The organism is Agrobacterium sp. NPDC089420, from assembly GCF_044900305.1.
GTDB lineage: Bacteria > Pseudomonadota > Alphaproteobacteria > Rhizobiales > Rhizobiaceae > Agrobacterium.
In genome coordinates, this window is sequence record NZ_JBJDMY010000009.1 from 1 (window position 1) to 114,392 (window position 114,392).

Sequence of the window (114,392 nt, forward strand, 5' to 3'; positions counted from 1 at the left end):
ATGCCGGACAAGCTGCCGCCGGACACGTCAAAGCTGCTGCTGTGCCCGATGCCGGGCGTCATCACCGGCATCGCGGTCGGCATAGGCGACGAGGTCGAGGCCGGGCAGGCGCTGGCGACCGTCGAGGCCATGAAGATGGAGACGGTCTTGAAAGCGGAAAGACGCGGAATCGTCAAATCCGTGGTGGCTCGGCTTGAGGCTAGCCTCGGTGTCGGTGAGACCATTCTTGAATTTGAATGATGCGTAAACGCCGTGGAACAGGCAGGCAAAAGATAAGGGGATCGTCATGACAGCATTTTCGCCAGCCCTTCTTGCGGGCTATCGCAGCTTCATGGGTGGACGTTACAGCGAAGAGCGCGAACGATACCGGACCCTGGCAGAAGCCGGCCAGAAGCCCCATACGCTTGTCATCGCATGTTGCGATTCCCGCGTGGCGCCCGAGACGATCTTCGATTGCGGGCCGGGGGAGCTTTTCGTGGTTCGAAACATAGCGAACATGGTGCCGCCCTGCGAACCGGATACGCATTTGCACGGAACCTCGGCTGCACTGGAATATGCAGTTCAGGTCCTGAATATCCGCAACATCATCGTTATGGGTCATGGCAATTGCGGAGGGGTCAAGGCGGCCCTCGACCCGCTTCTGCAACCCTTGTCGGCCGGCGACTTCATCGGGCGGTGGATATCGCTGGTCCGACCGGCTGCGGAGCAGATCCGCGGCAGCGGCTTCATGACGGCGGCGGAACGCCAGACCGCTCTTGAGCGCGTGTCGATCCGAAATTCGCTGGAGAACCTCAAGACCTTTCATTTTGTTCAGGAGGCCCTCGACCGGGGTGATCTCGACATGGGCGGCGCATGGTTCGATGTCGCGAGCGGGGAGTTGTGGATCATGAACGGCGATGGAGATTTCGTCCGTCCCAATATTGAGGAAATCGTCACGGCAGCATAGGCGCTGCCCTGTCATGGTACAGGGCGCGGCGGTATGCGGTTGCGGTGGGCTCTTACTCGCGGCCGATGGTGAGTGCGTGCTGCATGCGGTCCAGCCCTTCGGTGAGCAGGCGGCGCGGGCAGCCGAAATTGAGGCGGATATATTGCCCATAGGCATCGCCGAATTCCGAACCGGCGCTGAACCCGACCTTGCCGTGTTCGATGAAGAAGGTCTGCGGGTCGGGCTTGAGGGCGAGAGCCGTACAGTCGAGCCAGGCAAGGAAGGTCGATTCCGGTTTTATCATCCGGATGCCGGGAAAACGGCGGGCGATTTCCGCCGAAAGGAAATCACGGTTGGCTTCGATATAGGATAACATCTTGCTTTGCCATTTTCCGGCCCGGGAAAAGGCGGCAAGCATTGCTTCAAGCCCCAATATGTTGACGCTATCCACCATGCCGAGACGCGACGCGACGAATTTTTCACGGATTTCACCGTTGCGAATGATGGCAAATGCCGCCTTGAGGCCAGCGATGTTGTAGTTCTTGCTGGCCGCCATGAGCGTGACGGTCCGCTCGGCGGCATCCTCCGAAAGCGCTGCCACGGGCACATGGCGGCGACCATCAAACAGCAGATCGCAATGAATCTCGTCAGAAATGATCAAAGCATCGTATCTGCGGCACAGATCCGCCATCGCCTTGAGTTCATCCCGCGTGAAGACCTTGCCGGTGGGGTTTTGCGGATTGCAGAGAAGAAAGGCTCTCGACCGGGCGAGTTCCGTCTCGAAAATATCGAGGTCCACGGACCAGCCGTCACGGGTCGGTGTCAGCGGGGCGTCGCGGCGCACCAGATTCCAGTGTCCGGCAGCGTCGAGAATCGGCCGATAAACCGGCGTCTGCATCAGAAGGCCGTCGCCTGGCCGCAGCATCGCCTTGAGCGCCATGTTGAAGCCCGGCTCCACACCGGGCAGGAAAACAATGTGTTCCGGTGATATCGACCAGTCATATTTGGTTTGCATGTCGGCGACGATCCGCTCCCGTAGCTCGTCCCTGGCCACGCCGTAGCCGAGCAGCGGGTGGTCCAGACGGTCACGCAGGGCATCGATTATTTCGGGGGCGGCCGGAAAATCCATGTCTGCAACCCACATGGGCAGGACATCGGCGCAATATTTGCTCCATTTGGAGCTGCCGGTGCCGCGGCGTTCATGGACGGCATCGAAATCGGTCATTTCCCTCATAGTCCCTTGATCATGCTGGCATAAATGCGGATCGAACGGCCGGCAGGCCGCTCTTGCCATCGATAGAAAGCAGGGCGATGCAGCGAAGCTGTGCCCTTCAGGTCAACATGCCCAGTCTGCGCGCCTGGCGTTCGATCAGCTTATCGACTTCCTTCACGGCAACCGCGCTCAGCGGTGCAGCCGGACGGCGCTGGGCGGCACTGGCGATGGCGCCCCGTTTTGCCAGGACATATTTTCTGACCGCCAGCCCAAGACCCGGCTGCTGTTCGTAACGCATCAGCGGCAGGTAGGCGTCGAACACATCCTGCGCGGCCTCGTATTTGCCTTCATTGCAGAGGCGGACCACATCCACCATCATTTCCGGATAGGCGAAACCGGTCATGGCGCCATCGGCGCCGCGCTGCATTTCCTCGGTCAGGAAAACGCCGGCATTGCCGCACAGGATCGAGGTGCGGCGACGGCCTTTGGCCTCCGCTTCGCGCAGATCGGTGATCTTCTGCAGCCCCGGCCAATCCTCGTGCTTGAGCATGACGATGCTCGGATGGGCCTCGAAGATGACACCCAGCGTTTTCGCGCTGATCTGGACGCCGGTGGAGAGCGGGAAATCCTGCAGCACGACCGGCACCTCGGCGCCGACCGTCTCGACGACGTTGCGGTAATAGCTGATGATCTGCTCGTCGGTGCGCAGCGAGGATGGCGGTGCGACCATGACCCCGGCAGCGCCCATATCCATCACCGCCTTGGTCAGCTCCCCGATGGCGGCGAGGCCGGGTGCCGAGACGCCGACTACCACGGGTTTTCCTTCCGAGCGTTTCAGCGTCAGCCTCGTGACGTCGATCGATTCCGCCTGGGTAAGCTTGGGAGCTTCTCCCATCATGCCGAGGATCGTCAACCCGTCGGCGCCTTTTTCATAATAGAAATCGACCATGCGGCCGACGCTCTCGCCATCGAGCCCGCCATTGTCCGTGAACGGCGTGCAGGCAATGACGAAGACGCCTTTCGTGCTGGAATTTATGAGCGACATGACATGTTCCTATTCGAACCAGTGGAATTGACCACGGCGGACATATTGTCCCGAGCCGGGCGCGTTGACGACGTCGCGACCGTTCCACGCAAGTCGGCCGCCCAGATAGGTGCGGGCGACGGTGACGGTGAATTCGCGGCCGTCGAAAGGGCTCCAGTTCAGCTCATCATGGGCCTTGGACGAATCCCATATCTGGCGCTCGTGTGAAAGAATGGCAAGATCGGCATCGGCCCCGATCCGCAATGCGCCCTTTTCCGGCCAGAGGCCGAAAAATTTTGCCGGGCGTTCGCATAATTGCTCCACGGTGATCGCCGCCGCATCGAGGCCGCGGCCGGCCGCAGCCGTGTAAAATGCCGGCAGCAGCGTTTCCAGGCCGGGCACCCCGGCGCCCGCATCGAAGATCGACGGGGTGAGCTTGTTGTCGATCGGCCAGCTTGAATGGTCGGAGCTGACAAAGGCAACCCTGCCGGCTTCGATCTCCTCCCAGAGCGCGTCGATCTGGCCGGGGCGGATCGGCGGGTTCACCTTCATTCTGGCGCCCAGTTCGGCGCCATCCCGGTCGGGATCGAACCAGAGATAATGCACGCAAAGTTCACCCGTCGCGCGGAAGCCATCCGCGAGATAATGATCGACCAGCTGGAAGCCGCGCGCCGTTGTCAGATGGACGATATGTGCGTGCGCGTGGGCAGCGGCGCCGAGTTCGAGAAATTGCGCCGTTGCGGCGAGTTCAGCGGCCGGTGGCCGGCTTTCCGAATGGGCGGCGATACCGTCCCGGCCCGCGGCCCTGGCGGCGGCGATATGGGCGCGGACGATTTCCTGATCTTCGTTGTGGACACCGAGAGGGATTGCCGTTTCCGCCAGCGCGTCGAACGTGGCGAGTATCTGTTCGGATGCGATGCGCGGGAAACGGGTGGGGCTGCTTTCGAAGGTGGAAATCTTGAACGCCACGACGCCGTTTTCGATCAGCGGTTCGATATCGGCGGTAGATTGGCCCGGCATGATCGTGCCGTAAAGCGCGACATTGGCATGGGCATGTTCCCGGATTGCCGCGACCTTGTCGTCAAGGCGTGCGAGGGTGTTGAGCGGGGCCGGATTGTCATAGGGCATGTCCACGATGGTGGTGATGCCCCCGGCGACGGCCGAACGGGTCGTCGAGCGGATGCCGGCCAGTCCGCCATAGCTCGTTGCATGGGTTTGGCCGTCGATCACGCCGGGAATGATGAGGTCTTTGCCGGAATCGAAGCGTTCCGCCGCATCCGGGGCAATGCCGGTGCCTATCGCGACGATCTTTCCGTCCCGGATACCCAGCCAGGCGTTTTCCAGAGGGCCTTCCGGCAATATCAGCGTGCCGCTTACTGTCAGATCGAGTGTCATCCGGCGGTTTTCCTATATCCCAGGTCCAGCGTGGAGGCGGCCAGCGCGACGCCGGCCTGAACGGGGTCGATGACGGGCATGCCGAGACTGTCCTGCAGCGCTTCGCGATAGGAGCCAAGCCCCGCGCAGCCCAGAATCAGGACATCTGCGCCGTCGTCGTCACGCAGCTGCCGGCCGGTGCGCGACACGACGTCCACGACGTCGCTCGCCATCAGTTCCACCACCGTCTTGTTTATGGAACGGTCTCCCGCCAGACGGCGATCGAGTTCGAGTGTCCGGAGATAACGCAGGTGCCTGTCGATTGAGGATTGGCCGAGGGAAATGATGCCGAAGCGGCTGCCAAGGCCAAGCGCCGTGAGATAGGCGGATTCGGCGATGCCGACGACGGGGCTTGCGGTGCGCCTGCGGACTTCGGCGATGCCGGGGTCGGAAAAACAGGCCAGAACGAAGGCATCCGCAGAGGAGGCCGAAACAGCCTCGACGATATTGGGCACCACGACCGCCACATGCGCGTCCGTCTCGATACCGGGGGGCGATTTCGAAAGCTCAACACATTCGACCGCGTGACGCGTTGCGGCGCGCACCGAACCGAGGCATGCTTGCATCGATCTCGTGACGGAGACGGAGCTGTTGGGATTGATGACGAGAATCTTGGCCAAAAACGCACCCGTGGAAATTGCTGGCGCCAGGACGTGTTGCGCGAATTAGATATATTACGTAATATATCAGCCATTCGGTGGTGTCAAAGTCTGTTTGTCGCAATTGGCGGGATCAAATTCCGTGATAGAAGTCAAAGTCTTTTCCCGCCGCCACGATGCGATCGGCGGGCGGGCCGACATAGAATGCCCGCAAGGGCACGGAGAGGGATTTGGACGGAATGGAAAAACCGGTGCTTTCGCCGGAAAGGCGTGGGAAGTCGCTGACGGAGCAGGCCTATGTGATATTGCGCGAACGCGTGATCATGGGCGAGCTTGCACCGGGCGTTGACGTCTCCGAGCCCGAACTGGCCGAGCAGTTGCAGATGAGCAAGACGCCTGTGCGCGAAGCGCTGGCGCGGCTTTGCGTTGAAGGGCTGATGGAGGCCTTCCCCCGCCGCGGTTACCGTGTGACCCCGGTTACGCTGAAGGACATGAACGATCTTTTTGCCATTCGCGGCGCACTTGAGGGGACTGCGGCCGCGCTGGCCGCGCAGAACCTGACGGAAACGGAGCTGGAAACGCTCGAGCGGCTGGCGGACACGACCTATATCGTCGGTGAAAATGTCAGTACGAAAAGCTTCGTCGCCTCGAATGAAAGGTTTCATTCGGCGATAGCCAGCGGGTCGGGAAATCCACGCCTGCATTCGCTGGTCATGACGCATCTGGAGGAGTGTGCGAGGCTCTTTTACATGGGAACGCGCATCCGCGACATCAATCCGGAAACCACCAACGATCATCACCGCATCGTCGCTTTCCTTCGTCAGCGCGACGGCGAGAAGGCGCGGATCGCAATGATCGAGCACAATGAAAACACCCGCAGGGGGCTGCTTGCCGCCATGGTCGCCAATCCCCAGTCGGGTATCTCGCTGTAGCGGCCAGCTGCCGGGGCGTCAGGCCGTTTCCTTGACGAGATGTCCCGGCATGTGTTCGCGATAAACGGCCTTTGGCGGAATGTAGTCCGCTGGCCTGACGGCGCTGCCGATTTCCATGCCCGGGTGCGCTTTGCGCAGATGACGCCGGGTCGGATCGGCGATCGGCACGGCATCCAGAAGGCGACGGGTATAGGGATGCTGCGGGCTGCCGAAAATCTGCGCGCGCGATCCGATTTCGACGATTTCTCCCAGATACATCACCGCCACACGATGGCTGACGCGTTCCACCACCGCCATGTCATGGCTGATGAAGAGATAGGCGATCTTCAGGCGTTCCTGAAGTTCCAGCATCAGGTTGACGACCTGAGCCTTGATCGACACGTCGAGGGCGGAAACCGCCTCATCGGCGACGATAAGGCCCGGATTCAATGTCAATGCGCGGGCGATGCTGATGCGCTGGCGCTGGCCGCCGGAAAACTCGTGCGGGAAGCGGTGTGCCATGTCCGCCTTGAGGCCGACATTTTCCAGAAGCTCTACCGCTTTCGCGCGAGCTTCGTTCCCGCCGGCCAGACCGTGGGCGATCATGGGTTCGGCGATCGCGTCGCCGATGCGCATGCGCGGATTGAGGCTGGAGAACGGGTCCTGAAAGATCATCTGCATGCGCCGCCGCTGCCGGTTCATGTCCGCTGCCGACAGGGCGCGGATATCCTGCCCGTTGATGCGGATCGCGCCGCTTTCCGGTTCGACCAGCCGCAGGATCGAGCGCCCGGTGGTGGACTTGCCGCAACCGGACTCGCCGACGAGCGCAAGCGTTTCGCCTTCGTTGAGGTGGAAGGAAACATCTTCCACGGCATGAACCCGGGCGCTGACGCGGCCGAATAATCCGCTCCTGATATCGAAGCGCGTCACGAGGTTCTTCACCTCCAGAACGGGCGCCGGGCGGGCCGGCGAAACCTGTCGCTCCGGCAGCGCGGCGCCGGTCTCGACATCGACGAGGGGAAAGGTGGCGGGGTTCTCTCGGCCCGCCATCGACCCGAGTTTCGGTACGGCGGATAACAGCGCGCGGGTGTAACCGGTGCGGGGATGGGCGAAAAGATCGCCTGTTGGAGCCGTCTCCAGCGCGCGCGAGCGGAACATGACCACGGTTCGGTCGGCGACCTCCGCAACCACACCCATGTCGTGGGTGATGAACAGGACCCCCATCCTTTCCTCGTCCTGCAGGCTTTTGACGAGTTCCAGGATTTCCGCCTGAACGGTGACATCCAGTGCGGTGGTGGGTTCGTCGGCAATCAGCAGGGTCGGGCGGCAGGACAATGCCATGGCGATCATCACGCGCTGCAGCGTGCCGCCTGAAAGTTCGTGGGGATATTCATCGAAACGTTTGGCGGCGGATGGGATGCGGACCCGCTCGAAAAGGCGGATGGTCTGCATGCGTGCCTCGGCGGCGCTGACCGGGACATGGCGGCGAATGGCTTCGGTGATCTGCCGCCCGACGCTCAGGACGGGATTGAGGGACGTCATCGGCTCCTGAAAGATCATGGCGATGCGGTTGCCGCGAATGTCCTGCATGTCGCGTTCCGCAAGGCCGAGCAGATCCCGGCCTTCCAGTTCGATGACACCGCTGACCCTTGATGTCCTTTCCGGCAGAAGCCGCATGATGGACATGGCGGTCACGCTTTTGCCCGAGCCGGATTCACCGACAATGGCAACCGTTTCACCGGCACCCACCTCAAGGCTCACATTATTGACGACAGGATCCCAGGCGCCGTTCCGCCAGAAGGATGTGGTGAGGTTTTGCACGGAAAGAACGGTCAATGGATCGGCTCCTAGAGGCCCGCCGATAGGGAAACACACATCCTCATGCCGGCGGAATTTGTGAGATATTACGTAAGATATTTCAACTTGCCAAGGATGCTGCAATCAACGAGGATGATTTGAAGCAGGCAAATGACCGGGAGACCGAAGGCCGATGGACGACGACATTCGCAAAGCCGTTCTTCTTACGCCGTTCGAACTGAACGACATGATGAAGGCCGACGCCGATGTGACGGTGCTGGCGGTCCATTCCATCAATCCCTATACCGGCCGACCCTCCTTCACGGGGCGGCGCATAGAGGGCGCCATCGATACCGAAGCCTATGGCGATTTCCAGTCGCCGCCGTCTTTCGAAGGCGGCCAACGTCCGCTCCCCGATATAAACACGCTGCAGGAAAAGGCCCGCCGCTGGGGTTTGCGGCCGCAGACGACTGTCGTCGTTTATGACGGCGATCGAAGCATGACCGCGGCCCGTGCCTGGTGGGTGTTGAAATGGGCCGGCCTGAAAGATGTGCGCGTTCTGGATGGCGGCTTTCCCGCCTGGATATCCGCCGGTCTGCCGACAACGGAGGCCATCGCTGCGCCGTTGCCGAGCATGATCGCGCTTTCGCCGGGCCATATGCCGGAATTCGGAGCAGAAGATGCCTTGCCGCTTGCCAAGCGCGGCGTGTTGCTGGATGCGCGCATCCGGCCGAATTATATTGGCGGTCCCGTTGCCGCCGGTCAGCCGGCACGCGGCCATATACCCCATGCCATCAGTGCTCCGGCGCCGGATAACGTCACGGATTACGGCAATTTCACCGACAGCGCGACGCTGAAGGAAATGTATCGGGCGCTCGGTGTGGACGGCGCCCGCGAGGTCGGGGTCTATTGTGGCGCCGGCATGTCGGCGGCGCATACGGTGCTTGCGCTTGCCGCTATTGGAATTTCCGCCGCCATGTATCCCGGATCGTGGTCGGCCTGGGTAGCAGATCCTTCCCGACCCGTCGTCACCGGCGCTGACCCGGCCTGAACGGCCGATGCTAAGGAGCCGGGTTTTGTTGGGGCAATATTTTCCCGACAGGGCAAATACTAGGCAGGATTTGCTTATTCGGCATAAAAAATGTGCGTAAATACTCTTTGTCCAAATTCGCGCCACTCAGCTTTACAGTTGATATCGTCGCTGATATATTTCGTAGTATATCAGATGGAGCGCTGACGCCGCGACCGCTGAAGGTTCGGGCGTTTCAAAAAAGGCCGAAGGCCAGGGAAGGGTGGTATCATGAATATATGGAAGGGTTTTGCGGCGGCGCTTGTCGCTGTCCCGATCGTCGCGACAGGCTCTCTCGCCCACGCGCAGGATCAGTCGAAAACGCTTGTTGTCGCCGTTCCTTCCGATCCGGTCGGGCTTGAGCCCGGGGCCAACAAGGCCGAGCCTGTGGGCAGCGAAATCATCCTTAACGTGTTCGATACGCTGGTTGCGTGGACGGCGCCGGATTTCAACCAGCTCGAAGGTCGGCTGGCGACGAGCTGGACGGTCTCCGCCGACGGCACGGCGTTCGACCTGAAGCTGCGTGAAGGCGTGAAATTCCAGGACGGCACGCCCTTCGATGCGGCGGCGGTGAAATTTTCGCTGGAGCGCACCAAGGCTGCCAATCCTTACGTCAAGGCAACGTTCGATCTGATCAAGGAAATCGCCGTGGTTTCCCCGACCGAGGTGAAGATCACCCTTTCGGCGGCCTATCCGGCCTTTCTGTCCATTCTTGCGCAGCCGCAATCGGCCATCGTCAGCCCGACTGCGGTGCAGAAGCTGGGTGACAAGTTCGCCGCCAGCCCGGTCGGCACCGGTCCGTTCGTCTTCAAGGGCGCGCAGGCCGATACGAATGTGGTGCTGGAGGCCAATCCGGACTATTTCCGCGGTGCGCCGAAACTGTCGAAGATCGTCTATCGCGTCATTCCCGATGCCTCGACCCGCCGCCTCGAGCTCGAAAGCGGCGGTGTCGACGTCGTCCAGCAGCAGGGCCAGCTTTCGGCCATCGCCGCGGAAGATATCGAGGCGCTGAAGAACAACAAGGATGTGAAGATCCTTGAAACATCGAGCCAGATCATTCGCCAGCTCGAATTCAACAACAGCAAGACCGATGGGCCGTTTGCCGATATTCGCGTTCGCCAGGCCATCACGCATGCCATCGATTACGACGGCTTGCTGCAGGGTGTCTTCGGCGGCACGGCGGAACGGGTCTACGGCCCGCTGACCAGCAATAGCTGGGCGTTCAATCCGAAGATGAAGGAACTGGCTCCCAAATACGATCCGGAGCTTGCCAAGAAGCTGCTTGCGGAAGCGAAGGTCGATCCTTCCAGCCTCGATCTGAAGCTTTACAGCTTCCAGGGACCTCTGTGGGGTGCGGTCGCCACTTTCGTTCAGGCAAATCTTGCCGATATCGGCATCAACGCCACCATACAGCAGACGGAGTTCCCGGCACTGCGTGCCCTGCAGACCTCGGGCCAGTTCGACGTGGCGCTGGATGGCCGTCAGCCTTGGTACAACGATCCGGACGCCCATATCACCATCGGTTATCTTTCCTCGCTCGCCAACACGGCCATGACCTTCCGCATGCCGCAGGACAAGGCGCTGGACGACCTCATTCTCAAGGCGCAGCAGACCTCCGACGCGCAGGCGCGCAAGCAGCTTTATTTCCAGGTACAGGAAGCAATCGCCGCAAAAGTGCCCGGGGCCTATCTTTTCAGCCCGAAGCTCATCGTTTTCCTGCGCTCGAATGTCGAAGGTCTCGTGGTCAACAGCGCACCTCCGCTGAACGAGTATTGGTCCGTCTACAAGAAGTGATGCGCTTCCTGTAAAACCGGGACGGGCTGCCATTCAAGGCCGCCCGTCCCTGTGTCCGTTCGCCGCTTGGCGGCGAGCGATCTGGCAAATGAGTTGGAGAGCATGGCGAGTTTCATCATACGCCGGCTGATCGCGCTGATACCGGTCCTGTGCATCGTGCTGGTCATCGTATTTTCGCTGGTCAGGCTGATCCCGGGCGATCCGGCGGTGACGCTTCTGGGGCCGGGCGCGACGCAGGAGCAGATCGATACGCTGCGCGCCCAGCTCGACCTTGACCAGCCGATGGTGCTGCAATTCGTAAACTACGTTCTGGGCCTGTTTCATGGCGACATGGGCTTTTCCCTGAAATCCGGAGAACCCGTCGCCCGCGAAATCCTTGCCCGGCTTCCGGCGACGATCGAGCTTTCGGTGCTCGCTACCCTCGTCGCCATCGTCTTCGGCATCCCGATCGGCGTGCTGTCCGCCGTGCGGTCCAATTCGATCTTCGACCACGTTACCCGCATCGTTTCGCTGGTGGGCGTATCCATGCCTGCTTTCCTGCTGGCGCTTATCCTGCAATTGATCTTCGCGACCTATCTCGGCTGGCTGCCGGTGTCGGGCCGGATGAGTTCATTTGTGACGGCGGAGACCGTGACCGGTTTCGCCGTTCTCGACGGGATCATAACCGGCAATGCCGCCGCCGTCTGGAGCGCCATTCAGCATCTCATTCTTCCGACTGCGGTGCTGGCTGCCTTTCTGGCGGCGACGCTCGGCCGGTTCGTGCGCAACACCATGCTGGATGTGATGGGAGAGGACTTCATCCGCACGGCGAGGGCGAAAGGGCTGCGCCGCGCCGATGTCGTGCTCAATCACGGCCTGCGCAACTCGCTGCTGCCGGCGATTACGATCATCGGACTGAAATTTGCCGAAATGCTCGGCGGGGCCATCCTTACCGAGACCATCTTCGCCTGGCCCGGTGTCGGCCGTTATATGTTCGAGGCGATCAAGAACCGCGACTATCCGGTGATTCAGGGAACAACGCTGGTCTTCGCGCTGCTTTTCGTCCTGACCTCGATCGTGGTGGATCTGCTCTATGGCGTTCTCGATCCGCGCGTCCGCAAGAAAATGAAGTGATCCCATGCGTGAACTCCTCGTCTTCCTGCGACGCAACACCCTGGCCGTTGTCGGTCTCGTCATCCTTGTCGCCCTGGTGGGTCTCATCACCCTCGGCCCGGTATTTTCACCCTATATGCCGACAAGGCTCGACATCTTGCACAAGCTGGAGGGACCAAGCCTCGCGCATTGGCTCGGCACCGACGCTTTCGGCCGCGATGTGCTCACCCGTATCATGTATGGCGGCCGTGCGACGCTGACGATCGGCGTCGGCGTGGTGGCCATCGCTTTTGTCGTCGGCGTGTTCTTTGGAATGCTGGCTGGTTTTGCCGGCGGCTGGCTCGACAATATCATCATGCGCATCGTCGATGCGATCCTTGCCTTTCCGGCGCTGGTTCTGGCCATCGCGCTGGCTGCCGCCTTCGGACCGAGCCTGCAGAACGCCATGCTGGCCGTTGCGATCACGCTTGCGCCGCAATTTGCCCGGGTGGCGCGCAGCCAAGCTCTTACCATATCCGTCAAGCCCTATGTCGAGGCCGCCATTTCGCTGGGATTGCCCACCCATCGCATTTTGCTGCGCTATATTTTCGTGAACGGGCTCGGGCCGCTCCTCGTGCAGTCCACGCTGGCTTTGGGCAGCGCTATTCTCCAGACCGCCAGCCTCGGCTTTCTGGGGTTGGGCGCGCAGCCGCCTATGGCGGAATGGGGTGCGGATGTGTCTGCCAATCTCCAATATGTCCGCAGCGCCGCCTGGGTCGCCCTATCGCCCGGCATGGCCATCCTGCTCGCCGTGCTTTCCTTCAACCTTATTGGTGACAGTCTTGCGGATTGGCTCAATCCGCGTCGCCGCAGCGAACTGAGCTGAGGTTCACCGTGACGACACTGACCATCGCCCTTGAAAAAGTGGATTTCCTGCCGCCGACGCGGGTAACCGACGACACCAGCGTCCTGACATTGAAAAACCTGGTTTTCGAACCCCTTCTCAAATGGGTCGACGGCTTCGTTCATCCCGCCCTGTTCGATGGCTGGACCCATTCGCCGGACGGTCGCGAGTGGCGCTTCACCATCCGCAAGGGTGCGGTTTTCCATGATGGCAAGCCCTGCGTGGCGGAGGATGTCCTCGCCTTCATCGACGGGATTGTCGAGGCGGTGGATACATTCGGCATGAAGTGGTCCTATGCGCGTTACCTGAAGGATGCGCGGATCACCGCCGAGGCCGGCGATGTGGTGCGGGTCGAAAATCCTGAGCCGTTTGCCGATATTCTCGACATCTTCTCCGAATTCTACCTTTGCCGTCCCGATGCCGCCGGGCGTCCCGTCCTCGGTACGGGCCGATACCGGGTTGCGGCGTTCGAGCCGCTCAAGCATGCCGTTCTGGAACGAGTGAAGGACGAGGCGGGTCCCGCCGTGATCGCCGTGCTGGCGGAAAAACAGGCGGATGCCCGCCTCGCCCAGCTGGAGGCCGGGTTCATCGACGCCGCCCTCAATCTGGAACGGGTAGAAGGGCGGCTTGCCTTTGACGAGGCCTTTCAGTGGGGCAGGGCGGTGAACACCTTGTCGGTCATGTATTATCTGAATTGCAGTGACGGGATGTTCCGCTCGCCCGCGGCGCGGCTTGCGGTCAACCATGCGGTGGATACGGCGGCCATGGCGCAACGGATATTCCATGGTCTGGCGGTACCCTCTTCGAGCATCGTCAGCCCGTTTCACCTCGGCATGGCCAAGGCCGGCCTGACGCCGATTGCCTACGATCCGGAAAAGGCGAAGCGCCTGCTCGACGGGGTCGATACGGGTGGACGGATCAGGTTGCGAACGCCGACCTACATGCCTGAACGCGCGCCGGAAATGAGCCGCTTCGTGGCGGAGGCGCTGGAGGATGTGGGTCTTGCCGTCACCATCGAAACGGAGCCGGACCGGCCGGAATATGCCCGCCAGATCGGCCGCAAGGAGATGGGCGACATGGCGATCTTCGATTCCTCGCCGCACAGCACCTATCGTATTCTGAACGACAAGATTTCCAGCGAAACGAAAGCCGTCTGGTGGCAGGGTTATGACGATGCCGAGACGGAGAGGCTGATCAAGGCCGCCAATCGCGCCGTCAACGATGCCGAACGGGAAGCGGCCTATGCGCAATGCCTGACCCGCCTGCATCAGGCCCCGCCATGGCTTTATCTCGTGCACCCGGTCGATGTATTTGCGGCGCGCAAGGGGATCGGAGGCCTCTCGGTCGATCACAAGGGTACACTCACCATCCGCTGAGCCAAGGACAGGACAATGGAAAAAGACTATTCGATCACTTTTTTCTATTATGACGACATACACGCGGTCGCGCCCTTCTACGAGGACGTGCTCGGTTTCGAACTGGTGCTGGATCAGGGCCTTGCGCGTATCTATCGCATCGCCGGCAAATGCTATTTCGGCATCGTCGACGGCAATCGCGGCCATTTGAAACATCAGGAGAAAAGCGCCGTGCTCTTGACCATCGTGGCGCAGGACGTCGAAGGCTGGCACGGTCGGCTGCGGGAAGCCGGCGTAAAGGGTCTTTCCGGGCTGCTGCGCGGCACCTATTGCGACCATTTCTTTTTCGAGGATCCGGCCGGCTATGCGATCGAGATCCAGCGTTTCCACAATCCGGATGTGGCGAAGCTGTTTTGATGGCGGGCGGAGATCATACAGCATCGGCTGCATTGCGCAGCGAGCTTGTGTCGCGGGCACGTACATTCGCACGGACGGCGCTGTTTGCGCTGCCCGACGGCTTGGCCGTGGATTTGGGTACCGGTTATATTCCGCTGCTCGTCAATTTCAGCTTCGAGGACAAGGCCGCCAAGGGTCTGCGCAAGCTCAAGGATCAAGATGCGGCGGAACCGCCGGTCTATTTTTCGGCGCTGGAAATGGTGCGGGACAATGCGGCGCTGCTTCTGGCCGGTGAAACGGGAAGCGGCAAAACCAGCTTTGCCAAACATCTGGCCTGGCGGCTCGCCGATGGCGATTTCGCCGCAACGCCTTTGCCGCGCAACGATCTCGGCGCGGTGCATGAGGAGAGCTGGACGCCGGCGGACGTCCTGCCGCTCTATGTTCCGGTTGCCGCCGGCAAGACCTTTGCCGAATTGCTGGTTGCCGCCTGCCCGGCCGCGGATGTGCTTCTGTCCGGTGAGGTCCGTGCGGTTTCCGAGCCTGCCATTCTGCTGATCCTCGATGGCATCGAGGCGGCGGGCGCCGATGGTCGTGCCCTCATCGATCAGGCGCTGGCCTTTCAGGCGCGCCATCCGCGTTCGCGCCTGCTTGCGCTCGGCGAGATTTCCGTCGTCAAGGGGTGGCCGCTGCCATCGGCCGTCGTGCGGTATGATCTTCTGCCATTGCTGAAGGCTCAGCGCCGCGATGCCGCCCAACGGCTGGCGGGGCTCGATCTGGACAAGACCGGCATTGCTCTCGGCGAAGCGGCCGCGAACCCGTCCCAGTTCGCGCTCGCGATAAGCGCCGGCAATGCGGGCGATAGCGCCGAGGCGATTGTCGACGCCTGGCTTGGCCGGATTGCCGGCGATGAGCAGACCGGAAATTTTCTGTGCGGGCTGGCTTTCGACGCCCTGGCCGGCAAGCTCGATGATCCCACCCTCCTGCCGGTCACCCGCGTTCGCCAGCTGCTGGCGGCCCGGCATCTGGTGTCCCGGCCTGTCGCAGAGGCCGTCGGGCCGTTTCGCACGCAGCCGGCGCTCTGGACGCCCGTGTTGACGAGCCTTGCCGCACGGTTTTCGCAGCCCGAACGGGTGCATGCCCTGGCCGAAGCCCTCATTTCCGGCGAAGGCGAGGCGATGTTGCGCGGCGCGCTTCTGGCGGCCGATCTGGTTGCCGGGCCGGGCGATCTGCGCGACCACGTCACCGCCCACCTGCTGAAGATCGTCCGCGAAGGCGCGCTTTCCGCGCGGGAGCGGGAGGAGGCAGGCCGCAGGCTCTCGGTCTGGGGCGATCCGCGCGACCTGGAGGCGCTGGCAACGGTGCCGGGCGGCGCATTCACCTTCGGCTCGCATGCCCATCCCAATTCGGCGCCGCCGCATCCGCTGGCGGTGGGCGGTTTCAGGATCGGACTCTATCCCGTGACGAATGCCGCTTACGGCGCCTTTGTCAGGGAAACGGGGCGTGTCTGGCGCAGCCCAGATGGATTTGCCGAAGACAGGCGCAATGCGCCGGCGACCGATCTGACCTGGCGCGATGCGCGCGCCTATTGCGATTGGCTGAGCCAGCGCTGGCGGCGTGAGGGACGCATCGGAGCGGACGAAATCGTTCGCCTGCCGACGGAGCCGGAATGGGAACGTGCGGCGCGCGGCGATCAGCCGGATGCCGCTGATGGCGGCATCATATATCCCTGGGGGAGCATCTGGCAGGACGATGCCGCCAATTCGGAAGAGGCGGGGTTCAACAACACCACCGCTGTCGGGCTTTTCCCGAAGGGTCGCTCGCTTTACGGCTGTTACGACATGGCGGGTCAGGTCTGGGAATGGTGCATGACGCTGTGGGGCGAGGACATGGCGACGCCGCACTTCCAATATCCCTATCGGGACGACGGCCGCGAGGTCCCGGATGCCAAGCCCGCCATTCGCCGTGTGTTGCGGGGCGGCTGCTTTTCGAGCGGCTGGCAAAAAGCCTGTTGCACCTATCGCGGCAGCCTCGAGCCTGACGGCTTCTGGCGGGGCAACGGTTTTCGCATCGTCGTTGCAAAGGCATGATGCCGCGGGCCGGTCCTTTGCAGGCCGGAGCAAGGTCGCGCCGGCCTGCAATGCCGTTTCACGTCAGTTGCTGGCCAGCATGTCCGGAACGATGGAGACGATTTCCGGAAAAATGGCGATCAGCAAGACGAAGGCGCACATGATGAAAAAGAACGGCATGGTCGCGCGGGTGATGCGGGCCATGCTGTCGCCGGTCAGTCGCTGGATAACGGTGAGATTGAAGCCGACAGGCGGCGAGACCTGCGCCATTTCCACGACGATGACGATGAATATGCCGAACCAGACCTTGCTGTAACCGGCCGCTATGACCAGCGGCAGGGTGATCGGCAGCGTCATGACGATGCAGCCCAGCCCTTCCATCACCGTGCCGAGGATGATGTAGAAGATCAGCAGCACGACGATGAGCATGAACGGCGAGAGGCCCCAGCCCTCGATGATGCCGGCGATATAGCGCGGCATGCCGAGATAGCCGATGACGGTCGACAGAAACATCGCGCCGACCATGATGAGACCGATCATGGCGCATGAATCGGCTGCCTGTCTGGCGGCTTGCATGAGGTTCGAAAGGTTCAGCGTCTTCTGGAAAACGCCAATGACGATCGCGCCGCCGACGCCGACCGCCGCCGCTTCCGTGGGTGAGGCGATGCCGCCATACATCGAGCCGACCACACCGGCGATGAGCAGAAGCAACGGTCCCAGATCCTTCAGCGCCACCAGTTTTTCGATGAAGGTGGTGGGTGCAAGGGCGTCGCCGACGAGCGAGGGGTTCATCAGCGCCCGGATGCCGATATAGCCCATGTAGGATGCGGCCATCAGCAGGCCCGGCAGAATGCCGGCCATGAACAGCTTCAGGATCGATTCCTCCGCCATCACGCCATAGATGATCATGATCGTCGAAGGCGGGATGAGAAAGCCCAGCGTGCCCGCGCCCGCAAGGCTGCCGGTGATGAGGTCGCGATTATAGCCGCGCGCGATCAGTTCCTTTGCGGTGATGCGCCCGACCGTCGCTGTCGTGGCGGCGGAGGAACCGCAGACGGAAGCAAACAGCGTGCAGCCCAGCACGGTGATATGGGCAAGGCGGCCGGGAACGTGCCGCAGCCATGGTGCGAGGCCCGAGAACAGCGCCTCTGAAATTTTCGTGCGGAACAGGATTTCCGCCATGAAAATGAACAGCGGCAGGGCCAGCATTTCGGGCGAAACCAGCGTGTTCCAGGTTTGCTGGGCCAGAAGTTTGAAAAGCGGCAGGGCGGGGCGGTAAAGCGCCGCGAGCGTCGCGCCGGTGCCGACGAGGCCAAGGCCGATCCATACCCCGGTGCCCAGAATGAGCGTCATCAGGCCAAGCAGGCTGAAGGTGATCTTTCCCATGATTTATTCCAGTCCCGGGCCGGTTGAAAGTGTTTCGCCGCGAAGAAGCCGCAGGAACTGCGCCACCATCTGCAAATTGAGGATGATCGCACCCAGCGCGAGTGCGCTCTGCGGATAGACGAGGGGAATGCGGATGACCGACGAGGAGGTGGAGCCGCGCAGCCAGGACAGGATTGTCATGTCTGTCAGCGCCACCGAAAGAGCGGTGCAGATCACGAGACCGATAAGGCATGCCGCCATGTCCAGCCGCCTTGCGCCGGTTGAAGACAGCGTTTCGCCTATGGCCGTGACGCGAACATGGGAACCGGATTTCAGCGCGCTGGCGCCGGCAAGCATGAAGCTGGCGGCCATGAGATAGGCCGCGACATCCCAGGCGAAGGGCAGGGAGTAGCCGAAAAGGTTTCGGAGCAGAATTTCGCAGGCGATGAGGGTGAAGATACCGAGGAGAGACAGGGCCGCAAGTATGTTCGCACCCTCCGTCAGCCGGTCGATCGGGGTGATGACGGCCGCGAATGCGGGATTGGCTGGATTTTTCATGATGGTTCTCCGGAATGCGCAAAAGGAGGCGGACAGCCGGCGGATGGTGCCGGCCGTCTTTTCATTTCCGACGGGAGAAAGTCAGTTGCGTGCCTTCAGATAGGCTTCGACATAGGGCGCGGCATCGGGCACGCGCTTGAGAAAATCGTCCCAAAGCGGCTTGGCGCGTTCAATGAGGGCGGCCTTCAGCTCCGGAGAAGGCGATGCGACGGCAATGCCCTTTTCCTTCAGGGTGGCAAGCTTGGTCTCGTCCTCGGCGCGGCTGACCAGCCAGAACTCGCCTTCCAGCTTTTTCGATGCCTGTTCGATCGCCGCCTGATTTTCCGGCGACAGCGCATTCCAGGCATCGAGGTTGACGGTGACGATGTTGGAAGAGGCCTGCCAGTTGAAGGTGCTCATGTTTTTCATGAATTCCCAGAAAGCGCCGTCGACGCCGGATGAGGAGGAGGTCGTGACGCCATTGATGGTGCCTGCGGCAAGCGACGGCACGACTTCGCCCCACGGCATCTGGACGGGAAGGGCGCCAAGCGCGTGGAAGAAATTGTGGCCGTTCGCATCGACGACGCGGATTTTCAGGCCGCTGATGTCCTCGATTTTCTCGATCGGCTTCGGCGCATAAACGGCCTGTCCGGGCCAGGGCACCATATAGAGCAGCTTCTGGTTCATCGAGGTCGCGACTTCCTCGATCTTCGGACGGAAGAATTTATGCAGCAGCGCAAGGTCCGGCATCGTCGGGGCGAGATAGGGCAGCGTTTCGACCCCAAGCACCGGCGCTTCCCCGACCTGCTGGCTCATCAGAATATCGGCTACGGGCACGATGCCGTCGCGCACGGCGGTCATGCCTTCCGGCCCCTTGATGCCCAGCGCGCCGCCGGAATGCACGGTGATGGCGACTTCGCCATTGGTTACCGTCTTTACCGTTTCGGCAAATTTTATCGCGTTCTTGGTGTGAAAATTACCCTCCGGCCATACGACCGACATGTCCCATTCCGTTTCCGCAACCGCGGTATTTGCGAAGCCGGCGATCGCCAAAGCTAGGCCGGCGAGAAGTGCGTTTTTCATTGTCGTGATCCCCTCACTTATTGTTTCCGGCTCGCCCCGTTTCGGTGGCAGGACGGCGCGGGTTATTTTCGGTATACAGCACGTACTCCGAATGATGGGGACTATATGGGCGTTTTTTGAGCGGTGCAATAAGGTGATTAATCTTTGTTCGATTTTGACTGCATTCCCTGGCTCGCCGGCCTTCGCGCGCGGCTGTCGGCCAGGCGCGTGTCTGCGCAAGTCCGCACGAAACGGCGATTGTCAGTGGAACTGGCGGGATGTCGGCGGGGGGGGATTTCAGCCTGCGGCGCCATCGGACAGGCAGTGCCGGCGTCAGGGTGAAGGGACGACCGCGGCATCGCCCGGCAAGGCGCTTCCGTCGCGTGTCGCCGGGCATGGATCAGGTTGCGGAGCGGCCGCGCGTTTGCGCCGCTCCGGGGATCCCGGGCGGAAACTCAGATCGCCGTTGCAAGACGGGTTTGGATGTAGATCTCGCGCAGTTTCTTCGAGACCGGGCCGGGTTTGCCGTTGCCGATCATCGCGTCGTCGATCCTGACAACGGATGTCGCGAAATTTGTCGCCGATGTGATGAAGGCTTCGGCGGCGTCTTTTGCCTCGCTTACCGTAAAGGCCCGTTGTTCGACGGCAATGCCGACACTTTGCGCAAGCTCGAGAATGCTTCCCCGGGTAATGCCGTGCAGAAGCGCGTTGGAGAGTTCGCGCGTGACCAGCGTGCCGTCCTTTTTAACGATATGCGCGTTGGCGGCGCTGCCTTCGGTCACGAAGCCATCCTCCACCAGCCAGGCATCGTCGGCGCCGCGTTTGAGCGCCTCCATCTTGGCCATGGACGGATAGAGAAGCTGCACCGTCTTGATGTCGCGTCGTTCCCAGCGCCAGTCGGGCAGGGTGGCGATGGCGATGCCGGTTTCCGTGCGTGGATTGTTCAGAACGGGTTTTGCCTGGGTGAACAGGACGATGGTCGGCGTGGCGCTGGCGGGAAAGACGAAATCGCGATCCGCCACCCCGCGGGAGATCTGCAAATAGATCAGTCCCTCTTCCACATTGTTCAGGCGGACGATCTCGCGGTGAACGGCCAGCAGTTCCTCGGCCGGAAGCGGGCAGCTCAGGCCGAGTTCGGAAAGCGAGCGCTGAAGGCGGGCGCTGTGGCCGGCATAATCGATCAGCTTTCCGCCAATGACGGCAGTGACCTCATAGATGGCGTCGGCGAACAGAAATCCGCGATCGAAAACGGAAACCCTGGCGTCGGCTTCGGCAAGCCAGTCGCCGTTCAGATAAACAGTGCGTGTCAATGGAATGTCCCCGGATCAGGAGTTTGGTGTTGCGAAAGGAGCAAATTGCAGCCCGTGTCGGGCGAGCGATGCGCGAAGGGCTCGCGCCATCTCCACGGCGCCCGGCGTGTCGCCATGGACGCAGATGGTAGCGGCTTCCACGGGCAGCTTTTGTCCGCCCGTCGTCGGGATTATCCCGTCGCAGACCATGGACAGAACCTGGTCCACGCTCTGGTTGGGATCGTGGATTACCGCGCCGGATATCTGCCGGGAGGTGAGCATTCCCGCATCGTCATAGGTGCGGTCGGCATAGACCTCGCAGGCAACGCGCAACCCGGCCTTTTCGGCGGCTTTCATGGTTTCCGAATAGGGCAGGGTAATGAATATCAGCGACGGGTCCACGGCCTTGATGGCCCGAGCGCAGACCTTTGCAAGATCCATATCGACGGCGGCCATGTTGCCCAGTGCGCCGTGGGTTTTCACATGCGTCATCGGCCAGGAAAGTGCTGCCGCCATGCCCTGCATCGCCGCGATCTGATAGATCAGCTGGGCTTCCACGTCCTCGGGACGCTCGCCGGAAATGCGGCGGCGGCCGAAACCGTAAATATCCATGAAAGACGGATGGGCGCCGACCGCGATGCCCCTTGCCTTGGCGGCCAGAATGGTGTCGCGCATCACGACCGGATCGCCGGCATGAAAACCGCAGGCGATGTTGGCCGTGGTGATGAGCTCCATCATGGCCTCGTCCTCGCCCATCGTCCAGGCGCCGAAGCTTTCTCCCATGTCGCAGTTCAGATCGATCGTCGCCATCCGTTTCCCCGCGGGCCGCGAAATGCCCGTTCCTGTCCCTCATGCGTGCCGCCATGGTTGTCCGGCGGCGCATGTTCATTGCATCTTTTCATTGACATACAATTGGTATACTGAAATAGCAAGGAAGGATTGGCAGGAGAATCGAATTCGCATGCGTGGACGCGAGGGAGTATAATTCATGGGCGACAAATTTCCCCGCATTCTTGCCTGCGGCGACAGCGCCCTGTCCATTGAGCTTGCCGACACCATCGATGAGGCGGTAAACAAGCGTATCATCGCGCTTGCCGAAAATCTCGCTGCAATGCCGGTGGAGGGCATCGAGGAATTGGTGCCGACCTATCGGTCCCTGATGGTCATCTACGATCCGTCCGTCATTCGCGGCCAGGCGCTTTGCCAGGAACTGAACCAGCGCCTGATAAAGCTGACGGTGGCGAAAGCGTCTGCGAGACGGTTCGACGTGCCGGTGGTTTATGGCGGACCGGTTGGGCTGGACCTGCAGGAACTGGCCGACATGAAAGGATTGACGCCTGCCGCCTTGATCGAGCTGCATGCTTCCGCGGAATATCGCGTCTACATGATCGGCTTCGCGCCGGGTTTTGCCTATCTTGGCGGATTGCCCGAACCATTGCATACGCCGCGCCTTGCCACGCCGCGCCAGAGGATCGAGGCGAGCGCGATCGGGATCGGCGGCAAGCAGGCGAGCATCAATTCCGTGCCGGGGCCGAGCGGATGGCGCTTTATCGGCCGCACGCCGCTGCGGCTGTTCGATCCGGATCGTCCCGAGCCGTTTTTGTTGCGGGCGGGAGATCGGGTCCGTTTTCGGCCCGTAAGCGAAGACGAAGGCGCAGAGCTCGACCGGGCCGTTGCCTCCGGCCAGCCCGTTGCGGAGGCCCGGCTGGCATGAGTTTTCTCGTCGTTGAGCAGATCGGGCCGATGGCCACCGTCCAGGATCTTGGCCGCAAGGGGTTGCACCACGCTGGCGTTTCCAGCTCCGGCCCGATGGATATACCGTCTTTCCGGATCGCCAACGCACTTGTCGGCAATGGCGAGAACAGTGCGGCGATCGAATTTGCCGGCACCGGCGGCAGCTTTTCCGTTGTGAAGCCTGTCCGGATCGCCGTGACGGGGGGCGGCGTCGATATCCGTCTCGGAAAACAGAGGCTGTTGCCCTGGGAGAGCTATGTTTTGCTGCCCGGCGACGTGCTTGCCATCGGGGCCTTGCGCGATTGCGTGTGGGGATATCTTGCCATATCCGGCGGTGTGGATGTTGTGCCGGTACTCGGCTCGCGCGCCACACATGTGCGAACGGGTCTCGGCGGTCATGAGGGGCGCCGTTTGCAGGCGGGTGACCGTCTGCCGCTCGGTGACGCCAGCGCCGGCGCAAATCTGGCGCTTCGGCAGCCCTGGAGGCGTTCCGGCGGCCCCATTCGCATCGTTTCCGGGCCGCAGGACGATTATTTCTCCGTGGAGACCCGCCGGGCGTTTCTGAAGGCCTCGTTTGTGGTGTCGCCGGCCCGCGATCGCATGGCGCAGATGCTGGACGGGCACGTCGTCCATGCCGAAGGCGCCCACGATATCGTCTCCGACGGCACCTGTGCGGGATCGATTCAGGTGCCTGCATCGGGCCGGCCCATCGTACTGATGGCGGAACGTCAGACGACGGGCGGTTATCCGAAAATCGCCACGGTCGCCACGGTCGATTTGCCCCGGCTGGCCCAGATACCCAGCGGGCGAACGGTCTGTTTCGCAAGCATTTCGCAGGAAAATGCAGAAGAGCTTCTGATAGCCGAGCGTTCGGCTTTGCGCCAACGCCTCGCAACTCTGGTCGAAAAACCGGAAACCTATGATGTTTCAGGAGGGTTGCCATCATGAATCAGCCGCTTGCCAAGCAGGCTTATGGAAAGATCATAGAGATGATCCTGTCCGGTGCGCTGACACCGGGCGATGCTTTGCAGGAAGCGAAGCTGGGCGAATTGCTGGATATGTCCCGCACGCCGGTGCGTGAGGCGATCAAACGGATCGAGGCGGAGGGACTGGCCACGCAAGAAGGGCGCTTTCTCAAGATTCGCCGGCTGCGGGCGGAGGAGGTCGAGGAGATTTTCTTCCTGCGCCAGGTTCTGGAGACCCATTGTGCCAGGCAGGCGGCCGCAGCGGTCCTGCCGGAGCTCGACGAGCTGGAAGTCCGGATCCATCACTTGCAGCAAAACGGCCCCGGGGAAGAGGATGAGCAGCGCCGCGTGGACGATGCTTTCCACCGTACGCTCGCCCTTGCCACCGGCAGCGGCATGATGGTGAGCACGATCGAGGATTTACGCCGCCGAACCTGCATGTTCGACCATGCCCAGGTGCCGGATCGGTTTTTGAAAAGCTGCGAGGAACATCTGGAGATGATTGCCGCCCTGCGCGCCGGCGATGGCGAAAGAGCCGGCGCACTCATGGCCCGGCACATATTGCACGCGCGCGACGCCATCCTTGAAAAACTGGAACGATTTCCCGAAAGGAGCAGGCAAGCATGAGGTGCCTTATTGTCCAGCCGATCCATGCCGATGGTCTGGCCCTTCTGCGTGAGGCCGGTGTCGAGCCGGTCCTGTCTCCCAAGCCGGATATGGAGACCGTAGCGGCACTGATCCCGGGTTGCGATGCCGTCATCACCCGGGATGCGGGTTTGTCGGCTGCCGCCATTGCCGCCAGCGACCGGTTGCGGGCGATCGTCGTGCATGGCGCTGGCCATGATGCGGTCGACAAGGAGGCGGCGACGGCGAAAGGCATTCTCGTCTGCAACACGCCGGGTGCCAATGCCCGGTCGGTATCCGAGCTGGCGCTCGGCCTTGCCCTTGCCGCCGCAAGGCGTATTCCCGCTGCCGACCGCAGCGAAAGGGCCGGGGTCCACGGCTTTCGCGAAATGGAGAGTTTCTGCGAACTTTCCGGCAAGACGGCGCTTATCGTCGGCTGGGGCGCCACCGGTGCCGGGCTTGGCCGGATGCTGAGGTCTGCCCTCGACATGCGCGTGCTGGTCTATTCGCCGCGCGTTGCCGATCTCGATGGTTTCGAACGGGCCGTGCGCCTTGAGGACGGGCTGGGGCAGGCGGATCTGGTGTCCCTGCACACGCCGCTTCGTCCGGAAACACGCGGCCTGTTCGGAGACGAGGCCATCGCAGCGGTCAAACCGGGCGCGATCCTTGTCAACACGGCACGGGCGGGGCTGGTGGATGAGGCGGCGCTTGCCCGGGCCATCGAAACCGGGCGCATTTCGGCGGCGGGTCTCGATGTCTATTCGCATGGAGCGCCGACGGGGCCTCTTGCCGCCACCGGCAGGGTTATTTTTACACCGCATCTTGGCGGCACGACGCTGGAAGCGCTGCGCCGCGTCGCCGTCGGCGCCGCACGACATGTTCTGACGGCGCTTTCGGGAGAACGGCCCGTCACCGCTCTTAACGCACCGCAGGGGATCCCGGCATGATGGACACCCTGATCGAAGCGACGGTCGATCGCCTGCTGGACCGCATCAATGCCATTTCGGCCGGGGGACCCGGTTTTACCCGGCCGTCCTACAGCGCGCTGGAAAGCGAGGCGCATCAGGTGGTCGCCGAGGAGTGCGAAGCGCTCGGCCTTGCCGTCACGCGCGATGCCGCGTTGAACCTGTTTGCCCGCCTGCCTGGCAAAGACCGGCAGGCCACGCCGCTTTATATCGGTTCGCACCTCGACACGGTGCCGATGGGCGGGGCCTATGACGGCACGGCGGGTGTGGTTGGTGCCATGGCGCTTGTGACCGCTTTTGCAAAAAGCGGCGAGGCGCCGCCGGCCGATATCGTCGTCGCCGTCACGCGAGCGGAGGAAAGCGTCTGGTTTCCGGTTTCCTATATCGGGTCGCGTGCCGCGCTCGGCCGGCTGACGGCGCCGGAAATGCAGGCGCAGCGCGCCGATAGCGGGCGAACGCTTGCCGATCACATGCGCGAACTCGGCGGCGATCCCGACGCTGTTCTGCACGGGCCGGGATTGCCGCCGGCGCGTTTTGTGGAATTGCACATCGAACAGGGGCCGGTTCTTCACAATGCCGGCGAGGCTTTCGGCATCGTTCACGGTGTGCGCGGCGGCCTGCGCTATCGTGAGGCGAGGATCGAAGGGGTCTGGGCACATTCCGGCGGCGCACCCCGAGAGGCGCGCTCGGATGCCGTTTTCGCGCTCGCCGATCTTGTCGTTGCCATGGATAGGGCCTGGGAAAGGCTGCTGGCGGAAGGGCACGACCTTGCCGTCACCTTTGGCCGGGTCGACGCGGCAAGCCCGGAGCATGCCTTCGCCAAGGTGCCGGGCAGGGTGGATTTCTGCATCGATATCCGCAGCGACGACGATGCGGTTCTGGACAAAGCAGACGGGATTTTCCGCCGGGAGATCGATAGCGTCGAGAAACGCAGGGGCGTGCGCGTCATTACCGGCGTCCAGTCGCGCAGCAAGCCGACCCGGCTTTCCGCCGGTCTCGGCCGCGACATAGCGGCCGCGGCGGGGCAAATCGGCCTTTCACCTAGGCGGATGCTGTCGGGCGGAGGGCACGATGCGGCGGCTTTCGCACAGGCGGGGTGGGAATCGGTGATGGTCTTTCTGCGGAACTGGAACGGCAGCCACAATCCGGACGAGGCCATGGATCACGCCGATCTGGCGCATGCCGTCAGCGTCCTGCAACGCACCTGGTCGGCACGGTGAAGGGGAAAGAGCATGAGTGAAAAGGAAACTTTGACCCAGCAGGCCTATACGGATGTCAAGCAGCGCATTCTGGAGGGCAAGTTCAAGGCGGGCGATGTCCTGACGGAGCGGGCGCTGGCGCTCGAATCCGGTATCTCCCGCACGCCGCTGCGGGCGGCGATTTCCCGGCTTGAGAAAGAAGGCGTCATTTCCCGTCTGGCCAACGGCGCGCTGATGGTTCGACCCGTCACGGTGGAGCAACTGCTGGAAATCGTGCAGATACGGCGATTGCTGGAAAGCTCGGCGGCCGCACGCGCTGCCGGGCGGCCCTTTACCGAAGCGCTCGAACAATCGCGGCACATCATGCAGGCTTATGCCGACGGCAGGAACGTGGCCTTCGACCATTTCTGGCTGGACGACGATCAGTTTCACGAGGCCGTCGCCGCTGCCGCCGGACTTGAGCTCCTGCCCGCCATGCTGACGGAAATGCGCAGCATTGCAAGGCGTTGCACCATAACCCGTACCCATGACCGTTTCGCCGAGCAGGCGCGGGAACATATCGCGGTCATCGATGCCATCCGGGCGCAGGATCCGCCGCGGGCCGCCGCTGCCATGGAAGCGCATTTCGAAAGTGTCAAAAGCCGTTTCCTGGGGTGGCTGGGCCGCTCCTGAGATCAGCGCCGGCAAGCTTCCTGTTTCTTCATCCCGGTCTTCAGAAGCTTTGTCGGCTTCGTAAACCAGGCCCAGCGCCACGAGGTGGACAGTTTCATGCATGAATTCGCCGACCTAAGAGGGTGTGACGCCTCTTTTGCGAAAGAGGAATTTGCCGGAAGGCAAAACCGTGCACGCGCCGCCATCCGGAACGCGGGCCATGAGGCGCTGGTCGTCACCGGCCCGGAAAACATCTACTGGCTGACAGGGCGGCAGACGGCCGGCTATTTCGCGTTTCAGGCGCTGATCATGCCGGTGGAGGGAGAGCCGACACTCCTTGTCCGGCAGCTGGAACTGGCGGGTTCCGTCGCCAATACCTGGCTGGAGGACATCGTCGCCTATCGCGATGGGGAAGACCCGGCGGCGGTACTCGCGCATCTGCTGAAAGAGCGGCGCATCCCGCGGCCGGCGATCGAACTGGATGGCTGGTTCGTGTCTCCCCTACTTGCGGCGAGAATAGCCGAACGAATGGGCGTCGTATCGATGCCGGACGGCTCTTCCATTCTTTCGCCGCTGCGGACGATAAAATCCGCGGCTGAGCTTGCCGCCATACGGCTGGCTGCGGGTTACACCGAAGCGGGTCTGGCCGCGGGTATTGCCGCCTGCGCCGCCGGAACCGATGAGAATGCGATTGCCGCGGCCATGCTGGACGCCGCGACGCGGGCGGGTTCCGAAGTCATGGCCATGGAGCCGCTGGTGTCCTCCGGCCCGCGCAGCGGTTTGCCCCATATGACCTGGAGACGCCGCAAGCTGGAGGATGGCGATGCGGTTTTTCTGGAACTGGCCGCCTGCCATGCGCGCTACCATGCCGCCCTGATGCGCTCCGTCTGGATCGGATCGCCGCCGATCGAAGCCCGGCGGATGATGGATTGCGCCTTGAAGGCGCTCGATGCGGCGCTTGCCGCCATTCGGCCCGGCGTTTCGTGCGCCGAACCACATGCGGCCGCGCAGCGGGTGATCGACGCGGCAGGCTACACCGCCGCTTTCCGCAAGCGCATCGGTTATTCGATGGGCGTCGCCTTCGCGCCGGACTGGGGGGAAGGAGCGCTTCTCAACCTGTTTACCGGCTCCGACACGGTGATCGAGCCCGGCATGGTGTTTCACCTGCCGGCCACCCTGCGCAGCTACGGCGTCTGGACGGTTGGCGCATCCGAAACGGTCATCGTGACGGCGACGGGCGCAGAGCCTCTCTCCACCCTGCCACGCAACCTGACCATCCGCTGAAGGGCCGCTTTGGCCATTATCTTTGTGAAAACACGAAAGGAATTCGACATGCGTTCACTTTTTCATCTGGCCTACCACGTTACCGATCTGGACGAATCCCGCCGTTTTTACGGCGGCGTTCTTGGCTGTGAGGAAGGCCGCTCCACGGAGAGCTGGGTGGATTTCGATTTCTTCGGCCACCAGATATCGCTGCATCTCGGCAAGCCGTTTGAGGTGACGCGCACCGGCAAAGTGGGTGATCATATGGTGATGATGCCGCATCTTGGCGTCGTGCTGCCGCTCGATGACTGGTTTGCGCTGTCAAAGCGTCTTCAGGACGCCGGTGTGGCCTTCGACATCCCGCCGGTCGTGCGTTTCGAAGGCGAACCCGGCGAACAGCGCACCATGTTTTTCTTCGATCCGAGCGGCAATCCGATCGAGGTGAAGGGGTTCAAGGATTTCGACGGCGTTTTTGCGCACTAGAACGCCCTACCTCTTTGTTCTTGCGCATTTCGAGGACGTGGAGCCGCACCGCGCTTTTGCGGGATATGTTGGAGATTAAAGAGCAAAGGGGCGGCTGTTGGCCGCCCCCGATTGTTCAGGCGCCGGCATGCCGGCGGCGAGATTGCGGGCGCCATTACCACCAGTAGCTGGGCGAGCGCGTCAGAAGCTCGTTGCTGTCACGTCCGATGATGAGAATATCCTCATAGAAGGCGGCGCCGACACCGTCGAGCGCGAGGAAGGATTCGATGCCGAACACCATGTTTTCCTCGGCGATGTCATCGGCCTGCGACATGCTGGTGGAAATTCGCGGCTGTTCGAAACCGAGGCCGATGCTGTGGCCATAAAAGGGAAAATTCTTCATGATGGCAGATACCGAGCCGCCAAACGCCGCCGTCAGACGGTCGCCCTCGGCAGCAATTTCGAGCAATCGCACGCCGGGCCGTATCATGTCGGAAAGACGGTGAACGATGTCGGCGGCGGCTTCGATCAGCCGGCGCTGCTCCGCTGACGGCTGGCCGCGAACGCCGGTCCGGCCGGGGTCGAGATAATAGCCCTGGAAAAATGCGGCGTGGATGGTGCCGGTGACGATGTCGCCGGGCTTCGGCGTGTCGGCGCTATAACCGGTCAGGGGGAAACGCTGGTCGAAGCCCAGAGTTTCGCCATGGTTGCAGCCGATCGTTTGCAGGCGGCCGCCGCGCCTTATCACCTCGCGGGCCGCCTCTGCCGCTGCTTCCTGTTCGGAAAGACCGCCGGTCAGACCTTCCATCAGCCGGTTCAGCCCGGCCGTCGCGCCTTCGCCCGCAATCCGGTAACAATCCAGTTCCTTCGGACTTTTAATGCGTCGAACGGAGCGGATCAGATCGTCTTCGGCTATCCATTCTATGTCGGGCGCGTCTTCCTGCAATTGCCGGTAATATTTGACCGGGATGAAATGTGTTCCGACGATGGCGACGCGCCCTTTGACGCCCCTCTCCACCAGCGCTTTTGCCACGCTTCTGAAAGGATGGCTGGAACATCGCGTATCGCGTATCGACACGAGATCGGCGCGCACTTCCGGTTCGTCGATATGCAACTGCGGTTCGTGCCCCTGCTGCAAAATGATTCCGGAAAAGGATCGGGCGCTCCAGATCAGCGAATCCATGCCGCCGCTGATGGCGTAGTGATTGGAGAGATAAAGAATATCGCCGCAATTATCCGTGGTGCCGCCGCCTCTGCCGAAGACCACTGCGGTTTCGTAGCCGCGGTGGCGCATTTCCTGCAACGCCCGCTGCCAACGGGTTTCATATTCCTCTGTCGCAAAATACCGGCTCACGCATTCCACTCCGTTATCTGCCGTTTCGCAGCGCAGCCTTCGTGCTTGAAGATCGTAACGCGCATGGCGAATTTGGGCAGGATTTCCTTCGATATCCAACCCTCCCGAGGCAAGCCGCCAGTGCGGCGCGCGACCGGAGGATCATTGCCCATCATATTGGGTACACCAAAAGTATCCCGCCATTGATGGCAGCGCAAGTGGGTGCCGCAAAATGCATCTATGATTTAATTTTGTGCAATCGATGCATAATTTATGGCTCTATCGTCTAATATTTTTGCATTAAATACTTGAAAATCATTATTGAATTCCGTTGGTATACTGAATATAAATTGTCTGGCCCGAGCGGCATGAGTGCGAGACGTCTCTCGCAGGCCGCCGCTCTTTCCAGTTTCAGCATTCTTTCCAACGGTGTCCGATGACTGAATATGCACAGAACTTGTCGGCGGGTCATGGCGCAGCCTATCGGATGCTGGCCGGGCAGGTCGCCATCGTCACAAATTCGCACGGAAACCAGGTCGTGGATACGTGGGCCGTTGCATCGGCCGACCCGAGCGAGATCAGTTCCATGGACCATACGCGTTCTGTCAACAGCAGCATCTTCATCGAAAACGGCATGGCCATCGTCAGCAACCGCAGGAAGGCCATGCTCACTCTGGTGAGCGATAGCGCCGCCTTGCGGCATGACACGTTGCTTTGCCCATGCAATGCCGATCTTTATCAGCAATTGGGCTGTAAGGGCTTTCACCGAAGCTGTTGCGGAAATTTCCATGAAGCGCTTGCGGCAGAGGGCATTGCGGTCGCCCATACGCCGGCGTCTCTCAACCTGTTCATGAATGTGGCGGTCAATGCCGATGGCAGCCTCGACCGGCGCCCGCCGGCTTCCGTCGCGGGTGACCATGTGGCGCTGCGGGCCGAGATGGACCTGCTGCTGGTGCTGTCGGCCTGTCCGCAGGATATCACCGAGATCAACGGCGCCGACCGCACGCCAAGGGATGTGGCGGTCCGGATTGCCGATGCATTGACGGAGACAACGCCATGACCGGTCCGGTTTTGAACCTGCGGGATATCCGCAAGAGCTTCGGGGAAAACGAGGTTCTGAAAGGCGTGTCGCTCAGTGTCGAAGCCGGCGAGGTGGTGTCCATCATCGGTGCGAGCGGTTCGGGCAAGAGCACGTTCCTGCGCTCGATAAACGGTCTCGAGATGCCGCAGTCGGGCTATCTCGATTTCGAGGATCTGTCTTTCGATTTCCACCCTGAATCGCGGTTCTTCCCGACCTCGGCGCAGTTGCAGGCCCTGCGCGCCCGCGTCGGCATGGTGTTTCAGAGTTACAATCTCTGGCCGCACATGACGGTTCTGGAAAACGTCATTCATGCCCCGGTCCGGCTGCTGAAACTGCGCAAGACACAGGCGGTCGAGGAGGCGGAAGCCCTGCTTTCGCGCATCGGCCTCTATGAAAAACGCCATAGCTACCCGGCCCGCCTTTCCGGCGGCCAACAGCAGCGCGTGGCCATTGCCCGGGCGCTGGCGATGAAACCGCGCCTCATGCTTTTCGACGAGGTAACCTCCGCGCTCGATCCGGAGCTGGTTCACGAGGTGCTGGTGCTGATGGCGTCGCTTGCCGCCGACGGAATGACCATGCTGCTGGTCACCCATGAAATTGCCTTTGCCCGCGACGTTTCATCCCGCGTGCTGTTTTTCGACAAGGGGGTCATCGCCGAAGCCGGCGCGCCCGACATTCTGCGCAATCCGCAAAGCGATCGCCTGCGGCAGTTCCTGCACCGCATTTTGCATGACCAGCTTGCCCCCGGCGGCACAGCAGATACCGCCGGGAAGGAGTGACCGCGATGGCGAATTTCATTGACGAAGTGCAGCTTTACGGCCCGGGATTTCTGCTGGCTGCATGGACGGTGTTCTGGCTGACGATCCTGACGATTGTCGTCAGCTGGGGTTGCGGCCTGCTTGCCGCCCTCAGCCATCGTTCGTCGTGGCGCGGGGTGCGTGCCGCATCGGCCTTCTATGTCTGGTTCGTTCGCGGCACGCCCACGCTGATCCAGGTCTTCATCATCTATTTCGGCCTGCCGCAATTCGGCGTGAAGCTTTCGCCCTTCACCGCCGGTGTGCTGGCGCTCGGTGTCAATAGCGGCGCCTATGTCGCGGAAATTATCCGGGGAGGCCTGTCCGCCATCCCGCGCGGGCAGACGGAATCGGCACTGGCCCTGGGGTTCAGCCCGGCGGAAACCATGCGCGGCATCATCCTGCCGCAGGTGTTCCGGATCATTCTGCCCTCGATCACCAATGAAGCCATTTCAACGCTGAAGAATACATCCCTGCTATCGACGATCACCGTGGTGGAGCTGACGCTTTATGCCCAGACGCTGATTGCCGCAACATTCAGGCCTTTCGAGTTCTACATTGCCGTGGCCGTGATCTATCTCCTGCTCACGACCGTGCTGACGCAGCTCGCGGCCTTGCTGGAGCGCCGTTACGCCCTTTCAAGCTGACGTCGCGAAGGCCCTGTCGACTGCGGGTGACACATGCCGCCCGCCGGATGAGAAGATGCAAAATCAACAAAGGGAACGAGCCATGAAATTCAGAACCATCGCATTTGCCGCCGCGGCCATCGCCGCGCTTGTCGCCAGGACACCCGTGTCCGCGGCCGACCTCGAACTGCTGGAGCCGGGAAAGCTCCAGGTGGCGACGGAAGGAACCTTCTCGCCGTTCAGCATGCGCGCGCCGGACGGAACGCTCGACGGGCTGGAAATCCGCGTGATGAAGGAGGTGGCGAAGCGCCTCAACCTCACCTATACGCCCGTCCTGATCAAGTGGGACTCCCTGCTGGTGGGCCTGCAGGCCGATCAGTACGATATCATCAGCGCCTCCATGGATATTACGGCAGAGCGGCAGAAGCGCGTGACCTTTGCCAATGGCTGGCTGGAATCTGGCGGCCGCATCGTGGTCCAGAAGGGATCGGCCATCAAAAGCGCGGACGATCTCAAGGGAAAGACCGTCGGTGCGCTGGTCTCTTCCACCTTTGCGAAAATCGCAGAGGAAAAGGGCGCAGTCGTGAAAGGTTACAAGGCGGAATCGGATGCGATGCAGGATCTCGTCAATGGCAATATCGACGCGACCATCACCGATGCGATTGCCGGCGCCTGGGCCATCAAGAATTCCGGCCTTCCCCTGGAAATGACGCCGGATTTCGTCAGCCACGTTCAAAAGGGCTTCGCCATCAAAAAAGGCAAACCTGAGCTGGTGACGGCGGTAAACAAGGCGCTTGCCGAAATCGTCGCGGACGGAACCTATGCGAAGATGACGGTGGACCTCATCGGTTTCGATCCCGCGCCGAAAGATCCGATCAAGAGTGTCAAATAGACTTTGCATAAAAGATTTTTGCGATTTGCGCTGCGTAACCTGATGGTTATTGCAGCGCATTTGGCCAAGTTGCCCGCACTGGCGGATTGCGGGGATATGCTTACGTGCCTTTTATCGCCGCAGAGCGGGTGGCGCTATCGCTCAGACGCTGCAGGCGTGAAACGTCTAGGCTGTTACGCCGATAGAAATCTTCCAGCCTGCCCAGGGTCTTGTCGCCTCTCTGCAATCCCATGAAACGCAGCGCGTTGGTCGTGAAGACCTTCGACAGTTTATGTTCCGGCCATTTGCAGTCTTCGACCAGAAATCTCTCGACCGTCGGAATATAGGCGCCGTAACCGGGATGCATGCCGAGCATCAGCCAGTCCGTGCCAAAAACGAGATGATCGGCATCGCGATCGAATTCTTCAGTCCAGCTGTTGAAATCATCTGCAAGCTGACTGCGTTGCCGGCTATCGGCGTTCAGAAGCTCGGAGAAGAAGCTCAGATCGGCATAGACCGGAGCGTCGGGATTGTCGCGAATATAGGAACCGAAACGCCATTCCCAGCTCTGGGCGCGATCCTTCGATGCGTCGCCGATGGCGAAATGGCCGAAATGTGCAAGGCAGACCCGCAATTTGGGACGAGACTTGAAGACGGGAAGCCAGAAGGCAACGTCGGCGCGGGCATTGTAGTCCGGACCGGCGCCATTGGAGGCATTGGCATGGGCAAGGATCGGGACGCCCTCATCCTCGCAGAATGCATAAAGCTCGCCCAGCACATTGTTTAACCGGGTGCTCGGATCGATACCGAGGTCTTTTTTCACCGAAAACGGGTAAGGCGGCTTGTTGCCGGAAGCGCTGAAACCCATGGGTGGATAGAGCTTGGCTCCCAGGAAACCGTGGTTATTGAGCGCACGCTTGAACTCCTTCATCGGGCTGAATGTGGGGTTGCCGGCCCGGTGATAAATTTCCCGCAGGGGGTCAAAGCCAAAATAGGCGTGAATCAGCGGTCCGTCCTTTCGCTTTGCCAGCAACCCCATCAATTTTGCCTGGTCTGGCAAGGGCGATCTATCCACCTTTTCATTCAGCCAGTGATCGAAGTCCACTGTCGCCGGCGCCAGCAGCAACGGATCGCGGCCCTGTTTCACCTGATCCTCGATCAAACGCGCGACGAGCTTGTGTCGATACAGTCTGAAAAGTGGAATCCAGCGGAGATAGGCGCCGATCTGATCCAGTCTGGAAAAGGATTTTGTTGCCAGACGTGTTGTGTCCAGCGGCGAAAGCGATTGCGTTCGCGGTGCATTTTCACCGATTGCGGCCAGGAAGGCATCGAGCTGCCGTTCGGCCCGGGATTTTTCACGGACGCCCATCGTGGCCAGGCCGCCGCCGGCATCCTCCTGCAATTGCTGGAGAAAGACTGCCGTTTGCGCCACAGCCTGCGCCTGCGCGGCCTCGTAGTCTGAAAAGACGCGCTTGCTCTTTTTCCTTCCCTCCAGAACCTCCATCTCTTCCCTGGCGGTGGGCGCCGAGCCGACACCCAAAAGATGCTGGGCGAGATCGATGAGAAAATCCTCGAGGTCCGGATCGCGGACTTTCATGATGTTGGTTTCCGTCTGCCTGGGATAATGCGCAAGAACGGAATGTTTGATGAAGCGGACCACCGGCAAATCCGATGCGTTGAACACATGGCAATGTGCGTCCACCAGTTGGCCGGTCATCGGCAAATCCGGATAGGTCCGGCACCCGGTCAGGGACAGTGCCGCCGTCGCCATGCCCAACTTCATGAATTCACGTCGCTGCATTTCGTCGTTCCCCATTTTTCGCTGTAAACTGTCTGCCCGCCCGTGCCGTTTCGCCTATCGATCGAAAACGACCGTGCCGACGTAATGGAAGCCGTCCATGCCCGCATTCGATCGGGTCAGGAACGACGTCGGGGAAACATTTTCAAAAACGGTCCGGTTAATCGCCTGCGCGACAGGCTCGGCTTCTCCGCCGGCATAAAACCCGTTGAGGATCGTCATGTTCTCCCGGTTGTCCTCCGCCACTTTTCGGTGGCCGGCCGACATGCGTCCTTCAAGTTCGGAAGGATCGGACATAATGTCGACGAATACGGACTGGGTCAGGGTCCTGGTCTTGTCGCTTGCGGTGATTTTCCCACCGATGAGTGCGGCTTCCGGCCCCTGGGCAAGGCCGGCATCATTCTTCAGCCCGGCAACGATGCCGCTCATCATCCCCCCGCCCGTATTGAAGGCCGGGCTGATGCAGGCGGCGTCAAAGGACTGCGGGTCGCAGTCGCGCAAACCAAGCAGGCTCCAGACAAATTCCGAGCAATAGCTCTCGAAGGGTGGGCTTGCCGTACCTGTTGCGACCTTTGCCAAATGCAATATTTCATCCCTGGGGGATGTGATATCGGGCCGTCCCCGCTTGTACATCGGCAGACCGTAATCGCTGAAAAAGCTGAAACGCCCCGGATGGCTGAGAACGAGCCTTGCCCATTTCTCGAGGTTGGTTTTCTGTCCATCCGTCAGCGCCGGCCGCAGGATATGGATCGAATCCAGATCGGCGTAGTGTTCAGGCGCATTGAGCGGGCTGCTATAGGAGATCGGCGACTCCAGCGTCATCACGAACCGATCATTTCCCTGGCTGACAATGAAAGCCATGGCGGAGTGCGAAATGCCCAATTGCATATGCGCGTAAGCCAGTGTCCTGTCCCAAAGCGGACGGAAACTCAATAGGATGTCGCCCGTTTCGACAAGGCCGGATTGCGCCAGATCGATTGCCGCCTGTTTTTTGGCTTTAACGGCCGCTCGCAGATGAAGAACCCTGAAGCCCATGTCTCCGGAACTTGCGGTTCTTTCACTGATCGTGACGTTTGGGTCTCGAGAGCCGGGAATCTTTGCCCAGCTTTGCCGCGGCGGCATCAGGAAAGCGGAGACGTCGAGAATATCGGTCTTGGCCGGCTGCTGCGCGGAAGACCCGCAGGCCGAGATTGCCAATGCAAGAACCGTTGCTGTGATGGTTGTTTTCATGTCTATTTCTCGGATGAGAATGTAATTTGATCGATATCCACCGTCGCGTCCCTGTTCCGTTCGACGATCGAGAGCGTCGCCTCGGAACTGACGCGGACAATGAAGACGGAAACGGCGTCAGGGGCCGGCAATTGTTCGTTGATGCCGCGGACGAGGCCGACAAAATCGATATTGCGGATACGGCCGGCGGGGTCGGTGCCGACAAGGACCGTTCTGGGTGCCGCCACGTCCATGACAAGTCCGTTCGAGACTAGGAGAGCGCCGAGCTCAGCGGAAAGATCGCGTTGCGACAGCGTTGCCAGAATGCCTGCAGTCGTATCGGAGATACGGCAGGGGAGAGGTTGATCCGGCAGCGCGCGGCAACGCGGCAATGACGGTTGCTCCAGCCTCGTGTCGGCATGCAGAGACATGGCATTGCCGAGCCATGACACAGCGGCTGGCTCGCGCAGCAGCGCAAATGCCAGTCCCACGCCTTCGGGATCGACATAATTCAACGTTAACTCCGCCGACGCGGTTACCGCCGCTCCGGCCAGCAGCATCAAAGCGGTTGCGGCTCCAACAAGACCTTTGCGCATAAGCGCCCCCCCCAATCCTTCACGCTGTCCGAGAATACGAAACAAGGCCCGCACGCCCGGGGCATTCTGTTCACCGCTACCCTCTTTCCGTTTCCTCGAGGGTGGAGAGATAGTGTAGCGACCTTTGACCCGGCACGAAGAAATAGCCGCCACCGCGCACCCGGACGAAATCGCGAATATTCGTCAGGTGCAGGGGGCCGCGCGGCGAAGGAATGGTGAGACGCGCAAGCTTGCGCGGCTTCCCGTCCTCTTCAACCCCGCGGCCGATCAGCGGATCGGCTTCGTTTTCCAATCCGTGGAACTGCCACGCCATCGCCCAGGTCTGCTGAATGAATTCGAATTGCCGTTCGATGTCGGCGTTCAGGCACATGAACAGCAGGCCGGGTTTCGTCGCCGTGGCATCACCGCTGCCCGCCGGACTGAAGCGGCGGCCGACGCGCAGGATGCGATGACGGTTGGTGATGGCGATCTCGTCGGCGGATTGAGGCAGCTTGCTGTCACGCGGATTGGCGCGCCGGATATGGGAACCGAACGGACAGCGCTCGCCGCCCGGGTCCTCGGCGCCGTAGAGGAATTCGTTGTCCGGCGGATGGTCCCGGTCATCTTCCGTCTTTCCCGGTCCGTAGGGATAACGCACCAGCGACGTCCCGTTTTTCCATCGCCCGACCATCTTGGCGGCGATCCAGTCTTGCCGTTGCGCCTGTTCGGTGATGGCGGCCGGAACGGCCGGATGTTTCTCGCAGGCCCTGGCCGCATCAGCGACGAAGCCGTTGAAGGTTTCGACATCCTGCTCCAGCTGGCGGATCACCAGGAAGGTGCCGTTGCGGCCGAAGTCACGGGCGGCGGCCTTGTCCTTGTCATCGGAGGCGGCGATGGGGCGCATCCGCGGCAACAGGCCCCCGGGGTCGGCGGCGGCGGCAATTGAGGGAGAAGGCGGAAAGAACCCTCTGCCGTCGGGATAACCGAGCAGGAATTCGCCGGGTTCGATATGGTGGATGGCGTCCGTTTGCCGCATCCAGCGCCGGGTGCCCCTGATGATCGGTTGGGAGACGCCATCGACGAAACCGAAAGGTTCGCGGGCGACGTTGATGCCACTCTCTCCCGCTTTCCGTTCCGGCAAGGGGTCAAGCGTGACGCGGTGTGCGACGCGGCCGTTCTCAGCGATGATATCCCGACTGAGCGCCTCGACGGCGGCCTCCAGCGTCGGCTGCGAATCCGCGTACACCAGCAGGGCTGCATCGACTGCCCGCTCCTGCGTGCCCCAAAGCCAGTCCTGCGGTTTGTCGTCGCCGGTGTCGGACAGGATGTTCGTGCGTGCCGGATGCGCCATGCCCATGGTATAGGCGATGGGGAAAGCGGCCCGGGTTTCTGCCGGAAGTCCAAGCTTCGTTAGCCCGCCGGCGGCAAGGCCGAGAACCACCACCTGCCTTGCGGGCGGCTGGTCGCCGAACGTGATGTGCGGGAGGGCCGTGCGCAGCCATGCACGCGCGCGTTCCGGATCGTCCGGCAGGTTCAGTGCAAGACATGCAGCGTGCGGGTGGCGGCTCAGCCCGCCAAACAGCAGCGCCTGTATGTCGGTGGTTTCGAGAAAGTGGTCGTCTCGCGCGCGGGAGCCGAGAAGGGTGAGCCATGTGGCGGCTTCCTCCTGCGTGGAGGCGGAGATGAGGTCATGCCTGATCTTGGCATTGGCGCGGATGCGGGCCGTGGTGAGGCCCGGATAGGCGCTGTACCAGAACCGGGTCGGCTGCTGCTGCCGTCGCGCCCAGCGTTTGAAGCGGTCGCCGTCGGTGGCGCCGTCCATAAACAGGTTGCGGGTACGCGGGAAACCTCTTGTGTTGCTCCACGCTGCCGTCAGACCCGCCGAAGCACGGGTGATGAAATCTTCAAGATAGCTTTCCCAGCTGCCGCCGTAGTTGGAGAAGAACAGCAGCTTGTTCGTGCCGGGCAAAAGCACCCAGCGGGCGAAATGGATGGTGCTCAATTCGCCGAGGAAGCCAGGGCGATAGGTGTGGGCCACCATCTGGCCTATGATCCAGAAGGCAAGCCTCAGCGTCAATATGCGCAGGCGCCCGGCCTGCATCACCGAAATGCCGGCGAGATGGTTCTGCGCCGACCAATTTTCATGCTGGATAATCTCCGCCAGCACGCTCGGGTCGGGCAGGCTGTCGTCCGGCTCGTTGCCTTTCTCCAACGCCCGTAACGCGCCGTAAAGCCAAAGCGTGACCGCCGCGAGTGCGAGAGCCGCGAGGAGGATTCCCACCAGCAGCGCAAGGATGCCGACCGTGATGCCGGCTGCGTAAAAGGTGGTCACGGCCGCCACGACGAGCAGGACTGCGAACAGGAGAAGGATCGGCCACAGAAAGGCAAGGACGGCCCGGCCGATCAGCATCGGCAGCGACCAAGGCTCTTCAGGCGCTTTTTCGCTTGGCAGCGGATCGGCGACAAGCAGCGGTTTGAGAGCCGGTTGCGCCTCGATATATGCGCGGACGCGGTGCAGCGTTGAAAGCGGAGGTTCATTGCCGATGGGATGCGCGTCGAAATAATCGCGCACCCCGCGGGCAAACGTGGCTTCACTGCGAATACGCGTCACGCTCATCTGCGGCGTGCCGCGGAACTCGATTCCCGCGACGCCGAACAACCCCAGGTGCGTGTGGATGCCGTGGCGGGACAGCAGCGTCTGGATGGATGGGAGAGGAGGGATCCCCGCCGTCTCGAACAGCGGTTTCAGCCATGGATCGAGCAGGCGCGCGACCCGCTGTATAACCTCGGCTTCGTTGTCGCCATCGGCATCGGCATCGGCATCGGCATTGATTTCGAAGACAAGATGGGTGTTCTCCCCGGCGTCGCCACGAACGACCGTGATGGTCATGAAATGGATGCCCTGTTCGCGCAAAACGTTCCGGATCGCGCCTCCGGAGCGCAATTCCGGCACGAGTTTCGCGAGGGCGTCATCGACGGCGCCGGCATGATCGCCGGGAAACGGGATCGCGCTGGTCAGCATGATCTGTTTCAGATCCCGCCACCGGCGCGGCAAAGACGGCTCTCCAGCGTGGATTTCCGGCATCTTGTCCCCTTTGACATGTCCATGCACTGGCGCGCTACGCGGCGGCCCATCCCTATGCCTCGACCGGATCAACGGCGTCGCAGGCGTCGAGATAGGCATCCGAAAAATCGCTCGAGAGTTCGATCCACATCGGCAGATGGTCGCTCATCTTGAAGGTCCGCCATGTCTTGTAGGCGCCCTCCGACCGCTCGGGCTGATATGTCAGGCGCTCATCCAGCCGGTAGACATGGTCGTAATAGTCGAAGACGCCCGCACCGCGAACATCGACCCGAACATGGCCGCGCTTGCGCTTTGGCTCCCAGAAGGCAATCTGGTCGTAGGCTTTGTCCTGCGGAACGTTCGAACCCGGGATCGAGCGGATCTGTTCCGGCACTTCGAAGCCGTTGGCTTCAAGGGCCTGCATCGTCTCGTGCTCGGCGCTGATGATATTAAAGTCGCCGAGCAGGCCGGTGAGGACGGTGTTGTCGGGATTGGCCTTCATTTCTTTTGCCGCACGCGCGCCCAGCGCCTCCGTCAGGCGGAAGATTTCGCGCTTGCGCTGCGCCAGCAGCTTTTCGTCTTCGTTGTCGCCAAAATAGATATGAACCGTCGCCAGGTCGATCTTCATCCACCCTGCCTGAAAGCTGACGATGAAGGGGGTGCGGGCAAACTGCTTGAAGCTTTCGTCCAGCGCCTCACCGGGGAAGCGGAGGCGGAAATTTTTGCCTTCGACGGTGTCCTGCGGAATGCCCAGGGCGACTTTTCCCTTGGTCCCGGCGGGGCGGCTCACTTCGGTTCCCTTGGCCACCGCCAGCGCGCTGCCCTTGGGCAGGGCGAGCCAGGTATCGGCGGGAAGGGCGATTTCGACGTCTTCCGTGAGTTTGATCGCGCCGTCGCTGCCGGCTTCCGACTTCGCGTCGTATATGCCTGACAGTTCCACACCGGCCGGCAGTTTCAACGCTATGCCGTTTTCCAGCTTTATGCGCTCCCCGAAACTCGCCAAGACCTTTCGTCCGTCGGGCAATGTCAGTTCGCCGGCGATGTTGCGGAAGCGTACGCGGTTGCGGTTGAAGAGAAAGACCATCCTCTCGCCGTTGCCTGCGCCGCCATCCGTGACGTCGGTTGCGATATAGTCCCAGTCCGGGCCTAAAATATCCCGCAGCTGGCGAAACTCGGTCATGTCGTCGCGCACCTCCTGGATGGCGGCGATATCGAAGTTCGAGATAATTTCCGCCATATAATAGAGCGGCTCGTAAGTCTCCCGTCCCCCGTGCTTGTTATTGCCGAATTCGCGAATGTTCCACGTCCCGATGCGGACGGTTGTCATCCGGTTGGTATCTTTCGGAAAATGCTCCGCCAATGCCTTGCGAAGACGGCGCAGCCCGACAATCGTGCGCTTGCGCATGATTTCCTGCGCCGATCCTGCGGGAAGCGCTTTTTTGAGGCGACCATAAAACGGCATGAAATCCCCCTCGACGTTCACAACCGGATCGTACAATCAATAAGTAAAAATACAAGGTGAGCGTGCGTTATTCTTGCTTGAGTAGTGTGCTCAATCGAGTTTTTCTGAAAAATCCCGTCGATGGTGTCGCAAGAAGCAGCATCTTGAATATCGATACAAGCAAATTTTCTGGCATGGACCGAGATTTTTTCACGCCATGGGCTAAAAAATAGTCGTCATGCCGATGATATTTGGCCACCGTAAGGAGCAGGTCAAATTTACAGAATGAAATTCTTGAAATTCATGGATGCAGAAAAATTTTATTTTCAAAATTCGTATGGCTATGTTGATAAAGCAGGTTATGATCGAGAATTTTGTGGAAACGGATTTTAAATGTACTGAAAAATTGCCATTTTTATTTGCAAATGATCGATTTTACCCTCGTAACCGCGTCAGCCGCGCGCTGCCAATCGAGATTAGGATATGGCGGTCAGAATATACGGCTTTGACGACAGACATCGCGGTGATTGAGGAGCGGCGAGGATGGTCATGAAAAATTCTCAAGCACCGCCATGAACGTATGACGGTCGCCTTGCCCCTCGGTCAGCCGCACCCGGCCTTCGATGTCGGCCAGATGATGATCCATCAACTGCTGCACCTTGGCGAGGTTCTTCTCCTTGAGTGCCGCGACGATGAGGCGGTGGTGATCGGCGCCGCAATCGTCATGTTTTTCCTCTTCGTAGAGCGCCATGACAAGCGAAAGACGGGCAACGATCTTCGACAGCATCTCGGTCAACACCGCGTTGCCGGCGAGTTCGGCGAGAACGATATGGAACTTGCCGGACAGCACGGTTTTCGACTTTTCGTCGCCGTGGTGGTGGATGTGTTCTTCCTCGTCGGTCAGCTTCTCAAGTGCATCCAGCTGCTCTGTCGTGGCGCGCATCATGACGAGCTCCAGAATGACGTGCTCGATCTTGCGGCGTGATTCAAAGAGGGCCTTTGCTTCCTCGATGCCGGGCTCGGCAACGAAGGTGCCGCGGTTCTTCTTGCGCTCGAGAAGATGGTCGCTTTCCAGAACGCCGAGCGCGCCGCGCACAACGGTGCGGCTGACGCCGAAATGATCGGCGATCGCATCCTCCAGAATCTTGGTGCCGGGTTTCAGCGCGCCTTCACCGATCGCGTTGGCAAGCGTCGTGCGGATGCGTTCGGAAACATCGTCATTATTGTTCTCGGCGGCATCGGCCGGCCCGCTTGCTTTTGGCGCAGCCCGGAGGCTTTGACGGCGCGTCTTCTTCATGTCTTGCTCCAGATGCAATCGGGCCATGCCGATCTGATTACTTTCATGAGAATATTCGTGCGTATATCCGAACCGCAGAAAAATACAGCCCATGGGCTTGTATTTGGTGGGGACTGGCGACCGTCGCCGCCAGTCGGTGTCTGGCGCTTTCAGGCTGCGTTTTGTTTCGCCATGGCCTGAGACAGGTGGATGCCGTTGTCGGCGCAGAGCGTCTCGATGTGCAGCGCCGAATTCCTGATGAATGCGATGGCCTGGGTGAAACCGTAAGACTGTTTCTCATAGGTTGGGTAACCGTACTGGCTGGCCTCGTAGCTTTCCCAATCGGGGATCTCGCCGCGGGACACGCGTGCTTCGAAGGCATCGACCATGGCGAGATAGGCTTCCAGCTCCTCGGCCGTCAGATCCGGATGGCTGGCGCGCCAGACCGGATCATGAAGCTGAATGCATTGGCGCGGATTGGCCCGGCGCGGCTTGTCCTCCACGGAGGCCGCCACCTCCAGCGAGAGGTTCAGCGCCGGATTGGCCTTGGCAAGAATTGGAATGATGGTCGAAAAATCCACGATGCCACGGCCGACGGGCCGGGTCTGGAAGTCGAAACCGCCGGGGGCACGCCCCACATAGGCGTCCTTGATATGTGTCTGACGGACATAGGGCGCGACCCGTTTGGCGGCGAAGACCGGATGTTCGGCGCGTTGCAGGCCGTTTGCCGTGTCGAACACCACGCCCATGCAATCCTCTCCCACGGTTTCGATCATCCGCAGAATCTCGAACGAGGTAATTTCGTCGTGGGTTTCCATGTTGAGGTGCACACCGTTGGCGCGCGCGACGGGCGCGAGCTTCAGCAGCACCTTTTCAGTCGCCCGCAATTGCTCGTCCCAGCTTACATCGGTGCGGAAGCGGTCGTTGGCCAGCCGTCCGCGATATTCGGACTTGAAGTTGCCGGGCGACACCCAAAGCTCACGGCAATCGATGGCGGCGCTCGCCTCGATCATGCGGGTAAAGCCGAGTATGATATCGCCGTCGCCAATGGCGCGGAATTCGGGCGCCTCGGCGCTGCAATAGGGATTGATCTTGCCAACCCCGCTTTCGAGATAAAGGCCGAGATCGTCAGCGCTTGCCCTGATATCACGCAGCGCGCCTGCGTCCAGCGTCGGGCTCATATCGAGAACCGTGCTGAAGAAAATGCCTCCAAGACCGAGTTCCTTGACATGTTCGAGGCTTTTGAGCGGGCCGCGCTTGCGGGCTTCAGGCAGTTTCTGTCCGTCGATACCAAGTCTCATGATTTGCTCCTTGATGTTTCCTGGTCGGATGCGCTGCGATGGCGATCCTGGTTGATTGGTGGATGTGTGGACGGGTGGATGGATTGGTGCTCAGTTGCGTCGCTGGCCGTCTTTGCGCGTATCCGCGTCGCGGCCTTTCGGTGCGAGATGTTTCTCGAGACAATGCTGGCCGATCGAAGCCACGGTGGTGATTGCGAGATACCAGAGCGAGGCGACGCACAGGAGTTCGATCACGAGGAAGTTGCGGGCGTAGATGGCTTGCGCCTGCGTCAGCAGATCCTGCATGCCGATGACCGAAACGATCGCGCTTGCCTTCAGCATGCCGATGGCCTGGTTTCCGGTGGGCGGCACGATCAGCCGAACGGCTTGCGGCAGAACCACTGTGCGCAATGTCTGCAGCGGTCTCAAGCCAAGCGATGAGGCTGCCTCGCGCTGGCCGCGGTCGACCGCCGTCAGGCCGCTGCGGATGATCTCGCTCATATTGGCCGCCTCGTGCAGACCGAGCGCAAGAAAACCGGCCAATGCCGGCGTGACGAGGTCGTTGACCGGTATCGAATAGGGGCCGATGCCGATTGCTGGCACGAAAAGCGCGATGTTGAACCAGAAGAAAATCTGCACGATCAGCGGCACGCCGCGGAACCACCAGACGAAACCGATGGCCATCGCCTTCAGCACGACGTTGTGGCTGGTTGCCATGATGGCGATGATGCAGCCGACGAGGATGCCTGCCGCCATGGCGCCGGCCGTCAGTTCCAGCGTCAGCGCGACGCCGTCGAGAATGACCGGATCGACCATGTAGCGTGGAATTTCGCTCCACTGAACGCTCTGGTTCCTGCCGATGACGACGAGGACGAGAGCCAGCGCGAGGATCGCGCTGGTTGCGGATGTGATTTGCCCCCACCGTATCGGCTTGCCGGCCGGTGGTTCGATGGCCATGCTGACGGGCTGAGCGAACAGGGCCATGGCTCAGTTCACCGGCATGCTGGCGGCATCGTTGAACTTCACGGTCTTTACGGCAAGCGGGCCGAGGCCCCATTTTTCCATGATCGCGCGATAGGCGCCGCTATCGACCATATGTTGCAGCGAGGCGATGACGGTGTCGCGCAGTTCGGGGTTGTCCTTGGCGGTCAGCATGCCGAGATAGCCGACAGCGAGGCGTATATCAGGCAGGGCCTCCAGGCCGACGCCCTTGCCGGTCTGGTTTGCGGTGGTGTAGACGCTTGTCGCATAACCGTTGACCGTCGCATCGGCGCGGCCGGTGCGGACAGCCTGCAGCACGTCCGGCATTTTCGGGATCGACATGATCTTTATCGGCGTCGAGCATTTTGCCGATGCGGCCTCGACCAGGCGCGCCTGGAACGTGCCAACGGGCACCGCGACCGTTTTGCCGCACAGATCCTCCATATTCCTGATGCCGAGCGGATTGCCCTTGATCGTCATGATCGTGGTCGCATCATACATATAGTCGATGACATCGACCTGTTTTTCCAGTTCCGCATCGTCGTTGATGCCGGAAATCGTCATGTCGAAACGCTTTGACAGAACGGCCGGCACGATTGCAGCGCCGGCGCCGACATTGGTCATCTGCACATCGACGCCGAGAATGACGCCAAGCGCCGCGGCAATGTCGGCATCGATACCGATCAGCTTGCCATCTTCCGCCTGAAAGCTGATCGGCGGCGTCAGATCGGTGGCGACCTTGATGGTCTTCCTGTCCCTGATGGCGGAAGGCAGGCCATCGGCCAGCGTCTGATTGAAAGCGACGCCGGGAAGCCTGGCGACATCGGCGTCCGGCGTCATTTTCATCGCTACCCCTTCCGCCGCCTGCGCAGAGGCGGAAAGCAGCAGGAAGGTGATACCGGTCAGGCAGTCTTTGAGACGTTTGTTGAAGCGGCGCATGGTGATCCCCTGTTATTGTGTGCGTTTGCGCTTATTAGGCAAGCAATCGGCGTGCCATGTGGGGTCTTGTTTATTTATTGCGTTGTTTTTAAACGGCTATTTTCAGGGGGCGAATATGTCGTGAAAATTTCGAACAAAGTTTCGCATGAATATTCGAAAATAAACTGATTAAAAAATCATCGGCTTCTGTGAATGTGTTGCGGGTATTGACGAATTTATCATTCAGGCATTTGAATTTATTGTGCTTTATCTGAATTTCGAATGCTGTTTCGATTGTCGGAATTTCCTGGCTCAGCCCGGAAAACATGCCCCGTGCCCTCAAATTGATGGAAGTCGCTGCTTAATGAATGAGCGAACCTGGCGAAAATTGAACAGATTTTAAGTTCGGATATTAATTCGAATGAATATTATTATTTCTGTTCGAAGATAATAAAAACATAAATTTTCATTTTAAATCATATTGTTAATTAAATTATTGCCGATCAATCTTCGAGATTGGCACGCGGCTTGCAGCATCCTCGGCATGACCCAGATACAATTCAAAATCGCCGACCGACCAGATCACCGCCTCATGCCTGGCAGTGTTTCAAGTCCGGCGTGGTGCGAAGGAACATTCATGTCAGAGGCATCGACGCCGGCAGATGGAAAGCAGCTCAGTGTCAAAGGCCTTACCCATAGTTATGGCGGGCAGAACGCGATCAGCGATATCAGCTTCGATATCAAGGCGGGTGAGATCGTCGCGCTGCTGGGGCCGAGCGGTTGCGGCAAGTCAACGGTTCTGCGCGCCATAGCCGGGCTGATCCAGCCGAAAAGCGGCAGCCTGCGGCTGGGCGACCGCTATCTCGCCAATATCTCGGCACGATCCCGTGGCATCGGCATGGTCTTCCAGAACTATGCGCTGTTCCCGCATCTCACCGTGGCGGAAAACATCGCATATCCACTTTCCTGTCAGCAGATGCCGAGGGCGGAGCGGAAGGCGCGTGTGGAGGAGATGCTCTCGCTGGTACGCCTCGATGGATATGGAAACCGGTTGCCGCGCGAGCTGTCCGGCGGGCAGCAGCAGCGGGTCGCGGTTGCCCGCGCCATTGCCGGGCGACCGTCGCTCCTGTTGTTGGACGAGCCTTTCGGCGCGCTCGACCGGGCGCTTCGTTTTGATCTGCAGGTCGAGCTTTTGCATCTGCAGAAAACCCTCGGCATCACCACGCTCATCGTCACGCATGATCAGGAGGAGGCGCAAAGCCTTGCCGGCCGGCTTGTCTTGATGAACAGGGGCCATGTCGAGCAGATCGACACGCCAATGGCGGTCTATGACCGGCCCAAGACGCTCTTCGTGAACACCTTCATCGGCCAGGCCAACGTGATGCATGGGACGGTCGAGCGTCTGGATGCCGCGGCAACGACCGTCGCGCTGACGGGCGGCAAGGCTCTCGTGCTGCCGCGTCGCCTGAATTTTACGGCGGGTTCCAAGGTCAGCATCACTTTCCGCCCGGAAGACGTCCGCCTGCAGACGAGCCCGGGCGTATCCTCGCTCCCGGCCCGATTGACGGTGTCCGTGCCGCTTGGGCCGACGCTGGTTCACGATCTCGTCCTCGAGGACGGGACCGGTCTGCGCGCTTCGGAAGTTCGCGGACCGTCCACATTCATTCCCGCGCCCGGAGCACAGCTCTTTGCCGAGATCGACACCGGCAGGTGTCACGCCTTTCCGAGCGAACCGGAAGCATCAGGTGAATAAACAACAACGAAGAGGTGAACAGATGAAAGACTTTGATATGACGCGCCGCCGTTTCGGGCTTCTCGCGGCCGGCGCCGCTGCCATCGCCACGCTGCCCCTGTCGGCCCGCGCCGCTGGTGCCGCCGCCGTCGCGGCGGCTTTTCCCGGCAACTGGGAGGACGGTTACCGCACGGTTCTGACCCCTCTCGTGAAAGCGGCGGGCTTTGACCTGACCGTTGCCCCGGCCATGGCGCAGGATCAGCTTGCCAAGGTCATGGCAAGCCCCGGCAACCCGCCTTACGACACGCTTCTGATGTCGCCCGGCCAGATGGCGGTCGCCATCGAGAATGATCTGATCCAGAAGATCGACCCGTCGAAACTGAAGAACTGGGCCATGCTCGACACGGCCTTCCAGGGCGAATATGGTCCGACCGTCACGATCGAAGTCAACGGCATCGCCTATAATCCCGATCTTGTTCCGCGTCCGAAGGGATATCGCGATCTCTTTGAAAATCCCGCCTATAAGGGCAAGGTCTCCTGGACCGGCTTCGGTTCCAACACCGCCGTCATGGCCTATACCCAGATCGCCAGGATTTTCGGGTCTGGCCCGACGGACATGGACGCCGTCTTCAAGCTCTTCAAGGATAATCCGGAGCATCTGAAGGGCGTCGTCGACAGCACCAACCATCAGATGACGCTGTTCCAGCAAGGCGAGATTGCCGTCTTCATGTGCTCCACAGGCAATGTCGCGCGCCTTAAATCGATGGGTCTCAAAGCCGAGTTCGTGCAGCCGGAAACGGGTTCGCCGGCGGCCCCCGTCAACATTCATCTGACCAAGGGCGCAAAGAACGTCGATGCGGCCTACGCCTATATGGACGCCGCCATTTCGAAGGTGGCGCAGGATCAGCTGAAGCTGCCGCCGCGGGAAATGTTCCCGACCAACAGGGACGTCGCATTGACGCCCGGCATCGAGGCCTATGTGACCCGCGAACAGCTCGCCAGCCTCGTTTATCCGGATTGGGCCGCCATCAACAGCAACCGCGCCGACTGGATCCGCCGGTTCGACGCCCTGGTCGCCGGCTGAGGGTGCAAGATGAAGGCGAGCGGCTTTCCATACGTTGTCCCGATGCTGTTGTTGTCGGTGGCGTTTTTTGCAACGCCGCTCGCCGTTCTCGTCGGCTTCAGCTTCGTGGGTGCCGAGGGGTTTTCCCTTGAGCACTACGGACGTTTTCTCGGGGACGCGTTCAATTTCCGCGTTCTCGTCAACACGGCCCGGCTGGGTCTGGAAACCGTTATCGGCACGACGCTGCTCGGCGTGCCGATAGCGCTTCTTTACTGGCACAGCGGCAAGACCGCGCGCCAGGTCATCATCTTCCTGACGCTGATCCCGATGCTGACCAGCAACGTGGTTCGAACCTTCGCCTGGATCGTCATTCTCGGGCGGCAAGGCCCCATCAGCGAGGCTCTGATGGCGCTCGGTCTCACGGGCAGTCCCATCAGCCTGATGTTCACCGAGCTTGGGCTGGTCATGGCCATGTGCCAGATCGACCTTCCGCTGGTCATCCTGCCCCTGGTCGCCATCCTGTCGCGTACGCCCGTGCAGTTTACCGAGGCGGCGCAGGTATCCGGCGCTGGCCCCTGGCGCATTCTGGTCACCGTCCTGTTGCCGCTGATGCTGCCTGGTCTGCTGGCGGGCTGGATTCTGGTGTTTGCCAGCACCAGCAGCTCCTTCGTCACCCAGGCCGTTATCGGCGGCGCGCGCAACGTGTATGTCCCGCAGCTCATCTATCGCGAGGTCGGCACGCTTTTCGACTGGCCCATGGCGTCGGCGATAGCAGTGGTTCTGCTGTTATCCACCGGTTGCCTGCTGGTCGCTCTTACCATGATTTCCCGCCGCAGGAGGCTCGTCGGCCATGCGTGATCATCGCGAAAATCCGCTTCCGGCGTTTCTTTACAAGGCATTCGTGTTCGGTTTCGGCGGCCTGAGCGTGATCTATCTCATCGCGCCCATCATCATTGCGCTGACGATGTCGTTCACGGCCGGGCAGACACTGAAATATCCGCCCGAAGGCTTCTCCTTCCGCTGGTACGAGGCCCTGCTTGATCCGGCGCGTTCGGCGACGGAGCATATCGCGGCGGCAAATTCGCTGAAGATCGCCGGGCTTGCGGTGCTGGGTTCGCTGCTGTTTGCCGTGCCCGCCACGATCGGCATGACGCGCATGAGACGAGGCGCGGTCGGCGCGATCGAGCCGATTCTTCTGGCGCCGCTGGTCCTTCCCAGCCTCGTTTATGGTCTGGCCGCCCTGATCGTTGCAAATTTCGTCGGTTTCCAGCCGTCGCTCTGGCTCACGGTCGTCGGTCACATTGTTGTCTTCGGGCCGCTGATGTATCGCGCCGCCTCGGTCGTTGCGCAGGGCATCAATCCGTCGCTGGTGGAAGCGTCAGCGGTAATGGGGGCGAGCTGGTTTACCACCTTGCGGCGGGTCATCCTGCCGTTGCTGATGCCCGGCATTCTGGCCGGCGCGTTCCTGGTTTTCATCCAGTCGCTCGATAATGTCTCCGTCTCGCTTTTCCTCGCCGACGCGCAGACGACCGTTCTGCCGTTGCGCATGTTTGCTCTCATCGAGGAGTCGCTCGATGTCCGCGTTGCGGCGATCTCGGGAATTCTGATCGGCTTCACGCTGGTGGTGATGCTCGTTGCAAGACGGGTGTTGGCGCCACAGAGGCCGGCCTGACCCAATCTCACAAAAAATGCAGGAAGGAACACCCATGAACATACGTGCAACCAAAACAGGCTCCTATCGCGTCGGGTCGCTGCTGGCGGATTTCCAGCCGGATTTCGATTTCGCCGCGCCGCTTCCCCTGCCGGTCGAGGAGTTCGAGGATCGTCTGCGCCGTATCCGCCGCCAGGCGGTGGAAGCCGGCCATGACGCGCTGATCGTCCATACCGGCGGCGTCGGCTGGTTTCACACCTCCAACCACTATCTGCGCTATATCTGCGACTGGATGCGCGAGGGCGTGCTGATCATTCCGACGGATGCCGACAAGCCGATGGTGCTGCTGTCCTTCTTCACCCAGTCCGTACTTCTGCCGCCGGGCGGCGAGCCGGTGCTGGTGGAGGACATCTGGCAGATCGGCCCGATCGGTCGCGAATATGCCGACCGTCCGGGCGACAGCATCGTCAGGACGGCGGAAAAATGCGCCGAACTGCTGGCCGGAATGGGCCTGTCGAAGGCGCAGATCGGCCGCATCGGCGATCGCACCTCGCTGGCCTTCTGGGCGGCTCTCGACGAGCTCATGCCGAAGAGCAGGTTCGTTGCCGACAATGCCATTCTCGACCGGATGCAGAAGGTGCGTTCGCCGCGCGAAATCGAGATGTTCCGCGCCGCCGCCCAGTTGGTCAGCATCGCCACCCAGGCCGCCTACCATGTCGCCAAGCTTGGCGTAACCGACCATGAAATCTATGCCGCCTTCACCCAGGCGCAGCTTTCCTTCGGTGGCGAGACCGGCGACGGATATCAGATCGGCATCAACGAGTTCGGCACCCATTGCGGCAAGCCTTACGGCCATGTCGTGCGCTCCGGCGATCTCATCAATCTCTACATCTCCAATGTCACCTATCGCGGCTATACCGCTCAGACCGCCCGCATGATCGCCGTCGGCGGCATCACCGAAAGGCAGGAAGAGGTGCTGGCCGCCTGTACCGAAGGTGTGAAGCGAGCCGAAAAGCTGATCCGGCCGGGTGCTCTGATGCGTGACGTCAACAATGCGGCTTTCGAGCCGATGATCGAACGCGGCATGCTGGCCTCGCCCGAGGCGCGGACCATGCCCTATAACTGGGCGCCGATGGAGGATGGCAGCGCACGCCTCGTCCCACGCCAATATGTCAGGAACATCGATTGGGAAGCGCAGGGCCGCAGCCTCATGCACGTCTATCCGGCAGCGCATGGGCCGCACAACCCCAATCTCGGCCATTCCGTCGGCATGGCCGGCGGCCAGAACAGCTTCAATATCTCGTCGCATAATTACGACCGCATGGAAGAGGGCATGGTTTTCGTGCTGCATACGCAATGGCTGGAGCCCCTCTCGGCCGGCTGCAATGTCGGCGACATGTATGTCGTCACCCGCGACGGTTTTGAAAATCTGAGCCGTCACACACCGCTTGAAACCCACCGCGTCGCTGCCGAGGCCTGAGATGACCACCATCCCCGCACATACCCATTTCGATTTCGCCAAGCTCAACGAGCGGGAGCGCTACAAGATTTTGATCGGCACGGTCATTCCGCGCCCCATCGCCCTGGTGACGACCGTGAACAAGCAAGGCCAGCCGAATGCCGGTCCGTTCAGTTTCTTCAATGTCCTGACCCATGATCCGGCCATCGTTGCCATCGGCGTCGAGAATTATGCGGATATGCGCTTCAAGGACACGGCCCGCAACATTCGCGAGACCGGCGAATTCACGGTGCATATCTGCGACAATGCCCTGGTCGACCAGATGGAGGTCTGCGCCATCAAATTCGGCCCGGAGGTGGATGAAATGGAAGAGGCGGGCCTTGCTACCGTGCGCGGCCAGATGGTCCGCAGCCCGCGTATTCTTGCCGCCCCCGCGGCGCTGGAATGCCGACGTCATACCACGCTGCAGGTCGGTCCGGCCCGGGAGATCATCCTGGGCGAAGTTGTCGGCGTCTTTGTGCGCAGCGATGCGGTCAATTCTTCGAACCTGCATATCGACCAGCATCTCATGGATGCGGTGGGCCGCATGGGCGGGCACACCTACGCCCGCACGCGCGACCAGTTCGACATCAAAACCCTGACGGAAGAAGAGTGGCGTCTGCGCAAGAGGGCTGCGAAGTCCGCCGCAATGTGAAATATCCGGGACCGCGCGACACTGTGAAGACGTCGGATGCGGCCGGCAACGCCGATATCGGGCGATAGACCTCTCCGAACCGCACCTCGGCAAGACGGGCCAGTCGCGCGCGGCTTCCCGGAACGAAGGCCTCCGCACATCGAGGAGGCCATTCAATTTTTCCGGGCCGCCCCGTCAGAAGGCCCGGATTACATACAACTGTCACCAACCGCTGTTACTGCATCAGGTCATCCGAATGAATAAAGGAAGTCATTCGAATGATTAAGGCGAATGAGGATGCGGTGGTCCGCTCCAAATGGGGGCAGTGGCAAAATGTGGAAGGTCTGTTGAACCGGGAGATTACCTCCGGGGCGCTTCCGGCAGGAGCCCAGTTGCCGACCGAGGCGGAAATGATGCAGCGTTTCGGTGTCGGCCGTCACACGGTGCGCCGGGCGATTGCCGAATTGGCGACGGCCGGCAAGGTGCGGGTTGAGCAGGGGCGCGGCACCTTCGTCGAACAGCAATCCGTCATCCGTTACAACATTGCGCGGCGCACGCGCTTCAGCAAGAACCTGAAGGAGCAGGGGCGCGTTCCTTCCGGATTGCCGGTCGAGGAGCTTGAGATGGCGGCTCCCCCGGTCGTGGCGACGGCATTGCATATCGCCGAGGGCGATGCGGTTTACATGATCGCACGCCGCGGTTTTGCCGATGATGCGCCGATTACCGTGAGCCGTGCCTATCATCCGGTCGCACGCTTTCCGAATATGCATATCCGCCGCCGGGACGGTGTGTCCATTACCGAAATCTACAGGGATTTCGGCGTTCAGGACTATCTGCGTCATCGCACGACCATCTTCACCCGCCTGCCGATCGGTGAGGAGGCGCACATGCTCGCGCAATCCCAGGAACAACCGGTGCTGGTCGTCCGGAAGGTCGATGTCGACATGCAGGGAGGTCCTATTGCTTATTCGGAGGTCGTCTGGGCCGGCGAGCGTATCCAGTTCGTGGTCGATTACGACGAGGCGTCCGGCAATCCGACCGGAGGCGCTTGAAACAGTTGCGGCAAGACACGGGGGAAACAGGCGGTCAAAGCATCGCACACCCTGGTTTCGGGCAGAAATATACGCGCCAAATGCGCGCGGTTTGAGAGGAAGACGGATGAAGAGCGGCGCGGAAACGGAGACGATCATCGGCAGTTATCGCCATGACGAGGTCCTGCGCATTCTGGCCGGCCTATCCGTCGACGTTTTCGGGCGGCGAACAGCAGAAGGTCAATCTGGCACGGGCGCTGATCCTGCTGCTGCTTCTCGATGAGCCGACGGCTTCGCTCGACGGCATGGCGCGCAGGGCGCTGGTGGAGCGGCTGGCCGAACTCAAGGCGGCCGGTGTCGCGATGATCGGCATGTTCCATCATCAGGAAGATGTTGCCGGCCTTATCGACCGGGAGATACAGTTGGAAACAATCAGAATTGCGGATGAGGTGGATGAACATGTGGTTGAGTAATTTTGAGATCGTCCTGAAGGATCGCATCATCGAGCGGGGGTCCTTGAGAATTGAAGACGGGCTGATCGCGGAAATCAGCGACAGGCCCGTCGCCAATGCGGCGATAGACGGCGAAGGGCGGCTGTTGTTGCCCGGTTTCATCGACATGCATGGCGACATGATCGAAAAGGAGATCGAACCACGCGCCAATGTCCGCATGCCGCTTGAACTCGGCATATACGATCTCGACAAGAAGCTGGCGGCGAATGGCATCACGACGGCCTATGCGGCGCTCGCTTTCACCCCGACGACCTACGGTCATGTCCGCTCGGTGGAAAATACGACGGCAATCATCGATGCGCTCGTGACGATGCGCAATGAATTGCTGGTCGATCATCGTGTGCATGCCCGCTTCGAGGTGACCTTCCCCTCGGCCGTCACCGTGGCTGAACGGCTGGTGCAGAGCGGTGTGCTTGGCCTGATCTCGTTGATGGATCATACGCCGGGGCAAGGCCAGTATCGCGACCTCGAAATCCATACCCGCAATATGGCGAAGACAAGGAACATCGATTACGCCACGGCCGTCGAAATGGTCAAACAGCGCATCGCGGCGCGTGAAGCGCATGGCGATACCATGGATGTCGTCACCGGCCTTGCGGAACTCGCCCGCGCCAACGGCGTCGTCATCGCGTCGCATGATGACGACAGCCTGGAAAAGGTCGCGCTGCTGCATGGTCTGGGCGCGGCAATCAGTGAATTCCCGATCACGCTGGAGGTGGCCGCCGAAGCCAGGCGTCGCGGTCTGGCAACGGCGATGGGCGCGCCCAATGCCCTGCGCGGGCTGTCTTATTCCGGCAATCTGTCGGCGCGGGAAGCCTTTTCGGCCGGCGTGCTGGACATCCTTGCCAGCGACTATCATCCGTCGGCGATCTTGCCCGCCGTGCTGGCGCTTGCCGATATGAGCGAGGGCGGGCTGCCTGCCTCGGTTGCGCTTGCAAGCGCCAATCCCGCTGCCGCGCTGGGTCTCAAGGACCGTGGCCATATCGCCAAGGGGCTGAGGGCCGATCTGGTCATCGCCGAGCGCGGCAAGATGGCGCGGCTTCGGGCGACGATCCGCGGCGGGCGCAAGGTCTGGTCGGACGGCGCCATCGCGATGGCTGCGAAAGCCGCTGCCTGACGGCAACGATCCTTCCGATGACGGCCTCCACCATTTCGGGGACGGTTGCTCATATGCCGTAAGACCCTAGGCGGGACGGTATGCGGGTTCATGAGTGCCGAACCCGCGGATGGCCATGCCTTCAGGCGCTCCCCGTCCGAAGTCTGCGCGCATTTCATCCGGGGCGCCGAAGGCGAGATTGTCGTTTTCACACCGGCGGACGTCGATCCGTTCGCAGGCGGCTTCGTGACAGATCGTCACGGATGGAGGTTGCCGCCGTTGCCGCACCATCGGTTTCGGGCGACAGCCACTTGTTTCGTCAACATCTTTTCCAGCCTGGGGCGTGTCTGCGCCCCAGCCTCCGTCACGCCATGTCGGTATGACCGCAATGTCCCGGTTGACGACACGAATAAGAGCATTGACTTTCGTGAAATATCACAACATTCTAGTTAGTGGATGAGGAGGCATGTCCGGCGGTGGAGGAAACGTCGGCCGGGCATGCGTATAGGATGGAGGATCCAAATGGCTTATCTGCATTCAAGACGTGGAATTGTTCGCGGCGTGCTGGCGTCCGCGCTTATGGTGTCGGCGCTGTCGGGCACAGCCTTCGCGCAGCAGGCAAAAGATAAAATCACATTTGCTGCGGCGATGTTCTCCGAGGCGGGCCGCGGCGACCGCGCCAAGGCGTGGGTTCAGAAATTCAACGACAGCCAGGACAAGATCGAGGTCGAACCGATCGCGATCCCGTTCTCCAGTTTCGCCAACACCGTCTTCACGCAGATGGGCGGCGGCGGCGGCCCGGATCTGGTCCGTTTCGACCAGATCGACTATTTCGCGGCCGTGCCATCGGGGCGGGTCCTTTCCCTCGACGGTCTTATCGATCCTTCGCAATATAAATTCATCGGCCCGGACAAATATCTCGCCGTAAACGGCAAGCGTTATGGCGTGATCTTCGATTCCACCGGTTATGGGCTCCTCTATAATAAAGATATCGTCAAGGGCGCGCCGCCCACGACATTCGAGGATTTCCTGAAGGTCGCCAAGGAAACGACGGGTGACGGCAAATATGGCTATGCGTACCGCGCCACGATGGCCGAGCGAGCCGGCTTCTGGCAGGACGTCTGCAATTTCGTCTACGGATTTGGGGGACGCTGGAGTGACGCCGACGGCAATCTGACGGTCAACAGCCCCGACGTCATCAAGGGCATCGAGGCCTATAAGGCGGTCTACGATCTCGACGTCATTCCGAAAGGCGCCGATGCGGCCACCTACCGGCGCATGTTCTGGGAAGGCAAGATCGCAATGAACGTCGACAATGGCGGCGTTGCGGCAATCTTCCACCAGAATTCCCCGAACCTTCCCTTTGCGGCCGCTCCGTCGCCTTTCCCGACACCGGCGCAGGGCCTGATCATGACCATGCTGTCGATCAACGCCAATACCAAGCACAAGGAGGCGGCCGTCACCTTCCTGAAATGGGCGCTGCAGCCGGAAAATCAGCAGGGCCTGCAAAAGGCCATGGGAACCATCGTCGGTACGGTGACTGAATATTCGGCCGAGGATCTGGCGGCGCAGCCCTGGCTTAGCGTTTATGACAAGCAGGTTGAAACGGCGGTCCCGCAACTGGTCATGGGGCTTGAGACCAAGACGCCGGAAATCCAGCAGATCGTGCTCGAAAGCGTGCTGAAGGTTCTTCAGGGCGGGCAGGATCCGAAGGAAGCCATGGATGCCGCGCAGCGGCTGATCGAGCGGCGGGTGCTGCGCCGCTGATGCGGCGCAGACTTCGCCTGCAATTTTCAAAGAACGAGTCATGTCGATGCGATCATCCGGTTCACGAAGCGGGATCGAGGGCAGCCGGTGGACACCCTATTGGTTCGCCGCGCCTGTCGCCCTTTATCTCCTGCTGTTTCAAATCTATCCCTTGCTGCAGGAGTTGAAGCTCAGCTTCACATCGACTTCGCTGCTGTCTCCTGACGACCAGCTCTTTGTCGGTTTCGAAAACTATCTGTATATTTTCGAGACCAGCGATTTCGCCCAGGTTCTCTGGGTCACGCTGATCTATACGATCCTGTGCGTTGTACTGGCGATCGGTTTCGGCCTCGGTACGGCGCTGCTGCTCAACAACCCCTTTACCGGGCGCGGCATTGCCCGCGCCCTGGTTACGGTGCCCTGGGCGGCGCCGCCAGTGGCCGTTGCGCTGATCTTCACCTGGATGCTCAATTCGCAATATGGCGTGTTCAATTATGCGCTACGGGTGCTGGGTCTGCCGTTTTCCGGTGAGAACTGGCTGGACAATCCGTCGCTTGCCCTGCCGGCCATCATGATCACCACCATCTGGCAGATATTTCCGTTTTCGTCCGTCGTCATTCTGGCAGCCCTGCAGGGTGTTCCCTCGGAAGTGCGCGAAGCTGCGATCATCGATGGCGCCGACCGCTTCAACGTGTTCAAGACGGCGGTCTGGCCGACCATCCAGCCGACCGTGCTGCTGCTCGCCCTGTTCGTCACCATCTGGTCGCTGCGCCGTTTCGATCTGATCTGGCTGATGACACAGGGCGGGCCGATCGGCGCGACCAATACGCTGGTGATCGAGCTTTACCGTCAGGGTTTCGTCTATCGCGAGCTTGGCAGTGCGGCATCCATCGGCATGGTCGGCCTGGCGATCGCGCTTGCCGTGACAATGATCTACTTCAAGATATCGCAGCGTGCCGAACGGGCGCAGGGGAGACGCGCATGAAAACCTCTCCCTGGCAGCACGGCCTGCGCATGATCAGCGTCCTCGCCCTTCTCGGCGTCGCCGTTTTCCCGATCTATTGGATGTTCGTGACATCGCTCACCACGTCTTCGGAGCTTTTTGCCGCAACCCCGCAATTCCTGCCGTCTCTTTCGGAACTCAATGTTTATCAGGACGTGTTCAAGACCATACCGGTCGCGACATGGCTGAAAAACAGCGTGATCGTTGCCTCCGGCACCACGGTGCTCAGCATTGTGCTGGCGATCCTGCCCGCCTACGCGCTTTCGCGGTTCAGGTTCTTCGGTCTCGCGCTTCTCGGCTTCGTGCTGTTTGCGACCCAGATGCTGCCCGAAGCCATGCTGGTCGTGCCGCTTTACGCCATCTTCGGCGACCTTGGGCTGCTCAATACCCTGACCGGCCTGATCCTCGCCAACACCGCCTTCACGGTGCCGGTCATCGCCTGGATCCTCAAGGGGGCCATCGACGCGGTGCCGATCGAGGTTGAGGAGGCCGCCCGTATGGAGGGGTGCTCCAAGCTCGACGTGGTGCTTCTGATCGTGGTGCCGCTGATCGGGCCGACGCTTGCCGCCGCCTCGGTCATCGCCTTCTTCAACGGCTGGAACGAATATGTTTTCGCCCAGACGCTTATCAGCAGCGAAAGCCTGCGCACCGCCTCGGTCGGGCTCGCCGGTTTCGTCGGCGAATTGTCGACGCCGGTCCATTCCGTCATGGCGGTCGGCTTCATCTACACGCTGCCTGCTGTCCTGTTTTACCTGCTTGTCCAGCGTTACGTCGTGGCCGGAATGACGGCCGGCAGCGTCAAGGGCTGATAAAGGATTTTTGAAATGGCATCCATTACCCTGAAGAGCGTCAGCAAGAGTTTCGGCGCGAAGGAAGTTATCAATAATATCGATATCGCCGTTTCCGATGGTGATTTTCTGGTCCTGCTCGGGCCTTCGGGCTGCGGCAAGTCAACGCTTCTGCGCATGCTGGCAGGCCTTGAGAGCATTTCCGGCGGAGAAATCCTGATCGGCGATCGCCGCGTCGATAATCTGCCGCCAAGCGATCGCGACATGGCCTTCGTCTTTCAGTCCTATGCGCTCTATCCGCATCTGACCGTGCGGCGGAACATGACGTTTCCACTGGTGATGAAACAGTTCCGCTGGTGGCATCACCTGCCGATTATCGGCGGCCTTGCCAAGCGCCGGATCGAGAATTCGCCGCAGGTGAAGGAAATGGTGCAGCGCAACGCCAGGATACTGGGCCTGACCGAGATGCTGGACCGGTTTCCGCGCACTCTCTCGGGCGGTCAGCGCCAGCGTGTCGCGCTGGGCCGGGCGATGGTGCGGCAGCCCGAAGTTTTCCTGATGGACGAACCGCTCTCCAATCTCGACGCCAAGCTCAGGACGTCGATGCGGGCGGAAATTTCCAAGCTGCATGCCGATATCGGCGGCACATTCGTATATGTGACCCATGATCAGGTTGAGGCCATGACGATGGGAAGCAAGATCGCGCTCATGCGCAACGGCGTCGTTCAGCAATTCGGGTCCTCCCGCGAAATCTACAGCGATCCGGCCAATACCTATGTCGCGCGCTTTATCGGTACACCGCCGATGAACCTCATCGAGGCCGATGCCGCAAGCGGTGTCGTCAGTGTGGGCGGCGTTGCGCTTGCCTTGCCGCAGGAATTGTCGGCGGCGGTCAGGGCAAACGGCAAGGTTCTGTTCGGCATCCGCCCGAATGCGGTCAAGCTGACGTCTGAGCTTCAGCCGGGCGCCGTCGAGGGCACGGTAACGCTGGTCGAGCATATCGGCGCCGAATCCGTCATCGCGGTGACGCTTCGCAATGCCCGCACGGCGCATCGCGAGGAAGGCGAGCTGGACGCCGTCATGGTCACCGAGCAGGGTTATACCGCGCTCAAGGTCGGCGATCCGGTTTCGCTGGCCTTCAACCCTGATGAAGCCGTTCTGTTTTCGCCTGAAACCGGTCTGCGGCTGCGCCCTTGATCCTTGGAACCGGAGCCGGATCATGAACCACGCAAGCTGCGATACGTCAAAGCGAGATCAGCGATTCCAGACTGGAATCGAGAATCGACGGATCGATATCCCTCTCAAGGGCATCGAACATCCGGTCAACGTAGTCGATCAGCTGGTCGGACGCCTCGACGGCCAGTGCGACATTCCGCTTGGCGATCGCCTCGAGTATGCCGATATGGCTCTGGATGCTTCCGGCAAGGCTTTCCGCACCGCCGATATTGCGGTGGTGGATAAGGCCGATCCGCCGGAACAGCGTATGAAGCGGCCGCAGCGTATGCTCGAGGAAAGGCTCCCCCGCCGCCAGCAGGATCAGCCTGTCGATACGGCGGTCGAAAATATTGAAGTCGCCGATCGCCATCGTGTCGCGCTGGTCTTTGAGAATGCGGGTGATGTGCAGCATCTGCGAGCGGTGCGTGGACGTCGAGTGTTCGGCAGCCAGGGACACGACGAAGCGCTCCAGGTCGCGCCGCAAACGCAGAAGCATCCGCTCGCGGGCAAGGTCGATGGGCGCGATCTGCAGGCCGTGACGCGGTTGAATGATCACGAGCGTATCGGCGGCCAGCCGGCTGACCGCCTGATGCACGGGTGTGCGGCTCAATCCGGTCTCTCTCTGGAGGTCCTGAATGGACAGAAAGCGGCCGGGCTTGAGCTCACAGGTGATGATCAGGTGCTCGATGCGCTCATAGGCAAGCTCCGTCAGGTTGACACTGTTGCGTCTCTTCTTCTCCTGCGGATTGCCGTCTTCATCTTTCGTCCCGTTCTTGTCTTCACCGGCCATGTTTCATTCCTCAAGATTCTGCCTGACGTTACCGTTCCGTCTCGTCAGTTGCAAAATGCAATGACAGGAAATTTCTCAATATTTCAGATTTCCAGAATTTTCAAAGGAAGTGCCGGCATGGCGGGGACGCTTTTCGCCGGCGGGCGGCACCATCAAACCAGGACATGTCGCGTTTGAAGGCGGCTCAGGCTGCGTCAGGGCGAAATCAGGAAGGACAATTCGATGTTAGGCGTCATCATTCACGCTGCGAAGGATTTGCGGATCGAACCCGTGGAGAGTATCGCGCCGGCTGCCGGTCAGGTGCAGATCGCCGTCAAGACCGGAGGCATTTGCGGTTCCGATCTCCATTATTACCTGCATGGAGGCTCCGGCAGCATCCGCGTGCGTGAACCGATGGCGCTCGGTCACGAAATGGCTGGGATCATTGAGGAATGCGGTGCCGGTGTTTCGCATCTGGTGCCGGGCATGCGGGTGTCGGTCAATCCGAGTTCGCCCTGCTACGCATGCGAATATTGCCTTCAGGGCGCCCATAACCAGTGCATGCACATGCAGTTCATGGGCAGCGCCATGCGCCTGCCGCATGCGCAGGGCGGTTTTCGCCAGAGCATCACCGTCAGCGCCGCCCAGGCTATTCCGATCGCCGACACCGTCACCATGGCGGAAGCGGCCATGGCTGAACCGCTTGCGGTTGTCCTTCACGCCATGAAACAGGCGGGACCGCTTCTGGGCAAGCGTGTGCTGGTCACGGGCTGCGGTCCCATCGGGGCCTTGTGCGTGCTGGTCGCGCGCCATGCCGGTGCTGCGGAAATCGTCGTCACGGATGTCGGCGAATTCCCGCTGCAGGTCGCCAGCAGGCTCGGGGCCACCAAGGTTCTCAACATGAAGACGACGCCGGAAGCGCTCGCGCCCTATGCTGCTGGCAAGGGCACAATCGACGTGCTGTTCGAAGCATCGGGCAATCAGGCTGCGCTCAACGGTGCGCTTGCAGTCCTTCGCGCTGGCGGCATCATCGTCCAGCTGGGACTTGGCGGCGATGTGACGCTGCCGATCAACGCAATCGTCACCAAGGAATTGCAGCTGCGCGGCACCTTCCGTTTCGACGGCGAATTCCGGCAGGCCGTCGATCTGATGAATGCCGGCGGCATCGATCTGAAACCGCTCGTAACCCACACTTTGCCTTTTCAGGAGGCGGATGCGGCCTTCATGCTGGCCGCCGACCGGTCGCGGGCGATGAAGGTGCAATTGTCATTCTGAAAGGCGCCAGGCATGAATTGCGTATCAACCACATCCCTTTCGGGAAAAGTAGCGCTCGTCACCGGCGGCAATGGCGGTATCGGGCTGTCGATGGCCTTTGGTCTGGCAAAGGCCGGGGCAAGGGTGGTGATTGCCGGGCGCAACCCGCACAAGGGCGGGGATGCCGTCCGGCTGCTTGACGCAACAACAGGGTCAGGCCGGTTTCTGCAACTGGATATCAGCGATGACAACGCCTGCATGCAGGCCATCGCGGATCTGGTGCAGGCAGAAGGCCGGCTCGACATCCTCGTCAACAATGCCGGCATCAATGTCCGCCGCGCGCCGGAAATCTTTGATCTTTCCGACTGGAACCGCATCATTCAGACCAATCTGACGGCGGCATTCGTCTGCTCGCAGGCGGCTTACCCGGCGATGAAGGCGGCAGGCCAGGGCAAGATCATCAATATCGGCTCCATGACATCCATATTCGGCGCTTCTTTTGCACCCGCCTATGGGGCGAGCAAAGGCGGCATCGTCCAGCTGACCCGGTCGCTCGCCGTTGCCTGGGCGCCGGACAACATTCAGGTCAATGCCGTTCTGCCGGGGTGGATCGATACGGATCTGGGCGCTTCGGCCAGGCAGGAGGTGGAGGGGCTGAACCAGAAAGTACTTGCCCGCACGCCTGCCGGGCGCTGGGGACGCGGGGAGGATTTCGAGGGCATCGCCGCCTTTCTTGCCGGTCCCGGCTCCGGTTTCATCACCGGCACGGCCATCCCCGTCGATGGCGGATATTCCATATCCGGCTAAATAGCAGATCGAACCGTCCGCTCAAGGCCGGAGGAGAACAGCATGAAGATCACGAAACTCGAGACCTATATCGTTCCGCCACGCTGGATGTTCCTCAAGATCGAGACGGATGAGGGCATCACCGGCTGGGGCGAGCCCGTGGTCGAAGGCAGAGCCCTGACGGTACAGGCGGCCGTGCATGAGCTGGAGGACTACCTCATCGGCAAGGATCCGTTCCTGATCGAGGATCATTGGACGGTCATGTATCGCGGCGGTTTTTACCGTGGCGGCGCGGTCCATATGAGCGCCATTGCCGGGATCGACCAGGCGCTCTGGGATATCAAGGGCAAGGCGCTCGGCCAGCCGGTCCACTCGCTGCTTGGCGGCCAGTGCCGCGACAGGATCAAGGTCTATTCGTGGATCGGCGGCGATCGTCCGAGCGACGTCGCGAACAATGCCCGGGATGTCGTTGCCGCAGGCTTCAAGGCTATCAAGCTGAATGGTGCCGAAGAACTGCAGATCGTCGACGGCAACGACAAGATCGACGCCATCGTCGCGACGATCGGCGCCGTGCGCGATGCCGTGGGGCCACATGTCGGTATCGGCGCCGATTTCCATGGCCGGGTTCACAGGCCGATGGCCAAGGTCCTGGCAAGGGAACTCGAGCAGTTCAAGCTGATGTTCATCGAGGAGCCGGTGCTTTCGGAAAATCTCGAGGCGCTGAAGGAAATCGCCAACCATTGCTCGGCGCCGATCGCGCTCGGCGAGCGGCTTTATTCACGCTGGGATTTCAAATCCGTACTCTCCGGCGGTTATGTCGATATCATCCAGCCGGATCTTTCGCATGCGGGCGGAATCACCGAATGCCGCAAGATTGCGACCATGGCGGAGGCCTATGACGTCGCGCTTGCGCCCCATTGCCCGCTGGGGCCAATCGCTCTGGCCGCCTGCCTGCAAATCGATGCTGTCAGCCACAACGCCTTTATCCAGGAGCAGAGCCTCGGCATTCACTACAATCAGGGTAGCGACCTTCTGGACTACATCACCAACAAGGATGTCTTTCGTTACGAGCACGGATTTGTCGACATACCTCAGGGTCCCGGTCTTGGGATCGAGGTGGATGAAGCGCATGTGGTCGAAATGGCGAAGAAAGGTCATCGCTGGCGCAATCCGCTCTGGCGTCATCAGGATGGAAGCGTGGCCGAATGGTAGCGCCGCCCAGATCGCCAGGGTCGTCAGGACAGTGGATATGCCGGCCGTCACAACCAGCACGCAAGCCGGTGGCGCGACCGGCCTTCAAACCACGGCGATACTCTTTTGGGAATGTTAGCGGACGTCGTGTCTCCGCAAATAATGGGTCAACAGAATAAATGGAAGCGATGATGAAAATAACTGCGATCAAGACTTTTCGTGCAGAAGAGTTCTCCAACGTTCTTTGGGTGCATGTGGAGACAGATCACGGCATTACCGGCCTCGGCGAAACCTTTTACGGGGCAGCGGCGGTTGAGGCCCACATCCACGATACGCTGGCAAGCCGGCTCGTGGGCCGCAATCCGCTCCATATCGAGGCGCTTCACCGGGAAATGCTCAACCTCCCCATGGCGCATGCCTCGACGGGGGCTGAACATCGGGCGGCGTCGGCAATCGACATCGCGTTGTGGGATCTGTTCGGCAAAGTGTGCGGGCAGCCCGTTCACCAGATGCTGGGCGGCCTCTGTGTCGAGAAGATGCGCGTCTACAACACCTGCGCGGGAAGCCGTTACGTGCGGACGAAAAAGATCAAGCCGGTGGATACCTGGAATCTGGGGGAAGAGGCCGGTCCTTACGAGGATCTCGACGGTTTCATGAACCGGGCGGGCGAACTGGCGGAGGACCTGCTGTCGAACGGGATCACGGCCATGAAGATCTGGCCGTTCGATCCTCCGGCGATGGAAAACCGCGGGCTGTTCATTACGCCGGATCAGATGAAGACGGCGATCCGGCCGTTCGAGCTGATCCGCAAGGCCGTCGGCGACAAGATGGATATCATGGTCGAGTTCCATTCGCTGTGGAACCTGCCGGTTGCCAAACAGATTGCGCGGGCGCTCGAACCGTTCAAGCCCACCTGGTACGAAGATCCGATCCGGATGAATTCGCCGCAGGCGCTTGCCGAATACGCGCATTCCACCGATGTGTGGACCTGCGCCTCCGAAACGCTCGGCACCCGTTTTGCCTACAAGGAGTATCTCGACCGCGACGCCGCCCATGTCGTCATGGCCGATCTGTGCTGGACGGGCGGCCTGACCGAGGGTCGCAAGATCGCGGCCATGGCGGAGACCTATCACCGGCCTTTCGCCCCGCATGACTGCATCGGCCCCGTCGGTTTCGCCGCTGCCATCCACATGAGTTTCTCGCAGCCCAATACGCTCATTCAGGAAAGCGTGCGGGCCTTTTACAAAGGCTGGTATCGCGAACTGGTGACGGAGGTTCCGCGCATCGAAGGCGGCTTCGTCTATCCGATGGAAGGCCCTGGCCTCGGCACCGAACTGCAACCGTCCTTCTTCAAGCGCCCGGATCTCACGGTCCGCATATCCGAACTCTGAGAGGAAAATCCCATGAGCGTTTCGCTATTCGATCTCAGCGGCAAGACGGCTCTCGTCACCGGTTCGTCGCGCGGGCTGGGGCGGGCCTTTGCCGAGGGGCTGGCGGATGCCGGTGCCCGGGTGATCCTCAACGGCGTCGACACCGGTCGGCTGGAGGAGGCGGCTCTGGCGATGCGATCCGCCGGCCGCGACGTGCTGGCGGCGGCATTCGACGTGACCGACGAAGCCGCCGTCATCGCGGCCTTCGAGAGGTTCGACCGGGACGGCATCCGGGTGGACATCCTCGTCAACAATGCGGGCATCCAGTTTCGCAAGCCGATGCTTGAGCTGGAGACCGCCGACTGGCGCCGGGTCATCGACACCAATCTGACGTCGGCCTTCCTTGTCGGCCGGGAGGCGGCCAGGCGAATGGCGGAGCGCGGTTCCGGCAAGATCATCAATATCGGATCGCTGACCTCCGAACTCGCCCGGGCGACGGTTGCGCCTTACACCGTCGCCAAAGGCGGCATCAAGATGTTGACCAAGGCCATGGCGGCGGAGTGGGCCGAAAAGGGCATCCAGGCGAACGCGATCGGCCCCGGTTACATGATCACGGACATGAATGAGGCGCTGCTTGCCAATCCGGACTTCGATGCCTGGGTCAAGGCACGAACGCCGGCGCGGCGCTGGGGTCGGCCCGAAGAGCTGGCGGGCACCGTCATCTATTTTGCATCCGCCGCATCCGACTATGTCAACGGTCAGATCGTTTATGCCGATGGCGGGATGATCTCGGTCTTGTAGGCGTCGTATCGCCGGGGTTGCTGGCGCGGAGCATCGTTGCGCTGGAAGCGTCGCGGAACCGGAGGGCTAGGCTGCAAAGGCTGCCTGGCCCCTATGAATGCCGGGCGGTGGGATATTTCTCCGCGCCAAAGGTCCTTCGCGCCTGCCTGATATTACTTGCCGGATTGGTCGCCCAGCCATTTCTGCGGCAGCAGATCGCCCCCCAAAGGGGCGATAAAGAACGCTTCGCCGCCTGCGGCGACTTCAATATTGTGAAGGGCCGAGCCGGATGTTCCCTGCGGCAGCGAGATCGGCAAATCCGCGGCGCCCTGACATCCGGTTTCGATCGGCGTTGCCGTCGTGCAATCGTTGCTGACCGGAAAAATCTGGACATTGCCGACGCCGGTAAAGGTGGTGGTGCTGCTGGAAACAAAAAGCCGGGTGGAGGATGCCTCGCCGCCCGTCAGTGCCAGCCCATAAACGCCGAGGCTGCCGAAACACTGTAATTGCTGGAGAAAACTTCCGTCCTGCTTGAAAATCTGGACGCGATGATTGAGGGCGTCGGCGACAAAGATCCGGTTGCAGCGGTCGGTGGTGATGGCGTGCGGCAGATTGAACTGTCCGGCGCCGGCTCCGGCCTTGTTTCCCGGCGCCGACCAGACCTGCAGGACCTTGCCGGTATCGGGATCGAGGGACAGCACGCGGTTGTTCAATCCGCCGACATCGCCGTCCGTCACCCACATTACGCCGTTGCCGTCAAAGGCGACATCCGTGACCTTGTCGAACTGGACGGGGTCCAGGCCGCTGCCCTGGCTGTTGGCGCCGCAGACGCCGATACTGCCCAGATAGTCGCCATCCGGCGTGAATTTCTTGATGCAGTGCCCGAAGGCGCCGCCGGCCGTGTTGGGCGGCGCCATGTCGGTGACCCAGGCAAATATCTCCCCTTGCGCGGTTTTCTGAAAGCTCAGCGAATGCGGCTCGCCAAGCCAGTCGGTCGACCAGGAAGAGACAAGCCGGCCGTCCAGTGTCAGGATGGAGATTGCGGGTTTGCCTCTCTGCACCATGTACAGCCTGTCGCCGGCGGGCGACAAAGTCACCCAGCTGATATTTTCGACGTTGAAGCCGCCGAGCTGCGGGAAGTTCGCGTCCCTGGAATAGGTCTCCTGCGCGTCAGCGCGCGTGCTGATCGCAAGGCAGGCAAAGGCAAACAGCAGGCACGCGCCCGTTCGTGCCGCCGTCCGCAACCTGCCTTTGGCCGGATGTGAAACGGATGCGCTCATTTCGATCCGGCCCCGCGCAATGCGGCGCCTTTCGGTTTGCCGGTCTTGGCCGCGCCCGGCTTGGGTTGGGCAAGGCAGAGCGGCGGCAGGTCGAAAAATTCCGCAGGGAACCAGGCGGGGGATTCCTGATATGCGTAATAGTCGGCCAGCGCGAGGCTGGTGCCGCCCTCGGCAATGGTCGAGGCGGATTCCATGAAGGTGACCGGCCGGCTGCGCGTGCCGTCCGATCCGGGAAAGGGACTGTACCACGTCCACAGATACCGGCCTTGCGGATATTCTTTCGTCGGCGGGAACAGGACTGAGATGATATTGGTGGTCTGTCCGGGAGAAAGGGCAGGGTTGTTGGTAATCGAGGCGTGGATAGTGCCATCGACGGCAGGAATGCGCGCCCAGTCCGGAGGTTCCTGTCCAAGCCCGATATTGTCGCATGACCAGACGATCGGGAAAGGATATCCACGCGAGAGGAAGAACGTCTCGTTGTAGATATAACCGCTGCCCGCGAGCGGCGGCGGTGTCGTTCCCGACGGTGCGATCCCGTAGAGCATCGCCACCTGATCCTGAAACCCGGCGCTCGGATTATATTCGTAGGACATGATGGTGGCCTGGGCGCGATCCGAGGCGAGGCGGTAACTCCCATCCGGTTTCCACTGATAAAGAACGACGGTCGGCAGCGGCATGCTCTGGGAATCGACCGGCGTCATATAGGTCGTCATGAAAAAGCAGGGGTTCCAGACGACGAGCTTCTGGTTGTTCGGATTGCCGGGCTGGAAACCGGCGATCACGGGATCGACCCAGGAATCGACATTGGGCGCCGTGGCCGGGGCAAATGTCGGAAAATAGGTGAAGGAGAAGTTCTGGAAAAAGGCGAGCTGGGCCGGGTCCCCCATGGTCGGAGACGATGGCGGCGCTCCGAACATCATCCGGAACGGCAATTGCGTCCCGGTATCGAACCACATCCATGTCGTCGCATTGGAGCCGGGGACGGGTTGTTTCCACCAGTCGACTTCCTGCGCCTCCATCCAGTTGAGGTACCCGGTCTGGAAATAGGACGGCTGGTTGTTCAGCCAGTTCTGCGTCGGCAGCGTCCAGCCCATGTCGACCACGGTCCAGGTCGCGCCCTGGTTGGTGGATAGCTCAGTCCCCTGCGGCGTGATCCTGTACCACCAGGTGCCGTAATCCAGCCCCACGACACAGATGGACATCACCTGGTTGGCGATGAAGCTGATATTGGCAATGCACATCTGGTAAAATGGCGTGGTTTGCGGGTCGTTTCGCGGCGGCGGGCTGAAGGAGTGCAGAAGGGCGGTGCATTCCCAGGCAGAGGGCAGGGCCGGCGGCTGGATGTTTTCTTTTGTCCGCAATTGTGGCGGCCGCGCAACCGGAAAGAGTCCATGGGCTAAAGCGGGCATCGTAACCTCCTCTTTCCGGCTGCTGGATTGCAGCCGTGGCTGGCACAATTTCTGCGTGAGATTACGACATCCGGAAAATACTCGCAATAGTAGATTTTCTCTTCGAAAAGTTGTTGCGTTGTCCAGCGCCATTCTGCGGGATGTGTTGGCCGACGGAAGCCGTGAGAGGACGTTGGCCTTCGTCCGTTGCCGCGCCGTCGCCATTTTCCGGCCGGCCGCACGCAATTCAAATTTTTAAAATATTATATTAGAACAATTGCTTAACTGCATCTCCAACACAAATGTATTATTTCGTTGCACCTAATGTGTACACTAAGTACACAATCTCTTGACGTTCCGCCGTCCCCGTGCAATCTTTGGATCATCAACACTAGGAAGCTCGGAGTTACGCCATGGCGAAGACCGTAAAGAGCAGTCTCTATGAGGATTTGAAGCGCCAGATCCTGACGATGGAGCTCGATCCGGATGCGGATCTCGATGAAGTGTCCCTGAGCGAATATTACGGCCTATCCCGAACGCCCGTGCGTGACATTTTTCGCCGGCTGGCCGGCGAGGGATATATCGATATTCGTGAAAACCGGGGTGCGCGCGTCATTCCGATGAATCACACGACGCTGCGCAACTTCTTTCAGGTCGCGCCTATGATCTATGCGGCGATCGGGCGGCTGGCGGTACAGAATTTCAAGCCGATGCAGCTTGCCGACCTGAAGGAAACCCAAGAGCGGTTTCGCAAGGCCAGCGGTGAAAGGGATGCGCTGGGCATGGTTCTGCAGAACAATCGCTTTCATGAGATATTCGGCGAAATGTCGGCCAACGCCTATCTGCAGCCGAGCCTCGGCCGTCTTCTCATCGACCACGCCCGCATCGGCCACACATTCTTTCGGCCCCGAAACCAGGACATGGAACGCCGCCTGCAATTGGCGGTCGAGCATCATGACAGTTTCATCGAAGCGCTCAGCGCCCATGACGAGGATGCGGTCGTTGATCTCGTCTTCGAGCATTGGGAACTGTCACGCGAGAACATGGAAATGTTCATCGCGCCGCAGGGCATGAAGGTCGACGCCGTTCTTGGCGGCCCGACCATGCAGTCACTGGAGAAGTCATCGTGAAGTTTGAGGGGATTTACACGCCGGCGATAACGCCGCTCGACGAAAACGGACAGATCGACCGGAAAGCATTTTCCGCGGTTCTGGAGTCGCTGATCGAGGCGGGCGTTCACGGAATCATCGTCGGCGGTTCGACCGGGGAATATTACGCCCAGACGAGTCAGGAGCGTTTCGATCTTGCCGCCTATGCCAGGGACGTCATCGGCAGCCGGCTGCCGCTCATCGTCGGCACAGGCGCGACGCGAACGGAGGATTCCGTCGAATATGCCAAGGCGGCCAAAGAGATCGGCGCCGATGCAATTCTGGTCTCGACGCCGCCCTACGCGCTGCCGACCGAGCGGGAGAACGCGGTTCACGCGCTGACCGTCGATCGCGCCGCCAACCTGCCGATCATGCTCTACAATTATCCGGCACGCATGGGCGTGATGATGGGCGAGGACTATTTTGCGCGTGTCGGCAAGTCGCGGAATGTCGTCGCCATCAAGGAAAGTTCCGGCGAGATGGCCAATCTTCATCTGCTTGCCCGGAAATTCCCCCATATCGCCCTGTCCTGCGGCTGGGACGATCAGGCGCTGGAATTCTTCGCCTGGGGCGCCAGAAGCTGGGTCTGCGCCGGTTCGAATTTCCTGCCGAAAGAACATGTGGCGCTTTATGAGGCCTGCGTCGTCGAAAAGAATTTCGACAAGGGCCGTGCGATCATGACCGCGATGCTGCCGCTTATGGATTTCCTCGAATGCGGCAAGTTCGTCCAGTCGATCAAGCATGGCTGCGAGATCATCGGCCTGACGGCCGGACCGGTCCGCGCCCCGCTGCGGCCGATGAACTCCGAAGAAAAGAGAACACTTGAGACCGTTGTCGCCACGTTGAAGCGGACGGTCGGCCAGATTACGTCGGGAGCCAATCGTCATGCATGAACCGTTGACCGCCGCCGAATACAGGGCGATTGCCGCCGATCTCCAGTTTCCGACGGGCGCTTTCATCGATGGCGCATTCCGTCCGGCCAGTTCCGGCAAGACATTCAAGACCAAGAACCCGGCAAACGGCGAAACGCTTGCAAAGATTGCCGCATGCGACAGCACGGATGTCGATCTCGCTGTTGTCAAGGCACGCGGCGCATTCGATGATGGTCGCTGGCGTCTGCAGCATCCGGGCGAGCGCAAGGCGGTCCTCCTCAGGCTCGCCAAGCTCATCGAGCGCAATCGTCACGAACTGGCGGTCATGGAAAGCCTCGATAGCGGCAAGCCGGTGCGCGAGTGCCAGACGGTCGATATTCCCGATACCGTTCATACGCTGCGCTGGCATGCCGAGCTGATCGACAAGCTTTACGACAACACAGCCCCGGCCGGTTCAAACGCGCTGACGATGATCGTGCGCGAGCCGATCGGCGTCGTTGGATGTGTCTTGCCATGGAACTTTCCGCTGCTGATGCTGGCCTGGAAGATCGGCCCGGCGCTGGCCGCCGGTTGTTCCGTCGTCGTCAAGCCGGCGGAAGACACGACGCTCACCACGCTTCGGGTTGCGGAACTCGCTCATGAAGCCGGCATTCCGGCCGGCGTTTTCAACGTCGTCACCGGCAGCGGCAAGGATGTGGGCGAACCTCTCGGCCTGCATATGGATGTCGACATGGTCGCGTTCACGGGGTCGACGCCGACCGGCCGCCGTTTCCTGCGTTATGCCGCCGATTCCAACCTCAAGAAGGTTGTGCTGGAATGCGGAGGCAAGAACCCGGCGGTCGTTCTCGATGATGCCGAGGACCTCGATCTGGTCGCCGAGCAGGTCGTCAACGGCGCCTTCTGGAACATGGGCGAAAATTGTTCGGCCACCTCGCGCCTGATTGTCCATTCGAAGGTCAAGGACGAGCTTCTGAACAGGATCGGTGCTTATCTGCGGGAGTGGAAAACAGGTGATCCGCTTGATCCGGAAAACCGCATCGGCGCGCTGGTCAACAGGGCGCATTTCGACAAGGTGACCTCGTTCCTCGAGGACGCCAGAGCGGAGAAGCTCGCGGTCGTTCATGGCGGCGACACGCGGGGCGGTGCCTTTGTGGAGCCGACGGTTGTTGACGGCGTCACGCCGAAAAGCCGGCTGTTCCAGGAGGAAATCTTCGGGCCGGTCCTGTCTGTGACGACGTTCAACACGCTGGCCGAGGCTGTCGCACTTGCCAACGACACCAATTACGGACTGACGGCCTCGGTCTATACCGGCAGCCTCAGAAACGCCATCAGGCTGTCGCGTGAAATCCGTGCCGGCGTCGTCACCGTCAACTGCTTCGGGGAGGGAGACGCCAGCACGCCATTTGGCGGTTACAAGGAATCCGGTTTCGGCGGTCGCGACAAGTCGATCTTCGCTCACGACAATTATTGCGAACTGAAGACGATCTGGATCGATGTTTCCGAGCGCTCCGTGGACGAGACGGTCAGATGACGACAGGAACCGTGAGACGTCTTCCCGTTGAAAACGGCGTCTCCGGCTGGGAGGCGATCAGTCGGCGCCCTTTCCCGCTCAGAAAGCTTGAGGGTGCCTTATCCGCCGATTGGCTGGTGATCGGCGCGGGTTTCGCCGGCCTGTCGGCCGCGCGTCGCCTGCAGGCGTTGCGTCCGGACGAGAAAATCGTGCTGGTCGACGCGGGCGAAATCGGAAAGGGCACGTCGGGGCGCAATTCGGGCTTCATGATCGATGTTCCGCATAATCTCTCCGCAAGCGAATATTCCAGCGGCGGAGCCGAGGCGACGCGGGTGGAGATGGCCCAGAACCGGTTTGCCATCGCTTTTGCGAAAGACGCGGCGCAGGACTATGGCATGTCGCGCGAGACTTTTGATCCCGCCGGCAAGATCAATGCCGCCGCCACGGGGCGGGGAATGAAGCTGAACGCGAATTTTGGCCAGTCGCTGAAGGCGGCCGGCGAGAAGCACCTCTTCCTCGACGCGCAGGAAATGCGGGAACTCACTGGCTCCGGCTATTATCTCGGCGGGCTTTATACGCCGGGAACTGTCTTGATCCAGCCCGCCGATTATGTGCGCCAGTTCGCTGCCGGCCTGTCGGGCAAGATCGATATTTTCGAGCGCTCGCCGGTCACGTCGCTCATACGGAAGGATGGGCGGTGGATCGCCTCCTCTCCATCCGGATCGGTCACGGCGGCAAAGGTCATTCTGGGCGTCAACGGACATATCGACGATTTCGGTCACTTCGGCGGCCGGCTGATGCATATCTTCGCTTATGCCTCGATGACGGCCGGCTTCCCCGCAGGCGCATTCGGCTCTTCGGTTTCCGGCAGGGATCGCTGGGCGCTGCTGCCAGCCGATGCCATGGGGGCAACCATCCGCAAGATCACGACCAACGGCGTTTCGCGGATCGTCATCCGCACGAAGTATACCTACGAGACGAAGGTTGCTGTCGGTGAGCGCCGGATGGCGAGGATGAAAGAGGAGCATCGCCGTTCGTTCGATGCCCGTTTCCCGGAACTGGCGCAGGTGGGTTTCGAACATAGTTGGGCCGGGCGCCTCTGCCTCAGCCGCAACCATGCGCCCGCCTTCGGCGAGGTGGAGGAGGGGCTCTTTTCCGCCTGCTGCGAAAACGGTCTTGGAACGGTGAAAAGCACTCTGGCGGGCATCATGGCCGCCGATCTCGCCACGGGGACGATGTCGCCGGAACTCAGTCGATACATGGATCACCCGGCGCCTTCGCGCATACCGCCCGAGCCGTTTGCCTGGCTTGGCATCAATGGCGTGATCCGATTGCAGGAATTGCGTGCAGGCCGCGAGGGATGAAGAACCTCCGCCGCGCAATATGAAGTCTGCGTCCGGCGCGGCTTCAACAAAGATGGGAACAAGAAACTAGGAGTAAGAGCGATGAAGACGATGTGGAAGGCGCTTTGCGCCGCCGCCATGATTGGCATGAGCATGCTTCCGGCCCGTGCGGAAGAAAAGACCATCAACATGGGCACGTTGTCCTGGGAGGATCTGACGCCCATTACCGGCATCACCAAGAAGGTCCTTGAAGATGCCGGCTACACCGTCAAGGTCACCGAATTCTCCGAATGGGGCATCGCTTACGCTGCTCTCGCAAAGGGCGACATCCAGGTTCTGGCGTCGCAGACCGATTATGTGGCTCAGGATTACTGGAACAAGAACAAGAACCGTCTCGAGAAGATTTCGCCGGTTTCGCACGGTCTTTACCAGGGCATCGCGGTTCCGAAATACGTGCCGATCGACAGCCTCGAACAGCTGAACGACAACAGCGACAAGTTCAGCGGCAAGATCATCGGTATCGAACCGGGCTCCGGCCTGATGAAGGACGCGTCGAACGCGGTCAAGGATTACGGCATCAAGCTGCAATTGGTGGAAGGCAGCACCGCGGCCATGACGGCGGCGCTGAAGTCGGCCTATGACCGCAAGGAATGGATCGCGGTGACGGTCTGGGAACCGTCGTGGATGGTCCAGAAATATGAAGTGAAATATCTCAAGGATCCGAAGGGCGTCTTCCCGCCGCCGCAGGGTTATTACTGGATCGGCCAGAAGGGTTTCTCCGCCGACAATCCGCATGCCCGCGAAGTCATGGCCAGCGTCTACGTGCCGATCGCCGATATCACCGCGATCAATGGCGCGGTCAAGGATGGCAAGACCATGGACCAGGCCGTGCAGGACTGGATCGGCGCCCATGCCGACCTGATCAAGCGTTGGGAAAATATCAAGAAGAACTGATCGCGCAACGGCCGCCCGGCACTCTTCGGGCGGCCTCTGTCAAAGCAACCAGAGAAGCCAGCGCAATTGGCTCGAGGGAACCGCCATGAAAATCGACGCTGCTCAATCGAGCGAAATCCTGATCGACTGCCAGTCCCTCTGGAAGGTCTTCGGCGACAAGACGGGCGCCGCCATGCGATCGATTGCCGAACGCGGGCTTGGCAAGAAGGAAGTATTGCAGCAATTCAACTGCGTTGTCGGCGTCAACAATGCCAGCCTGCAGGTTCGGCGCGGCGAAATCTTCTGCATCATGGGGCTTTCCGGCAGCGGCAAGTCGACGCTGATCCGCATGCTGAACAAGCTCATCACGCCAAGCGCCGGCAAGGTGCTGGTCAAGGGACGCGACGTGGCTGCCCTGTCGCCGCCCGACCTGCGTGAAATGCGGGCGAAGAACATCGGCATGGTATTTCAGAACGTGGCGCTGCTGCCGCATCGGACGGTTCTTGAGAACGCCGCCTTCGGCCTCGAGGTCCAGGGGATTGCCAAGGCCGAGCGCAACAACACGGCAAGGCAGGCCCTGGAGAAGGTTGGTCTGGCCGACTGGCTGGAGCGGTACCCGGCAGAGCTGTCCGGCGGCATGCAGCAGCGTGTCGGTCTTGCGCGCGCTCTGGCCTCCGATCCCGAAATCATTCTCATGGACGAGCCGTTCAGCGCGCTCGACCCATTGATCAGGCGGCAGCTGCAGGATGAATTCCGCCAGCTGACAAAGCAGCTCGGCAAGTCCGCGGTGTTCATCACCCATGATCTCGATGAGGCGATCCGTATCGGCGACCGCATCGCGATCATGAAAGACGGCGCGATTATTCAGACCGGGACCGCCGAAGAGATCATTCTCAATCCGGCGGATGATTATGTCGCGGAATTCGTGGCCGGCATTTCCCGCCTGCATCTGATCAAGGCGCATTCGGTCATGCACAGTGTCAGCGACTACAGGAAGACCGAGCCGAATTCCGATCTTTCGACACTGGCGCGCACCACGCCGGACGCCGACATCGATGAGCTGATTTCGCTGACGATGCAGTCGGAGCGCGACGCCATCGCCGTGGTCGACAACGAGCAGGTTGTCGGCATCGTCACCCCCCGCAGTCTTCTCATGGGCGTCAAGGGGTCCTCCAATCACGACCGCGCGGCGGCCTGATCTCTATGGGAGCTTCGTGACATGGACACTTCAGGCTTCACGGACGCCTTCGACGAATGGACCGACGCAACGCTGGAATGGGTGAGCGACAACGGCGAATCCCTTTTCGACCATGTGCGGCTGGTTCTCGAAGGTCTCTATAGTGGCATCCTCTGGCTGCTGGAACTGCCGCCTTTTTATCTGGTCGCCGCAATCGTGGCGCTGGTCGGGTGGCGGCTCGTCAATCGCTGGTTTGCCGTTCTGAGCGGCCTTGCTCTCATTCTCTGCCATGCGATGGGTCTGTGGCCGGAAACCATGAGCACGCTGGCGCTGGTGCTGACCGCCACCGTGCTGGCGCTGGCCATCGGCATTCCGATCGGTATCGCGGCGGGGTTCTTTACCACGCTCGACCGGTTCATGCGGCCGGGACTGGACCTTATCCAGACATTGCCGCCCTATATCTATCTGCTGCCGGCCATTGCGCTCCTCGGATATGGCCCCGCCACGGCGCTGATCGCCACCGTCGTCGTCGCCATTCCCCCGGCGATCCGCCTGACCTCGCTCGGCATCAGGATGACGCCGAACGAGTTTCTCGAACTGGGCGAGGCAATCGGCATGACGCCGCGCAAAATGTTCTTCAAGATCCGCCTGCCGTTTGCGCTTCCCAGCATCATGGCCGGTGTCAACCAGAGCCTGATGATGGCCTTCGGCATGGTGGTGATCGCGGGCATCGTCGGTTCCGGCGGACTTGGCGAGACGATCTACGGATCGATCCGCACGCTCGATATCGCCACATCGATCAACGGTGCGATTGCAATCGTCGTCCTGACGATGGTGCTTGACCGCATTACCCAGAGTGCCGCCCGCATCGGGGCCGGGAGGAAGTGATGGCCGATACAACCCTGCAGTTTTCACCGGGCGCCTTTCTGGCTCCGGCCGTCGACTGGCTGAACACCAACCTGCATCCGCTGTTTTCGGCGATAGGTTATGGGGTTGAGGCCGTGCTTTCCGCCCTTGAGGCGACGCTCCTTTCGGTGCCGCCTTATGCGCTGATCGTGATCGTTTTCGTGGCTGCGTTTTTTGCCGTCAGCGCCAGGGCGGCCATCCTGGCCGGCCTTTGTCTCGGCTTCTGCCTGCTCGTGGGACTATGGACCGCGTCGATGCAGACGGTGGCGCTGGTGACCGTCTCGGTCCTGATCTCGGTCATGATCGCATTTCCGATCGGCGTCCTGTGTTCCCGGCACAAGACGCTGGAAACAATCTTTCGCCCGGTTCTCGACGTCATGCAGACGGTGCCGCCCTGGGTCTACCTGATCCCGGCGGTGATGATCTTCAGCCTCGGGCGCGTGCCGGCGATCATCGCGACGATCGTTTACGGTATTCCGCCCATGCTGCGGCTGACGACATTGGCTTTCAACCAGGTGCCGCGGGAATTCCTGGAACTCGGCAGCGCCATTGGCGCCCATCCCCGCTCGGTACTGTGGAAGATCGAAATTCCGCTCGCCAGACAGACGCTTCTCGTTGGCCTCAACCAGTGCATCCTTCTGTCGCTCGCCATGGTGGTTCTCGCCGGCCTCGTCGGGGCGGGCGGGCTCGGCGCCGAGGTGACGCGCGGTCTGACGCGAATGGAAATGGGTCTTGGCCTGCGTGCCGGCCTTGCCATCGTCGCCGTGGCGCTGCTTCTCGACCGGCTGAGCCGGGGGCTGCTTGACCGCAACACGGCCGCGAAGCCGGCACTGGATTGAGGAAGACCCGTGAGACATTCGTTCTTTTGCATCGATGCCCATACCTGCGGAAATCCCGTCCGCCTTGTTGCGGCCGGCGGACCGATGCTGCCGCATCTGCCGATCGGCGAGCGGCGGGAAATCTTCATTCGCGAACATGACTGGGTCCGCCGGGCGCTGATGTTCGAGCCCCGCGGGCACGACATCATGTCGGGCGCCATCATCTACCCCGCGCATCGCGCCGATTGCGATTTCGCCGTCCTTTTCATCGAAGTCAGCGGTTGCCTGCCGATGTGCGGCGCCGGCACGATCGGGGTTGTCACCGCCGCCATCGAAGAAGGCCTGGTGAAACCCCGCATGCCGGGTGTCGTTGCCATCGAAACCCCCGCCGGCAGGGTCGATGTCGCCTATCAGATGAAGGACGGTTTCGTTGACGCCGTCCGATTGCACAATGTTGCAAGCTATCTCCATCAGGGCGACGTCGAAATCGACGTTCCCGGCCTCGGGCGGCTCGTCGTCGACATCGCCTATGGCGGCAATTTCTACGCGGTCATCGAGCCCCAGAAAAACTGGGCGGGTTTCGAGGAGATGACCGCATCGAGGATCGTCGACTACAGCCAGAGGCTTCGTCATGCCCTGGCGGAGGTTTGCGATCCCGTTCATCCCGATAATGCCGGCATCAGGGGGGTGCATCATGCCATCTGGTGCGATGTGCCCGCCAGCAGCGGGGCCGATGGACGCTCGGCGGTTTTTTATGGCGACAAGGCGATCGACAGGTCGCCGGGCGGGACCGGCACATCCGCGCGCATGGCGCAGCTTCACGGAAAGGGGCGCCTGCCGGTCGGTTCAACCTACAGAAACGAGAGCCTCATCGGCACGGTCTTTGAAGGGCGCGTTGAAGGCGCGGCAAACATCGGTTCCTTTGAAGGGATCATTCCAAGCATCGGCGGCTGGGCGCGTGTCATCGGACATAACACGATCTATGTCGATGATCGTGACCCGCTCGCCCATGGTTTCCAGATTTCGTAAGCGGGTGAAGCGAGGCCAGGAGAGCAGGGCAATGCGGCCGGAACAGCTTAAAGAGGGTGACGTGGCGGAGCAGACCAGCCGGCTCAAGGTTGGCTTCGTGCTGGCGCGCTCGTTCACGCTGTCGGCCTTCGCGATGTTCGTCGATACCCTGCGCCTTGCCAGCGACGAGCAGGATCGCTCCGGACGGGTCAGGGCCGACTGGCAGGTGCTTGGCAGCACCCGTCATCTCATCATGTCAAGCTGCGGTGTGCAGGTCGCCCCGACATCGGATTTCGTCGATCCCGCCCGGTTCGATTATATTGCCGTCATCGGCGGATTGCTGAACCGGGAAGATCCCGTCGATCATGAGACCATGGGGTTTTTAAAGCTGGCCGATGCGAGGAAGGTCCCTTTGCTCGGTATCTGCACCGGCACATTCATTCTGGCCGAGGCGGGATTGATGAAGAACCACGACGTCTGCGTCAGCTGGCTCCACGCCAAGGCATTCAGCGAGCGGTTTCCCGGGCTGTCAGTCCGGCCGGACAGGATTTTCAATCTCGACAGGCGCCGGGGTTCCTGCGCCGGCGGAAGCAGCGCCGCCGATATGGCGGCGGCTCTTGTCCGGCGTCACATCAGCCCTGACGCGGAGCGGAACGCGCTGGAAGTGCTGCAGATCGAGAAGGCGCGCTCCCATCTGGAAATCCAGCCAAGAAGGCCGCTTTACGAGGAATATCGGGATACGCGCCTCAGGGCCGTCATGATCATGATGGAGCAGCATCTCGACGGCGATATGCCGATCGCTCAGCTTGCGGCGCTCGTGGGTGTGACGCGCCGGCAGCTGGAGCGGATTTTCGAGAAGGAGGCGGGCATTTCGCCCGCCCGCGCCTATGTTCGGGTGCGTCTCGAGCGCGCCAGGGTGCTTCTTACGCAGACAAAACTGCCGCTGACCGATATTGCGCTGGATCTTGGCTTTCACACGGCCTCGCAATTCACGCGTTCGTTCAAGAAGGAGTTCGGGCAAACTCCGTCACGCCTGCGCGCCGCATTTCTGGAAGCAGGCTGATGCCGTGCGTCGGCATCATCCCACGCAAGGATTGATGCCGTTCAACCGCGGCCCGGCCTTCAACGGTCGACGACCAGATCGCTCAGCGGTCGCGAACAGCAGGGCAGGAACATGCCGGCATCGATCTCGCGTTGCCTTATCCCGCCATTGTGGTTCATGTCGACAGAGCCGGAGACAAGCTTCGACTTGCATGTGCCGCAGACACCGTTGGAGCAGGACGAGGGCAAGCGAATGCCGGCCTTCTTCGCCGACGATAAAACGGTCTGGCCGCTTGCGACTTCGATTTTCCGGCCCTGCTTCTGAAATTCAACCTGCCAGACCCTAACCGCTGCAGCTTCCTCCGCAGGCAGCTCCGGCTCATCGATCACCGCCGCGTCGAAGCTCTCCTCTATATAGTGTCCGGCTGGAACACCGAGCGCCGATGAAATCGAGCGGGCTGCCGCCATGAAAGGCGTTGGGCCGCAGCACATGACGGTCCGATCAGCAATATCGGGCACGGCAAGTGCCAGGAATTCGGGCGTGATGCGGCCGGTCAGGCCCGGCCATGACGGTTCGCCAAACACCGTTTCGGGAAGAAAATGCAGACGCAGCCCTTTCATTCGAGCGGCGAGACAGTTCAGTTCATCGCGAAATATCAGATCGAGCGGTGTCCGCGCGGCGTGCATGAAGACGATATCCGCGGGTTCGCAGCAATCCGCGAGGTCGCGGAGGATCGACATGACCGGGGTTATGCCCGAACCGCCGGAAAGAAGAAGCAGTTTGGAGGAGACGGCCCGCGGGCGAATGAAGCGCCCGAGCGGGCCTTGCGCGCCCACGGTCATTCCTCTTGCCAGATTGTCGTGAAGCCAGTTCGATACCCGGCCGTTTGCCACGCGCTTGACTGTGACGCTGACAGCAGTCGACCGGTGGGGCGAAGACGAGATGCTGTAGCAACGCGGTTCAGGGTCGCTTCCCACCGGAAAATCGAAGAGAAAATACTGGCCGCCTTCGAAATCGAACCGCTTGCCGTGCGGTGATGCGAAGGTGAAGCTTTTCACATCATGGGTTTCCTGATGGACATCGACGCAGACAAGCGTGTCGTCATGCTCCGGATCCCACACGCCGCAGTCTCCGGACGCACCCTGTGTTCCTGTCGCGAAATCAATATCCATTGGCGCGCATCCGGTCGATATACCACGTCGCGAACTTGTCGAGATTGGTTTCGGAAAAACGGGAATAGGGGCCGGGCCGATAGGCGGGATCGAGGGCGCCGGCATGGGACCGGGCGACCAGATCCGCGTCCTGATCGGTGGTTGCGATCCACACATCGGTCAGCTTGTCGAAATCGTAGTCGACACCTTCGACGGCATCCCTGTGCACCAGCCACTTCGTTCGCACCAGGGTTTTACCTGCCGACAGCGGAATGACGATTGCAACAACCGCATGGTCTCCCATGAAGTGGTTCCAGGAATTGTGTCCCCACAGGTGCGTGTCGCCCAGGTCCTTCCGGGTCATATGGCCAAGAAGCCTGCCGGAAGCGGCGGTCGCGTCATGGGTCTGGGATTCGCCTGCGCCGGAAATGATCAGGCGCTGCGTCCTGAAATTGGTGGCGCAATCGGTGAGCTGTTCGACGGCCGAGGATGGAAATCCGTCCGTTTCCCACGCCCTTGTCCGCTCTTCATAAAGCCGGAAATGCTCTTCGGCCTGCTCCCGATCGTCGGGGCTCAACGTTTCCGGATCGAAACCGAAGTCGAGGTCGACGAAAGAAACGCACAGTTCCGGATGATTTGCCGAACAATGATAGCACTCGCGGTTGTTTTCCATCGTCAGCTTCCAGTTGCCATCTTCGATGACGTCGGTCTGATGCGCGATCCTCGCATTGCGGATGTCGTAGGGGGCGAGACGTTCCGCCATCGTCCGTTCGAGGAGGTCGATGTCTTCCGGCGGATTGTCGGAAAGACAGACATAGATCAGGCCGCCGATCGACTTGAAATTCACCTGCTTCAAACCGTGACAATCCTTGTCGAAGTCCTTGCCCATGTGCGGCGCATAGCTGAGTTCGCCGGTGAGCTCGTAGGTCCAGGTGTGGTAGGGGCAGACGAGTTTCGAGACGATCGTGCTGCCCGCATCCAGCAGACGCGAGCCGCGATGGCGACAAACATTGTGCAGCACGCGGATTTCGCCTTCGTCGTCCCGCAGAAGGATAAGGCTGGTCCTGCCGATTTCGATCACGGTGGCATCGCCCGCTTCCGGAACGTCGCAATCGAGGCCGACACAGATCCAGTGCCTGTGAAAAAACACGTCTATGTCGGCTTCGAATACGTCATCGCGTGTATAGAGGCCGGCGGGCAGGGAGTGCCCGTTGGTGCGGGCATCGAGCAATGACGAGATGGATGATGCGAGCTTGTTTAGCATGATATCTCCTGATGTATATTTGCATGGAGATTGCGCTTGCATCCCTTGGTTCTCAACGACATTAATTCTCAAGCTGACATAATGAAATGTAATGCAAAGAGGGTGTCATGCAGTTTCGCAAGCGCCTGCCGTCGCTGACGGCGCTGATCATGCTGGAGGCGGTTCTGCGCCGGAGAAGCTTTACCGCTGCCGCCGGTGAGCTTGGCGTTACCCAGGCGGCGGTCAGCAGACAGATCGCCCTGCTGGAGGATGAGCTGGGCGTGCCGATGTTTATCCGCAAGCACCGGGCGATTGAGCCCACCGCCGCCTGCGAGGCTCTCGGAGCCTCATTGGCGCAAAGCTTCGTCGACATCGCGGAGACGATCGATGCCATCAGGGGATCGGCGAAAGACGTCGTCACCATCGGCGCAACGGTCGCGTTTTCGTCCTTCTGGCTGCTTCCGCGCCTTGCCGATTTCCGCGCGCAGAATCCCGGAATTCATATCCGGGTCGTTTCACAGGATACGCGTATCAACCTTGATGACGGCGATATCGACATCGCCATCCGCTATGGCCTTCCTCCATTCGGTGACGGAACGGTCATCGCATCGCGCGATGACGTGCTTATGCTCGTATGCTCACCCGGTTATCTGGAAAAGCGCGGAACAGGACCTTTGGCGGCTGCCGATGAGCTGATCGAAACCGATGTTGAGGACAGGTCGTGGCTTTCATGGAGCCATTGGCTTTCCAACCTGGATTGCCGGTTCGAGATAAAGCCGACCCTGCGCTTCAATCACTATACCGAAACCATCTTTGCCGCGCGCGAAGGGCAGGGCTTGGCGCTCGGCTGGGGCCTTCTGGTAAAGACCTTTCTGGATGATGGCACACTGATACCCTTTGATGACACCAGAATGCCTTCCGGCGCGCGCTACAATGTTGTCCTGCCGAGCAAATCGCGAAGGACGATGGTGATCGACCGCACGGCTGGGTGGCTCACTGCGGCGCTGCATGAGTGAGTGGAATTGCATGGATGCGGGTCAAGTCTTGACCGGGGCAGACCGCTTCAAGGGCTCAGGCCCGGCAGAACGGCGCGGATGTGATCGCCCAGAGCCCTTGCCGCCGACGCAGTCTGCGGGCCGGAAAATTCGAGTGCGATACCGATTGTCGGCAGGGGTGGCATCCCGCCTGTGACGACATGAAGATCGGGCGGCACGGCCGTTTTCGTCAGCACGCTGATCGCGTGACCGGAACGGGCGATGGCGATGAGGCCTGAAAGGCTGTTGCTGGCGAAGGCGATCCGGTAACGGCGGCTGGCATTCTCCATTGCGTCGCATGCCGCACGGTGATCGAGGGTCGCGGGGGCGGAAAGCGCAAGCGGCAGGACGTCCTTGGCCAGCAGGTCGGGTTTCGGCCTGTCCGCCACCCAGACGAAGTTCTCCTTGCGAAGAACCTCCTGATGGTCCGGTTCGGAGCGGGAGACCAGCGCCAAATCGATCTGGCGGCGCTGCAGGAGGGGGCGCAGCTCTATCGTGGGCGCGCAAACCATCCGCAAATCGACCTTCGGATGGGTGGCGCAGAAGCCCCGCAGCAGTTCCGGCAGAAAGGCGATCGAATAGTCCTCGGGGCATCCAAGGCTGACGGTGCCCTGCAGCATTGCGCCATTCATGTCGGCAAGAATTTCGTCATGGCGGGACAGCAGGGCGTTTGCATGGGTGAGCAGTTTTTCGCCCGCCGCGGTCACGCGAACGCCTGCGCCGGTTCGCTGCAGCAAGGCGTGACCGACCTGTTCCTCCAGCCGCTGCATCTGGGTGCTGAGCGCCGACTGGGTGCGGCCGATCTGCATGGCGGCGACGCTGATGGAACCCGCGCGGGCAATGATGACGAAGTTTTTCAGAAGCGTGAGGTCGAGCATGGCAATATCAAAATTATCAATATCGGCTTGAAATACTATCAATTGGACTGCCGTGACAAGACCCTGTTACGATCCGGCAAAATCAGCTTTTGGGGAACGAGCCATGGATAATCTCTTGAACAACGTCACATCCTTGAACGATGACCCGGCCTTTTGGGCCGCTGCCGACAAACACCTGACCCGTTATGGACCCGCCTTCGAGGAGATCATCGTCGAACGGGCGGAGGGAAGTTTCGTCTATGATGCGGACGGTCGCGCCATTCTCGATTTTACCTCCGGCCAGATGAGCGCCCTGCTCGGACACACCCATCCGGACATTGTCGCGACCGTCAACCGGCAGATGGCCTCCGTGGCGCATCTCTTCTCCGGCATGCTGTCGCGGCCGGTGGTTGACCTTGCGGCGCGGCTGGCGGCCCTGGCGCCCGGTCTCGATCGCGTGCAATTGCTGACCACTGGGGCCGAATCCAACGAAGCGGCGATCCGCATGGCAAAGCTCGTCACCGGCGGCCACGAGATCGTGGCTTTTGCGCAAAGCTGGCATGGCATGACCGGCGCCGCCGCATCCGCCACCTACAGCGCGGGCCGCAGGGGATATGGTCCGGCAACGGCCGGCTCTCTCGTCATTCCGGCGCCGAACGCCTATCGTCCGCGCTTCAAGAATCCCGATGGATCAAACGACTGGCAGACGGAACTCGACGATGCCTTCGAGCTGATCGATCGCCAGTCGACCGGCAATCTCGCCGCCTTCATCGCCGAACCCATCCTGTCGAGCGGCGGTATCATAGAGCTGCCGGCCGGTTATCTCGCGGCGTTGAAGAACAAGTGCGCGGAGCGCGGCATGTTGCTCATCCTCGACGAGGCGCAGACCGGTGTGGGCCGGACCGGACACATGTTCGCCTTCCAGCGCGATGGTGTGACGCCCGACATCATGACGCTTTCCAAGACGCTCGGCGCCGGCCTGCCGCTCGCTGCGGTGATGACGAGTGCGGAAGTCGAGCAAAAGGCGTTCGAAAGAGGGTTCCTGTTCTATACGACCCATGTTTCCGATCCGCTGCCGGCGGCTGTCGGCGTGACGGTTCTTGACGTGGTGGCCCGTGATGGCCTTGTCGAACAGGCGGTTGTGCGCGGAAATCGCCTGAAGCAGGGGTTGCTGTCGTTGCAGCAGCGCTTCGAATGCGTCGGTGACGTGCGTGGTCGTGGGCTGCTTCTCGGCCTGGAAGTCGTCGCCGACCGGCATACGAAAGCCCCGGGTTTCGAGCTCGGTGCCCGTATCATGCAGGAGGCCATGCTGCGGGGGCTGAGCATGAACATCGTCAAATTGCCCGGCATGGGCGGGGTCTTCCGCATCGCCCCGGCGCTAACCGTATCGGATGCCGAGATCGACCGCGGTCTGGACATATTGGCGGAGTCGATCAAGACGGCAGAGGCGGCGCGATAGGATCGCGATTGATTGAAACGGGCTGCCACGGGGGTGCGGAACACGCCTTGCTTGCGGTTCCGCACCGGAGATCATGGCATGGGTATAGGGATTGTCATTCGGCCGGCTGGGCCACCGTCTGCGGGTCGTCATGCCCCTTCTCCGCGGAGAGGCTGCGTTGGCCAAGGCTGATGATGGCGACTGTCGAAAGGCTTGCAACGACCGATACCCAGAAGCCGTTGCCCGGACCGAAATTGTCGATCACCCAGCCGGAAATGAAGGCGCCGAGCGCCATGCCGATACCGATTCCGGTCATTACCCAGGTCACGCCTTCCGTCAGCATCGATTCCGGTACGCGGCGCTCGATCAGACCAAAGGCGGTGATGAAAATGGGCGATATTGCCACGCCGCTGAGGAAAACCGCGGAAGCGAGCAAGGCAACGCTGGTAGAGGCGCCGAGAAGCGGCAGGGCGGTGAGGGCAAGCACGCTGACGGCGATCAGCAGCTGGCGGTGCAGCGGCATTTTGGGGTTGAGCGCGCCGAGAAGCAGGCCGACCACGAACGAACCGATGGCATAAACGCCGATGACGAGGCTGGCCGCTTCCGGCTGACCGAGTTGCTTGGTAATGGCAACCGCGCTCACCTCGGCGGTGGCGAAGGTCGAACCGACGAAGATCAGCGCGACTGTGATGATCTGTACGGGCCGCAGCCGGATCGCCGAACGCTGCCGGCGACCGCCTTCGGCCGGGCGCACCTTGGGTTCGGTGGACCGCTGCAGAAGAAAGGCGAAAGTGCCAAGCGCCAGGAAGGTGGTGCTGATCATCATGCCCGCTTCCGGAAAAAGTGAGACCGCCAGCCCCACCGAAAGCGACGCGCCGGCAATGTAGACAAGCTCGTCGGCTGCGGATTCGAAGGCAAATGCCGTATTCAGTTCCGGCCTGCCACGGAAGATTTCCGTCCAGCGGGCGCGCATCATGGCGGGAATGCTGGGCATGGCCGCAGCAAGGAAGGCCGAGAGGAACAGGGTCCACGCCGGCCATCTCTGATTGGTGGCGATGAGCAATGCCGCAAAGGCCAGCACCGACAGGGTGGTTGCCGGAATAAGAACGCTGCTCTGGCCCCGACGGTCCACCAATCGCGAGATCTGCGGCGCAACCGCCGCATTGGTGAGCGCAAAGGTCGCCGAGACGGCGCCGGCTAGCCAATATTCACCATGGGTTTGTGAAAGCATGGCGACGATGCCGATAGGGGCCATCGCAATCGGCAGTCGGGCGAAGAAACCTGCGGCAGAAAAGCCTTTGGCGCCTGGAGCCCGGAAAATTTCTCTGTATGGATTGGACATCGGGATGCACCTTGTTCGGAGGGTATCCACCACACACATACGTGGCGTATGTGAATGAGATAATTGCATACGCCGCGTATGTCAACTAATATACGCGATGTATGCTGAATATGGAGGCAAAATGCGCAAACCCCGCAGTGAAATGATCGCCGAGACGCGCGCCAAGCTTCTGGCCGCCGGCCGCAAGGCCTTCGGCAGCATCGGTTATGCCGAGGCGTCCATGGACGACTTTACGGCGGAGGCGGGGCTGACCCGCGGCGCGCTTTATCACCATTTCGGCGACAAAAAAGGCTTGCTGCTGGCGGTCGTGGCTGAGATCGACGCGGAGATGACGGCCAGGCTCTGTGAAATCTCGTCGCAGGCCCCGACGCGGTGGCAGGGCTTCGTCGAGGAAAATGTCGGTTATGTCCGCATGGCCCTTGAGCCGGAAATCCAGCGGATCATGTTCCGCGACGGACCGGCCGTTCTTGGCGATCCGTCCCGCTGGCCAAATGCCAATGGCTGCATATCGGCTGTCGCGCGAAGCCTCGATGCGCTGAGGCAGGAAGGCACGATCGACAATGTCGATCCGGAGGCGTGCGCCCGTTTCATCAATGCGGCGAGCAGCAGCGCGGCCCAGTGGATCGCGAATGCCGACGACCCCGAAACGACCTCGAAGAGAGCCGTTGAAAGCTTCCGCAGGTTGCTGGAAGGATTGCGGATCAGGAAATAGCCGCCAGGCTTGCATTGCAGGTGCGGCGCAAGGACGCTGAAGCGAGGCGGGGCAGATTTTTGTCTCATCCGGCGGCTGTGAGCGGAAAGATAAGCTGCACCCTCGAACCTTTGCCCGGCGTGGAGTCGATATGCGCTTCGCCGCCGCTCTGGCGGACAAAGCCATAGACCATTGCAAGGCCAAGCCCCGCACCGCCGTGCTCCCCGCGCGTGGTGAAATAAGGCTCGAATGCCTTGTCCACCGCCTCCGGCGTCATGCCGATGCCTTCGTCGGTAACCGCGATCATCAGAGCGTCTTTCACGGTCGCCGCCGTGATCGAGATCAGGCCGCCGTCTGGCATGGCGGCTGCGGCATTGAGGCACAGATTGAGGATGGACTGCTCGAAGAGGGCGGGGTCGAGCGGGATGGCGGGAAGATTGTCGTCGAGGTCGAGCGCGATCCGGCATTTCGGGCCGACGGCGATTTCGAGGATATCGGCCATGCCGCGCAGCAGGTTGGCGACATTGATTGAGCTTGGATGGATCGGCTGCTGGCTGCCTATGGTCAGCATGCTGCTGGCGAGAGACCGGCCGCGATCCGCCGCCTTGCGGATGCGGGCGATGTGCCGGTTCTGGCGGTCGTTGAAGCCCGCCTCCCGTTCCAGGAGGCCGAGACTGCCGGTGATGATGCCGATCATGTTGCCCACCTCGTGGCTGACCTGATGTGTCATGCGCATGATGCCGTCCAGCCGCTGTGCTTTCACCGCTTCCGCCTCCTGCCGGTCGAGCGCGGTGACATCGCGGGCAAGCAGCACGATGCCGCCATCCGGCTGGCGCGACATCGATATTTCGATGACCCGCTGGTCGCCGGTGCGATGGCGCACCACGGCGCGCTCCAGCAGGTCGCCATGGCCGCCGTCGAAAGGCAACAGCGCCGGGTCGATTTCCGGGATCGGCTGGACAAACCGGCGGATCGGCAATTTTCGCGACGAGCCGGAGCGTCCGACAAGTTCGATGATGCGGCGGTTCATGGTGATCGGCCGGCCGGTCGGATCGAACAGCGCTATCCCCTCATTCATGTTGCGGAAGGTCGAGCGGATGGTGCGGGCCGCCGCTTCCGCCGTGCGCCTGAGGCGCGAGACGCGGTCGACGCTGTCATGGAAGGCGCGGAATGCGTCAAGCAGGCGGATCAGCTCCGTTTCCGAGCCGCTATAGGAGGGCGGACCGACATCCTTCTCTCCCTTGGCGAGGGCATTCATGCCGTTGGAAAGCGCCGCGATCCCGCGCGACACCCGCATGACGGAGCGGATCGAGAAGATCGCCACCACCAGGACCAGAAGCGAGGCCACGGCCACGATGACCAGCAGGCGGCTGAGGGCATCGGAGGTGGAGATCAGGTCTTCGTTCAGGCTGCGGGCAACCGCATCGCCCTGGGTTTCCGTGACATGGGAAAGATCGCGCGACACGGTGTGAAGCCGCGATACCGAGGCGCGGATGGCAAACATCTCCAGGAGATAACGGCTCTGGGCCGCAAAGACCCGCTCATAGGGCTGCATTTCGGCCAGAGGCAGTCGCTCGCCGGGATAACCCTGCTGGCGGGCCGTGGTTTCGGCCACGTAACGGCGGCGCAGTTCGCCCAGCTGGAAAAGACTGTCGGATGCGGATGCGGCCTGCACGATGCCGTTCATCCGCCGGCGCAGTTCCGGGTCGGCAATGCCGCGACCGGTGGCGATTTCGCCGAGTGCCGCCGCCGCTTCCGCCTTGTGCGCCTGCGCGGCATCGGCATCCTTGGCGAGATCGAGCGTCTGCGCCCGGATGAGCTGGAGCAGTTCGACGATGCGTTCGCTCGCAAAACCGCGTGCGGCCCGCTCGCCGCTGCCCGGCCCGGTCATCTCCAGCAGCAGATCAACCTGCTGGACCACGGAGCGGCTTTCGCTGGAAACGCGATAGGGCGAGGCGGCATTCATCAGGAACGGCGCGCTGGAGACGAGATCGGAGACCTGCCGCGAGACCAGCGACGCCTTGGCGAGACTGGAAAAGGCCTGCAAGCCATAGGCCGCCATTTCATCGCGGGCACGCTGCAGGCCATAGATGGCGATGGCCGACAGGCTGAAGACGAGGATACAGGTAAAGACGATCGCAAAGGGCAGGCGAAAGGCAATCGAGGAAAGGAAGGAACGGCTGATCACGGGGAAAGCTCGCCCTCATCAGTGTGGAGCACATAACCCTTGCCGCGCCGCGTCTTGATATGGCGCGGCAGATCGGGGTTTATCTCGATCTTGCGCCTGAGCCGCAGCACCAGCACATCGACGTTACGGTCGATATAGCGGTCGCTTTCCGAACCCAGCCGATCGAGGATCTGCGAGCGGCTGACGGGCTGGTTGGGTGTTTCGGCGAGAATTTCCAGCAGCGCGAATTCGGCGCTGGTCAAGGTGCGGCTGCGATCCGCGAGGCAGACGGCCCGGCGGGCGTCGAGATCGATCGCCCAGTCGCCGAGGCGCAGCGCCGTGCGGCCGTGATCACGTTCGCTGTCCTTCTCCTGTTTCAGCGAGGGGATCGTCCGGCGCAGAACCGCCTTGATCCGTGCGGTCAGTTCGATGGGTTCGAAGGGTTTGACTACATAATCGTCGGCCGCCGTTTCCAGACCGAGCACCCGGTCGGCGGCGCTGCCGGCGGCCGTGACCATGACGATGCCGATGTCGCTATCGACCTTGCTGCGCAGCCGCTGGGCGAAGGTGCGGCCGGATGTGCCGGGCAGATTATGGTCAACGAGCACCAGCTGCATCCTGTCCCGCGCCAGTATCTCGTCCGCTTCCTCGGCGGAGCGGGCGCAGGTGGGCAGCCAGCCCTCGGCCTCGACGAGGTCCGAGATAAGCTCGGCCATATCAGGATCGTCCTCGACGATCAGAATGCGAACCTTCTGATTAAGCACTGCATCTTCCTCCCGCCACCATCATAGGCGCGGCTGCGGCGATCTTCAAAGGCTCGCTGGTTATCTCCCCTGTCATAATTGTAATATCTGTAATCTTGTTCGGCGGTGCGGTGAAAGATTGGTAACCATTCTTCGATTGCGGTCCGGGCCGAATGTGACATGCTGTTGGTGGAGGCTGGAACGGGGAGGTTCCAGGCAGGGAGGCTTCAAGTGAAACGATTGACCGCACTTGCGGCGAGCATGGCTTTATGGCTGTGCGGCGCAGGGCATGGCATGGCCGAGCCTAAGTTGAACGTCCTGTGCGGCGTCGACGAGGCCTGGTGCGTGGCCATGCAGCGGGCTTTCGAGGCAAAGACCGGCCTTGAGATTTCGATGGTCCGCAAGAGCACCGGTGAAATCCTCGACCAGATTCGCGCGGAACGATCCCACCCGACAGTCGACGTCTGGTGGGGCGGCACCGGCGATACGCATCTGCAGGCCGGCTCGGAAGGGCTGCTGGACGAGTATCGGCCGCTGCATCCACAGGATCTGTTGCCCTGGGCGCAGAATTTTTATGCCATGTCCGGATCAAGGTCCGCCGGCATTTATGCGGGAGCGCTGGGGTTTGCCTATAATTCGGAACTGCTCGCCAGAAACAATCTGCCGGCTCCCACCTGCTGGAAGGATCTCGCGAAGGACATTTATCGCGGCCACATCCTGACCGGCAATCCTAACTATTCCGGTACGGCCTTCACCATGCTCGCCACGCTGGTCCAGCTGTTTGGCGAGGAGGAGGCCTTCGGTTTCATGGCGAAGCTGAACCAGAATGTCGTCGGCTATACCAAGGTGGGTGCGGCGCCCGTCAAGGCGGCGGCGCGGGGCGAGGTCCTGATCGGGATTTCCTTCATGCATGATGCCGTGACCCAGAAGAGCGAAGGGTTTCCGCTGGTCATCGTCGCCCCCTGCGAAGGCACCGGTTACGAGATCGGGGCGGTCAGCATCGTCAAGGGCAACCGCAATACGGCCCTTGCGCAGGCCTTCGTGGAATTTGCGCTGAGCCCGCAAGGGCAGGCGACCGGTGCTGCCGCCGGCCAGAACCAGGTGCCCTCCAACGCCCGGGCGACATTGCCGCTGACGGCGCCGGACATATCGATGATCAAGATGGTGGACTATGATTTCGCCACCTTCGGACAACCTGAGGAGCGAAGTCGGTTATTGAGCCGCTTCGACAGCGAAATCCGCCCGAGCCAGACCCAGTAGGGCCAGAAACCGACATTCCAAAAGACAGCGCGCGCGCCGCAAGGTGCCGCGACCGGCCGCGCCATGTCCGCGCGCCGCCCAAGAATTCAGACGCAAGCTACAGGAGGATAACCATGCGACTGACGATCCTTTCCACCCTGCTTTTTGCCGGCACGGCACTCAGCGCCGTTTCCGCGCAGGCGGCGGGCGAACTCAACCTGATCTGCTCGGCCGATGTCGTCATCTGCGAACAGATGAAGGGCGATTTTGAAAAGTCGCACGACATCAAGGTCAACATGGTGCGCCTGTCATCGGGCGAGACCTATGCCAAGGTGCGCGCGGAATCCCGCAACCCGAAGACCGATATCTGGTGGGCCGGCACCGGCGATCCGCATATGCAGGCGGCTTCGGAAAACCTGACGCTGGAATATAAGTCGCCGATGCTCGACCAGCTGCAGGACTGGGCCGTGAAACAGGCGGAAAGCACCGGTTACAGGACGGTCGGCGTTTATGCCGGTGCGCTGGGCTGGGGCTACAACACCGAAATCTTCAAGTCCAAGGGTTACAAGGAACCGAAGTGCTGGGCCGACCTGCTGGCGCCGGAACTGAAGGGTGAAATCCAGATCGCCAATCCGAATTCCTCCGGCACCGCCTATACGGCGCTGGCATCGCTCGTGCAGATCATGGGCGAGGATCAGGCGATCGACTATCTGAAGAAGCTCAACGCCAATATCTCGCAATATACCAAGTCGGGTTCCGCACCGGTCAAGGCGGCGGCGCGTGGCGAAACGGCGCTCGGCATCGTCTTCATGCATGATGCGGTGGCGCAGACGGCGGAAGGCTTCCCGGTCAAGTCCATCGCGCCTTGCGAAGGCACGGGTTACGAGATCGGCTCCATGTCGATCATCAACGGTGCCCGCAACCTCGACAATGCCAAGACCTGGTACGACTGGGCGCTGAAGCCGGAAGTCCAATCACGCATGAAGGACGCCAAGTCCTTCCAGCTTCCCTCCAACAAGACGGCGGAAGTGCCGAAGGAAGCGCCGAAGTTCGAGGACATCAAGCTCATCGACTACGACTTCAAGACCTATGGCGACCCGGCCAAGCGCAAGGCGCTGCTGGAGCGCTGGGACCGCGAGGTCGGTGCGGTCGCCAACTGATCTGAACGACTGATCTTCACTCCGGCGACAGGCATCCCGGCTTTTTAAGCCGGGGTGTCCGCCACTCTTTCATCGGCATGAAACAAGCGAGGTCGGCCATGACACGTGGCAATCGCAGGCTGGACATCGTCCTGGCGCTCGGGGCGTTTGCCCTCATACTTCTCCCCTGGTATCGCATCGAAGGCGGCTTTTTCAGCTTCCGCTGGCTGTCCGGGTTTTTCTCCACCGCCAGCACTGCGCCGGGTTTGCTGCAGATACTGTCCTATGGAAAACCATGGCTTGTCGGCATCGTTCTTTTCTTCCTCGCCGCATGCCTTGTCCGGCCGATGCCTGATCCGATGCGCCGGGGCGGGTTGCTTGCCTTCATCGGTGCTGCCGGTCTCGTTTTCCTCGCCTTGCAGGGGCTGGCCATCGGCTTTAGCGGCTGGAGCTGGACGGTGAGCGAAAACCTCTTCGGCCTGCTTGCCGATGGCCAGCCTTCGATGGGTGCCGGCGCCGTCGTCCTGTCGTTCGTCTTCGTGCTTCTTTTCGCCTTCGGGCTTGCCGAACGCGGCATCATGAAGGGTGATGCCTTCGTCGTTGGCGCCATTTCCGTTCTGGTTTTCCTCGTCACGGTTTTTGTCTTCTACCCGATCGGCAGCATGCTGGTCGCCTCCGTTCAGGATTTCGACGGCTCCTTCAATGCCGATGGCTTCATCCGCAATATTCAGGATCCCGGCATCTGGAGCCTCGGTTGCGTCACGGGTGAAGAGCGTTGCGGCGTCGCCTGGCGCACATTGTTTCTGGCCCTGATGACCGCCTTCGGCTCCACCGTGCTCGGTCTCGGCTTTGCGCTGATCGCCACCCGTACCCGCTTTCCTTTCAAGAAAGGCCTGCGACTTCTCACCGTTCTGCCGATCATCACGCCGCCTTTCGTCATCGGCCTTGCGCTGACGCTGCTGTTCGGCCGCGCCGGTGTCGTCACCGAATGGCTTTCCTATCTCTTCGGTATTGAACCGGGTCGCTGGCTTTACGGCATGACCGGCATCTGGATCGCGCAGGTCCTTTCTTTCACGCCCATCTCGTTTCTGGTGCTGATCGGCGTGGTCGAAGGTGTCAGCCCGTCGATGGAAGAGGCTTCGCAGACGCTGCGCGCCGACCGCTGGCGCACCTTCTGGCGGGTATCGCTGCCGCTGATGAAACCCGGTCTCGCCAATGCCTTTCTGATCGGTTTCATCGAGAGCATGGCGGATTTCGGCAATCCTCTCGTCCTTGGCGGCACCCACGGCGTCTTGTCGACGGAAATCTTCTTCGCCGTCGTCGGCTCGCAGAACGATCCGTCCCGCGCCGCGGTCCTGGCGATCATCCTGCTGTGCTTCACGCTTTCGGCCTTCCTGGCCCAGCGCCTCTGGCTGTCAGGCAAGAATTTCGCCACGGTGACGGGCAAGGGCGACAGCGGCGCGCATATCGCGCTTCCGCGCGGCCTGTCCATCGGCGTTCACGCTGTCGTCGTGCCGTGGATGGTCTTCACCATCGTCGTTTATGGCATGATCCTTGTCGGCGGTTTCGTAAAGACCTGGGGTCTCGACAATTCCCTGACCTTCGACCATTACGTCCGCGCCTTTTCCGTCAGCTTCTCCAATGGCTCAATCGCCTGGACCGGCGTGGCCTGGAACTCGTTCTGGACGACGATGAAGATCGCGCTGGTTTCGGCGCCGCTCACCGCTGCCGTCGGCCTTCTGACCGCCTACATCATCGTGCGGCAGAAATTCGCCGGCCGGAACCTCTTCGAATTCGCGCTGATGATGAGCTTTGCCATCCCCGGCACGGTCATCGGCGTCAGCTATATCATGGCCTTCAACCTGCCGCCCGTGGAAATGACGGGCTCGGCGCTGATACTGATCGCCTGCTTCGTCTTCCGCAACATGCCGGTCGGCGTGCGCGGCGGCATTGCGGCGATGAGCCAGCTCGACAAGAGCCTCGACGAGGCCTCGCTGACGTTGCGGGCCAATAGTTTCCGCACCATCCGCAAGGTCATCCTGCCGCTCTTGAGGCCTGCGATCACGGCCGCGCTGGTCTATTCCTTCGTGCGCGCCATCACCTCCATCAGCGCCGTCATCTTCCTCGTCAGCGCCGAATACAACATGGCGACCTCCTATATCGTCGGCCTCGTCGAAAACGGCGAATATGGGGTGGCGATCGCCTATTCCTCCATGCTGATCGTGGTGATGATCACCGTCATTACCGGCTTCCAGCTCATAGTCGGCGAGCGTCGCCTGCGGCGTGAAAACCGCGTCGCCGGCCTGCCCTCCGCTTCCTCCGTTCCTCTTGCCCAGGAGAAAACCGCATGATTTCCGTAAAGCCCGGCTCCGTCACCTTTCAGAATGTCCGCAAGACCTTCGGCGCCTTCACCGCCATTGCCGACCTGTCGCTCACCATCGAACCCGGCACGCTGGTCACCCTGCTCGGTCCCTCCGGCTGCGGCAAGACGACGACGCTGCGCATGCTCGCGGGTCTCGAACACCCGACCTCGGGACGCATCCTTATCGGCGATCAGGATGTAACGATGCTGCCGGCCAATGAGCGCGATGTCTCGATGGTCTTCCAGTCCTATGCGCTTTTCCCGCACATGACGGCGCTCGACAATGTCGCCTACGGCCTGCAGTCCTCCGGCCTGCGCAAGGCGGAAGCGCGGGAAAAGGCGGAGGAAGGATTGAAGCTCGTTGGTCTCGCCGGCATGGGCCATCGCCTGCCCGCCGAACTTTCCGGCGGCCAGCAGCAGCGCGTGGCGGTCGCCCGCGCCCTGGTGCTGGAGCCGCAGGTGCTGCTGCTCGATGAGCCGCTTTCCAACCTCGATGCCCGCCTTCGCCGCCGGGTGCGCACCGAAATCCGCGAATTGCAGCAGCGGCTGGGTTTCACCGCCGTTTATGTCACGCATGACCAGGACGAGGCGCTGGCGGTTTCCGACCGGATCATCGTGATGAAGGATGGCGAGATTGCCCAGTCGGGTGCGCCGCGCGATCTTTACGAGGCCCCGGCCTCCGCCTTCATCGCCGATTTCATGGGCGAGGCGAATGTCGTCGCCTGTGAGGTGGTCGGCCTTGATGGACCGGAAGCGCTGATCCGCGTCGGTGGTATCGCTCATCGTGTGCAGGCGGGCGGAGCCAAGCCCGGTCCGGCAAAGCTTGCGGTCCGCCCGGGCTCGATCTCCATCGGCCAGCCGGGCGGCCATGGGCTTGCCGGCCGGGTTCTGCACAGCGCCTATCTCGGCGGTCACGTGGAATATGAGGTGGAGACCGATATCGGCACCCTGTTCATCGTGGATCATACGGCCGATACCGGCCTGCCGCCGGCAAGCGACGTGACGCTGGGGTTCAGGAACCGTGGCATTGCCCTGATCCAGGCCTGATTGCGGGGCTGCAAGCCGACGCAAACCCGAGCCCGCCTGTTGCGTGCTGCCCATGACAGGCCGCCGAAGCGTGCTTATCAACAGGCGGGCGAAGGGTATTCGCCACGGGACCGGGACAGGAACGCTTGTCACAGGATCGGCTTGCGCCGCCCGGCAACCGAAGGGACATGACGTGCTCAACGCATCCCAGCAAAATTCCGCCGACACCCGCTTTCAGAATATGGCCGTCTACAAGTCATGTAACTGTCATATCGCGGGCTTAGGAGAGATTGTGGTTTTCACATGTCTCGTGAGGGGAATATGCGCGGAATTATTGCTGCTTTGGTCGCTACGACCTTTCTCGCCGGCGCCGTTCAGGCTGCCGAGGTCTATCCGCTTGATCGTGCGACGATCCTGGCCGGTTCGCCGTTTGATTTCAAGGCTGAATTCGACGCCGTCGTAAAGCCGGAAGACGTCAGGATCACCGTCAACGGAAAAGATTACAAGGCTCTGCTCGGCAAGGATGCCGAGTTCGTTGCCGAAGAAAAGAACAAGGACAAAGTTCTTGGTTCTGCCGTCATTTTGCGTGGCGTTTCGCTCGCCGATGCCGGTGATTACAAGGTTGAAGTTTCGGCCGGTTCCGAAACCAAGAGCGTGACCTGGACCGTCTATGGCACGCCGGACCAGGCGAAGGCCAAGAATGTCATCTTCCTGATCGCCGACGGCCTGTCGGTTGCCCACCGTACGGCCGCCCGCATCATGTCCAAGGGCATGACCGAGGGCAAGGCCAATGGCCGTCTCAATATGGACGATGTGCCGCCGGTCGCCTTTATCGGCACTTCCGCCACCGATGCCGTCGCCACCGACAGCGCCAACACCATGTCGGCTTACATGACCGGTCACAAGACCGCCGTGAACGCCATCGGCGTTTATGCCGACCGTACCCCGGCGTCGCTGGACGATCCCAAGGTGGAAACGCTTGCGGAAGCGCTGCGCCGCCAGACCAAAAAGTCGATCGGCATCATTTCCACCGCCGAAGTGCAGGATGCGACGCCGGCTGCCGTCGTTGCCCACACCCGCAAGCGTGGCGACAAGGCGGAAATCAACGGCATGCTGTTCGACGTGAAGCCGGATGTGCTGCTCGGCGGCGGTTCCGCTTATTTCCTGCCGCAGTCCACCGCCGGTTCCAAGCGCAAGGACGACAAGGACTATATCGCCCTGTTCAAGGACGCAGGCTATACGCTGGCTACCAGCAAGGCGGAACTGGCCGCGGCGGCCGGCACCAATACCGGCAAGATTCTCGGCCTGTTCCACACCGGCAACATGGACACCACGCTGGACCGCGAGTTCCTGAAGAAGGGCACCACGGGCAAGTTCCCGGATCAGCCGGGTCTCGTCGACATGACCAAGGTTGCGCTCGACAGCCTGTCGAAGAACCCGGACGGTTTCTTCCTGATGGTTGAAGCGGCCAATGTCGACAAGATGTCCCACCCGCTCGACTGGGATCGCGCCGTTATCGACACGATCGAATTCGACAAGGCCATCGGCGTCGCCCGCGAATTCGCAGCCAGGAACCCCGATACGCTGATCATCGTCACCGGCGACCATACGCATGGCGTTTCCATCATCGGCACCGTCGATGACGACAAGCCCGGCACGGACATGCGCGAAAAGGTCGGCACCTATGCCGAAGCCGGCTTCCCGAACTATGAGGACAAGGACGGCGACGGTTATCCGGACAGGGTCGACGTCTCGCGTCGCCTGTTCCTGAACGCCAATAACGGCCCGGATCACTACGAGACCTTCCGCCCGAAGCTCGACGGCCCCTTCGCACCGGCCATCCAGAACGAAAAGAAGGAATATATCGCCAACGAACAGTACAAGGATGTTCCCGGCGCCGTTCTCGTCACCGGCATCATTCCGAAGAGTTCGGACAGTGGCGTGCATGCGGTCGACGATGTCGTGCTGCAGGCCGAAGGTCCGGGCGCCGAAGGTTTCCGCGGCTACATGGAACAGAGTGATGTCTACAAGGGTCTCGCAGAAGCCCTCGCGCTCGGCGCAAAGCAGACCAACTAAAAACTGAACGGGGCAGGGGCGCACTGTGCGGTGTGTCCCTGCCGGTTTCCGGCCTCGCATTGCCGGCCAAGGCTGACGATGCGAGGCCTTTCAAGAAGGAGAATGGTCATGGGCAAGCCTGATCAGGCGTGGTTCAGCCGTCGCCAGACCCTGGGTCTCATCGCCGGTCTGCCGCTGCTGGCCGCCGGCACGCGCGCGCAGGCGAAAAGCGACCTCACCTTTGACGAGCTTTATGGCAAGGTCAGCGTCCTCGGGCTGGAATTTTCCGAAAAGGTCAAGCAGCTGAACGGCAAGGAGGTCGCCATGCGCGGCTTCATGGCGCCGCCGCTGAAGGCCGAAGCGCAGTTTTTCGTTCTGACCGAAATACCGATGTCGATCTGCCCGTTCTGCTCAACCGATTCCGACTGGCCGGACAATATCGTCGTTGTCTATCTCGGCGAGAAACAGACCTTTACCCAGCCCAGCCAGACGATCGAAGTACGCGGCACGCTGGAAACGGGTTCCTGGACCGATCCGGATACCGGCTTCGTCAGCCTGCTGCGCATCCGCCAGGCAGAATACGCGACGGTTTGAGACATGCTGCCTCTGACGATAGACAATCTCGCCGTATCCTTTCCCGGCCTGGCGACGCCGGTGCTGGTTATCGACCAATTGGAAATCGCCGCCGGAAGCCGCGTGGCGCTGACGGGCGGTTCCGGCTCTGGCAAGAGCACCCTCATCAACATCATAGCCGGCCTTGAACGTGTCGCGGCCGGCCGCGTCGTCTGGCAGGACACGAATATCGCGGCTCTTCCCGAAGGCCGCCGTGACCGTTGGCGGGCCGAAAATATCGGTCTCGTCATGCAGGAATTTCATCTCTTTCCCGGCCTGTCCGCGCTGGACAACATCCTGCTGCCGGCCCGCCTGTCGCGTGTGGCCAATGCAGACCTCATAAAGCGCGCACAATCCCTGTTTGCGACGGTCGGCCTCAAACGCCCCGGGCAGCACGTCGAAACCATGTCGCGGGGTGAAATGCAGCGGGTTGCCATCGCTCGCGCGCTGCTGCGCAGCCCCGGCGTCATCATCGCCGACGAACCGACCGCGAGCCTCGATCTCGACAGCGGCGAGGCCGTCGGCGATCTGCTGCTTTCGGTTGCCGCCAGCACTGGCAGCACATTGATTGTCGCCAGCCACGACCAGCATCTTGTCGGCCGTCTCGACCGGCGCCTGACCCTCAGCGGCGGCCGTATCGTCGCCGATAGCGAGCGGAAGGAGATTGCGGCATGATCGGTTTCATTCTTGCCGATCTGCGCCGGCTGTGGCTGGGCGGCGCGGTCGTGGTCCTCCTGGTGGCGCTGGCCACCGCGCTCGGTGTGGCGGTCACGCTGCAGGAACGGTCGCTGCGCCTCGGCAGCGCCCGCGCCGCCGATAAGTTCGATCTCGTTGTCGGCGCCGCCGGCAGCGAAACCCAGTTGATCCTCTCGTCCGTCTTTCTGCAGGCGGCGCCGCTGCCGCTCGTGGACGGCGCCGTCCTCACCAGACTTGCCGCCGATCCGCGCGTCGCCTGGGCCGCGCCGGTCGGTTTCGGCGATTCCTTTTCCGGCTATCCCATCGTCGGCACGACGACGAGCCTTGTCGGCAACACGACAACCGGTTTTACCGAGGGCAGGATCTTCGCGCTGGAAGGCGAAGCCGTCCTCGGTGCCGCCGTCAATCTCTCCATGGGCGCCGAGATCAAGCCGATGCATGGCACCACCGAGACTGGCGGCCACACCCACACCGAAATCGCCTATACGGTCGTCGGCAGGCTGCAGCCGACCGGAACGCCCTGGGATCGCGCCATTCTGGTGCCGATCCAGGCGGTGTGGCACGTCCATGGTCTTGGGCAGAACCATGGTCACGATCACGGGGAGGAAGAAGGCGTGGACCATGCGGATGCGCATGGCGGCGGCCACCAGGAGGCCGATCACGCCCAAGCCCAGGCCCAAGTCAAAGTCCAAGTCCAAGTCCAAGCCCATGGAGATGGCGGGCATCACGAGGAGGGCGACACGCACTCGGAAGGGGAGGCGGGCCACGACCACGCCGCTGCCCGGACCGGGACGCAGCAGGGGCAGGATGAGGCTCCGGTTTCCGATGTTTCTTCGGGCCATGCCGAGGCCGATCATCATGGCGGCATCGATGCCGATGCGCCGATCGTGGAGACGTTCGGCGAGGACCTGCCCGGGTTGCCGGCCATTCTCGTCAAGCCGAAGACGATTGCCGATGCCTATCGCCTCAGGCAGGAATATCGCAGCGGCAATACGCTTGGCGTTTTCCCCGGCGAGGTCCTCACCGGCCTTTATGCCACGCTTGGCGATGCCAAGACGGTGCTGAGCGCGGTTGCGGCCGGGTCTCAGGGGCTGGTGGCGGCGGCGCTGATGCTGGTGACGGTGATCCATATCGGGCAACGGCGTCGGCAGATCGGCGCGTTGCGGGCATTCGGGGCGCCCCGCAGCTCGGTTTTCGCCATTGTCTGGCTGGAGCTTTTCTTTCTGGTGGCGCTTGGTGTCGGCATCGGTTTTCTGCTCGGATTGGGGGCGGCCCATATCGGCGCGCAGCTTTTTACTGCAAGAAGCGGCGTGATCCTGCCCGTTGGCTTTACCGGCGAGGATCTGCGTCTTGCAGTCTTTTTGCTGAGTTTTGCTGCCGTTCTGGCGGCGATACCGGCGCTGCTCGCCTATCGCCAGTCTCCCGCAGCCGCCCTGCGCGCCTGAAACCACGACAGGCACTCTTGTCGCATCACGGTTGGAATTGGCCCGCCAGCCTGCCTGGCCGCTGCACTTGACCTGCGTTTTAGTCGGCTGCCGAAATCAGGGTTTGTCGGCGGATATTCCGCCTCCGGCGATGTATCCCGGGGGCAAGCGAGGGAGGCATATAAAATATATTTTTTTTACCGTGATCGCTTTTTATGGCAGGCTTGTACAGAGGCGTGGGACAACCTCATGACGCCGGATAATCGGAGGAAACCGGGATGGTTGAAAAGGTGCCGGACAAGGCCGTTCAAATAGCGGGGGACGATCTGTCCGCTGACGCGCCGAAGCTTCTTTCGGGCGGTAACCCCCAGATTGCCAAAGCTTATGGCAACGCGCCGGTGCAGGCCTATATCGCCGCCATGCCGGGTTGGAAAAGCCCGGCCGGAGCGCGTATCAACGCGCTGATTGAAAGCCTCGTGCCCGGCGTGCGCAAGGCGGTAAAGTGGAACTCGCCCTTTTACGGCATGGAGGACGATCTCTGGTTCCTCAGCCTTCACTGCTTTACCAAATATATCAAAGTCACCTTCCTTAATGGCGCATCGTTGCAGCCTTTGCCGCCCGGCACGTCGAAACATCCCAAGGTTCGTTACCTCGATATTCATGAGGGCGTTTTTGACGAGGCTCAGTTTGCCGACTGGGTGAAGCAGGCAAGCCGGCTGCCGGGCGAGAGGCTCTAGAACGGCTCGGCTCGCCAGGCTTGCGGCACCTGGGCGTCCCGGCTCACGCGGCGAATCACGCTTCAAACCCCGCTCCCCAAAGGCCAGCCGACCCCGTCAGTGATGAGAAATCGCAGGCGTCTCGATACAGTTTTTCCCGTGCGAGGAAAAACCGGACGATCTGGTGGATTTCTGTTTACTTTTGCCGAAGTTGCGCGCCATCACGCTCGTTGACGTCGCTGTCAGGCGTATCGCGAACCACGGAGGATGAGATGAAGGCACTGGTGCTGGAAAAAAAGGGAAAGCTCTCGCTTAGGGATTTCGATATTCCCGGCGAATTCGGGCCGGGCGAACTCGGACCGAAGGATGTGCGCATCCGCACTCACACGGTCGGCATCTGCGGCTCGGACGTTCATTATTATACCCATGGCAAGATCGGCCATTTCGTCGTCAACGCGCCCATGGTGCTGGGCCATGAGGCGTCGGGCACGGTGATTGCGACCGGTGCCGAGGTGACGCATCTGAAGGCCGGTGACCGCGTCTGCATGGAGCCGGGCATTCCCGATCCGACATCGCGCGCCTCCAAGCTCGGCATCTACAATGTCGATCCCGCCGTCCGCTTCTGGGCGACGCCGCCGATCCATGGCTGCCTGACGCCCGAGGTCATCCACCCCGCAGCCTTCACCTACAAGCTGCCGGACAATGTCTCCTTTGCCGAAGGAGCGATGGTCGAGCCTTTCGCCATCGGCATGCAGGCGGCACTTCGCGCACGCATTCAGCCCGGCGACATCGCCGTCGTCACGGGTGCCGGCCCCATCGGCATGATGGTGGCGCTGGCCGCACTTGCGGGTGGTTGTGCAAAGGTCATCGTTGCCGATCTCGCCCAGCCGAAACTCGATATCATCGCTTCCTATGAGGGCATTGAAACGGTCAACATCCGCGAGCGCAACCTTGCCGAAGCCGTGGCCGCCGCGACGGACGGCTGGGGCTGCGATGTCGTCTTCGAATGCTCGGGCGCTGCACCCGCCGTGCTCGGCATGGCGAAACTGGCGCGCCCCGGCGGTGCGATCGTGCTCGTCGGCATGCCGGTCGATCCGGTTCCGGTCGATATTGTCGGCCTGCAGGCCAAGGAACTTCGGGTGGAAACGGTTTTCCGCTATGCCAATGTCTATGACCGGGCGGTGGCCCTCATCGCATCCGGCAAGGTCGACCTCAAGCCGCTGATTTCCGCGACCATCCCCTTCGAAGACAGCATCGCCGGTTTTGATCGCGCAGTCGAAGCGCGGGAAACGGATGTGAAGCTGCAAATTCTGATGCCGCAATAGGCGGCGGTCAAACGGGCCGCTGATGCATAAGCGGCAGATATGCTGCGGAAAAGTATGAGTGTGGCCTGCCGATGGAAGGCGGGCCGCGCTCCAAAAAATCGCCAGATATTGCCGCTGACTGAGTATCGTTTAAGCGCATCACGCCAAATTGAGCAAAAAAATCGGCGTCATCGCCGCGTTTATGATCGGCCCTAGTGGGCGACTCTTCAATTCTCGGCAAAAAAGAGTCAAAAAAGTATCGGCAATTTCTTCGGCGTGATGTGGAAGCACAGCCACGCCACGCCATATGCTCCTCATCAACGCCTGGGACGAGCCATGAAGAGGAAATGGCTCTGCTCCGCAAATGCGGCGGACGCGACTGATGGGAGGACCTATGATGCAGCCCGATCTGGAACTGGTGCACATCCGCAAGGGCGAATCCTTCGCCGCCTGGCGGCATGGCTATCCGTTCCGCACGGTCCGCTGGCATTATCATCCCGAATACGAAATTCACCTCGTCGTCGCCACCTCCGGCACGTTCTACATCGGTGATTTCGTCGGTCGCTTCGGCCCCGGTCAGCTCATCATGACCGGTCCCAATCTCCCCCAGAACTGGATCAGCGAGATCGAGCCGGACGAGATCGTGCCGACACGCTCTCTCGTGATCCAGTTTCCGGAGAGCTTTATCGAGGATGCCTGCACCTCCATGGCTGAAATGGATGTGGTGCGCGCGTTGCTGGATCGCAGCCGCCGCGGCATTCTCTTCGATGATGAGACGAGCGACCGGGTTCGCCCGCTGATCCTGCGGCTGATTGAGGCGCAGGGGCTGACGCGTCTGGCGCTCTTCTGGGAAATTCTCGATCTGCTGGTCAACGCGCCGTCTTCAGAAGTGCTGGCAAGCCTGAGCTACGAGTTGGACCTGACCGGTATCGGCGACAGCGGTATCAACCGCGCTCTGTCGCATCTGCGCCAGCACCTGACCGAACAGGTCGAGGAGATCGATCTGGCGGATATGGTTGGCCAGAGCCAGAGCGCCTTTTCCCGCGCTTTCAAGCGCCACACCGGGACGACGCTGGTGCGCTATCGCAATCAGTTGCGCATCGATCTCGCCTGCCAGATGCTCTTGGCGGATCAGGACGTGAAGGTGGCGGAGGTCTGCTACGATGTGGGCTTTTCCAACCTTTCGAATTTCAACCGGCATTTCCTGAAACTGAAGGGAATGTCGCCGTCGAGGTTCCGGACCATATTCGCGGCCCAGAAGGCAGCGGTCATGGCGGATTAAACCAGCGACACATCGCCGATTTTTAGAATTCGGACAGAGGGCTGTCCGGAAACGGGCACCTGTTGCCCCAACTTTCCAAACGGGAGGAATAGTGAGATGAAAATGAAATCCAGGTTTCTGATGGCGACAGCCGCAATTGCAATGATGGCCGCTCCGGCGCTGGCGCAGGAAAAGCTGAAGATCGGCATGACCTTCCAGGAACTCAACAACCCCTATTTCGTATCGATGCAGGAAGCGCTGAAAGAAGCCGCCGCAAGCATCGGCGCCGACGTCATCGTCACCGACGCCGGTCACGATGTGGCAAAGCAGATTTCCGACGTTGAAGACATGCTTCAGCAGAAGATCGACATCCTGCTTCTGAACCCGACCGACAGCGCCGGCATCGAAGCTGCCGTTCACGCTGCCAAGTCTGCCGGCGTGATTGTCGTTGCCGTTGACGCCAACGCCAACGGTCCCGTCGACACCTTCGTCGGTTCGAAGAACCGCGACGCGGGTTACCAGTCGTGCAAATATCTCGGCACGTCGCTTGGCGGCAAGGGCGAGGTTGCCATCCTCGACGGTATTCCGGTCGTTCCGATCCTGCAGCGTGTCGAAGGTTGCAAGGCGGCTCTTGCCGAATTCCCCGAGATCAAGCTCGTTGACACGCAGAACGGCCGCCAGGACCGCTCCGTTGCTCTCGGCGTCGTCGAAAACATGATCCAGTCGCGGCCGAACCTCGCCGGCATCTTTTCGGTGAATGACGGCGGTGCGATGGGCGCACTCGCTGCAATCCAGGGTTCCGGCAAGGACATCAAGCTGACCTCGGTGGACGGCGCTCCCGAAGCGGTGAAGGCGATTGCCGATGGTGGTCCTTTCATCGAAACCACCGCGCAGTTCCCGCGTGACCAGGTGCGTGTCGGCCTTGCCATGGCGCTCGCCCAGAAGTGGGGCGCACGCGTGGTGCCGAAGGAAGTCCCGATCGACGTCATGGTCGTCGACAGCAAGAACGCCGGCGAGTTCAGCTGGTAAGAACTCCTCCCAGGCCCCGTCCCCATCTAGTATGGGGGCGGGGTTAAATCCCGACCATCGAGGAGGGTGACATGCTGGAACTGAATGGAATAAGAAAAAGCTTTGGCAAGATCGAAGTCCTGCGCGGCGTCGACCTTGAGGCGCGCGCCGGCGAGGTGCATGCGCTTCTGGGCGAAAACGGTGCCGGCAAGTCGACTTTGATGAAGATCCTGTGCGGCATTCTGCAGCCCTCGGAAGGAACGATCCGCATCGACGGCACGGATCGCCGTTTTGCCAATTACGATGAGGCGATTGCCGCCGGCGTCGGCATCGTGTTTCAGGAATTCAGCCTGATCCCCTATCTCAACGCTGTTGAAAACATGTTTCTTGCCCGTGAAATCCGCGGGCCGCTGCGCCTTCTGAACAAGGGCGCCATGCGCAAACGCGCCGCAGAAATCATGGGCCGTCTGGCCGTGGATGTGCCGCTAGACGTGCCGGTGCATCGCCTTTCCGTTGCCCAGCAGCAATTCGTCGAAATCGCCAAGGCATTGTCGCTGGATGCCCGTATCCTCGTGCTCGACGAGCCGACCGCGACGCTGACCCCTTCCGAGACGGAACACCTGTTCAAGGTCATGCGCGAGCTGCGCCGTCAGGGCGTGGCGATTATCTTCATTTCGCATCATCTTGAGGAAATATTCGAGATCTGCGACCGCATCACTGTCCTTCGCGATGGTGAACTTATCGGTTCCTGCCTGACGTCGGAGGTCGACAATGACCGTCTGGTGGAGATGATGGTCGGCCGGCGCATCGAGGCCAGTTTCCCGCCCAAACCGCAGCTCGATCCTTCCGCCGCAAAGGTGATCGAAGTCGAAGAGCTGCAATTGAAGAAGGGTGGCCCCGTCTCGCGCTTTGCGCTGCGCAAGGGCGAAATCCTCGGCTTTGCCGGGCTCGTCGGCTCGGGCCGCACGGAAACGGTGCTCGCCATGCTCGGCGCGCATTCGGCCTCGCGCCGCAAGATCAAGCTCGATGGCGCGGATACGCGTTTATCCGGCCCGGATGATGCGCTGATGCGCGGCATCGGTCTCTTGCCGGAAAGCCGCAAGGAGGAGGGGCTGATCACCAGCTTCTCCATCCTGCAGAATATTTCGCTGAACAATTATCGCAAATACCGCAAGGCCCACTGGTTCCTCGACCTCAAGAAGGAACTGGAGCACACGACGAAGGCCATGGCGCAGGTGCAGGTCAAGGCGCAGGGACCCTATGCCCGCGTCGACACGCTATCGGGCGGCAACCAGCAGAAGATCGTCATCGCCCGCTGGCTGAACCATGACATGCGCGTGCTGATCTTCGACGAGCCGACACGCGGCATCGATGTCGGCGCAAAGGCGGAAATCTACGCGCTGATGCGTGAATTCGCCGCCAGGGGCCATTCGATCATCATGATCTCCTCGGAGCTGCCGGAAGTGATCGGCATGTCCGACAGGGTCTGTGTCTTCCGGTCAGGCGGCATCGTCGCCACGGTCGAGGGAGACGACATCAATTCAGAAACAATAATGACAAACGCCACCACCGGGAGAGTTGAACATGTCGCTTGATGCAAACACCGGCAATGCCGTGAAAACGGGCGGTTTCAGTTTCAGCTCGATGCTGCGTTCCCCGCTCGCCCTGCCGCTGGCGGGCCTCATCGTCGTATCGATCCTGATGGGGCTCGCGAGCGACAATTTCTTCAGCCTCAACAACATCATGAACGTGCTGCGGCAGGTGTCCGTCGTCGGCATTCTCGCTGTCGGCATGACCTTCGTCATCCTCACCGGCGGCATTGACCTGTCGGTCGGCGCGGTTATGGCGCTTATCGGCACGCTGTCGGCCGGCCTGATGGTGAATACCGGCTTGTCTCCCGCGATTGCCTTGCCGGCCGGCCTGTTCATCGGTCTCGGCATCGGCATCTTTAACGGGGCGCTCGTCGCCTGGGGCAGGATGCCCGCCATCATCGTGACGCTCGCCACCATGGGCATGGCGCGTGGCCTCGGCCTCATCTATTCCGGCGGTTACCCGGTCAGCGGCATTCCGAGCTGGATTTCATGGTTCGGCGTCGGCCGTATCGGCGTCGTTCCCGTACCTGTCATCATCATGGTGGTGATTTATGCCATCGCCTGGGTGCTGTTGCAGCGCACGGCTTTCGGCCGCCACGTCTATGCACTTGGCGGAAATGAGCTGGCGGCGCGTCTTTCCGGCGTGAAGACCCAGCGCGTCAAGCTCGCGGTCTATGGCATCTCGGGCGTCACGGCCGCTTTTGCCGCCCTCATTCTGACTGGCCGCCTGATGAGCGGTCAGCCCAATGCCGGCGTCGGTTTCGAACTTGATGCCATTGCGGCCGTCGTTCTCGGCGGCACGGCGATTGCCGGCGGCAGGGGTCTCATTCTCGGCACGCTCATCGGCGCGGTGCTGCTCGGCATTCTCAATAACGGCCTCAACCTGATGGGCATCAACCCCTATCTGCAGGATGTCATCAAGGGCGGCATCATCCTGCTGGCCATCTATATCGGGCGCGAATGGCGCTGAGCCGGCCCGGAAACATCTTCATAAACGCAGGAGAATTAAATGTCTGAATCGCTGCAAGGCAAGATCGCGGTCATCACCGGCGCCGCATCCGGCATCGGGCTTGCCACAACGGAAGCGCTGTTGGAACAGGGCGCTACCGTGGTCATGGTCGACTGGAACGAGAAGGCCTTGAATGATCTGGCCGCCAAGCTCGGCGAGCGCGCCGTCCCGCAGGTGACGAACCTGCTCGATGCCGACAGCTGCAATGCGATGATCCCGGAAATCCTGGAGAAGGTCGATCATATCGACATTCTCTATTGCAATGCCGGCACCTATATCGGCGGCGATCTCACCGAAACGACGCCCGAAGCCATCGACAAGATGCTGAACCTCAACGTCAACGCGGTCATGAAGAACGTGCATGCCGTCGTGCCGCATATGTCGGCGCGCAAGACCGGTGATATCATCGTCACCTGCTCGATCGCCGGCCACTTCCCGACCTATTGGGAACCGGTCTATTCGGGCTCGAAATGGGCGATCACCAGCTTCGTGCAGGGCATGCGCCGCCAGATGATCCCGCACGGCGTGCGCGTGGCGCAGGTCTCTCCCGGTCCGGTCGTCTCGGCGCTTCTGGCCGACTGGCCGGAGGAAAACCTCCGCAAGGCCAAGGAATCGGGCAGCCTCATCGATGCGAGCGAAGTGGCCGATGCCGTCGTTTACATGCTGACGCGCAAGCGCACCGTCACCATCCGCGACATGCTGGTCTTGCCGACCAACTTCGACCGCGTCTAAGACTTCAGGAGCGGCGGGGAAATCGGAACCGGTCCCGCCGCTTCAACCTGTTCAAGCACCGGATGATCCGCTCCGAGGAGTATCGCAAATGGCTTCCTATCTGATTGGCGTCGATGTCGGGACAGGCTCGGCGCGGGCCGGTGTCTTCGATGTCGCGGGCAAGCTTCTCGCCACCGCCAAACGCCCGATCAGCATGCATCGCGAGGATGGCGGCATTGCCGAACAATCGAGTGCAGAGGTGTGGCAGGCCGTGTGCGACAGCGTCCGCGACAGCGTTTCCCGCGCCGGCATCGATCCGGCCGACGTTGCCGGCATCGGTTTTGATGCCACATGTTCGCTTGTCGTGCGTGGACCCAATGACGAAACCCTGCCGGTCGGCGCCGCCGATCATCCCGAGCGCGATATCATCGTCTGGATGGATCATCGTGCTGTCGAGCAGGCTGAACGCATCAATGCCGGCAAGCATGCCGTCCTGAAATATGTCGGCGGGCGCATTTCACCGGAAATGCAGACGCCGAAGCTTCTGTGGCTCAGCGAAAACAGGCCGGACATCTATGCCCGTGCCGAGCACTTCTTCGACCTGACGGATTTCCTGACGTGGAAGGCTTCCGGCGCGCTCGATCGTTCCGCCTGTACGGTCACCTGCAAATGGACTTATCTCGCCCATGAAAACCGCTGGGATGCGGACTATTTCACCAAGATCGGCCTTGGCGATCTGGCCGAGCAGGGCTTCCGCCGCATTGGCCAAAGCGTCGTCCATCCCGGCACGGCGCTGGGTCACGGCCTGACCGAGGAAGCCGCCAGGGCCATGGGTCTGGCGGCGGGCACTGCCGTGGCTGCTGGTTTGATCGACGCCCATGCCGGCGGCGTGAGCACGGTGGCTGCCGGTGGTGATGCTTCGCGATGCCTTGGTTATGTCTTCGGCACCTCGTCCTGCACCATGACCACCACCACTGACCCCGCCTTCGTGCCGGGTGTCTGGGGTCCCTATTATTCCGCCATGGTTCCCGGCGCATGGCTGAATGAAGGCGGCCAGTCCGCCGCCGGTGCGGCCATTGACTATCTGGTGCAATTGCACCCGGCCTATGCCGAGGCGAAGGCGCTTGCCGACAAGGAAGGCAAGGCCCTGCCGGTCTGGCTCGCCGACCGCGCGCTCAGCCTCGCCGCATCCGTTTCCGCAGCGGCTAAGATCGCCGAAGATTTTCATGTGGTACCGGAGTTTCTCGGTAATCGCGCGCCCTTCGCCGATCCCCATGCCCGCGCGGTCATTGCCGGTTACGGTATGGAGACCGGTGTGGATTCCCTCGTCGCGCTTTATGTGGCGGGGCTTCTCGGCCTCGGTTACGGGCTTCGCCAGATCATCGAAACACAGGCCCGCAATGGCGCGCCGGTGGAAACCATCAGCGTCAGCGGCGGTGCCGGCGCTCATCCGCTGGCAAGGCAATTGCTGGCGGATGCGACGGGGCTTCCCGTCGAGCTCAGCGAATGCGAGGAACCCGTGCTTCTCGGCTCGGCGATGCTGGGCGCCGTTGCAGGCGGAACCTATCCGGACCTGATGGCGGCAATGCCCGCCATGTCTCGTATTGCCAGCTGTGCTGCGCCCGATCCTGCATTTCAGACGGTGCATCAGTCGCGTTACGACGCATTTCTGGCGCTCCAGAATGCAGCACGCGCCATTCGATCCGCCAGCCATTCCTGAGCCGTGTCACAAACTTGGATCATCCGGCCATATCGGTCGCAAAATAATGAGGGTTTCATGCAGTTTTCCGGAAAATCCGTCATCATCACCGGCGCAGGCAAAGGTATCGGCCGCGCCTGTGCCCTGCTGATGGCTGCGCGTGGTGCGGAGGTGGTGGCGATCAGCCGCACGCAGTCCGATCTCGACAGCCTGAAAAGCGAAATCGGCGGCCGTTCGATCCGTGTCGATCTCGCCGATGTCGCCGCCACCCGCGCCGCCATGGCCGAAGCTGGTCCGTGCGATTTCCTGATCAACAGCGCCGGCATCAACGTGCTGGAAAGCGTGCTTGACATGAGCGATGCCGGCTATGAGGCCGTGCTGGGCATCAACCTGCGTGCCGCTCTCGTCACCTGCCAGGAATTTGCCCGCGCCCGCGTGGCAAAGGGTGGCGGCGGCGCAATCGTCAACATCACCTCCATCGCCGGCCATCGCGGTTTTCAGGATCATCTCTGCTATGCGGCGTCCAAGGCCGGTCTGGAAGGCGCAACCCGTGTTCTCGCCAAGGAACTTGGCCCCCACGGTATCCGCGTCAACGCCGTTGCACCGACCATCACCCTCACCGAACTGGCGGCGGAAGCATGGAGCGATCCGGTCAAGAGCCAGCCAATGATGGTTCGCCATCCGCTCAACCGCTTTGCCGAGGCCGAAGAGGTGGCGCGGAGCATTGCACTGCTGCTTTCCGACGATAGCGCGATGATTTCCGGAGCCGTGCTGCCTGTTGACGGCGGTTTCCTCGCGGTGTGACCGGCACCACGGATTTGCCGGGCATCACCGATAGAATGTCGGACCTCCCCCTTTAGATCGCGCGCAACGCGCGTCGAAAAAGGGAGAGGTCCGTTGTCGTTTCAGTCTGGCTGTTTCCGCGGAATTAGTGGCGGTGCTCGGGCATGTCCTTCAACTGGTCCTTGGTCCATGAGGTGACCGCATGGACGTCGCCGTCCTCGTCGCGCATGAAATCAAGATCGCTGATCGGCACGGCCACGGGCTTTGCGCCGATGCCGAGAAAGCCGCCGACGTCGATGATGGCGGTGGTATGGGCGCCAACGCCGTGGACATGGTCGACCTTGCCGATCTTGTGGTCGTCTGCACCGTAGACGGTGGCGCCTTGCAGGATGGACGGGGTCAGTTCGGTTTCGACGAGACGTACGTGATTGCTATGATCCACTGTTTTTCTCCTGTCTGAGGTTGCAAGACAGGAACTCACGCATGGTAAAACCGTTCCATCGCGTCTGCTCGATCCGGCGCTTCGCCGTTTCGAAATGCGCTTCTCCGCAGCTTTGCACGACATAGTGTGACAGGCAGTTGCGCCGATGTCGTGAAGCGGGATGAATACTCCAATGTCGGCGCTGCCGAAATGCATGATTCGCCTTCGCATGGTCATGCAAAATCCCGCTTGAAAAAAATGAACGCGCGTGCAATATGAACACGTGTTCAAGCTATCGAAATGGTTATTACGCATGGATTCGATGCCCTATCCGGATACATTGGCGGCGCGCGCCGAACTGTGCCGCAGCGTTATTCTTTCTGCAGGCGAACTGGTGCTGAAGGGCTTTCAGGGCGAAGCGACGCGCAGCTTTTCCATGAAGGGGCCGCAGGATTTTCTGACGGTGACGGACGCTGCTTCCGAGGCGCATATTCGCAGCGCGATTTCCTCCTGTTTCCCGAATGACAGTTTTTTCGGTGAGGAGGGCGGTGGTGAGATCGGCGATCGCGTCTGGGTGGTCGATCCCATCGATGGCACCGCCAACTTCGCCCGCGGCATTCCGCATTTCTGCATTTCCATCGCCTATGTTGAGAACGGGTGCACCGAAATCGGCGCAATCTATAATCCCGCCCTCGACGAGCTTTATTTCGCCCGCCGGGGCGAGGGGGCGACGCGCAACGGCCAGCCGCTCAGGACTGCGGAGACCGCCCGTTTCGATGCCGCCTCGATTGAAATGGGATGGTCGACCCGCGTGGCGAATGCCACCTATCTCGATGTCGTCAGAAACCTGCTCGACATCGGCGCCAATGTCCGCCGCGCCGGCTCCGGCGCGCTGGCGCTTGCTTATGTGGCCGATGGCCGCTCGGATGGCTATCTCGAACTGCACATGAATTCATGGGATTGTCTTGCGGGGCTGCTACTTGTCAGCGAAGCTGGCGGCGATGTCTGCCCTTTCCTGGAGATCGGTAGTCTGAAGGATGGCGGGCCGGTGCTGGCCGCAGCCGCCGGTGTTGCGAGCGGTCTCAGCAGGGCGTCGAATATCGTTTTGGCCGTGCGGCAGCCGTCGGATCGGCAGCGGGCCGCATCGGCCTGATTTTTTGACGGAGGCCCGTCCGCGACGGGCGCTTCGTGCATGTGGAGGAATGAAATGGATGGACCCGTTTATGCCCGGCCTGCAATCAGCCTGATTGCGGAGGGGCTTGGTCCGCATAAGGCCGCGCTTTATATCGGCGGCAGCGATGGCGCGGGCGATCTCGGGCTCCTGCGCCGGCACGGCATTACCACCGTTGTCAATTGTGCCGTCAATCTCGACATCAATCTCGTGGCTGCGCCAGCGGAAGAGGGCGACAGGCGCGCCGTGGGTTATGGCGATATCCGCTATTACAAGCTCGGCCTGATCGACGGCGAGGGCAGCCCCGACACCATGATGCTGGGCGCTTATTACATTCTTGACGGCGCGCTTCGCCAGACCATGCCGAAACGCGAAACCTATCCTTTTGCCGATGGCGGTAACGTACTCGTCAACTGCCGCAGCGGCCGCAGCCGCTCCGTCTCGCTGGTGGCGCTTTTCCTGCACAAGCAGCAGCCGCATCTTTACCCCACCCTTGACGATGCGCTTTCCCTGATCCGCACCAGGCGGGAATTGCGGCCGGATGAATGGTTCGAGACGCCGAAACCCATGCTTTATGCCGCCGCCCGCCGTGCTTCCGACTGGATCGACATGGTGGAAGGCAGAAAGACCGCAAAACCATGCTGACACGTGCGCTTGCCTCCGTTGCCGTCATCGCCGATGCGCATTTCCATGACACGGCCGCCGATTTCGGGTTTCCGGGCATTGAGATCGATGGTGAGCCCATCACCATGCGCAGCTGGTCGGACACACGCGAATCCACCCGGGTTTTCAACGAAAGCGCCGATGCGCTGCATGCCGCGCTCGAAGAGGTGCGGCAGCGCGGCATTCGCCATGTGGTGCTGCTTGGCGATTATACCGATGACGGCCAGCGGGCGACCACCGAAACGCTGAAGGGCATTCTGGAGCAGCATCGCGATGCCCATGGCACCGCCTTTTATGCATTGCCCGGCAACCACGATATTTTCGGCCCGCGCGGCCGGCACCATACCAAGGAATTCCTGACGGAGAATGGCCGATACCTTTCCGTTTCGAGCGATGCACGGCGGGCTGGGGAGCGGGTCATCGTCAGCGACCGGATGTATTGCGAGGGTTATCCTGCGGGTCTTGGCCCCATGGCAGCCTTCGGTTACTTCCGCCAGCCGGATTACCTGCATTGGGAAACGCCTTTCGGTACATCCGATGCGTCGGAAGACCGTCTCTACGAGGTGCGCTCGCCCGATGGGCGCAACGTCTATCGGCTGATGGATGCCTCCTATCTTGTCGAGCCGGAGCCGGGTCTCTGGCTCATGATGATCGACGCCAATATTTTCGAGCCGCTCGACGGCGCGTTCGAGGCGGGCGAGGAAGCGGCCTTCACCGACAGCACCTCCGGCGGCTGGAACGCGCTTTTGCGCTGCAAGCCCTTCATCATCGACTGGATTGCCGATGTGCGTCACAGGGCAGAGGCGCTCGGCAAGACATTGCTCGGTTTTTCCCATTATCCGGCGCTGGATCCCTTTGATGGTGCAAGTGGTGCAGAAGGCGCGCTGTTCGGCGAAACCAATGTCGTGCGCCGCACACCGCGCAAGGCGGTGGAGGATGCGTTGCGCCGGGCCGGGCTTGCGGTTCATTTCAGCGGGCACCTGCATGTGGAAGGCGTGACCGGACGGGGTGAAGGCGAGAATTCTCTCACCAATATCGCCGTTCCGTCACTGGTCGCCTTTCCGCCTGCCTTCAAGGTCATCCACCCGTCGCGGCAGGAGATCGCCGTCGAAACGGTGGAAATGGGCGCCCTGCCGGTCAACAGCCGCATCTGCCGGGGCTACGCGCAGGAAACGGCGCTGGCCGGCGAGGCGGAGGACCGGGCGTTTGCCGCGGCCCGCTATGTTGATTTTCTGCTGGCCCACAAGCGGGCGCTGATCAGGCATCGCTATTTCATCAAGGAATGGCCGGCCGACGTGGTTGCGGCCATCGCTGATAAGACCGTGCAGGAGGTTGTCGGCCTGCTGGGGCAGGAGGGGAGCCCCTCGTTT

At 61.2% G+C, this 114,392-nt stretch carries 104 protein-coding genes (1 of these 104 running past the window's edge); 74 read left to right on the plus strand and 30 right to left on the minus strand.

Annotated elements, in window-relative coordinates:
• The coding region (locus tag ACI2KA_RS15155; RefSeq protein ID WP_404503293.1) for an acetyl-CoA carboxylase biotin carboxyl carrier protein subunit at positions 1-240 on the plus strand (240 nt) is incomplete at its 5' end.
• A 46-nt stretch (positions 241-286) separates the two neighbouring features.
• Positions 287-946 (plus strand): carbonic anhydrase, encoded by a 660-nt coding sequence (locus tag ACI2KA_RS15160; protein ID WP_404503294.1) that lies wholly within the window; start codon positions 287-289, stop codon positions 944-946.
• A 52-nt stretch (positions 947-998) separates the two neighbouring features.
• Here the strand turns inward: ACI2KA_RS15160 and ACI2KA_RS15165 are convergent, their stop codons facing one another.
• The 4 genes from ACI2KA_RS15165 to ACI2KA_RS15180 form a co-directional block, all read right to left on the minus strand.
• Positions 999-2,150: a MalY/PatB family protein gene (locus ACI2KA_RS15165; protein ID WP_404503295.1), complete on the minus strand. Its 1,152-nt coding sequence runs from the start codon at positions 2,148-2,150 to the stop codon at positions 999-1,001.
• A 106-nt stretch (positions 2,151-2,256) separates the two neighbouring features.
• Complete coding sequence (locus ACI2KA_RS15170; protein ID WP_404503296.1) at positions 2,257-3,183, minus strand: dihydrodipicolinate synthase family protein; 927 nt, start codon at positions 3,181-3,183, stop codon at positions 2,257-2,259.
• Between the two features lie 9 nt (positions 3,184-3,192).
• A complete protein-coding gene (locus tag ACI2KA_RS15175; RefSeq protein ID WP_404503297.1) occupies positions 3,193-4,557 on the minus strand; it encodes a dihydroorotase family protein in 1,365 nt (454 codons plus the stop codon).
• A complete protein-coding gene (locus ACI2KA_RS15180) occupies positions 4,554-5,216 on the minus strand; it encodes an aspartate/glutamate racemase family protein (RefSeq protein ID WP_404503298.1) in 663 nt (220 codons plus the stop codon). The genes ACI2KA_RS15175 and ACI2KA_RS15180 overlap by 4 nt, the downstream gene beginning before the upstream one ends.
• Positions 5,217-5,434: 218 nt before the next feature.
• Here ACI2KA_RS15180 and ACI2KA_RS15185 point away from each other — a divergent pair, with 218 nt between their 5' ends.
• The gene (locus tag ACI2KA_RS15185) at positions 5,435-6,127 is read left to right on the plus strand and encodes a GntR family transcriptional regulator (protein ID WP_404503299.1); all 693 of its coding nucleotides are present in this window, start codon (positions 5,435-5,437) and stop codon (positions 6,125-6,127) included.
• A gap of 18 nt (positions 6,128-6,145) precedes the next feature.
• On the opposite strand, the gene ACI2KA_RS15190 is transcribed toward ACI2KA_RS15185, so the two are convergent.
• Complete coding sequence (locus ACI2KA_RS15190; RefSeq protein ID WP_404503300.1) at positions 6,146-7,942, minus strand: dipeptide ABC transporter ATP-binding protein; 1,797 nt, start codon at positions 7,940-7,942, stop codon at positions 6,146-6,148.
• A 154-nt stretch (positions 7,943-8,096) separates the two neighbouring features.
• On the opposite strand from ACI2KA_RS15190, the gene ACI2KA_RS15195 reads away from it, so the two are divergent.
• The 7 genes from ACI2KA_RS15195 (at position 8,097) to ACI2KA_RS15225 (ending at position 16,579) form a co-directional block, all read left to right on the plus strand.
• Positions 8,097-8,954: a sulfurtransferase gene (locus tag ACI2KA_RS15195; protein WP_404503301.1), complete on the plus strand. Its 858-nt coding sequence runs from the start codon at positions 8,097-8,099 to the stop codon at positions 8,952-8,954.
• Positions 8,955-9,203: 249 nt separating this feature from the next.
• Positions 9,204-10,766, plus strand: coding sequence for an ABC transporter substrate-binding protein (locus ACI2KA_RS15200; RefSeq protein WP_404503302.1), 1,563 nt, complete (start codon positions 9,204-9,206; stop codon positions 10,764-10,766).
• A 102-nt stretch (positions 10,767-10,868) separates the two neighbouring features.
• Positions 10,869-11,879, plus strand: a complete 1,011-nt coding sequence (locus ACI2KA_RS15205; protein WP_404503303.1) for an ABC transporter permease — start codon at positions 10,869-10,871, stop codon at positions 11,877-11,879.
• Positions 11,880-11,883: 4 nt separating this feature from the next.
• The gene (locus tag ACI2KA_RS15210) at positions 11,884-12,723 is read left to right on the plus strand and encodes an ABC transporter permease (protein WP_404503304.1); all 840 of its coding nucleotides are present in this window, start codon (positions 11,884-11,886) and stop codon (positions 12,721-12,723) included.
• Between the two features lie 8 nt (positions 12,724-12,731).
• Complete coding sequence (locus ACI2KA_RS15215; protein WP_404503305.1) at positions 12,732-14,117, plus strand: ABC transporter substrate-binding protein; 1,386 nt, start codon at positions 12,732-12,734, stop codon at positions 14,115-14,117.
• A 15-nt stretch (positions 14,118-14,132) separates the two neighbouring features.
• Positions 14,133-14,513, plus strand: a complete 381-nt coding sequence (locus ACI2KA_RS15220) for a VOC family protein (RefSeq protein ID WP_404503306.1) — start codon at positions 14,133-14,135, stop codon at positions 14,511-14,513.
• A 107-nt stretch (positions 14,514-14,620) separates the two neighbouring features.
• Positions 14,621-16,579 carry an SUMF1/EgtB/PvdO family nonheme iron enzyme gene (locus ACI2KA_RS15225; protein ID WP_404503307.1) on the plus strand — a complete coding sequence of 653 codons (1,959 nt, stop codon included), beginning with the start codon at positions 14,621-14,623 and terminating at the stop codon, positions 16,577-16,579.
• Between the two features lie 63 nt (positions 16,580-16,642).
• On the opposite strand, the gene ACI2KA_RS15230 is transcribed toward ACI2KA_RS15225, so the two are convergent.
• From ACI2KA_RS15230 to ACI2KA_RS15250, 5 genes are all read right to left on the minus strand, one after another.
• Positions 16,643-17,944: a TRAP transporter large permease gene (locus ACI2KA_RS15230; RefSeq protein ID WP_404503308.1), complete on the minus strand. Its 1,302-nt coding sequence runs from the start codon at positions 17,942-17,944 to the stop codon at positions 16,643-16,645.
• Between the two features lie 3 nt (positions 17,945-17,947).
• The gene (locus ACI2KA_RS15235; RefSeq protein ID WP_404503309.1) at positions 17,948-18,481 is read right to left on the minus strand and encodes a TRAP transporter small permease subunit; all 534 of its coding nucleotides are present in this window, start codon (positions 18,479-18,481) and stop codon (positions 17,948-17,950) included.
• A gap of 81 nt (positions 18,482-18,562) precedes the next feature.
• A complete protein-coding gene (locus ACI2KA_RS15240; protein ID WP_404503310.1) occupies positions 18,563-19,543 on the minus strand; it encodes a TRAP transporter substrate-binding protein in 981 nt (326 codons plus the stop codon).
• A gap of 434 nt (positions 19,544-19,977) precedes the next feature.
• Positions 19,978-20,832 carry a D-amino-acid transaminase gene (locus ACI2KA_RS15245; protein WP_404503311.1) on the minus strand — a complete coding sequence of 285 codons (855 nt, stop codon included), beginning with the start codon at positions 20,830-20,832 and terminating at the stop codon, positions 19,978-19,980.
• A 15-nt stretch (positions 20,833-20,847) separates the two neighbouring features.
• Positions 20,848-21,621: a LamB/YcsF family protein gene (locus tag ACI2KA_RS15250; RefSeq protein ID WP_404503312.1), complete on the minus strand. Its 774-nt coding sequence runs from the start codon at positions 21,619-21,621 to the stop codon at positions 20,848-20,850.
• Positions 21,622-21,799: 178 nt separating this feature from the next.
• Between ACI2KA_RS15250 and pxpB the strand changes: the two genes are divergently transcribed.
• From pxpB to ACI2KA_RS15290, 8 genes are all read left to right on the plus strand, one after another.
• On the plus strand, positions 21,800-22,525 hold the full coding sequence (gene pxpB / locus ACI2KA_RS15255; protein WP_404503313.1) for a 5-oxoprolinase subunit PxpB: 726 nt from the start codon (positions 21,800-21,802) through the stop codon (positions 22,523-22,525).
• On the plus strand, positions 22,522-23,493 hold the full coding sequence (locus tag ACI2KA_RS15260) for a biotin-dependent carboxyltransferase family protein (protein ID WP_404503314.1): 972 nt from the start codon (positions 22,522-22,524) through the stop codon (positions 23,491-23,493). The genes pxpB and ACI2KA_RS15260 overlap by 4 nt, the downstream gene beginning before the upstream one ends.
• Entirely contained in the window at positions 23,490-24,137 is a 648-nt protein-coding gene (locus ACI2KA_RS15265; RefSeq protein WP_404503315.1) for a GntR family transcriptional regulator, read from the plus strand. The genes ACI2KA_RS15260 and ACI2KA_RS15265 overlap by 4 nt, the downstream gene beginning before the upstream one ends.
• Positions 24,134-25,081 carry an NAD(P)-dependent oxidoreductase gene (locus ACI2KA_RS15270; RefSeq protein WP_404503316.1) on the plus strand — a complete coding sequence of 316 codons (948 nt, stop codon included), beginning with the start codon at positions 24,134-24,136 and terminating at the stop codon, positions 25,079-25,081. The genes ACI2KA_RS15265 and ACI2KA_RS15270 overlap by 4 nt, the downstream gene beginning before the upstream one ends.
• On the plus strand, positions 25,078-26,319 hold the full coding sequence (locus tag ACI2KA_RS15275; RefSeq protein ID WP_404503317.1) for a Zn-dependent hydrolase: 1,242 nt from the start codon (positions 25,078-25,080) through the stop codon (positions 26,317-26,319). Before ACI2KA_RS15270 ends, ACI2KA_RS15275 begins: the two co-directional genes overlap by 4 nt.
• A 12-nt stretch (positions 26,320-26,331) precedes the next feature.
• The gene (locus ACI2KA_RS15280) at positions 26,332-26,970 is read left to right on the plus strand and encodes a GntR family transcriptional regulator (RefSeq protein WP_404503318.1); all 639 of its coding nucleotides are present in this window, start codon (positions 26,332-26,334) and stop codon (positions 26,968-26,970) included.
• A 96-nt stretch (positions 26,971-27,066) separates the two neighbouring features.
• Positions 27,067-28,233: a M24 family metallopeptidase gene (locus ACI2KA_RS15285; RefSeq protein WP_404503319.1), complete on the plus strand. Its 1,167-nt coding sequence runs from the start codon at positions 27,067-27,069 to the stop codon at positions 28,231-28,233.
• Between the two features lie 48 nt (positions 28,234-28,281).
• A complete protein-coding gene (locus ACI2KA_RS15290) occupies positions 28,282-28,695 on the plus strand; it encodes a VOC family protein (protein WP_404503320.1) in 414 nt (137 codons plus the stop codon).
• A gap of 154 nt (positions 28,696-28,849) precedes the next feature.
• Here the strand turns inward: ACI2KA_RS15290 and ACI2KA_RS15295 are convergent, their stop codons facing one another.
• Complete coding sequence (locus ACI2KA_RS15295) at positions 28,850-30,028, minus strand: M24 family metallopeptidase (RefSeq protein WP_404503321.1); 1,179 nt, start codon at positions 30,026-30,028, stop codon at positions 28,850-28,852.
• Positions 30,029-30,443: 415 nt separating this feature from the next.
• Between ACI2KA_RS15295 and ACI2KA_RS15300 the strand changes: the two genes are divergently transcribed.
• The 4 genes from ACI2KA_RS15300 to ACI2KA_RS15315 all read left to right on the plus strand — a co-directional run bounded on the left by ACI2KA_RS15300 (position 30,444) and on the right by ACI2KA_RS15315 (position 33,400).
• Positions 30,444-31,067, plus strand: coding sequence for a DUF1989 domain-containing protein (locus ACI2KA_RS15300; protein ID WP_404503322.1), 624 nt, complete (start codon positions 30,444-30,446; stop codon positions 31,065-31,067).
• Complete coding sequence (locus ACI2KA_RS15305) at positions 31,064-31,867, plus strand: amino acid ABC transporter ATP-binding protein (RefSeq protein ID WP_404503323.1); 804 nt, start codon at positions 31,064-31,066, stop codon at positions 31,865-31,867. Before ACI2KA_RS15300 ends, ACI2KA_RS15305 begins: the two co-directional genes overlap by 4 nt.
• A 5-nt stretch (positions 31,868-31,872) precedes the next feature.
• Positions 31,873-32,529 (plus strand): amino acid ABC transporter permease, encoded by a 657-nt coding sequence (locus ACI2KA_RS15310; RefSeq protein ID WP_404503324.1) that lies wholly within the window; start codon positions 31,873-31,875, stop codon positions 32,527-32,529.
• 82 nt (positions 32,530-32,611) lie between these two features.
• Entirely contained in the window at positions 32,612-33,400 is a 789-nt protein-coding gene (locus ACI2KA_RS15315; protein ID WP_404503325.1) for a transporter substrate-binding domain-containing protein, read from the plus strand.
• 100 nt (positions 33,401-33,500) lie between these two features.
• Here ACI2KA_RS15315 and ACI2KA_RS15320 read toward each other — a convergent pair whose 3' ends face one another.
• The 5 genes from ACI2KA_RS15320 to ACI2KA_RS15340 form a co-directional block, all read right to left on the minus strand.
• Complete coding sequence (locus ACI2KA_RS15320; protein WP_404503326.1) at positions 33,501-35,180, minus strand: amidohydrolase family protein; 1,680 nt, start codon at positions 35,178-35,180, stop codon at positions 33,501-33,503.
• Between the two features lie 54 nt (positions 35,181-35,234).
• Complete coding sequence (locus ACI2KA_RS15325; RefSeq protein ID WP_404503327.1) at positions 35,235-36,407, minus strand: hypothetical protein; 1,173 nt, start codon at positions 36,405-36,407, stop codon at positions 35,235-35,237.
• A 2-nt stretch (positions 36,408-36,409) separates the two neighbouring features.
• Positions 36,410-36,982: a hypothetical protein gene (locus tag ACI2KA_RS15330; RefSeq protein ID WP_404503328.1), complete on the minus strand. Its 573-nt coding sequence runs from the start codon at positions 36,980-36,982 to the stop codon at positions 36,410-36,412.
• A gap of 76 nt (positions 36,983-37,058) precedes the next feature.
• Positions 37,059-40,046 (minus strand): Dyp-type peroxidase, encoded by a 2,988-nt coding sequence (locus ACI2KA_RS15335; protein ID WP_404503329.1) that lies wholly within the window; start codon positions 40,044-40,046, stop codon positions 37,059-37,061.
• A 52-nt stretch (positions 40,047-40,098) separates the two neighbouring features.
• Positions 40,099-41,487 (minus strand): endonuclease/exonuclease/phosphatase family protein, encoded by a 1,389-nt coding sequence (locus ACI2KA_RS15340; RefSeq protein ID WP_404503330.1) that lies wholly within the window; start codon positions 41,485-41,487, stop codon positions 40,099-40,101.
• A 286-nt stretch (positions 41,488-41,773) separates the two neighbouring features.
• Between ACI2KA_RS15340 and ACI2KA_RS15345 the strand changes: the two genes are divergently transcribed.
• A complete protein-coding gene (locus ACI2KA_RS15345) occupies positions 41,774-42,019 on the plus strand; it encodes a hypothetical protein (RefSeq protein ID WP_404503331.1) in 246 nt (81 codons plus the stop codon).
• On the opposite strand, the gene ACI2KA_RS15350 is transcribed toward ACI2KA_RS15345, so the two are convergent.
• From ACI2KA_RS15350 to ACI2KA_RS15365, 4 genes are all read right to left on the minus strand, one after another.
• Positions 42,014-42,763, minus strand: a complete 750-nt coding sequence (locus tag ACI2KA_RS15350; protein WP_404503332.1) for a GntR family transcriptional regulator — start codon at positions 42,761-42,763, stop codon at positions 42,014-42,016. The two genes, ACI2KA_RS15345 and ACI2KA_RS15350, sit on opposite strands and share 6 nt — an antisense overlap.
• A 149-nt stretch (positions 42,764-42,912) precedes the next feature.
• Entirely contained in the window at positions 42,913-44,043 is a 1,131-nt protein-coding gene (locus ACI2KA_RS15355) for a sugar phosphate isomerase/epimerase family protein (protein WP_404503333.1), read from the minus strand.
• Positions 44,044-44,133: 90 nt separating this feature from the next.
• Positions 44,134-45,006, minus strand: coding sequence for an amino acid ABC transporter permease (locus ACI2KA_RS15360; protein ID WP_404503334.1), 873 nt, complete (start codon positions 45,004-45,006; stop codon positions 44,134-44,136).
• 3 nt (positions 45,007-45,009) lie between these two features.
• Positions 45,010-45,942 carry an ABC transporter substrate-binding protein gene (locus ACI2KA_RS15365; RefSeq protein ID WP_404503335.1) on the minus strand — a complete coding sequence of 311 codons (933 nt, stop codon included), beginning with the start codon at positions 45,940-45,942 and terminating at the stop codon, positions 45,010-45,012.
• Between the two features lie 616 nt (positions 45,943-46,558).
• Between ACI2KA_RS15365 and ACI2KA_RS15370 the strand changes: the two genes are divergently transcribed.
• The 13 genes from ACI2KA_RS15370 (at position 46,559) to ACI2KA_RS15430 (ending at position 59,872) form a co-directional block, all read left to right on the plus strand.
• Entirely contained in the window at positions 46,559-47,674 is a 1,116-nt protein-coding gene (locus tag ACI2KA_RS15370; protein WP_404503336.1) for an ABC transporter ATP-binding protein, read from the plus strand.
• Positions 47,675-47,696: 22 nt separating this feature from the next.
• Positions 47,697-48,737: an extracellular solute-binding protein gene (locus ACI2KA_RS15375; RefSeq protein WP_404503337.1), complete on the plus strand. Its 1,041-nt coding sequence runs from the start codon at positions 47,697-47,699 to the stop codon at positions 48,735-48,737.
• Between the two features lie 9 nt (positions 48,738-48,746).
• A complete protein-coding gene (locus tag ACI2KA_RS15380; RefSeq protein ID WP_404503338.1) occupies positions 48,747-49,574 on the plus strand; it encodes an ABC transporter permease in 828 nt (275 codons plus the stop codon).
• A complete protein-coding gene (locus ACI2KA_RS15385; protein ID WP_404503339.1) occupies positions 49,567-50,388 on the plus strand; it encodes an ABC transporter permease in 822 nt (273 codons plus the stop codon). Before ACI2KA_RS15380 ends, ACI2KA_RS15385 begins: the two co-directional genes overlap by 8 nt.
• Positions 50,389-50,422: 34 nt before the next feature.
• A complete protein-coding gene (locus ACI2KA_RS15390) occupies positions 50,423-51,847 on the plus strand; it encodes a M24 family metallopeptidase (RefSeq protein ID WP_404503340.1) in 1,425 nt (474 codons plus the stop codon).
• 1 nt (position 51,848) lies between these two features.
• Positions 51,849-52,520, plus strand: coding sequence for a flavin reductase family protein (locus ACI2KA_RS15395; protein ID WP_404503341.1), 672 nt, complete (start codon positions 51,849-51,851; stop codon positions 52,518-52,520).
• A 257-nt stretch (positions 52,521-52,777) separates the two neighbouring features.
• Complete coding sequence (phnF, locus tag ACI2KA_RS15400) at positions 52,778-53,551, plus strand: phosphonate metabolism transcriptional regulator PhnF (protein WP_404503342.1); 774 nt, start codon at positions 52,778-52,780, stop codon at positions 53,549-53,551.
• A 152-nt stretch (positions 53,552-53,703) separates the two neighbouring features.
• The gene (locus tag ACI2KA_RS15405) at positions 53,704-54,003 is read left to right on the plus strand and encodes an ATP-binding cassette domain-containing protein (protein ID WP_404503343.1); all 300 of its coding nucleotides are present in this window, start codon (positions 53,704-53,706) and stop codon (positions 54,001-54,003) included.
• On the plus strand, positions 53,990-55,159 hold the full coding sequence (locus ACI2KA_RS15410) for an alpha-D-ribose 1-methylphosphonate 5-triphosphate diphosphatase (protein WP_404503344.1): 1,170 nt from the start codon (positions 53,990-53,992) through the stop codon (positions 55,157-55,159). The genes ACI2KA_RS15405 and ACI2KA_RS15410 overlap by 14 nt, the downstream gene beginning before the upstream one ends.
• 501 nt (positions 55,160-55,660) lie before the next feature.
• A complete protein-coding gene (locus tag ACI2KA_RS15415) occupies positions 55,661-56,905 on the plus strand; it encodes an ABC transporter substrate-binding protein (RefSeq protein WP_404503345.1) in 1,245 nt (414 codons plus the stop codon).
• A gap of 40 nt (positions 56,906-56,945) precedes the next feature.
• On the plus strand, positions 56,946-57,869 hold the full coding sequence (locus tag ACI2KA_RS15420; protein WP_404503346.1) for a carbohydrate ABC transporter permease: 924 nt from the start codon (positions 56,946-56,948) through the stop codon (positions 57,867-57,869).
• Complete coding sequence (locus tag ACI2KA_RS15425; protein WP_404503347.1) at positions 57,866-58,696, plus strand: carbohydrate ABC transporter permease; 831 nt, start codon at positions 57,866-57,868, stop codon at positions 58,694-58,696. The genes ACI2KA_RS15420 and ACI2KA_RS15425 overlap by 4 nt, the downstream gene beginning before the upstream one ends.
• A gap of 15 nt (positions 58,697-58,711) precedes the next feature.
• Positions 58,712-59,872: an ABC transporter ATP-binding protein gene (locus ACI2KA_RS15430; protein ID WP_404503348.1), complete on the plus strand. Its 1,161-nt coding sequence runs from the start codon at positions 58,712-58,714 to the stop codon at positions 59,870-59,872.
• 46 nt (positions 59,873-59,918) lie between these two features.
• Here ACI2KA_RS15430 and ACI2KA_RS15435 read toward each other — a convergent pair whose 3' ends face one another.
• Positions 59,919-60,680, minus strand: a complete 762-nt coding sequence (locus tag ACI2KA_RS15435) for a GntR family transcriptional regulator (protein ID WP_404503349.1) — start codon at positions 60,678-60,680, stop codon at positions 59,919-59,921.
• A 222-nt stretch (positions 60,681-60,902) separates the two neighbouring features.
• On the opposite strand from ACI2KA_RS15435, the gene ACI2KA_RS15440 reads away from it, so the two are divergent.
• The 5 genes from ACI2KA_RS15440 (at position 60,903) to ACI2KA_RS15460 (ending at position 66,061) form a co-directional block, all read left to right on the plus strand.
• Positions 60,903-61,934 (plus strand): L-idonate 5-dehydrogenase, encoded by a 1,032-nt coding sequence (locus ACI2KA_RS15440; protein ID WP_404503350.1) that lies wholly within the window; start codon positions 60,903-60,905, stop codon positions 61,932-61,934.
• Between the two features lie 12 nt (positions 61,935-61,946).
• Positions 61,947-62,720: an SDR family NAD(P)-dependent oxidoreductase gene (locus tag ACI2KA_RS15445; RefSeq protein ID WP_404503351.1), complete on the plus strand. Its 774-nt coding sequence runs from the start codon at positions 61,947-61,949 to the stop codon at positions 62,718-62,720.
• A gap of 42 nt (positions 62,721-62,762) precedes the next feature.
• A complete protein-coding gene (gene dgoD, locus ACI2KA_RS15450) occupies positions 62,763-63,911 on the plus strand; it encodes a galactonate dehydratase (RefSeq protein ID WP_404503352.1) in 1,149 nt (382 codons plus the stop codon).
• Between the two features lie 170 nt (positions 63,912-64,081).
• Complete coding sequence (locus ACI2KA_RS15455; RefSeq protein WP_404503353.1) at positions 64,082-65,281, plus strand: mandelate racemase/muconate lactonizing enzyme family protein; 1,200 nt, start codon at positions 64,082-64,084, stop codon at positions 65,279-65,281.
• Between the two features lie 12 nt (positions 65,282-65,293).
• Positions 65,294-66,061 carry an SDR family oxidoreductase gene (locus tag ACI2KA_RS15460; RefSeq protein ID WP_404503354.1) on the plus strand — a complete coding sequence of 256 codons (768 nt, stop codon included), beginning with the start codon at positions 65,294-65,296 and terminating at the stop codon, positions 66,059-66,061.
• 152 nt (positions 66,062-66,213) lie between these two features.
• Here ACI2KA_RS15460 and ACI2KA_RS15465 read toward each other — a convergent pair whose 3' ends face one another.
• Positions 66,214-67,320, minus strand: a complete 1,107-nt coding sequence (locus tag ACI2KA_RS15465) for a hypothetical protein (RefSeq protein WP_404503355.1) — start codon at positions 67,318-67,320, stop codon at positions 66,214-66,216.
• Positions 67,317-68,729 carry a hypothetical protein gene (locus tag ACI2KA_RS15470; RefSeq protein ID WP_404503356.1) on the minus strand — a complete coding sequence of 471 codons (1,413 nt, stop codon included), beginning with the start codon at positions 68,727-68,729 and terminating at the stop codon, positions 67,317-67,319. The genes ACI2KA_RS15465 and ACI2KA_RS15470 overlap by 4 nt, the downstream gene beginning before the upstream one ends.
• 392 nt (positions 68,730-69,121) lie before the next feature.
• Between ACI2KA_RS15470 and ACI2KA_RS15475 the strand changes: the two genes are divergently transcribed.
• The 10 genes from ACI2KA_RS15475 to ACI2KA_RS15520 all read left to right on the plus strand — a co-directional run bounded on the left by ACI2KA_RS15475 (position 69,122) and on the right by ACI2KA_RS15520 (position 79,486).
• Complete coding sequence (locus tag ACI2KA_RS15475; protein WP_404503357.1) at positions 69,122-69,838, plus strand: GntR family transcriptional regulator; 717 nt, start codon at positions 69,122-69,124, stop codon at positions 69,836-69,838.
• Positions 69,835-70,749: a dihydrodipicolinate synthase family protein gene (locus ACI2KA_RS15480; RefSeq protein WP_404503358.1), complete on the plus strand. Its 915-nt coding sequence runs from the start codon at positions 69,835-69,837 to the stop codon at positions 70,747-70,749. Before ACI2KA_RS15475 ends, ACI2KA_RS15480 begins: the two co-directional genes overlap by 4 nt.
• Complete coding sequence (locus ACI2KA_RS15485; protein WP_404503359.1) at positions 70,742-72,259, plus strand: aldehyde dehydrogenase; 1,518 nt, start codon at positions 70,742-70,744, stop codon at positions 72,257-72,259. Before ACI2KA_RS15480 ends, ACI2KA_RS15485 begins: the two co-directional genes overlap by 8 nt.
• Positions 72,256-73,602: an NAD(P)/FAD-dependent oxidoreductase gene (locus ACI2KA_RS15490; protein WP_404503360.1), complete on the plus strand. Its 1,347-nt coding sequence runs from the start codon at positions 72,256-72,258 to the stop codon at positions 73,600-73,602. The genes ACI2KA_RS15485 and ACI2KA_RS15490 overlap by 4 nt, the downstream gene beginning before the upstream one ends.
• An 81-nt stretch (positions 73,603-73,683) precedes the next feature.
• Positions 73,684-74,535: a glycine betaine ABC transporter substrate-binding protein gene (locus ACI2KA_RS15495; RefSeq protein ID WP_404503361.1), complete on the plus strand. Its 852-nt coding sequence runs from the start codon at positions 73,684-73,686 to the stop codon at positions 74,533-74,535.
• Positions 74,536-74,620: 85 nt separating this feature from the next.
• Entirely contained in the window at positions 74,621-75,712 is a 1,092-nt protein-coding gene (locus ACI2KA_RS15500; RefSeq protein ID WP_404503362.1) for a glycine betaine/L-proline ABC transporter ATP-binding protein, read from the plus strand.
• 21 nt (positions 75,713-75,733) lie between these two features.
• A complete protein-coding gene (locus tag ACI2KA_RS15505; RefSeq protein ID WP_404503363.1) occupies positions 75,734-76,579 on the plus strand; it encodes an ABC transporter permease in 846 nt (281 codons plus the stop codon).
• Positions 76,579-77,436 carry an ABC transporter permease gene (locus tag ACI2KA_RS15510; protein WP_404503364.1) on the plus strand — a complete coding sequence of 286 codons (858 nt, stop codon included), beginning with the start codon at positions 76,579-76,581 and terminating at the stop codon, positions 77,434-77,436. Before ACI2KA_RS15505 ends, ACI2KA_RS15510 begins: the two co-directional genes overlap by 1 nt.
• Positions 77,437-77,445: 9 nt before the next feature.
• Positions 77,446-78,444, plus strand: coding sequence for a 4-hydroxyproline epimerase (locus ACI2KA_RS15515; protein WP_404503365.1), 999 nt, complete (start codon positions 77,446-77,448; stop codon positions 78,442-78,444).
• 31 nt (positions 78,445-78,475) lie between these two features.
• The gene (locus ACI2KA_RS15520; protein ID WP_404503366.1) at positions 78,476-79,486 is read left to right on the plus strand and encodes a GlxA family transcriptional regulator; all 1,011 of its coding nucleotides are present in this window, start codon (positions 78,476-78,478) and stop codon (positions 79,484-79,486) included.
• 59 nt (positions 79,487-79,545) lie between these two features.
• Here ACI2KA_RS15520 and ACI2KA_RS15525 read toward each other — a convergent pair whose 3' ends face one another.
• Both ACI2KA_RS15525 and ACI2KA_RS15530 read right to left on the minus strand, forming a co-directional pair.
• Positions 79,546-80,637, minus strand: coding sequence for a 2Fe-2S iron-sulfur cluster-binding protein (locus ACI2KA_RS15525; protein WP_404503367.1), 1,092 nt, complete (start codon positions 80,635-80,637; stop codon positions 79,546-79,548).
• On the minus strand, positions 80,627-81,880 hold the full coding sequence (locus ACI2KA_RS15530) for an SRPBCC family protein (RefSeq protein WP_404503368.1): 1,254 nt from the start codon (positions 81,878-81,880) through the stop codon (positions 80,627-80,629). The genes ACI2KA_RS15525 and ACI2KA_RS15530 overlap by 11 nt, the downstream gene beginning before the upstream one ends.
• 107 nt (positions 81,881-81,987) lie before the next feature.
• Here ACI2KA_RS15530 and ACI2KA_RS15535 point away from each other — a divergent pair, with 107 nt between their 5' ends.
• Positions 81,988-82,875: a LysR substrate-binding domain-containing protein gene (locus tag ACI2KA_RS15535; protein WP_404503369.1), complete on the plus strand. Its 888-nt coding sequence runs from the start codon at positions 81,988-81,990 to the stop codon at positions 82,873-82,875.
• A gap of 47 nt (positions 82,876-82,922) precedes the next feature.
• On the opposite strand, the gene ACI2KA_RS15540 is transcribed toward ACI2KA_RS15535, so the two are convergent.
• Positions 82,923-83,771 (minus strand): LysR family transcriptional regulator, encoded by an 849-nt coding sequence (locus ACI2KA_RS15540; protein ID WP_404503370.1) that lies wholly within the window; start codon positions 83,769-83,771, stop codon positions 82,923-82,925.
• A 103-nt stretch (positions 83,772-83,874) separates the two neighbouring features.
• On the opposite strand from ACI2KA_RS15540, the gene ACI2KA_RS15545 reads away from it, so the two are divergent.
• Positions 83,875-85,209 (plus strand): aspartate aminotransferase family protein, encoded by a 1,335-nt coding sequence (locus tag ACI2KA_RS15545; RefSeq protein ID WP_404503371.1) that lies wholly within the window; start codon positions 83,875-83,877, stop codon positions 85,207-85,209.
• 94 nt (positions 85,210-85,303) lie between these two features.
• Here the strand turns inward: ACI2KA_RS15545 and ACI2KA_RS15550 are convergent, their stop codons facing one another.
• A complete protein-coding gene (locus ACI2KA_RS15550; protein ID WP_404503372.1) occupies positions 85,304-86,530 on the minus strand; it encodes an MFS transporter in 1,227 nt (408 codons plus the stop codon).
• Positions 86,531-86,651: 121 nt separating this feature from the next.
• Between ACI2KA_RS15550 and ACI2KA_RS15555 the strand changes: the two genes are divergently transcribed.
• Complete coding sequence (locus ACI2KA_RS15555; protein ID WP_404503373.1) at positions 86,652-87,242, plus strand: TetR/AcrR family transcriptional regulator; 591 nt, start codon at positions 86,652-86,654, stop codon at positions 87,240-87,242.
• Between the two features lie 64 nt (positions 87,243-87,306).
• Here the strand turns inward: ACI2KA_RS15555 and ACI2KA_RS15560 are convergent, their stop codons facing one another.
• Entirely contained in the window at positions 87,307-89,409 is a 2,103-nt protein-coding gene (locus tag ACI2KA_RS15560; protein WP_404503374.1) for a nitrogen regulation protein NR(II), read from the minus strand.
• Positions 89,406-90,152, minus strand: coding sequence for a response regulator transcription factor (locus tag ACI2KA_RS15565; protein ID WP_052820575.1), 747 nt, complete (start codon positions 90,150-90,152; stop codon positions 89,406-89,408). The genes ACI2KA_RS15560 and ACI2KA_RS15565 overlap by 4 nt, the downstream gene beginning before the upstream one ends.
• Positions 90,153-90,392: 240 nt before the next feature.
• Between ACI2KA_RS15565 and ACI2KA_RS15570 the strand changes: the two genes are divergently transcribed.
• From ACI2KA_RS15570 to ACI2KA_RS15650, 17 genes are all read left to right on the plus strand, one after another.
• Positions 90,393-91,391, plus strand: a complete 999-nt coding sequence (locus tag ACI2KA_RS15570) for an ABC transporter substrate-binding protein (protein ID WP_404503488.1) — start codon at positions 90,393-90,395, stop codon at positions 91,389-91,391.
• 113 nt (positions 91,392-91,504) lie between these two features.
• Entirely contained in the window at positions 91,505-92,530 is a 1,026-nt protein-coding gene (locus ACI2KA_RS15575; RefSeq protein WP_404503375.1) for an ABC transporter substrate-binding protein, read from the plus strand.
• A 98-nt stretch (positions 92,531-92,628) separates the two neighbouring features.
• Entirely contained in the window at positions 92,629-94,860 is a 2,232-nt protein-coding gene (locus ACI2KA_RS15580; protein WP_404503376.1) for an ABC transporter permease, read from the plus strand.
• Positions 94,857-95,918, plus strand: coding sequence for an ABC transporter ATP-binding protein (locus ACI2KA_RS15585; protein WP_404503377.1), 1,062 nt, complete (start codon positions 94,857-94,859; stop codon positions 95,916-95,918). Before ACI2KA_RS15580 ends, ACI2KA_RS15585 begins: the two co-directional genes overlap by 4 nt.
• 300 nt (positions 95,919-96,218) lie before the next feature.
• The gene (locus ACI2KA_RS15590; RefSeq protein ID WP_404503378.1) at positions 96,219-97,973 is read left to right on the plus strand and encodes an alkaline phosphatase; all 1,755 of its coding nucleotides are present in this window, start codon (positions 96,219-96,221) and stop codon (positions 97,971-97,973) included.
• A gap of 108 nt (positions 97,974-98,081) precedes the next feature.
• On the plus strand, positions 98,082-98,546 hold the full coding sequence (locus ACI2KA_RS15595) for a hypothetical protein (RefSeq protein WP_142858837.1): 465 nt from the start codon (positions 98,082-98,084) through the stop codon (positions 98,544-98,546).
• A gap of 3 nt (positions 98,547-98,549) precedes the next feature.
• Positions 98,550-99,239, plus strand: a complete 690-nt coding sequence (locus ACI2KA_RS15600; protein ID WP_404503379.1) for an ABC transporter ATP-binding protein — start codon at positions 98,550-98,552, stop codon at positions 99,237-99,239.
• Positions 99,236-100,705 (plus strand): ABC transporter permease, encoded by a 1,470-nt coding sequence (locus ACI2KA_RS15605; RefSeq protein ID WP_404503380.1) that lies wholly within the window; start codon positions 99,236-99,238, stop codon positions 100,703-100,705. The genes ACI2KA_RS15600 and ACI2KA_RS15605 overlap by 4 nt, the downstream gene beginning before the upstream one ends.
• Before the next feature lie 257 nt (positions 100,706-100,962).
• Positions 100,963-101,421: a DUF1801 domain-containing protein gene (locus ACI2KA_RS15610; RefSeq protein WP_404503381.1), complete on the plus strand. Its 459-nt coding sequence runs from the start codon at positions 100,963-100,965 to the stop codon at positions 101,419-101,421.
• A 251-nt stretch (positions 101,422-101,672) separates the two neighbouring features.
• Entirely contained in the window at positions 101,673-102,725 is a 1,053-nt protein-coding gene (locus ACI2KA_RS15615) for an NAD(P)-dependent alcohol dehydrogenase (protein ID WP_404503382.1), read from the plus strand.
• A gap of 376 nt (positions 102,726-103,101) precedes the next feature.
• Complete coding sequence (locus ACI2KA_RS15620) at positions 103,102-103,986, plus strand: helix-turn-helix domain-containing protein (RefSeq protein WP_404503383.1); 885 nt, start codon at positions 103,102-103,104, stop codon at positions 103,984-103,986.
• A gap of 96 nt (positions 103,987-104,082) precedes the next feature.
• Positions 104,083-104,994: an ABC transporter substrate-binding protein gene (locus tag ACI2KA_RS15625; RefSeq protein ID WP_404503384.1), complete on the plus strand. Its 912-nt coding sequence runs from the start codon at positions 104,083-104,085 to the stop codon at positions 104,992-104,994.
• A gap of 71 nt (positions 104,995-105,065) precedes the next feature.
• Positions 105,066-106,568, plus strand: coding sequence for a sugar ABC transporter ATP-binding protein (locus ACI2KA_RS15630; RefSeq protein WP_404503385.1), 1,503 nt, complete (start codon positions 105,066-105,068; stop codon positions 106,566-106,568).
• Complete coding sequence (locus ACI2KA_RS15635) at positions 106,558-107,535, plus strand: ABC transporter permease (RefSeq protein ID WP_404503386.1); 978 nt, start codon at positions 106,558-106,560, stop codon at positions 107,533-107,535. The genes ACI2KA_RS15630 and ACI2KA_RS15635 overlap by 11 nt, the downstream gene beginning before the upstream one ends.
• A gap of 39 nt (positions 107,536-107,574) precedes the next feature.
• Positions 107,575-108,306, plus strand: coding sequence for an SDR family oxidoreductase (locus ACI2KA_RS15640; protein ID WP_404503387.1), 732 nt, complete (start codon positions 107,575-107,577; stop codon positions 108,304-108,306).
• A gap of 88 nt (positions 108,307-108,394) precedes the next feature.
• Positions 108,395-110,005 (plus strand): FGGY-family carbohydrate kinase, encoded by a 1,611-nt coding sequence (locus ACI2KA_RS15645; protein ID WP_404503388.1) that lies wholly within the window; start codon positions 108,395-108,397, stop codon positions 110,003-110,005.
• A 57-nt stretch (positions 110,006-110,062) separates the two neighbouring features.
• The gene (locus ACI2KA_RS15650) at positions 110,063-110,788 is read left to right on the plus strand and encodes an SDR family oxidoreductase (RefSeq protein ID WP_404503389.1); all 726 of its coding nucleotides are present in this window, start codon (positions 110,063-110,065) and stop codon (positions 110,786-110,788) included.
• Positions 110,789-110,912: 124 nt separating this feature from the next.
• Here the strand turns inward: ACI2KA_RS15650 and ACI2KA_RS15655 are convergent, their stop codons facing one another.
• The gene (locus ACI2KA_RS15655; RefSeq protein WP_404503390.1) at positions 110,913-111,209 is read right to left on the minus strand and encodes a PRC-barrel domain-containing protein; all 297 of its coding nucleotides are present in this window, start codon (positions 111,207-111,209) and stop codon (positions 110,913-110,915) included.
• A gap of 292 nt (positions 111,210-111,501) precedes the next feature.
• Here ACI2KA_RS15655 and ACI2KA_RS15660 point away from each other — a divergent pair, with 292 nt between their 5' ends.
• The 3 genes in view from ACI2KA_RS15660 to ACI2KA_RS15670 are tightly spaced (at most 54 nt apart) and all read left to right on the plus strand, a layout consistent with a single transcriptional unit that may run on beyond the window.
• Complete coding sequence (locus tag ACI2KA_RS15660; protein ID WP_404503391.1) at positions 111,502-112,341, plus strand: inositol monophosphatase family protein; 840 nt, start codon at positions 111,502-111,504, stop codon at positions 112,339-112,341.
• 54 nt (positions 112,342-112,395) lie between these two features.
• Positions 112,396-113,004: a dual specificity protein phosphatase family protein gene (locus tag ACI2KA_RS15665; protein ID WP_404503392.1), complete on the plus strand. Its 609-nt coding sequence runs from the start codon at positions 112,396-112,398 to the stop codon at positions 113,002-113,004.
• Positions 112,998-114,392: the 5' portion of a metallophosphoesterase family protein gene (locus tag ACI2KA_RS15670; protein WP_404503393.1), read on the plus strand. The gene runs 291 nt beyond the window's last position; the window shows 1,395 of its 1,686 coding nt (coding positions 1-1,395); its start codon is at positions 112,998-113,000; its stop codon lies beyond the right edge, outside the window. Before ACI2KA_RS15665 ends, ACI2KA_RS15670 begins: the two co-directional genes overlap by 7 nt.

Coding starts and splice junctions, on each gene's coding strand:
- ACI2KA_RS15160 (WP_404503294.1), top strand. CDS start 287: ATGACAGCATTTTCGCCAGCCCTTCTTGCGGGCTATCGCAGCTTCATG.
- ACI2KA_RS15165 (WP_404503295.1), bottom strand. CDS start 2,150: ATGACCGATTTCGATGCCGTCCATGAACGCCGCGGCACCGGCAGCTCC.
- ACI2KA_RS15170 (WP_404503296.1), bottom strand. CDS start 3,183: ATGTCGCTCATAAATTCCAGCACGAAAGGCGTCTTCGTCATTGCCTGC.
- ACI2KA_RS15175 (WP_404503297.1), bottom strand. CDS start 4,557: ATGACACTCGATCTGACAGTAAGCGGCACGCTGATATTGCCGGAAGGC.
- ACI2KA_RS15185 (WP_404503299.1), top strand. CDS start 5,435: ATGGAAAAACCGGTGCTTTCGCCGGAAAGGCGTGGGAAGTCGCTGACG.
- ACI2KA_RS15195 (WP_404503301.1), top strand. CDS start 8,097: ATGGACGACGACATTCGCAAAGCCGTTCTTCTTACGCCGTTCGAACTG.
- ACI2KA_RS15200 (WP_404503302.1), top strand. CDS start 9,204: ATGAATATATGGAAGGGTTTTGCGGCGGCGCTTGTCGCTGTCCCGATC.
- ACI2KA_RS15205 (WP_404503303.1), top strand. CDS start 10,869: ATGGCGAGTTTCATCATACGCCGGCTGATCGCGCTGATACCGGTCCTG.
- ACI2KA_RS15210 (WP_404503304.1), top strand. CDS start 11,884: ATGCGTGAACTCCTCGTCTTCCTGCGACGCAACACCCTGGCCGTTGTC.
- ACI2KA_RS15220 (WP_404503306.1), top strand. CDS start 14,133: ATGGAAAAAGACTATTCGATCACTTTTTTCTATTATGACGACATACAC.
- ACI2KA_RS15230 (WP_404503308.1), bottom strand. CDS start 17,944: ATGGGAAAGATCACCTTCAGCCTGCTTGGCCTGATGACGCTCATTCTG.
- ACI2KA_RS15235 (WP_404503309.1), bottom strand. CDS start 18,481: ATGAAAAATCCAGCCAATCCCGCATTCGCGGCCGTCATCACCCCGATC.
- ACI2KA_RS15240 (WP_404503310.1), bottom strand. CDS start 19,543: ATGAAAAACGCACTTCTCGCCGGCCTAGCTTTGGCGATCGCCGGCTTC.
- ACI2KA_RS15250 (WP_404503312.1), bottom strand. CDS start 21,621: ATGGCGACGATCGATCTGAACTGCGACATGGGAGAAAGCTTCGGCGCC.
- pxpB (WP_404503313.1), top strand. CDS start 21,800: ATGGGCGACAAATTTCCCCGCATTCTTGCCTGCGGCGACAGCGCCCTG.
- ACI2KA_RS15260 (WP_404503314.1), top strand. CDS start 22,522: ATGAGTTTTCTCGTCGTTGAGCAGATCGGGCCGATGGCCACCGTCCAG.
- ACI2KA_RS15265 (WP_404503315.1), top strand. CDS start 23,490: ATGAATCAGCCGCTTGCCAAGCAGGCTTATGGAAAGATCATAGAGATG.
- ACI2KA_RS15270 (WP_404503316.1), top strand. CDS start 24,134: ATGAGGTGCCTTATTGTCCAGCCGATCCATGCCGATGGTCTGGCCCTT.
- ACI2KA_RS15275 (WP_404503317.1), top strand. CDS start 25,078: ATGATGGACACCCTGATCGAAGCGACGGTCGATCGCCTGCTGGACCGC.
- ACI2KA_RS15280 (WP_404503318.1), top strand. CDS start 26,332: ATGAGTGAAAAGGAAACTTTGACCCAGCAGGCCTATACGGATGTCAAG.
- ACI2KA_RS15285 (WP_404503319.1), top strand. CDS start 27,067: ATGCATGAATTCGCCGACCTAAGAGGGTGTGACGCCTCTTTTGCGAAA.
- ACI2KA_RS15290 (WP_404503320.1), top strand. CDS start 28,282: ATGCGTTCACTTTTTCATCTGGCCTACCACGTTACCGATCTGGACGAA.
- ACI2KA_RS15300 (WP_404503322.1), top strand. CDS start 30,444: ATGACTGAATATGCACAGAACTTGTCGGCGGGTCATGGCGCAGCCTAT.
- ACI2KA_RS15305 (WP_404503323.1), top strand. CDS start 31,064: ATGACCGGTCCGGTTTTGAACCTGCGGGATATCCGCAAGAGCTTCGGG.
- ACI2KA_RS15310 (WP_404503324.1), top strand. CDS start 31,873: ATGGCGAATTTCATTGACGAAGTGCAGCTTTACGGCCCGGGATTTCTG.
- ACI2KA_RS15315 (WP_404503325.1), top strand. CDS start 32,612: ATGAAATTCAGAACCATCGCATTTGCCGCCGCGGCCATCGCCGCGCTT.
- ACI2KA_RS15320 (WP_404503326.1), bottom strand. CDS start 35,180: ATGCAGCGACGTGAATTCATGAAGTTGGGCATGGCGACGGCGGCACTG.
- ACI2KA_RS15325 (WP_404503327.1), bottom strand. CDS start 36,407: ATGAAAACAACCATCACAGCAACGGTTCTTGCATTGGCAATCTCGGCC.
- ACI2KA_RS15330 (WP_404503328.1), bottom strand. CDS start 36,982: ATGCGCAAAGGTCTTGTTGGAGCCGCAACCGCTTTGATGCTGCTGGCC.
- ACI2KA_RS15335 (WP_404503329.1), bottom strand. CDS start 40,046: ATGCCGGAAATCCACGCTGGAGAGCCGTCTTTGCCGCGCCGGTGGCGG.
- ACI2KA_RS15340 (WP_404503330.1), bottom strand. CDS start 41,487: ATGCCGTTTTATGGTCGCCTCAAAAAAGCGCTTCCCGCAGGATCGGCG.
- ACI2KA_RS15345 (WP_404503331.1), top strand. CDS start 41,774: ATGCAGAAAAATTTTATTTTCAAAATTCGTATGGCTATGTTGATAAAG.
- ACI2KA_RS15350 (WP_404503332.1), bottom strand. CDS start 42,763: ATGAAGAAGACGCGCCGTCAAAGCCTCCGGGCTGCGCCAAAAGCAAGC.
- ACI2KA_RS15355 (WP_404503333.1), bottom strand. CDS start 44,043: ATGAGACTTGGTATCGACGGACAGAAACTGCCTGAAGCCCGCAAGCGC.
- ACI2KA_RS15360 (WP_404503334.1), bottom strand. CDS start 45,006: ATGGCCCTGTTCGCTCAGCCCGTCAGCATGGCCATCGAACCACCGGCC.
- ACI2KA_RS15365 (WP_404503335.1), bottom strand. CDS start 45,942: ATGCGCCGCTTCAACAAACGTCTCAAAGACTGCCTGACCGGTATCACC.
- ACI2KA_RS15370 (WP_404503336.1), top strand. CDS start 46,559: ATGTCAGAGGCATCGACGCCGGCAGATGGAAAGCAGCTCAGTGTCAAA.
- ACI2KA_RS15375 (WP_404503337.1), top strand. CDS start 47,697: ATGAAAGACTTTGATATGACGCGCCGCCGTTTCGGGCTTCTCGCGGCC.
- ACI2KA_RS15380 (WP_404503338.1), top strand. CDS start 48,747: ATGAAGGCGAGCGGCTTTCCATACGTTGTCCCGATGCTGTTGTTGTCG.
- ACI2KA_RS15385 (WP_404503339.1), top strand. CDS start 49,567: ATGCGTGATCATCGCGAAAATCCGCTTCCGGCGTTTCTTTACAAGGCA.
- ACI2KA_RS15390 (WP_404503340.1), top strand. CDS start 50,423: ATGAACATACGTGCAACCAAAACAGGCTCCTATCGCGTCGGGTCGCTG.
- ACI2KA_RS15395 (WP_404503341.1), top strand. CDS start 51,849: ATGACCACCATCCCCGCACATACCCATTTCGATTTCGCCAAGCTCAAC.
- phnF (WP_404503342.1), top strand. CDS start 52,778: ATGATTAAGGCGAATGAGGATGCGGTGGTCCGCTCCAAATGGGGGCAG.
- ACI2KA_RS15405 (WP_404503343.1), top strand. CDS start 53,704: ATGACGAGGTCCTGCGCATTCTGGCCGGCCTATCCGTCGACGTTTTCG.
- ACI2KA_RS15410 (WP_404503344.1), top strand. CDS start 53,990: ATGTGGTTGAGTAATTTTGAGATCGTCCTGAAGGATCGCATCATCGAG.
- ACI2KA_RS15415 (WP_404503345.1), top strand. CDS start 55,661: ATGGCTTATCTGCATTCAAGACGTGGAATTGTTCGCGGCGTGCTGGCG.
- ACI2KA_RS15420 (WP_404503346.1), top strand. CDS start 56,946: ATGTCGATGCGATCATCCGGTTCACGAAGCGGGATCGAGGGCAGCCGG.
- ACI2KA_RS15425 (WP_404503347.1), top strand. CDS start 57,866: ATGAAAACCTCTCCCTGGCAGCACGGCCTGCGCATGATCAGCGTCCTC.
- ACI2KA_RS15430 (WP_404503348.1), top strand. CDS start 58,712: ATGGCATCCATTACCCTGAAGAGCGTCAGCAAGAGTTTCGGCGCGAAG.
- ACI2KA_RS15435 (WP_404503349.1), bottom strand. CDS start 60,680: ATGGCCGGTGAAGACAAGAACGGGACGAAAGATGAAGACGGCAATCCG.
- ACI2KA_RS15440 (WP_404503350.1), top strand. CDS start 60,903: ATGTTAGGCGTCATCATTCACGCTGCGAAGGATTTGCGGATCGAACCC.
- ACI2KA_RS15445 (WP_404503351.1), top strand. CDS start 61,947: ATGAATTGCGTATCAACCACATCCCTTTCGGGAAAAGTAGCGCTCGTC.
- dgoD (WP_404503352.1), top strand. CDS start 62,763: ATGAAGATCACGAAACTCGAGACCTATATCGTTCCGCCACGCTGGATG.
- ACI2KA_RS15455 (WP_404503353.1), top strand. CDS start 64,082: ATGAAAATAACTGCGATCAAGACTTTTCGTGCAGAAGAGTTCTCCAAC.
- ACI2KA_RS15460 (WP_404503354.1), top strand. CDS start 65,294: ATGAGCGTTTCGCTATTCGATCTCAGCGGCAAGACGGCTCTCGTCACC.
- ACI2KA_RS15465 (WP_404503355.1), bottom strand. CDS start 67,320: ATGAGCGCATCCGTTTCACATCCGGCCAAAGGCAGGTTGCGGACGGCG.
- ACI2KA_RS15470 (WP_404503356.1), bottom strand. CDS start 68,729: ATGCCCGCTTTAGCCCATGGACTCTTTCCGGTTGCGCGGCCGCCACAA.
- ACI2KA_RS15475 (WP_404503357.1), top strand. CDS start 69,122: ATGGCGAAGACCGTAAAGAGCAGTCTCTATGAGGATTTGAAGCGCCAG.
- ACI2KA_RS15485 (WP_404503359.1), top strand. CDS start 70,742: ATGCATGAACCGTTGACCGCCGCCGAATACAGGGCGATTGCCGCCGAT.
- ACI2KA_RS15490 (WP_404503360.1), top strand. CDS start 72,256: ATGACGACAGGAACCGTGAGACGTCTTCCCGTTGAAAACGGCGTCTCC.
- ACI2KA_RS15495 (WP_404503361.1), top strand. CDS start 73,684: ATGAAGACGATGTGGAAGGCGCTTTGCGCCGCCGCCATGATTGGCATG.
- ACI2KA_RS15500 (WP_404503362.1), top strand. CDS start 74,621: ATGAAAATCGACGCTGCTCAATCGAGCGAAATCCTGATCGACTGCCAG.
- ACI2KA_RS15505 (WP_404503363.1), top strand. CDS start 75,734: ATGGACACTTCAGGCTTCACGGACGCCTTCGACGAATGGACCGACGCA.
- ACI2KA_RS15510 (WP_404503364.1), top strand. CDS start 76,579: ATGGCCGATACAACCCTGCAGTTTTCACCGGGCGCCTTTCTGGCTCCG.
- ACI2KA_RS15520 (WP_404503366.1), top strand. CDS start 78,476: ATGCGGCCGGAACAGCTTAAAGAGGGTGACGTGGCGGAGCAGACCAGC.
- ACI2KA_RS15525 (WP_404503367.1), bottom strand. CDS start 80,637: ATGGATATTGATTTCGCGACAGGAACACAGGGTGCGTCCGGAGACTGC.
- ACI2KA_RS15530 (WP_404503368.1), bottom strand. CDS start 81,880: ATGCTAAACAAGCTCGCATCATCCATCTCGTCATTGCTCGATGCCCGC.
- ACI2KA_RS15535 (WP_404503369.1), top strand. CDS start 81,988: ATGCAGTTTCGCAAGCGCCTGCCGTCGCTGACGGCGCTGATCATGCTG.
- ACI2KA_RS15540 (WP_404503370.1), bottom strand. CDS start 83,771: ATGCTCGACCTCACGCTTCTGAAAAACTTCGTCATCATTGCCCGCGCG.
- ACI2KA_RS15545 (WP_404503371.1), top strand. CDS start 83,875: ATGGATAATCTCTTGAACAACGTCACATCCTTGAACGATGACCCGGCC.
- ACI2KA_RS15550 (WP_404503372.1), bottom strand. CDS start 86,530: ATGTCCAATCCATACAGAGAAATTTTCCGGGCTCCAGGCGCCAAAGGC.
- ACI2KA_RS15555 (WP_404503373.1), top strand. CDS start 86,652: ATGCGCAAACCCCGCAGTGAAATGATCGCCGAGACGCGCGCCAAGCTT.
- ACI2KA_RS15570 (WP_404503488.1), top strand. CDS start 90,393: ATGGCTTTATGGCTGTGCGGCGCAGGGCATGGCATGGCCGAGCCTAAG.
- ACI2KA_RS15575 (WP_404503375.1), top strand. CDS start 91,505: ATGCGACTGACGATCCTTTCCACCCTGCTTTTTGCCGGCACGGCACTC.
- ACI2KA_RS15580 (WP_404503376.1), top strand. CDS start 92,629: ATGACACGTGGCAATCGCAGGCTGGACATCGTCCTGGCGCTCGGGGCG.
- ACI2KA_RS15585 (WP_404503377.1), top strand. CDS start 94,857: ATGATTTCCGTAAAGCCCGGCTCCGTCACCTTTCAGAATGTCCGCAAG.
- ACI2KA_RS15590 (WP_404503378.1), top strand. CDS start 96,219: ATGCGCGGAATTATTGCTGCTTTGGTCGCTACGACCTTTCTCGCCGGC.
- ACI2KA_RS15595 (WP_142858837.1), top strand. CDS start 98,082: ATGGGCAAGCCTGATCAGGCGTGGTTCAGCCGTCGCCAGACCCTGGGT.
- ACI2KA_RS15600 (WP_404503379.1), top strand. CDS start 98,550: ATGCTGCCTCTGACGATAGACAATCTCGCCGTATCCTTTCCCGGCCTG.
- ACI2KA_RS15605 (WP_404503380.1), top strand. CDS start 99,236: ATGATCGGTTTCATTCTTGCCGATCTGCGCCGGCTGTGGCTGGGCGGC.
- ACI2KA_RS15610 (WP_404503381.1), top strand. CDS start 100,963: ATGGTTGAAAAGGTGCCGGACAAGGCCGTTCAAATAGCGGGGGACGAT.
- ACI2KA_RS15615 (WP_404503382.1), top strand. CDS start 101,673: ATGAAGGCACTGGTGCTGGAAAAAAAGGGAAAGCTCTCGCTTAGGGAT.
- ACI2KA_RS15620 (WP_404503383.1), top strand. CDS start 103,102: ATGCAGCCCGATCTGGAACTGGTGCACATCCGCAAGGGCGAATCCTTC.
- ACI2KA_RS15625 (WP_404503384.1), top strand. CDS start 104,083: ATGAAAATGAAATCCAGGTTTCTGATGGCGACAGCCGCAATTGCAATG.
- ACI2KA_RS15630 (WP_404503385.1), top strand. CDS start 105,066: ATGCTGGAACTGAATGGAATAAGAAAAAGCTTTGGCAAGATCGAAGTC.
- ACI2KA_RS15635 (WP_404503386.1), top strand. CDS start 106,558: ATGTCGCTTGATGCAAACACCGGCAATGCCGTGAAAACGGGCGGTTTC.
- ACI2KA_RS15640 (WP_404503387.1), top strand. CDS start 107,575: ATGTCTGAATCGCTGCAAGGCAAGATCGCGGTCATCACCGGCGCCGCA.
- ACI2KA_RS15645 (WP_404503388.1), top strand. CDS start 108,395: ATGGCTTCCTATCTGATTGGCGTCGATGTCGGGACAGGCTCGGCGCGG.
- ACI2KA_RS15650 (WP_404503389.1), top strand. CDS start 110,063: ATGCAGTTTTCCGGAAAATCCGTCATCATCACCGGCGCAGGCAAAGGT.
- ACI2KA_RS15660 (WP_404503391.1), top strand. CDS start 111,502: ATGGATTCGATGCCCTATCCGGATACATTGGCGGCGCGCGCCGAACTG.
- ACI2KA_RS15665 (WP_404503392.1), top strand. CDS start 112,396: ATGGATGGACCCGTTTATGCCCGGCCTGCAATCAGCCTGATTGCGGAG.